Annotated in this window: 79 protein-coding genes, 1 other RNA gene and 1 pseudogene (1 of these 81 running past the window's edge); 45 read left to right on the top strand and 36 right to left on the bottom strand. The window is 59.5% G+C overall.

What is annotated here, in order from left to right; all coding sequences use genetic code 11:
* Window positions 1-64 precede the first annotated feature (64 nt).
* The 3 genes and pseudogenes from QMZ29_RS25850 to QMZ29_RS17405 form a co-directional block, all read right to left on the bottom strand.
* Window positions 65-163 (bottom strand): annotated as a pseudogene (locus QMZ29_RS25850) (BrnT family toxin); the annotation flags it as partial.
* A gap of 76 nt (window positions 164-239) precedes the next feature.
* A complete protein-coding gene (locus tag QMZ29_RS17410; RefSeq protein WP_025304143.1) occupies window positions 240-986 on the bottom strand; it encodes an SDR family oxidoreductase in 747 nt (248 codons plus the stop codon).
* Window positions 987-1,082: 96 nt separating this feature from the next.
* Window positions 1,083-1,316, bottom strand: a complete 234-nt coding sequence (locus tag QMZ29_RS17405) for a hypothetical protein (RefSeq protein ID WP_025304144.1) — start codon at window positions 1,314-1,316, stop codon at window positions 1,083-1,085.
* Window positions 1,317-1,505: 189 nt separating this feature from the next.
* Between QMZ29_RS17405 and QMZ29_RS17400 the strand changes: the two genes are divergently transcribed.
* From QMZ29_RS17400 to QMZ29_RS17390, 3 genes are read left to right on the top strand one after another with little or no spacing between them, the layout of a single operon-like run.
* On the top strand, window positions 1,506-2,165 hold the full coding sequence (locus tag QMZ29_RS17400; protein ID WP_025304145.1) for a response regulator: 660 nt from the start codon (window positions 1,506-1,508) through the stop codon (window positions 2,163-2,165).
* A 4-nt stretch (window positions 2,166-2,169) separates the two neighbouring features.
* Entirely contained in the window at window positions 2,170-3,588 is a 1,419-nt protein-coding gene (locus tag QMZ29_RS17395) for an ATP-binding protein (RefSeq protein ID WP_197791410.1), read from the top strand.
* Entirely contained in the window at window positions 3,588-4,115 is a 528-nt protein-coding gene (locus QMZ29_RS17390) for a GNAT family N-acetyltransferase (protein WP_244590490.1), read from the top strand. Before QMZ29_RS17395 ends, QMZ29_RS17390 begins: the two co-directional genes overlap by 1 nt.
* Before the next feature lie 9 nt (window positions 4,116-4,124).
* Here QMZ29_RS17390 and QMZ29_RS17385 read toward each other — a convergent pair whose 3' ends face one another.
* The 8 genes from QMZ29_RS17385 to QMZ29_RS17350 all read right to left on the bottom strand — a co-directional run bounded on the left by QMZ29_RS17385 (window position 4,125) and on the right by QMZ29_RS17350 (window position 14,619).
* Window positions 4,125-5,090 carry a quinone oxidoreductase family protein gene (locus tag QMZ29_RS17385; RefSeq protein WP_089181254.1) on the bottom strand — a complete coding sequence of 322 codons (966 nt, stop codon included), beginning with the start codon at window positions 5,088-5,090 and terminating at the stop codon, window positions 4,125-4,127.
* A gap of 108 nt (window positions 5,091-5,198) precedes the next feature.
* Window positions 5,199-8,078 carry an aminomethyl-transferring glycine dehydrogenase gene (gcvP, locus tag QMZ29_RS17380; protein WP_043142647.1) on the bottom strand — a complete coding sequence of 960 codons (2,880 nt, stop codon included), beginning with the start codon at window positions 8,076-8,078 and terminating at the stop codon, window positions 5,199-5,201.
* 92 nt (window positions 8,079-8,170) lie between these two features.
* Window positions 8,171-8,557 (bottom strand): glycine cleavage system protein GcvH, encoded by a 387-nt coding sequence (gene gcvH / locus QMZ29_RS17375; protein WP_282980741.1) that lies wholly within the window; start codon window positions 8,555-8,557, stop codon window positions 8,171-8,173.
* A 46-nt stretch (window positions 8,558-8,603) separates the two neighbouring features.
* A complete protein-coding gene (gcvT, locus tag QMZ29_RS17370) occupies window positions 8,604-9,701 on the bottom strand; it encodes a glycine cleavage system aminomethyltransferase GcvT (protein WP_004931631.1) in 1,098 nt (365 codons plus the stop codon).
* A gap of 506 nt (window positions 9,702-10,207) precedes the next feature.
* The gene (gene ubiI, locus QMZ29_RS17365) at window positions 10,208-11,410 is read right to left on the bottom strand and encodes an FAD-dependent 2-octaprenylphenol hydroxylase (protein WP_147823250.1); all 1,203 of its coding nucleotides are present in this window, start codon (window positions 11,408-11,410) and stop codon (window positions 10,208-10,210) included.
* Between the two features lie 78 nt (window positions 11,411-11,488).
* A complete protein-coding gene (gene ubiH, locus QMZ29_RS17360; RefSeq protein WP_147823249.1) occupies window positions 11,489-12,667 on the bottom strand; it encodes a 2-octaprenyl-6-methoxyphenyl hydroxylase in 1,179 nt (392 codons plus the stop codon).
* 1 nt (window position 12,668) lies between these two features.
* Window positions 12,669-13,985, bottom strand: coding sequence for a Xaa-Pro aminopeptidase (pepP, locus tag QMZ29_RS17355; RefSeq protein ID WP_025304153.1), 1,317 nt, complete (start codon window positions 13,983-13,985; stop codon window positions 12,669-12,671).
* Window positions 13,986-14,040: 55 nt separating this feature from the next.
* Window positions 14,041-14,619 (bottom strand): YecA/YgfB family protein, encoded by a 579-nt coding sequence (locus QMZ29_RS17350; RefSeq protein ID WP_025304154.1) that lies wholly within the window; start codon window positions 14,617-14,619, stop codon window positions 14,041-14,043.
* 319 nt (window positions 14,620-14,938) lie between these two features.
* Here QMZ29_RS17350 and zapA point away from each other — a divergent pair, with 319 nt between their 5' ends.
* The 3 genes from zapA (at window position 14,939) to QMZ29_RS17335 (ending at window position 16,152) form a co-directional block, all read left to right on the top strand.
* A complete protein-coding gene (gene zapA / locus QMZ29_RS17345) occupies window positions 14,939-15,268 on the top strand; it encodes a cell division protein ZapA (RefSeq protein ID WP_004931621.1) in 330 nt (109 codons plus the stop codon).
* A 40-nt stretch (window positions 15,269-15,308) separates the two neighbouring features.
* Window positions 15,309-15,491: non-coding RNA, 6S RNA (ssrS, locus tag QMZ29_RS17340), on the top strand.
* Window positions 15,492-15,543: 52 nt separating this feature from the next.
* A complete protein-coding gene (locus tag QMZ29_RS17335; protein ID WP_089196241.1) occupies window positions 15,544-16,152 on the top strand; it encodes a 5-formyltetrahydrofolate cyclo-ligase in 609 nt (202 codons plus the stop codon).
* A 47-nt stretch (window positions 16,153-16,199) separates the two neighbouring features.
* On the opposite strand, the gene serA is transcribed toward QMZ29_RS17335, so the two are convergent.
* Both serA and rpiA read right to left on the bottom strand, forming a co-directional pair.
* Complete coding sequence (gene serA, locus QMZ29_RS17330) at window positions 16,200-17,438, bottom strand: phosphoglycerate dehydrogenase (protein ID WP_046687762.1); 1,239 nt, start codon at window positions 17,436-17,438, stop codon at window positions 16,200-16,202.
* Between the two features lie 292 nt (window positions 17,439-17,730).
* Window positions 17,731-18,387: a ribose-5-phosphate isomerase RpiA gene (gene rpiA, locus QMZ29_RS17325; protein ID WP_025304157.1), complete on the bottom strand. Its 657-nt coding sequence runs from the start codon at window positions 18,385-18,387 to the stop codon at window positions 17,731-17,733.
* A 204-nt stretch (window positions 18,388-18,591) separates the two neighbouring features.
* On the opposite strand from rpiA, the gene QMZ29_RS17320 reads away from it, so the two are divergent.
* Complete coding sequence (locus QMZ29_RS17320; RefSeq protein WP_025304158.1) at window positions 18,592-19,485, top strand: LysR family transcriptional regulator ArgP; 894 nt, start codon at window positions 18,592-18,594, stop codon at window positions 19,483-19,485.
* Between the two features lie 48 nt (window positions 19,486-19,533).
* Here the strand turns inward: QMZ29_RS17320 and QMZ29_RS17315 are convergent, their stop codons facing one another.
* The 3 genes from QMZ29_RS17315 to QMZ29_RS17305 form a co-directional block, all read right to left on the bottom strand.
* Window positions 19,534-20,265 (bottom strand): oxidative stress defense protein, encoded by a 732-nt coding sequence (locus tag QMZ29_RS17315; RefSeq protein WP_025160209.1) that lies wholly within the window; start codon window positions 20,263-20,265, stop codon window positions 19,534-19,536.
* A gap of 121 nt (window positions 20,266-20,386) precedes the next feature.
* A complete protein-coding gene (gene argO / locus QMZ29_RS17310) occupies window positions 20,387-21,004 on the bottom strand; it encodes an arginine exporter ArgO (RefSeq protein WP_197769855.1) in 618 nt (205 codons plus the stop codon).
* A gap of 124 nt (window positions 21,005-21,128) precedes the next feature.
* Complete coding sequence (locus tag QMZ29_RS17305) at window positions 21,129-21,947, bottom strand: IclR family transcriptional regulator (protein WP_025304160.1); 819 nt, start codon at window positions 21,945-21,947, stop codon at window positions 21,129-21,131.
* Window positions 21,948-22,321: 374 nt separating this feature from the next.
* Between QMZ29_RS17305 and QMZ29_RS17300 the strand changes: the two genes are divergently transcribed.
* The 12 genes from QMZ29_RS17300 to QMZ29_RS17245 all read left to right on the top strand — a co-directional run bounded on the left by QMZ29_RS17300 (window position 22,322) and on the right by QMZ29_RS17245 (window position 34,632).
* Complete coding sequence (locus QMZ29_RS17300) at window positions 22,322-23,875, top strand: sugar ABC transporter ATP-binding protein (protein ID WP_147823247.1); 1,554 nt, start codon at window positions 22,322-22,324, stop codon at window positions 23,873-23,875.
* A complete protein-coding gene (locus tag QMZ29_RS17295; protein ID WP_016930014.1) occupies window positions 23,868-24,950 on the top strand; it encodes an ABC transporter permease in 1,083 nt (360 codons plus the stop codon). Before QMZ29_RS17300 ends, QMZ29_RS17295 begins: the two co-directional genes overlap by 8 nt.
* A 14-nt stretch (window positions 24,951-24,964) precedes the next feature.
* Window positions 24,965-26,065, top strand: a complete 1,101-nt coding sequence (locus tag QMZ29_RS17290) for an ABC transporter substrate-binding protein (protein WP_261426773.1) — start codon at window positions 24,965-24,967, stop codon at window positions 26,063-26,065.
* Window positions 26,062-26,937, top strand: coding sequence for an SMP-30/gluconolactonase/LRE family protein (locus tag QMZ29_RS17285; protein ID WP_170311444.1), 876 nt, complete (start codon window positions 26,062-26,064; stop codon window positions 26,935-26,937). The genes QMZ29_RS17290 and QMZ29_RS17285 overlap by 4 nt, the downstream gene beginning before the upstream one ends.
* A gap of 256 nt (window positions 26,938-27,193) precedes the next feature.
* Window positions 27,194-28,192 carry a 3-dehydro-L-gulonate 2-dehydrogenase gene (yiaK, locus tag QMZ29_RS17280; protein WP_043142670.1) on the top strand — a complete coding sequence of 333 codons (999 nt, stop codon included), beginning with the start codon at window positions 27,194-27,196 and terminating at the stop codon, window positions 28,190-28,192.
* Window positions 28,193-28,205: 13 nt separating this feature from the next.
* Window positions 28,206-28,679, top strand: a complete 474-nt coding sequence (locus QMZ29_RS17275) for a NanQ anomerase/TabA/YiaL family protein (RefSeq protein ID WP_025304166.1) — start codon at window positions 28,206-28,208, stop codon at window positions 28,677-28,679.
* 122 nt (window positions 28,680-28,801) lie between these two features.
* The gene (locus QMZ29_RS17270) at window positions 28,802-30,097 is read left to right on the top strand and encodes an MFS transporter (protein WP_025304167.1); all 1,296 of its coding nucleotides are present in this window, start codon (window positions 28,802-28,804) and stop codon (window positions 30,095-30,097) included.
* Complete coding sequence (locus QMZ29_RS17265) at window positions 30,097-31,587, top strand: FGGY-family carbohydrate kinase (RefSeq protein ID WP_282980745.1); 1,491 nt, start codon at window positions 30,097-30,099, stop codon at window positions 31,585-31,587. The genes QMZ29_RS17270 and QMZ29_RS17265 overlap by 1 nt, the downstream gene beginning before the upstream one ends.
* Window positions 31,584-32,240 (top strand): 3-keto-L-gulonate-6-phosphate decarboxylase UlaD, encoded by a 657-nt coding sequence (gene ulaD / locus QMZ29_RS17260; protein ID WP_197824422.1) that lies wholly within the window; start codon window positions 31,584-31,586, stop codon window positions 32,238-32,240. Before QMZ29_RS17265 ends, ulaD begins: the two co-directional genes overlap by 4 nt.
* A 1-nt stretch (window position 32,241) precedes the next feature.
* The gene (locus QMZ29_RS17255; protein ID WP_261426766.1) at window positions 32,242-33,102 is read left to right on the top strand and encodes an L-ribulose-5-phosphate 3-epimerase; all 861 of its coding nucleotides are present in this window, start codon (window positions 32,242-32,244) and stop codon (window positions 33,100-33,102) included.
* Entirely contained in the window at window positions 33,096-33,791 is a 696-nt protein-coding gene (araD, locus tag QMZ29_RS17250; RefSeq protein WP_049199294.1) for an L-ribulose-5-phosphate 4-epimerase, read from the top strand. Before QMZ29_RS17255 ends, araD begins: the two co-directional genes overlap by 7 nt.
* 142 nt (window positions 33,792-33,933) lie before the next feature.
* On the top strand, window positions 33,934-34,632 hold the full coding sequence (locus QMZ29_RS17245) for an RluA family pseudouridine synthase (protein ID WP_261426762.1): 699 nt from the start codon (window positions 33,934-33,936) through the stop codon (window positions 34,630-34,632).
* Between the two features lie 7 nt (window positions 34,633-34,639).
* On the opposite strand, the gene QMZ29_RS17240 is transcribed toward QMZ29_RS17245, so the two are convergent.
* A complete protein-coding gene (locus tag QMZ29_RS17240) occupies window positions 34,640-35,179 on the bottom strand; it encodes a DUF2058 domain-containing protein (RefSeq protein ID WP_025304173.1) in 540 nt (179 codons plus the stop codon).
* A 316-nt stretch (window positions 35,180-35,495) separates the two neighbouring features.
* Between QMZ29_RS17240 and QMZ29_RS17235 the strand changes: the two genes are divergently transcribed.
* From QMZ29_RS17235 to QMZ29_RS17225, 3 genes are all read left to right on the top strand, one after another.
* On the top strand, window positions 35,496-36,473 hold the full coding sequence (locus QMZ29_RS17235; protein ID WP_193402926.1) for a DUF1852 domain-containing protein: 978 nt from the start codon (window positions 35,496-35,498) through the stop codon (window positions 36,471-36,473).
* Between the two features lie 25 nt (window positions 36,474-36,498).
* Window positions 36,499-37,530, top strand: coding sequence for a methionine synthase (locus QMZ29_RS17230; RefSeq protein WP_049206152.1), 1,032 nt, complete (start codon window positions 36,499-36,501; stop codon window positions 37,528-37,530).
* 187 nt (window positions 37,531-37,717) lie between these two features.
* Complete coding sequence (locus QMZ29_RS17225; RefSeq protein WP_049206153.1) at window positions 37,718-39,067, top strand: MFS transporter; 1,350 nt, start codon at window positions 37,718-37,720, stop codon at window positions 39,065-39,067.
* 82 nt (window positions 39,068-39,149) lie between these two features.
* On the opposite strand, the gene mscS is transcribed toward QMZ29_RS17225, so the two are convergent.
* On the bottom strand, window positions 39,150-40,016 hold the full coding sequence (gene mscS, locus QMZ29_RS17220; RefSeq protein ID WP_025304177.1) for a small-conductance mechanosensitive channel MscS: 867 nt from the start codon (window positions 40,014-40,016) through the stop codon (window positions 39,150-39,152).
* 205 nt (window positions 40,017-40,221) lie between these two features.
* Here mscS and QMZ29_RS17215 point away from each other — a divergent pair, with 205 nt between their 5' ends.
* Window positions 40,222-40,890, top strand: a complete 669-nt coding sequence (locus QMZ29_RS17215) for a DUF1345 domain-containing protein (protein ID WP_025304178.1) — start codon at window positions 40,222-40,224, stop codon at window positions 40,888-40,890.
* A gap of 55 nt (window positions 40,891-40,945) precedes the next feature.
* Here QMZ29_RS17215 and fbaA read toward each other — a convergent pair whose 3' ends face one another.
* The 4 genes from fbaA to QMZ29_RS17195 all read right to left on the bottom strand — a co-directional run bounded on the left by fbaA (window position 40,946) and on the right by QMZ29_RS17195 (window position 45,663).
* Window positions 40,946-42,025, bottom strand: a complete 1,080-nt coding sequence (gene fbaA, locus QMZ29_RS17210; RefSeq protein ID WP_025304179.1) for a class II fructose-bisphosphate aldolase — start codon at window positions 42,023-42,025, stop codon at window positions 40,946-40,948.
* A gap of 116 nt (window positions 42,026-42,141) precedes the next feature.
* Complete coding sequence (gene pgk / locus QMZ29_RS17205; RefSeq protein WP_025160206.1) at window positions 42,142-43,305, bottom strand: phosphoglycerate kinase; 1,164 nt, start codon at window positions 43,303-43,305, stop codon at window positions 42,142-42,144.
* Between the two features lie 70 nt (window positions 43,306-43,375).
* The gene (epd, locus tag QMZ29_RS17200) at window positions 43,376-44,392 is read right to left on the bottom strand and encodes an erythrose-4-phosphate dehydrogenase (protein WP_004931582.1); all 1,017 of its coding nucleotides are present in this window, start codon (window positions 44,390-44,392) and stop codon (window positions 43,376-43,378) included.
* A 311-nt stretch (window positions 44,393-44,703) separates the two neighbouring features.
* Window positions 44,704-45,663 (bottom strand): LysR substrate-binding domain-containing protein, encoded by a 960-nt coding sequence (locus tag QMZ29_RS17195; protein ID WP_269149643.1) that lies wholly within the window; start codon window positions 45,661-45,663, stop codon window positions 44,704-44,706.
* Window positions 45,664-45,745: 82 nt separating this feature from the next.
* Here QMZ29_RS17195 and QMZ29_RS17190 point away from each other — a divergent pair, with 82 nt between their 5' ends.
* The 5 genes from QMZ29_RS17190 to QMZ29_RS17170 all read left to right on the top strand — a co-directional run bounded on the left by QMZ29_RS17190 (window position 45,746) and on the right by QMZ29_RS17170 (window position 52,459).
* Window positions 45,746-46,831, top strand: coding sequence for a tartrate dehydrogenase (locus QMZ29_RS17190; RefSeq protein WP_025304181.1), 1,086 nt, complete (start codon window positions 45,746-45,748; stop codon window positions 46,829-46,831).
* Between the two features lie 364 nt (window positions 46,832-47,195).
* Window positions 47,196-48,806 (top strand): BCCT family transporter, encoded by a 1,611-nt coding sequence (locus QMZ29_RS17185; protein ID WP_261426749.1) that lies wholly within the window; start codon window positions 47,196-47,198, stop codon window positions 48,804-48,806.
* Window positions 48,807-48,832: 26 nt separating this feature from the next.
* Window positions 48,833-49,957, top strand: coding sequence for an aromatic ring-hydroxylating oxygenase subunit alpha (locus QMZ29_RS17180; RefSeq protein WP_025304183.1), 1,125 nt, complete (start codon window positions 48,833-48,835; stop codon window positions 49,955-49,957).
* A gap of 46 nt (window positions 49,958-50,003) precedes the next feature.
* The gene (locus tag QMZ29_RS17175; protein ID WP_173888415.1) at window positions 50,004-51,452 is read left to right on the top strand and encodes an NAD-dependent succinate-semialdehyde dehydrogenase; all 1,449 of its coding nucleotides are present in this window, start codon (window positions 50,004-50,006) and stop codon (window positions 51,450-51,452) included.
* A gap of 41 nt (window positions 51,453-51,493) precedes the next feature.
* Window positions 51,494-52,459: a PDR/VanB family oxidoreductase gene (locus QMZ29_RS17170; protein WP_147823243.1), complete on the top strand. Its 966-nt coding sequence runs from the start codon at window positions 51,494-51,496 to the stop codon at window positions 52,457-52,459.
* Window positions 52,460-52,489: 30 nt separating this feature from the next.
* Here QMZ29_RS17170 and QMZ29_RS17165 read toward each other — a convergent pair whose 3' ends face one another.
* The 4 genes from QMZ29_RS17165 to QMZ29_RS17150 all read right to left on the bottom strand — a co-directional run bounded on the left by QMZ29_RS17165 (window position 52,490) and on the right by QMZ29_RS17150 (window position 57,571).
* Window positions 52,490-53,560, bottom strand: a complete 1,071-nt coding sequence (locus QMZ29_RS17165) for an ABC transporter ATP-binding protein (protein WP_043142690.1) — start codon at window positions 53,558-53,560, stop codon at window positions 52,490-52,492.
* Window positions 53,553-55,322 carry an ABC transporter permease gene (locus QMZ29_RS17160; protein ID WP_261426746.1) on the bottom strand — a complete coding sequence of 590 codons (1,770 nt, stop codon included), beginning with the start codon at window positions 55,320-55,322 and terminating at the stop codon, window positions 53,553-53,555. Before QMZ29_RS17160 ends, QMZ29_RS17165 begins: the two co-directional genes overlap by 8 nt.
* 78 nt (window positions 55,323-55,400) lie before the next feature.
* The gene (locus tag QMZ29_RS17155; protein WP_043142713.1) at window positions 55,401-56,489 is read right to left on the bottom strand and encodes an ABC transporter substrate-binding protein; all 1,089 of its coding nucleotides are present in this window, start codon (window positions 56,487-56,489) and stop codon (window positions 55,401-55,403) included.
* 164 nt (window positions 56,490-56,653) lie between these two features.
* Window positions 56,654-57,571, bottom strand: a complete 918-nt coding sequence (locus tag QMZ29_RS17150; RefSeq protein ID WP_060434959.1) for a DMT family transporter — start codon at window positions 57,569-57,571, stop codon at window positions 56,654-56,656.
* Window positions 57,572-57,861: 290 nt separating this feature from the next.
* Between QMZ29_RS17150 and QMZ29_RS17145 the strand changes: the two genes are divergently transcribed.
* The 3 genes from QMZ29_RS17145 (at window position 57,862) to brnQ (ending at window position 60,642) form a co-directional block, all read left to right on the top strand.
* On the top strand, window positions 57,862-58,194 hold the full coding sequence (locus QMZ29_RS17145; protein ID WP_025304190.1) for a tRNA-binding protein: 333 nt from the start codon (window positions 57,862-57,864) through the stop codon (window positions 58,192-58,194).
* Between the two features lie 30 nt (window positions 58,195-58,224).
* Window positions 58,225-59,106: a 2OG-Fe dioxygenase family protein gene (locus tag QMZ29_RS17140; protein ID WP_025304191.1), complete on the top strand. Its 882-nt coding sequence runs from the start codon at window positions 58,225-58,227 to the stop codon at window positions 59,104-59,106.
* Between the two features lie 213 nt (window positions 59,107-59,319).
* Window positions 59,320-60,642 (top strand): branched-chain amino acid transport system II carrier protein, encoded by a 1,323-nt coding sequence (brnQ, locus tag QMZ29_RS17135; protein WP_025304192.1) that lies wholly within the window; start codon window positions 59,320-59,322, stop codon window positions 60,640-60,642.
* Between the two features lie 295 nt (window positions 60,643-60,937).
* Here brnQ and QMZ29_RS17130 read toward each other — a convergent pair whose 3' ends face one another.
* Window positions 60,938-61,942: an IS110 family RNA-guided transposase gene (locus tag QMZ29_RS17130; protein WP_173888412.1), complete on the bottom strand. Its 1,005-nt coding sequence runs from the start codon at window positions 61,940-61,942 to the stop codon at window positions 60,938-60,940.
* A gap of 222 nt (window positions 61,943-62,164) precedes the next feature.
* Between QMZ29_RS17130 and QMZ29_RS17125 the strand changes: the two genes are divergently transcribed.
* Window positions 62,165-63,394 (top strand): IS256 family transposase, encoded by a 1,230-nt coding sequence (locus QMZ29_RS17125; protein WP_197770615.1) that lies wholly within the window; start codon window positions 62,165-62,167, stop codon window positions 63,392-63,394.
* 438 nt (window positions 63,395-63,832) lie between these two features.
* Window positions 63,833-65,611, top strand: a complete 1,779-nt coding sequence (locus tag QMZ29_RS17120) for a colicin-like pore-forming protein (protein WP_261426741.1) — start codon at window positions 63,833-63,835, stop codon at window positions 65,609-65,611.
* A gap of 12 nt (window positions 65,612-65,623) precedes the next feature.
* On the opposite strand, the gene QMZ29_RS25845 is transcribed toward QMZ29_RS17120, so the two are convergent.
* The 5 genes from QMZ29_RS25845 to rpiB all read right to left on the bottom strand — a co-directional run bounded on the left by QMZ29_RS25845 (window position 65,624) and on the right by rpiB (window position 70,556).
* Window positions 65,624-65,962: a colicin E1 family microcin immunity protein gene (locus QMZ29_RS25845; RefSeq protein ID WP_173888410.1), complete on the bottom strand. Its 339-nt coding sequence runs from the start codon at window positions 65,960-65,962 to the stop codon at window positions 65,624-65,626.
* A gap of 695 nt (window positions 65,963-66,657) precedes the next feature.
* Window positions 66,658-66,816, bottom strand: coding sequence for a transposase domain-containing protein (locus tag QMZ29_RS17110; protein WP_254599043.1), 159 nt, complete (start codon window positions 66,814-66,816; stop codon window positions 66,658-66,660).
* A gap of 124 nt (window positions 66,817-66,940) precedes the next feature.
* Entirely contained in the window at window positions 66,941-68,935 is a 1,995-nt protein-coding gene (tkt, locus tag QMZ29_RS17105; RefSeq protein WP_049296211.1) for a transketolase, read from the bottom strand.
* 18 nt (window positions 68,936-68,953) lie between these two features.
* Window positions 68,954-69,904, bottom strand: a complete 951-nt coding sequence (gene tal, locus QMZ29_RS17100; RefSeq protein ID WP_016926754.1) for a transaldolase — start codon at window positions 69,902-69,904, stop codon at window positions 68,954-68,956.
* 193 nt (window positions 69,905-70,097) lie between these two features.
* A complete protein-coding gene (gene rpiB, locus QMZ29_RS17095) occupies window positions 70,098-70,556 on the bottom strand; it encodes a ribose 5-phosphate isomerase B (protein WP_025303812.1) in 459 nt (152 codons plus the stop codon).
* Between the two features lie 318 nt (window positions 70,557-70,874).
* Here rpiB and QMZ29_RS17090 point away from each other — a divergent pair, with 318 nt between their 5' ends.
* From QMZ29_RS17090 to QMZ29_RS17065, 6 genes are all read left to right on the top strand, one after another.
* A complete protein-coding gene (locus QMZ29_RS17090; RefSeq protein ID WP_049209353.1) occupies window positions 70,875-71,987 on the top strand; it encodes an MDR/zinc-dependent alcohol dehydrogenase-like family protein in 1,113 nt (370 codons plus the stop codon).
* Between the two features lie 66 nt (window positions 71,988-72,053).
* A complete protein-coding gene (locus tag QMZ29_RS17085) occupies window positions 72,054-73,322 on the top strand; it encodes an MFS transporter (RefSeq protein WP_025303810.1) in 1,269 nt (422 codons plus the stop codon).
* A gap of 35 nt (window positions 73,323-73,357) precedes the next feature.
* Window positions 73,358-74,128, top strand: coding sequence for an SDR family oxidoreductase (locus tag QMZ29_RS17080; protein ID WP_025303809.1), 771 nt, complete (start codon window positions 73,358-73,360; stop codon window positions 74,126-74,128).
* A 29-nt stretch (window positions 74,129-74,157) separates the two neighbouring features.
* Window positions 74,158-75,159: a dihydroxyacetone kinase subunit DhaK gene (locus QMZ29_RS17075; RefSeq protein ID WP_261426041.1), complete on the top strand. Its 1,002-nt coding sequence runs from the start codon at window positions 74,158-74,160 to the stop codon at window positions 75,157-75,159.
* A 3-nt stretch (window positions 75,160-75,162) separates the two neighbouring features.
* Entirely contained in the window at window positions 75,163-75,819 is a 657-nt protein-coding gene (gene dhaL, locus QMZ29_RS17070; protein WP_261426042.1) for a dihydroxyacetone kinase subunit DhaL, read from the top strand.
* A gap of 95 nt (window positions 75,820-75,914) precedes the next feature.
* Window positions 75,915-76,877 (top strand): sugar-binding transcriptional regulator, encoded by a 963-nt coding sequence (locus QMZ29_RS17065; protein ID WP_025303807.1) that lies wholly within the window; start codon window positions 75,915-75,917, stop codon window positions 76,875-76,877.
* Between the two features lie 66 nt (window positions 76,878-76,943).
* Here the strand turns inward: QMZ29_RS17065 and cbp21 are convergent, their stop codons facing one another.
* Window positions 76,944-77,537 carry a chitin-binding protein/chitosanase CBP21 gene (cbp21, locus tag QMZ29_RS17060; RefSeq protein WP_004936574.1) on the bottom strand — a complete coding sequence of 198 codons (594 nt, stop codon included), beginning with the start codon at window positions 77,535-77,537 and terminating at the stop codon, window positions 76,944-76,946.
* 404 nt (window positions 77,538-77,941) lie between these two features.
* On the opposite strand from cbp21, the gene QMZ29_RS17055 reads away from it, so the two are divergent.
* The gene (locus QMZ29_RS17055; protein WP_025303805.1) at window positions 77,942-78,883 is read left to right on the top strand and encodes a LysR family transcriptional regulator; all 942 of its coding nucleotides are present in this window, start codon (window positions 77,942-77,944) and stop codon (window positions 78,881-78,883) included.
* Between the two features lie 85 nt (window positions 78,884-78,968).
* On the opposite strand, the gene chiB is transcribed toward QMZ29_RS17055, so the two are convergent.
* The gene (gene chiB, locus QMZ29_RS17050) at window positions 78,969-80,468 is read right to left on the bottom strand and encodes a chitinase ChiB (protein WP_197770148.1); all 1,500 of its coding nucleotides are present in this window, start codon (window positions 80,466-80,468) and stop codon (window positions 78,969-78,971) included.
* Between the two features lie 292 nt (window positions 80,469-80,760).
* Here chiB and QMZ29_RS17045 point away from each other — a divergent pair, with 292 nt between their 5' ends.
* From QMZ29_RS17045 to maeB, 5 genes are all read left to right on the top strand, one after another.
* Window positions 80,761-81,087: a phage holin, lambda family gene (locus tag QMZ29_RS17045; protein ID WP_033643982.1), complete on the top strand. Its 327-nt coding sequence runs from the start codon at window positions 80,761-80,763 to the stop codon at window positions 81,085-81,087.
* Window positions 81,088-81,097: 10 nt separating this feature from the next.
* A complete protein-coding gene (gene chiX, locus QMZ29_RS17040) occupies window positions 81,098-81,478 on the top strand; it encodes an L-Ala D-Glu endopeptidase ChiX (protein WP_462362594.1) in 381 nt (126 codons plus the stop codon).
* Window positions 81,475-81,855, top strand: a complete 381-nt coding sequence (locus QMZ29_RS17035; RefSeq protein WP_230490600.1) for a DUF2570 family protein — start codon at window positions 81,475-81,477, stop codon at window positions 81,853-81,855. The genes chiX and QMZ29_RS17035 overlap by 4 nt, the downstream gene beginning before the upstream one ends.
* A complete protein-coding gene (gene lysC, locus QMZ29_RS17030) occupies window positions 81,836-82,009 on the top strand; it encodes an Rz1-like lysis system protein LysC (RefSeq protein WP_180547555.1) in 174 nt (57 codons plus the stop codon). Before QMZ29_RS17035 ends, lysC begins: the two co-directional genes overlap by 20 nt.
* 212 nt (window positions 82,010-82,221) lie before the next feature.
* Window positions 82,222-84,501 carry an NADP-dependent oxaloacetate-decarboxylating malate dehydrogenase gene (gene maeB, locus QMZ29_RS17025; RefSeq protein ID WP_282980803.1) on the top strand — a complete coding sequence of 760 codons (2,280 nt, stop codon included), beginning with the start codon at window positions 82,222-82,224 and terminating at the stop codon, window positions 84,499-84,501.
* A 49-nt stretch (window positions 84,502-84,550) separates the two neighbouring features.
* Here the strand turns inward: maeB and mmuM are convergent, their stop codons facing one another.
* Window positions 84,551-85,489 carry a homocysteine S-methyltransferase gene (gene mmuM, locus QMZ29_RS17020; protein WP_261426059.1) on the bottom strand — a complete coding sequence of 313 codons (939 nt, stop codon included), beginning with the start codon at window positions 85,487-85,489 and terminating at the stop codon, window positions 84,551-84,553.
* Window positions 85,479-85,806 carry the 3' end of an S-methylmethionine permease gene (mmuP, locus tag QMZ29_RS17015; RefSeq protein WP_047730133.1) on the bottom strand. Its footprint extends 1,082 nt past the window's final position, so 328 of the gene's 1,410 nt are visible here — the last part of the coding sequence; its start codon lies off the right edge, out of view — the gene reads right to left on this strand; it ends in the stop codon at window positions 85,479-85,481. Before mmuP ends, mmuM begins: the two co-directional genes overlap by 11 nt.

Genomic DNA, 85,806 nt, shown 5'->3' with positions numbered 1-85,806 from the left:
TGAGCTACCTCTGGTTGAGAGTTTACTCACTTAGTCCCGTGTCCACTATTGGCGGGTAAGATCAGGGATCCAGAAAAACCCGTTGCGCTATCTCAAAACTGACACGGTGTTTACGCTGGTTGCTGTGATTTTTATCCTGATTCCATTCAAAATAAACATACATTTTTGTAACTACATTTTGATTGTTATTTAATCAAAATACACTCCGCACGACGGGATGTCAAAACCCCCTCATGCATTCAACGCCCGCCTGCTGCCTCGATAAAAGTACCGGTCACGTAAGACGCAGCGTCAGACAGCAGCCAAGCGATCGCCTCCGCCACTTCCTGCGGCTGCCCGCCGCGCTGCATCGGTAAACTGTCCTTCACGCGATCCACTCGGCCGGGCTCGCCGCCGCTGGCGTGCATCTCGGTATAGATGAATCCGGGCCGTACGCCGTTGACGCGGATGCCCTGCGCCGCCACCTCGCGCGATAACCCGATGGTCAGGGTATCGACGGCGCCTTTCGAGGCGGCGTAATCGACGTATTCCCCCGCGGCCCCCAACCGGGACGCGGCGGAAGACACATTGACGATAGCGCCGCCCTGCCCGCCATGACGCTGCGCCATGCGTTTCACCGCCTCGCGGCAACACAGGAAGTAACCGGTGACGTTGGTGCCGAGCACCTGATTGATGCGCTCGGCGGTCAACTGTTCAATGTTCGCCTGCTGGAACAGAATGCCGGCGTTGTTGACCAGCGCGCTGAGCGTGCCCAGCCCGGCATCCAGCGCCCTGAACATCGCCATCACCTGCGCTTCATCGGCCACATCGGCCTGCAGCGCCAGCGCCTTACCGCCCTGCGCCTCGATCTCCGCCACCACTTGGCGCGCCGCATTTTCGTCACGCAGGTAATTCACACCCACCGCATAGCCCTGCCGGGCCAGCAGCAAGGCGGTCGCGCGGCCAATCCCCCGGCTTGCGCCGGTCACCAATGCCACTTTCGTCATACTGTTTTTTCTCTGGTTAGCGATATCAACACAGCGGCCTGCGCGCAGGCGCCCCGTATGCCCGTCAGAGTATAGAACGGCTCCCTAAAAACCGCTTCAAAGCTGAGCCAGGCGGCGCAGCTGCTTTTTAATGCGCGACTTGGCGCAGCCGTAAGCATCCGTCGCCGCCGCCTGATGCACCCGCTGCAAAGCGGAAGCATGATGGCCGCCGTGGCTATGGCTCTGCGCATCGCCGCGAAAAGACAACAGCAACAGAACGAGCAGCGTCGCCACGCCTACATACATCAGCCGCCGCGAGGCGCCCGCGTTCGGGAAACCTTCAGTCTGCATGTTTTGCTCCCCCAGCCATAATTTCGAATGGCAGCAAAATAACTGAAATTCCCCCCCGCTCCCTTAACGCGAGATTAAAGCCAGATTAAGGTTTGCTTAAGAACGCGCAGGCAGAGCGGTTTTCCCCGTTGTCTTCCCGTCAGCGTTATAGTTAGATAAGCGCGACTCAAGGCTCTCAGCGGAAATAACGTGAACATACTGTTGGTGGAAGACGACCTGCAATTAGGCAAGGCGCTGTGCCGCGCATTGGAGCTGGCCGGCTTTAATTTGTGCTGGGTGCGCCTGCTCACCGACGCGGAAAATAAACTTTCACCCGGCGGGTTCGATTTGATGCTGTTGGATCTCACGCTGCCGGACGGCGACGGTTTGCAGAAGCTGATCGCCTGGCGCGCCGCCGGGCAAAATATTCCGATCATCATCCTGACCGCTCGCGACCGCATCGAAAGCTTGGTGAACAGCCTCGACTCCGGCGCGGACGACTTTCTGGCCAAACCCTTTGCGCTGCCCGAACTCATCTCGCGCGTCAAAGCGGTTAACCGGCGCATGGCGGGCTTCGCTTCTCAAACCTGGAGCCTCGGCGCGCTGTATCTCGATCCGGTCAACCATCAGGTCATGCTGGATAACGAACTGCTGATGCTGTCGAAAAAAGAGTATCACCTGCTGCACGAACTGATGCGCTGCGCCGGCACCGTGGTGCGCAAAGCGGTGTTGGAACAGCGGCTGTTCGGCCACGGCGACAGCGTGGAAAGTAACTCGCTGGAAGTGCACATGCATAATTTACGGCGCAAAATCGGTAAAGAAAGAGTGATTACCGTACGCGGCATCGGCTATTTGCTGAAGAAAGAGTAGCGGAATGATCGGTTTCAAATCCTTCTTTATGCGTACCATTATTTTTCAGGTGCTGGCCATTTTATTATTGTGGGGGATCCTCGTCGCCTGGGTGAAATATTGGTATTACCCCGACATGGAGAAATATTTCGATAACCAGCAACGCATCGTCGCTGCAGGCATCGCCAATATTCTCGACGAAACCGGCACTGACAATATCGATTACCGCGGCATCATCAAGACCATTGAAGGCATGTACATTGATTCCATCAATAACGGCATGCAGGATGAAATCGACTATCACCCGCTGTTTGTGGTTTACGATCGGGACAGCCGGGTGCTTTACAGTTCGCAAACGCAGGGAGAACCGCTGCGCCTGCCGCCTTCGGTGCTGTCCGGCTCCGTCAATTACGCCGGTGCCAACTGGCATCTCGCCGGCAGCTGGAGCGAAAAGCACCAGTACCGGGTGATCGTCGGCGAATCGTTCAACGATCGCACCACGCTGTTCGGCAACCCGGCGGAGAGCACCGCCGTACCGCTGCTGGGCATTCTGGCAGCCATCATCGTTACCTTGCTGTTTACCGCCTATTTCAGCCTGCGGCCGCTGCGCCAGATCGCCCGCACCATCTCCGATCGCCAGCCTGGCAACCTGTCGCCGATCAACGTCAGCGAGCAGTATCAGGAAATCCGGCCGGTGGTGGTGGAGGTCAACAAGCTGATGGCGCGCATCGACGCCGCCAATCAGCGCGAGAAGCGCTTTATGGCCGATGCGGCGCACGAGCTGCGCACGCCGATCGCCGCCGTGCTGGCACAGCTGCACCTGCTGACCCAGGTCGGCGAGCAGCAGGAGCGCCGGGAGATCATCGGCGACATGCAGCAAGGGCTAGATCGCGCGGCATCGCTGTCGCGCCAGCTGATCAACCTGGCCAAGCTGGAGGCGGAAGATTTTCCACTGAAAATTGAGGCGGTGGACATCTACGCAGAGATCGGCAAATGCATCGCGCAGCACGTCCCCTATGCGCTGGAAAAGGATGTGGAACTCTCGCTCGACGGCAGCGAGGACGTGGTGGTGAGTACCGATCGCCATGCGCTGATCGCCATCTTCACCAACCTGCTGGACAATGCGCTCAAGTACGCGCCCCCCGGCAGCCGTATCGAAGCCAATATCCGCTCGCTGGCGCCGCTCGGCTGCTATATTACGTTGCGCGACAACGGCCCGGGGGTGAGCGAAGAACACCGTTCCCGCCTGTTTGAGCGCTTTTACCGCGTGCCCGGTACGCAGCAAACCGGCAGCGGGCTCGGCTTGGCCATCGCCCGAAACCTGGCCGACAAAATCGGCGCGCAGCTGCGCGTCACCGAAGGCCTTGACGATCGCGGCATCGGCTTCATCATCGATTTGCCGGAAAGTTATCGGCCGCAGACTGAGAGGGAACAACGACCATGATCGCCCCTGTTCTGCTGCAACGGCAGCAACTCGACCGGCTATGGGATATCGACCGCAGCGAAATTATCGACACTCTGTATCGCCTGCACGACGGCAAGCTGCAAGCCTACCCGGACTACTACGACGTGCGCGGCTGGGATCCGCACGATCGGGAAACCTATACGCCGATCCACGAAGCCTGCTTCGATCGCGGCGGCGCGTTCTTCGCGCTGTTCGAAGGCGAGGAGATCGTGGCGGCGGCGGCGCTGGACACCGAACCGCGCGGCCCACAGCGGGATCTGCGCCAACTGCTGTTCTTTTACGTCAGCGCGCACAAACGCGGCCAGGGGTTAGGCAAGCAGCTGTTCCAGCTCTGCCTGCGTCAGGCGGCGCAAGACGGCGCCGCCGGGCTGTATGTCTCCTCCATTCCCAACAAAAGCACCGTAGACTTCTATCTGGCGCAGGGTTGCCGGCTCATCGAACAACCGGATACCGAATTGTTCGCCCGTGAGCCGGAAGACATTCATCTGGTCTGCCCGTGCCGCTAGCGGCCGGGGTTAACGGGCGATGCGCATCACCGAACGCACGTCGCTTTTCTTGTTCAGATCCCACACCTCGGCGATCTCCGCCAACGCGTGCTCCTGCGTCTCGATAGTGAGCGCTCCGGTCGCCGCCAGCGCCAAAATCTCGGCCGCGTAGCGCTGCATCTCCGGGATCGGCGGGAAGTTGCCGGTGCCGCTGCCGAGGATCTGCAGCTGGTTGCTGCGCAGCACCGCCGCCGGCAGCCGGATGTCCGGCGCGGCCATCGAACCGACGTTGACCAGGCGAATGCCGCGTCCGCCGGCGTAAGACGAGAGATCGTGATTATTGAGCGTTGCGAGCAGCGCTTCGGTCGCCGGCCCCCAGATGTAATCGACGATCACCTGATAACCGCCCGGCCCCGCCGCTGCCGCGAAGGCCTGCGTCAGCGCCTCGCCGTGCAGGCTCAGATCCACCGTGGCATCCACGCCCAATGCCTCCAGCACGCTCAGCCGACGGCCGGCGGCAACGATACGCCCAGCCCCTGCCTGACGCGCCGCGGCAACCGCCAGTTTGCCTGAGGTGCCGGTGGCACCGATGATCAGCACCGTTTCACCGGGCTGCAGATCCGCTCGCCAGCGCAACGGCAGCCAGGCGGCGAAGGCCGGATTGATCAGCGCTGCCGCCGTGGCGTCATCCACCGCCTCCGGTACCGGCACCGTCCATGACGCGACGCTGCGCTCAGCCATCGCACCGTAAGGACGGCGGAAGGAGGCAAAGTACACCCGTTTTCCGTCCGCCGTACGGCCCACGCCGTCGGTACCGGGCACAATTGGCAATTGCTTCGGGCTGGAATAGTGGGTGCCGGCGACGGTGGCGCGATCCAGCTGTTTGATGCCGGCCGCCAGAACGTCGATCGGCACTTCATTCGCCTGCGCCTGGGGCTCCTCAAAAGTGCCGAAAACCGGGGCTTGCCCCAGCGCTGTTACGATTGCCGCTTGCATGGTGACTCCTTAAATCGTGGGAACGTACAGGAAAGAATAGGCCGCTATAAAATAAAAAGGGACACCGCATGATGCGGTGTCCCCCAAACACAAACTTTGCCGAACGTGTTATTCGTAATCGCTCATCGGCACGCAAGAGCAGAACAGGTTACGGTCGCCGTACACGTCGTCCAGACGCTTAACGCTCGGCCAGTACTTGTTCTCGCGCACGCCGGCCACCGGGAACACCGCCAGCTCGCGGCTGTACGGGTGCTGCCAGTCGTTGACCAGCTCCGCCTGCACGTGCGGCGCATTCACCAGCGGGTTGTCTTCCAGCGGCCATTCGCCTTTGGCGACGCGGTCGATCTCGCTGCGGATTGCCAGCATCGCATCGATAAAGCGATCCAGTTCCACTTTGCTTTCCGACTCGGTCGGCTCGACCATCAGCGTGCCCGCTACCGGGAACGACATGGTCGGCGCGTGGAAGCCGAAGTCGATCAGGCGCTTGGCGATGTCCATTTCGCTGATGCCGGTCTCTTCCTTCAGCGGACGAATATCGAGGATACATTCGTGCGCCACGCGGTGATCGCGGCCGGTATACAGGATCGGATACGCGTCTTTCAGACGAGTTGCGATGTAGTTGGCATTCAGGATCGCCATCTGGCTGGCCTGCTTCAGGCCTTCCGCGCCCATCATGCGGATGTACATCCAGCTGATCGGCAGGATGGAGGCGCTGCCGAACGGCGCCGCGGAGACCGCGCCCTGCTGGGTGGTTACGCCGTCGATCTGCACGACACTGTGGCCCGGTACGAACGGCGCCAGGTGCGCTTTCACGCCGATAGGGCCCATGCCCGGGCCGCCGCCGCCGTGCGGGATGCAGAAGGTTTTATGCAGGTTGAGGTGCGAAACGTCCGCACCGATGTAGCCCGGCGTGGTGATGCCCACCTGGGCGTTCATGTTGGCGCCGTCCAGATATACCTGACCGCCGAACTGATGCACTATCTGGCACACTTCACGGATGGTTTCTTCATACACGCCGTGGGTCGACGGGTAGGTCACCATGATGCAAGAGAGTTCTTCACCTGCCTGCTCCGCCTTGACGCGCAGATCGTGCAGATCGATGTTGCCGTTCTTGTCGCAGGCGACCACCACCACGCTCATGCCCGCCATTTGGGCAGAGGCCGGGTTGGTGCCGTGCGCCGAGCTCGGGATCAGGCAGACGTGGCGGCCCGCTTCGTTGCGGCTTTCGTGGTAGCGACGGATCGCCAGCAGGCCGGCGTATTCGCCCTGCGCGCCGGAGTTCGGCTGCATGCACACCGCGTCATAGCCGGTCAGCTGCACCAGCCACTGAGACAGTTGGCCGATCATCTGTTGGTAACCGGCAGCCTGCTCCGGCGGGCAGAACGGGTGCAGTTCGGAGAATTCAGGCCAGGTGATCGGGATCATTTCCGCCGCAGCGTTCAATTTCATGGTGCAAGAGCCCAGCGGGATCATTGCCTGGTTCAGCGCCAAATCCTTACGCTCCAGACGATGCATGTAACGCATCATCTCGGTTTCGCTGTGATAGCGGTTGAATACCGGGTGGGTCAGGATCGGGTCCTGGCGCAACATGGCGGCCGGGATCGATGCGCTGTTCTTGCTCACCGCCGCGTCCAGCGCGTCGATGTCCTGGCCGTGGTTGTCGCCGGCCAACAGTGCAAACAGCGTTTGCACGTCTTCACGCGAGGTGGCTTCATCCAGCGTGATGCCCACGGCGCCGTGAATGTCGGTACGCAGGTTGATGCCGAAGCTCAGCGCACGTTCCAGCACGGCAGCCTTGTCTTTCACTTCAACGGTCAGGGTGTCGAACCAGGTGTTATGACGCAGCGTCAGGCCGGCCTTCTGCAGCCCGGCGGCCAGAATGTCGGTCAGGCGGTGGATACGCCCGGCGATGCGCTGCAGCCCTTGCGGGCCATGGTACACCGCGTACAGGCTGGCGATGTTGGCCAACAGCACCTGCGAGGTACAGATATTCGAGTTGGCCTTCTCGCGGCGGATATGCTGCTCGCGGGTCTGCATCGCCATACGCAGCGCGGTGTTGCCGGCGGCATCGCGGGAAACGCCGATGATGCGGCCCGGCATCGAACGCTTGAACTCGTCGCGGCAGGCGAAGAAGGCGGCGTGCGGGCCGCCGTAGCCCATCGGCACGCCGAAGCGCTGCGCGGAGCCGAACACCACGTCGGCGCCCTGCTTGCCCGGCGCGGTCAGCAGCACCAGGGCCATGATGTCGGCGGCCACGCTGGTGATGATTTTGCGCGATTTCAATTCGGCCAGCAGCGCGCTGTAGTCGTGCAGCTCGCCGGTGGTGCCCACCTGTTGCAACAGCACGCCGAACACGCCGTCCAGCTCCAGCACTTTTTCCGCTTTATCGACGATGACGTCGAAGCCGAAGGTTTCGGCGCGGGTGCGCACTACGTCCAGCGTCTGCGGATGCACGTCGTCAGCCACGAAGAAGCGGTTGGCATCTTTCAGTTTGCTGGCGCGTTTGGCCAACGCCATCGCTTCGGCGGCGGCGGTCGCTTCATCCAACAGCGACGCGGAAGCCAGATCCAGGCCGGTGAGATCGAGGGTCACGGTCTGGAAGTTCAGCAGCGCTTCCAGGCGGCCCTGCGACACTTCCGGCTGATAAGGGGTATAAGCGGTGTACCAGCCCGGGTTTTCTAGCATGTTGCGCAGGATCACCGGCGGCGTCAGCACGGCGCTGTAGCCCATGCCGATATAGGATTTGTAGCGCTGATTTTGCGAGGCGATCGCCTTCAGCTCAGCCAGCGCCTGGTGTTCGGTCGCCGCGTCGCCGACCGGCGGCGGCCCCGGCAGCTGAATATCCGCCGGCACGATCTGTTGGATCAGCGCGCTGAGCGAGCGAGCGCCCACCGCTGCCAGCAACTCCTGGCGTTGTTCCGCAGAAGAGCCGATGTGGCGTTCGATGAACGCTTCGCTGTGTTCGAGTTGGCTGAGTGTCTGAGTCATTGCTACAAATTCCTGAATGCTTGCGTGATACGGGATATAGCTTGAACGGTAACTAAAACGCCCCGGCCGAGAAGCCTGGGGCGTGGTCACGATTACTCGTCGATCGAGGCCTGATAAGCCGCGGCGTCCAGCAGGTTCGCCAGCTCGCCTTCGTCGGAGGCTTTGATCTGGAACAGGAAGCCGTCACCGTAAGGTTCGCTGTTGGCCAGCTCCGGGGAGCTTTCCAGCTCGCCGTTCACCGCCACGATTTCGCCGCTGATTGGCGCGTAAATGTCCGACGCCGCCTTGACGGATTCCGCCACGGCGCAATCTTCACCGGCGGCGACTGTGCGGCCCAATTCCGGCAGATCGACAAACACCATATCGCCCAGCAGTTCCTGCGCGTGTTCGGTGATGCCTACGGTGTAAACGCCGTTACCTTCTGCACGAACCCACTCGTGGGAGGATGCGTATTTCAATTCTGTTGGCACATTGCTCATCGCCGGTTACTCCTTCGAAGAAATAAAAGAATCAATCAATAAAAAATCAATTTGTCAGCGGCTTGCCGGCGCGAACGAAACCGGGCTTGGTCACTTTGACCGGCATTTCACGGTTGCGGATCTGCACGATAGCCTGCTCGCCGATGCCTGCCGGCACGCGCGCCAGCGCGATGCTGAAGCCCAGCGTCGGAGAGAACGAGCCGCTGGTGATCACGCCTTCGTGGGTTTGCCCCGCCGCGTCGGTGAAACGCACCGGCAGCTCATTACGTAATACGCCTTTTTCCGTCATGATCAAGCCGACCAGTTGCTCGGTGCCCTGCTCGCGCTGTTGCTCCAGCGCTTCGCGGCCGATGAAACGGCGATCTTCCGGCTGCCAGGCGATGGTCCAGCCCATGTTGGCGGCCAGCGGCGAAACGCCTTCATCCATCTCTTGCCCGTAGAGGTTCATGCCCGCTTCCAGACGCAGCGTGTCGCGCGCGCCCAGACCGGCCGGCTTGACGCCCGCGGCCAGCAATTTTTGCCAGAAATCCGCCGCCTGCTCTTTCGGCAGCGCGATCTCATAGCCGGCCTCGCCGGTGTAACCGGTGGTGGCGATGAACAGCTCGCCGGCCTGCACGCCGAAGAATGGCTTCATGCCTTCGACCGCGCTTTTTTGTTCCGGGGTGAACAGGGTGCCGGCACGCTCTTTGGCCTGCGGGCCCTGCACTGCGATCAGCGCCAGATCGTCGCGCACCGTCAGCGCGACGCCATACGGCGCGGCGTGCTCTTCGATCCAGGCCAGGTCTTTGTCGCGGGTGGCGGAGTTCACCACCAGGCGGAAATAGTCTTCAGTGAGGAAATAAACGATCAGGTCGTCGATCACGCCGCCGGAGGCATTCAGCATGCCGGTGTACAGCGCTTTGCCGGGTTGGGTCAGTTTGGCGACGTCGTTCGCCAGCAGGTAGCGCAGGAACTCGCGGGTGCGGGCGCCGTGCAGATCTACAATGGTCATGTGAGACACGTCGAACATGCCGGCATCCTGACGCACCGCGTGGTGCTCATCGAGCTGCGAGCCGTAGTGCAGCGGCATCATCCAGCCGTGAAAGTCTACCATGCGCGCACCGCACGCCACGTGCTGGTCGTACAGTGGGGTTTGCTTTGCCATCTTTTCCCTCTTTCCACTCGTCGCTAGAAGTTAGGGTGCTGCCACGCAATGCGGCGGAGCCTGGCTCGCGGCCCGATCGCCATGGCGCACTGACTGCTCAACACAAATGCTGCGCCGGGACGGGCGGAAACTGCGTGTAACCGCCGTGACGCAAACGATACCTTTCCCTCGAACTTATCATCGAACGACCACATTAACCATAAGTTAAAATAGGCTCATCGCCGTTCCCGGGCGGTAAAATGCCGGGGTAGTGTGCAGAGTTTTTCACTGGAAAAATGCGCCTTAAGGCACAAAATTAACAATTAAAGCGGTAAAACGCCGAAGTTATATAACAAACAGATGGCCGCGCATGGGATCCCGACTTTTGATAACCGAACATGGAATTAGAAAAAGTAATGATAAAAAGCGGCTGAAATTAGATTATTTCAAATGAAGGGTTATATAAGGAAAAGCGATGGAATAAGGCGAGAAGCGCGAGCCCGGTGCGGGCCCGCAGAAGGAAGGGATCAGGCAAGCCACTCGGGCAGATCGTTCAGGCCCATCGCCTGACGCACCAGCTTAGGCTTGACGCCCGGCAGGCTGTCCGCCAGCCGCAGGCCCACGTCGCGCAGCAGCTTTTTGGCCGGGTGGTTGCCGTCAAACAGTTCGCGGAAACCCTGCATGCTGGCCAGCATCACCGCCGCGCCATGTTTGCGGCGGCGCTCATAGCGGCGCAGATAGAGGTGCTGGCCGATATCCTTGCCCTGCCGCTGCAGGCGGCGCAGTTCGGAAATCAGCTCGGCGGCATCCATAAAGCCCAGGTTCACGCCCTGCCCGGCAAGCGGGTGCACGGTATGCGCCGCATCGCCCACCAGCGCCAGGCGGTGCGCGGCGAAGCTGCGCGCATAGCGGCCGGTCAACGGGAACGCCAGCCGTTCGCTTTCCAGGCTGCAAGCCCCCAGGCGCATGTCGAAGGTCATCGCCAGTTCGCGGTTGAATTGCTCCGGTTCCAGCCGTTTGAGCCGTTCGGCTTCTTCCGGCGTCACCGACCAGACGATAGAGCTCAAATGCGGATCGCTGAACGGCAGGAACGCCAGAATGCCGTCGCCGTGGAAAATTTGCCGCGCCGTCGCCTGATGCGGTTCTTCGGTGCGAACGGTGGCCACCAGCGCGTGGTGACGGTAATCCCAGAAGGTGAGCGGGATATCGGCATGCTGGCGCAGCCACGACTGGGCGCCGTCGGCGCCGATCACCAACCGGGCGGTCAGCATGCGCCCGTCCTCCAGCGTGACGAAGGCGTCATTTTCGCCCCATGCTACCTGCTTGAGCGCGGCCGGGGTAATCAGCGTGATGTCCGACAGGCTTTCGGCGCGTTTCCACAGCGCCTGCTGGATCACCGAATTTTCGATGATGTGGCCGAGATGGCTGAAGCCGCACTCGTCGCCGCGGAAAGCAATCTTGCCGAAGCTGTCGCGATCCCACACTTCCATCGCATTGTAGGAGCTGGCGCGCAGCTGGAGAATGTCGTCCCACACGCCGATGTGCTGCAGCAAACGCTCGCTGGCGGCATTGATGGCGGAGACGCGCAGGGCCGGCTGTTCCGACGGCGGCGCCATCTCCGGCTGGCGCTGCTCCAGCACCGCCACGCGCAGCCCGCTGCCCTGCAGGCCGCAGGCCAACGCCAGCCCCACCATACCGCCACCGGCGATAATCACGTCAAATGATTGCATGCTGCTCGATTTCCTTAAATAACGCGCGACGCCTTGCCGCGCCGCGCTTTGGGCGCGTTAAAGCGCCCGACCATGTCTCTAACGTTCCACCCAGCCCAGCGTACGCTTGGCGAAGGCATCGCGTATCGCCGGCAAACGCGCCATCGCCATCAGCCCCAGATTGCGCCCAATCACCAGCGGGCCATAACGGTTGGCGAACAGATGAATCAACCCGTCGGTCACGCCGATCGTCGCCTGTTGATCGTTTTGCCGCCGCTGCTGATAACGGCTCAGCAGTGCGTAACCGCCGGCGTCTTCGCCGCTGTCTGCCGCTTCCGCCAGCGTTTCCGCCAGCGACATCACGTCGCGCAGGCCAAGGTTGAACCCCTGCCCGGCGATAGGATGCAGCGTTTGCGCCGCGTTGCCCACCAGCGCCAGCCGGTGGCTGACATGGCGATCGGCGGTCAGCAGCCCGAGTGGATAACTGTGCCGTTTACCGGCCTTGAGGATACGCCCCAGCCGCCAGCCGAAAGCTTGTTGCAGCTCGGCGATAAAGCGCTCGTCGTCCCAGGCATCCACCTGGGCGCGATCTTCACGCGCATGGCACCACACCAGTGAACTGCGCCCCTGCGACATCGGCAACAGCGCCAGCGGCCCATAGCGGGTAAAGCGCTCAAAGGCGCGCCCCTGCGGATCTTCCGCCGTGGTGACGTTGGCGATGGTGGCGAACTGCGGATAGTCCTCCTGCCGCCACTGCACATTGCAGGCCTGCGCCAGCGCAGAGCGCGAACCGTCGGCCGCCACCAGCAACTGCCCGCGCAGACGCTGGCCGTTGTCCAGCAGCACTTCCGCCCGCTCTGCGGTGCGGATCACGTCCACCACCCGCGCCGGGCAGTGCAGCGTGACACCCGGCGCCTTGGCCAGCAGCGCGAACAGCCGCTGCCCGGCGTCGTGCAGTTCGATCACCTGGCCGAGCGCATCGACCTGATAATCCTGCGCCTGCAGATTGACGAAGCCGGCATGGCCGCGATCGCTGACGTGCACCTGAGTGATCGGTGTGGCGCAGTCGCGCAGCGCCGGCCAAACGCCGATGCGCGCCAGCTGTTGGCAGGTGCCCTGCGCCAATGCGATGGCGCGGGCGTCAAAGCCTGGGTGGTTGCGGTCATCCGGCCGAGTCGCCTCGACCAGATCTACCGCCATTCTTCCCTGAGTAAGCGACGAAATGGCCAGCGCCAGCGTCGCGCCCGCCATACCGCCACCAACGATAATTACGCTCATTTTATGACCTTGCCGCCGCCATCAAAGCCTCGATGGCATCGGCGTCTTTCACCACGGTGGCGGTCAGGTTTTCGTTGCCGTCGGCGGTGATCACGATGTCGTCCTCGATGCGGATGCCGATGCCGCGGTATTCCGCCGGCACGTCCGCATCCGGCGCAATGTACAGCCCCGGCTCCACGGTCAGCACCATGCCCGGCTCCAGCAGCCGATCGCGGCTCGGCGTGCCGTAGTGGCCAACGTCGTGCACATCGAGACCCAGCCAGTGGCTCAGCCCGTGCATGAAGAACTGACGGTGCGCCTGCTCGGCGATCAGCGAGTCGACTTCACCTTTCAATACGCCCAGCTCCACCAGCCCGACCACCATGATGCGCACCACTTCGTCATTGACTTCGCGAATGCTGGTGCCGGGTTTGAACAGTTCCAAAGCGCGCTGCAGCGACGCCAGCACAATGTCGTACACCGCGCGCTGCGGCCGGCTGAACTTGCCGTTGACCGGGAAGGTGCGGGTGATGTCGCCGGCGTACCCCTGGTACTCGCAGCCGGCGTCGATCAGCACCAGATCGCCGTCGCGCATCTGGCTCTCGTTCTCGGTGTAGTGCAGGATACAGCCGTTTTCGCCGCTGCCGACGATGGTGTTGTAAGACGGGTAACGGGCGCCGAGGCGGGTGAATTCATGATGAATTTCCGCTTCCAGCTGGTATTCGAACATGCCCGGGCGGCATTTTTCCATCGCGCGGGTATGCGCCAACGCGCTGATCTCACCGGCGCGGCGCATCACCGCCAGCTCTTCCGGCGACTTGAACAGCCGCATGTCATGCAGCCACGGCCGCCAGTCGGTAACGGTGGCCGGCGCCTGCAGGCTCTGGCGGAACCCCTTGCGCAGCTTGTCCAGCGCGCCGAACAGGATCTGATCGGCATAGGCGTATTCGCCCTGCGCGTGGTAGACCACGTCCAGGCCGTTGAGCAGCAGGTGCAGCTGGTCATTGATTTCATCGAACGGCAGCGCGCGATCCACGCCCAGCTTCGCCGGCGCGGCGTCTTGCCCCAGGCGGCGGCCAAACCAGATTTCCGCCGTCAGATCGCGCACCCGGTTGAACAACACGCTGTGGTTGTGCGTTTCGTCGCTTTTAATCAGCACCAGCACCGCTTCCGGCTCATTGAAGCCGGTCAGGTACCAAAAGTCGCTGTTCTGCCGATAGGGATAGTCTGAATCTGCACTGCGCGTCGTTTCCGGCGCAGAGAAAATAACCGCCGCGCTGGCCGGCGCCATTTTCGCCAACAGCGCCTGGCGGCGGTTGTTGAATTCCTGCTGAGTCATTACCTTCTCCTGAAATCATGCCATCCGCACCGCCGGCGGAGGGGCGATAGAACGTTTAGTGCAGCGTCGGTTTGATATTTTCCGGCGCCGTCGGTTTTTGACGGGTGAATTCGCCGTGGCACATGATGGCGGCAACCCGCACATACTCCGCTACTTCTTCCAACGACTGTTCCAATTCTTCCTGATCTTCGTCTTCGTCGTAGCCCAGCTGCGCGATGTTGCGCAGATCGTCGATCGCTTCACCGACCTCGTCTTTCACCTGAGCCAGCTTCGGCTGCATCATGCCCAGCCCGAGCAGGAAGTGGTTGACCCAACCGCCCAGCGCGTCGGCGCGATCGAACACGCTGACGATCTCCCCTTCAGGCAGCATCAGTTGGAACAGGAATTCGTCATCTTCCAGCGTGTCACGCGTCACTTCATACAGCTGCTGCAGCGGTTGGCTAAGCGCCTGCGGGAAGGCGACGCCTTCGTTGGTCAGATCGTGCACCAGCGCCTGCCAGCCGGCGTCACGGCTGCCGCCGCACAGCAGGCCGCTGATCAGGCCGTGCATTTCTGCCGCGGTCAGCGCCACCGACTGCTGGTTGAGGGCCACGGTCAAAGATTGGTAACTTGGAAATGTATTCTGTATAGACATGCGCATTCGTCATCGTTGGCAGGATAAGTTCGTGTTATGCTACCACCAAGGTCCGTCGCTATACCAGATAAGCGCGACACCTCAGTGGCTAGTTATAATCGCGATGTGGCAGGTTTCACACTGCGCCGGCGGGTGACGAAAGTGCGGTAAATACGCATTTTGAAACCCTTTTTTGACTGGCAATGTGCGCCACAGTAGATTACAACCAGGTACTGAAAAAGGGGTTGTATCTTGGTACCGAGGTATATATAGTGGCGCCCGCTTTGACGGCCCGGCCAGGGCGGACAAGGCTGGCGCGAAATTTAGGCAGGAAGGTGGCATGTCTGCACAACCGGTAGATATTCAAATTTTTGGCCGCTCGTTAAGAGTCAATTGCCCGCCAGAACAACAAGATGCGTTGAATATGGCGGCGGACGATCTTAACCAACGGTTGCAAGATCTTAAAGTTCGCACTAGAGTCTCCAATACTGAGCAACTGGTTTTCATCGCGGCATTGAACGTCTGTCACGAACTTGCTCAAGAACGGTTGAAAACCCGTGACTATGCGTCCAATATGGAACAACGCATACGGATGCTGCAGCAGACCATTGAACAAGCGCTGCTTGAACAAGGTCGCATCTCTGAACGTCAGGATGCACAATTCGAATAACTTAAGTTGTTGAAATCAAAGTTTCAGCAACGAGTACAAAATTTCTCTGAGATGTTCGCCAGCGGGCCAGTCCCCTGAGCCGATATTTAGTACAAACAGAATGTGTTGCTCCGCGATCGGTGAGCACGCTCGGTGCGCCGAGAAGCCTTAAGATTGCGACGGCACGTTCACCTTGAACCATGGGTTCAAGGGTTACAGCCTGCGACGGCATCTCGGAGATTCCCCTTCTCAGCGGTTTATGTGTGCTGAACGCCACACTGAGCAAGCCTGATACGATGTCTTTTCAACCCCAATTCGCGCAGCAGCGCCAAGCCATTCGTCAACTCATTCGCCAACGTCGGCGCGAGCTTACGCCGGGCCAGCAACGCTTTGCCGCAGACAAGATAACCGAACGCCTCGCCGCGCACACACGTATTCAGGCCGCGCACAACATCGCGGTATTTTTGTCGTTTGACGGCGAACTCGACACCGGGCCGCTGATCGAGCGTCTGTGGACGCTCGGCAAACAGGTTTACCTGCCGGTACTGCATCCGTTCAGTTCAGGACACCTGCTGTTTCTGCGCTATGCGCCGGAAACACCGCTGGTGCGCAACCGCTTCAATATTCTCGAGCCGCGGCTCGATGTGCGCCAGGTGTTACCGCTGGGCGAACTGGAGGTGGTGCTGACACCGCTGGTGGCATTCGATCATACCGGACAGCGTCTGGGCATGGGCGGCGGTTTTTACGATCGCACCCTGCAAAACTGGCGCAGCGGCGGCCCCTATCCCATCGGCCTGGCCCATGATTGCCAGCAGGTGGAGCACCTGCCGACCGAGCACTGGGATATCCCGCTGCCGGAAATCCTCACCCCGCTCTGCAGCTGGGCGTGGCACGAGCCCAAATAGAAAAGGCCGGATCGCTCCGGCCTTTTTCGTTGCGGCGAGCCGCCGAATCAGAACAGCAGACGGGCGCGAATGGTGCCGTCGATGGCCTTCATGCGCTGCAGCGCAGCGTCGGCGCGTGCGATTTCCGCTTCGATGTCGATCACCACGTAGCCGATTTCCGGCCCGGTTTGCAGATACTGGGCGGCGATGTTAACCCCCTCTTCGGCGAAGATCTGGTTAATCTGCGTCAGCACACCCGGACGGTTTTCGTGGATGTGCAGCAGGCGGCTGGCGTTCGGACCATGCGCCGGCAGCGACACTTCCGGGAAGTTGACGGCGGACAGAGTCGAACCGTTGTCGGAGTATTTCGCCAGCTTGCCGGCCACTTCGTCGCCGATGTTCTCCTGCGCTTCCTGCGTGGAACCGCCGATGTGCGGCGTCAGCAGCACGTTATCGAACTCGCACAGCGGCGAGTTGAACGGATCGCTGTTGGTCGCCGGCTCTTCCGGGAAGACGTCGATCGCCGCGCCCGCCAGGTGATTGCTGGCCAGCGCGTCGCACAGCGCGGGAATATCCACCACGGTGCCGCGCGAGGCGTTGATCAGAATCGCGCCCGGCTTCATCAGCGCCAGCTCTTCCGCCCCCATCATGTTCTTGGTGGCCAGCGTTTCCGGCACGTGCAGCGTCACCACGTCGCTCATATTGAGCAGATCGGACAGATGACGCACCTGCTGCGCGTTGCCTAACGGCAGTTTGTTCTCGATATCGTAGAAGAACACCTTCATGCCCAGCCCTTCGGCCAGAATGCCCAGCTGGGTGCCGATGTGGCCGTAGCCGATGATGCCCAGCTTTTTGCCGCGCGCCTCATAAGAGCCCACGGCCAATTTGTGCCACACGCCGCGGTGCGCCTTGGCGTTGGCGGCCGGAATGCCGCGCAGCATCAACAGCAGCTCGCCCAGCACCATTTCGGCCACGGATCGGGTATTGGAGAAGGGGGCGTTGAAGACCGGAATACCGCGTTTGGTCGCCGCTTTCAGATCAACCTGGTTGGTGCCGATGCAGAAGCAGCCCACCGCCACCAGTTTTTCTGCGGCGGCGAACACCTCTTCGGTCAGATGCGTACGCGATCGGATGCCGACGAAGTGTGCATCGCGGATGGATGCCTTCAGCGATTCGGTGTCTAACGCACCCTTGTGGTATTCGATGTTGGTATAACCGGCGGCACGTAAATTATCGACCGTGCTCTGATGAACCCCTTCCACCAACAGGAATTTAATCCTGTCTTTCTCCAATGATACTTTTGCCATTTACCCGACCCTATGTTCAGACTTCAGAAGCGGCTGTGACGACACAGCTCCCATCCAACATAACAAAAATAACGCGGGCGGCAATACAAACGATTGCCTGCCCGGCAGGACAAGGCGCAGCGTTGATGGCGGTTTACGGCAGAAAATGCCATAGGGAAAGTTTTCAGCAGAAGCTTTGGGGAGTCAGCTTTCACAATGTGACATAAGTCACCAAATTTGCCGTTTTTCAGAAAAGATATTTTAACCGAAGAATTATGCGGCCCGGCACTACCGGGCCACAGACGGCAGAGGCTTATTTGACTACTTTCACGCCTTCCGGGGTGCCGACCAGCGCCACGTCCGCGCCGCGGTTGGCGAACAGCCCCACGGTCACCACGCCGGCGATGCCGTTGATCTTGTTCTCCAGCGCGATGGCGTCGGTGATGCTCAGGTTATGCACATCGAGGATCACGTTGCCGTTGTCGGTCACCACGTTCTGGCGATACTCCGGCAGGCCGCCGAGTTTCACCAGCTCGCGCGCCACGTAAGAGCGAGCCATCGGGATCACTTCCACCGGCAGCGGGAACTTGCCCAGCACGTCCACCTGCTTGCTGGCGTCGACAATGCAGATAAATTTCTTGGCGATGGCGGCGATGATCTTCTCGCGCGTCAGCGCAGCGCCGCCGCCCTTGATCATCTGCATATGGCCGTTGATTTCGTCCGCGCCGTCCACGTAGATATCGAGCGAGTCCACTTCGTTGCTGTCGAACACGTGGATGCCGAGGCTTTTCAACTTGGCGGTGGAGGCGTCTGAGCTGGACACCGCGCCTTCGATCTGGTGCTTGATGGAGCCCAGCGCGTCAATAAAGTGGGCGGCGGTAGAACCGGTGCCGACCCCGACGATGGTGCCCGGCGTCACGTATTCCAGCGCCGCCCAGCCCACCGCTTTTTTCAGTTCATCCTGCGTCATAATATGTCCCTTGCCTCTGTACGAAAACGTGTGCGTATTATAGGGTAAAACGCTATTTTTCACGCCGGCAGGATCACACTTATTTACCGCAGCCCGCATTTTTACCCGCTTGGCGGCGAGCTGGGGGCGTGATTTTTCCACCTGCGCCGTGCGCAAAATGTGGCATAGTGCCGGTATCATTCTAATTTAAGGGATATCTTTCCGATGAAACGCCCAGACTATCGTACGCTGCAAGCGCTGGACGCGGTGATCCGTGAGCGCGGCTTCGAGCGCGCCGCGCAAAAACTCTGTATCACGCAATCGGCGGTATCCCAACGCATCAAACAGCTGGAAAACCTGTTCGGCCAACCGCTGCTGGTTCGTACCGTGCCGCCGCGCCCGACCGAACAAGGGCAAAAGCTGCTGGCGCTGCTGCATCAGGTGGAGCTGCTGGAGGAAGAGTGGCTCGGCAATGACACCGGCGTCGATACGCCGCTGCTGCTGTCGCTGGCGGTCAACGCCGACAGTCTGGCAACCTGGCTGCTGCCGGCGCTGAAGCCGGTGCTGGCGGACTCCCCCATTCGCCTGAATCTGCAGGTGGAAGATGAAACCCGCACCCAGGAGCGGCTGCGCCGCGGTGAGGTGGTGGGCGCGGTGAGTATTCAGCCGCAGCCGCTGCCGAGCTGCCTGGTGGATCGGCTGGGGGCGCTGGACTACCTGTTCGTGGCCTCCCGCGGCTTCGCCGAGCGCTATTTCCCGAACGGCGTCACCCGCTCCGCGCTGCTGAAAGCGCCGGCGGTGGCCTTCGATCATCTCGACGACATGCATCAGGCATTCCTGCAGCAGAACTTCGATCTGTCGCCGGGCAGCGTGCCCTGCCACATCGTGAACTCATCGGAAGCCTTCGTGCAGCTGGCGCGTCAGGGCACCACCTGCTGTATGATCCCGCATCTGCAGATCGAAAAGGAGCTGGCATCCGGTGAACTGATCGATCTGACGCCCGGGCTATACCAGCGCCGCATGCTGTACTGGCACCGTTTCGCGCCGGAAAGCCGCATGATGCGCAAAGTGACCGACGCGCTGCTGGAACACGGTCATCTGGTGCTGCGTCAGGATTAAAACGAAAAAAGGTTCGCCGCAGCGAACCTTTTCTTCAATACGATAACCTTACTGCGCGGCGTTACGCTGCAGCTCGAACACCACGTCCACCTGATCGTCGAAGTGAATGCTTTGCTGTTCATAGGTTTGCGCCGCGTCGCTTTCCGCCGCCGCACCGGCCGCCTTATACATCCGCGCCACCGGCATCGGCTGGTAGTTGGCGACCCGGTAGCGAATGCTGTACACCGGTCCCAGCTTGGCGTGGAAGCCTTTGGCCAGGGATTCGGCCTGCTGAGTCGCGTTCTCGATAGCTTTTTGCCGCGCCTGCTCGCGATACACGTCCGGCTTGGCGACGCCCAGCTCCACCGCGCGGATCTCGTTCAGGCCGGATTTCAGCGCACCGTCCAGCAGCTCGTTCAGCTTGTCCAGCTGACGCAGGGTCACCTGCACCTGGCGCACCGCCCGGTAGCCCTTCAACACCGACTCGCCGGTTTTCAGGTAATCGTATTCCGGCTGGGTGCGCAGGTTGGCGGCACTGATGTCTTTCTTCTCGATGTTGTTTTTCTGCAGGAAATCAAAGTACTGCGCCACGCGCTCGTCCACCTGCTTCTTCGCCTGGGCGGCGTCTTTGGAGGAAACGCTCACTTCGATCGCCAGGGTGGCGATATCCGGCGTGGCGTCCACGCTGGCGGTGCCGGAGGTGACGACGTGCGGCCCTTCAGGCACTTCAGCCGCCTGCAGCGCCATCGGTAACGTCCCTAATCCGACCATTGCGGCCATAGCCAATGCTTTTAGCTTCACAGTGTCTCCTTAATGACAGGCTGTCTCTGATCGCCGGCTTTTCCCTGTGAGAACCGCCGGATTCCTGGCATCAAACGTAGCATATCGCACGGCGTTTTGAATTCGGATTAGTGACAAATTCTTATAAATTTGCCCCCTGCCAGGCCAGCTGCAGCGCGATGCCCCACATCACCAGCCCGACCAGCGCGTTGATGATGCGCTGCGCCCGCTGCGTGTTCAGCCACGGCGCCAGCCAGGAGGCCAGCAGCGCCAACCCGAAGAACCACAACGCCGACGCGCTGACCGCGCCAAGCGCGAACCAGGAACGCACGTCCGCCGTCAGCTGCCCGCCCAGGCTGCCGAGCACCACAAAGGTATCCAGATAGACGTGCGGGTTCAGCCAGGTGACCGCCAGCATGGTGACCACGAGGCGCCAGCGGCTCTGCGCCAGCTCCTGCGCCGCGGCCTGCGCAGGTTGCGGGCTGAAGGCGGAACGGAACGCGCCCCAGCCGTACCACAGCAGAAACGCCACCCCGCCCCAGGTGACCAGCGCCAGCAGCAACGGCGAGCGGGTCAGCAATGCGCTGCCGCCGAAAATACCGGCGCAGATCAGCACGATATCGCTCAACGCGCACAACGAGGCAATCATCAAATGATACTGGCGGCGAATGCCCTGGTTCATCACGAATACGTTCTGCGGGCCCAGCGGCAGGATCATGGCGGCGCTCAGGGCAAAGCCCTGCAGGAAGACGGCTAACATGGGGATTCCTCGAATGATAAAAGGCGCCGGACGAGGGCGCGTGTCGGTCAACACGCGCATCATACGAGGAAGCGATCATTAGGTGAAATTGATGTTTCTAATCCAGTATCAGAGATGCTAATACTTAAATCGGCGTGACGAACCCCAGCTCCTGAGAGATGCGTTGCGCGGTGGCCAGCACCGGTTTAATCAAGCTTTTGACGCCGATCTGCTGCAGCTTGGCGGTCGGCAGAGAAACCGACACCGCATAAGGCACGCGCTGTTGAATATCGAACACCGGTGCTGCCACGCAGGAGACCCCCAGCTCGTTTTCCTCGCGATCCATCGCCATGCCGCGCTGGCGAATATCGGCCAGTTCCTCATACATCTTCGGCAGCTCGGTAATGGTATTGCGCGTCAGCGTCTGAATCTCTTGCTGGTGAGTCTGCCAGTAGTGAGCCGGGTAATCATCGTTGCCGTAAGCCATGAAGATTTTACCCATCGCCGAACAGTACAGCGGCATATGCTGGCCGATATAGGCGCGGGTGCGCATCATGCCGGTGGTCGGCTCCAGCTTGTAGATCAGGATGACGTGGTCGTCTTCGCGGCTGGAGAAGTTGACCGTCTCCCCCACTTCCAGATTCAGCTGTTCCAAATGCGGCGCGGCCACGTGAATGATGTTGAGTGACGACAGCGCCTTCTGGCCGATGGAAATGAACTTGGTGGTCAGGCGGTAGCTGCCCGGCGACGGCGCCTGGGTCACATAGCCGCTGGTGTGCAACCCCTGCAGCAGGCGGTGCACCGTGCTCTTGTTCATGCCGGCCAGTTCGGACAAATGCGCCAGCGGACATCCGTTGGGGAAATTACTCAGGATCTCAATCAACTGCAAACCGCGGAACAGGCTTTGGCTGCCCAGCGGTTTGTCTTTCTTGTCATCTTTCTCGTCGACGGCTTTCAGGCTCATAGCGAAAATCTCTCCAGTGTCGAACCGCCAACCGGCGCTGCGGCAAAGTCAGCAGGCTCTTTGCCGGGCATGTTACCCCAAGGCCCGCATCAGGTGAAGACGGAACGCCGTTTCATTGTCCGCAGCGGGATAAAAATCCGCAATATTTCCCCCGTGTTGAAGTGAGCCATCGGTCACACTTCCGTAAAGTAAAAAATAACTCATTGTTTAATAACAATAATTAAAACCTCGCCGCCTTTGATTTAGCGCAACGAACGTCATATTATTTTTGAAATTGAATTTCGCATATTGAAATTTAAAGACCAGATACTCACCAGTAGTTTGGCTAATTTGCCCGACATCTTCGCACGGGCACGACACCAGGGGCGCATCACATGACTATGGATAATGCGGCACAACCCATCCTTACCCTCAGCCACATCGTCAAACGATTTGGCGGCAACGTGGCGGTCAACGACGTCAGCCTGCAGGTGATGCCGGGCGAAGTTCTGGCGTTGCTGGGCGAAAATGGCGCCGGCAAATCGACGCTGATCAAAGTGCTGGCGGGCGTCTACCCGCGCGACGGCGGCGATATTCGCTTTCAGGGCGCAAGCATCGCCTCCGCCGCCGCGATAAAAAGCACCAGCCGCCAGCCGATCGCCTTTATTCATCAGGATCTCGGCCTGATCGAATGGATGACGGTGGCGGAGAACATGGCGCTGGTGATGGGGTTTCCCCGCCGCTTTGGGCTGATCGACTGGCGCGCCATTCGCCGCCGGGCGGCGCAGGCGCTGCAAGACGTCGGCATCGCGCTCGATCCCGATGCGCGCGTCTTCGAACTGTCGCGCACCGAAAAATCGCTGCTGGCGATCGCTCGCGCGGTGGCGGTCAACGCCGAGCTGCTGGTGCTGGATGAACCGACCGCCTCCCTGCCCGCCAACGACGTGCGTCATCTGTTCGCCGTGATCAACCGGCTGCGCACCAAAAAGGTCGGCATGATTTATGTCACCCACCGTCTGGACGAAGTGATCGAAATCGCCGATCGGATCTGCGTGATGCGCGACGGGCGCTATGTCGCCGGCGGTCGCACCGCCGACTACTCGCTGCGCGATCTGGTGCAAACCATCGTCGGCGAAGCGATGGCGGACGATCAGCGCGAACCGCTGCCGGAACATCGTCCGCCGGTGCTGCAGCTCGATAGCGTCACGGTGGGCGACATCGGCCCGGTGAGCTTCGACTTGCAGCCGGGCGAGATGCTGGCGCTGGCCGGCCTGCGCGGGGCCGGGCAAGAAGAGATTGGCCGGCTGCTGTTCGGGTTGCGCCAGGCCGACGGCGGCGCGATTCGGTTTCGCGATCGGCCCTATCTGGCGAGCACCCCGCAGCAGGCGATGGCCTGCGGCGTTTCGCTGGTGGCGGGCGATCGCACCGGCGAAAGCCTGGTGATGTCGATGACCGTGCGTGAAAACCTGTTTATCAACCCCTGCGCCAGCGGCCACCGGCTGCTCTCCCGCTACGGGCGGCGAGCGGAGATCGGCGCCAGTTGGTGGAAGGTGCAGCTGTTCGACGTACGCCCCAAGGACGTCAATATCGATATCAGCGCACTGTCCGGCGGCAACCAGCAAAAGGTGGTGATGGCGCGCTGGATGCATCTGGGGGCGCCGCTGCTGATCCTGGAAGATCCCACCGCCGGCGTGGACGTCGGCGCGCGCGCGGAAATCTACCATCTGCTGAATAAATCCCTGGCGGAAGGCGTGGCGGTGCTGGTTATCTCCAACGATTTCGAGGAGATCGCCCATATTTGCAACCGCGCACTGGTATTCAACCGCGGGAAAGTGGTCGGCGAGCTGAAAAATCAGCAGGTGTCATTCGCCAATTTATTGGAGCTGGCCTCTGCCAGCACCGGGGAAAGCGTCGCAATCACGTCAGAATCCGAGGTAGGCCATGTCTAAAACATCCGTTAAATCAACCGCGCTGGAGCAGCGCGTCAGTCTGGCGCAGGACGGTGCCGGCCCGTGGCTGATGCAGGTTCTCACCCGCTATGGCCTGCTGCTGCTGTGCATCGCGCTGGTCGTGCTGTTCTCACTGCTCACCCCCTCCTTCGCATCGATGCTGACGCTGCAGGCTATCTTGTCGAGCAAGGCCAAAATCGCCCTGTTGGCGCTGGCGGCGACCATCCCGATGATCGTGGGCAAGATCGATCTTAACGTCGGTTTCGGCATTGTGCTGTGGCACATTCTGGCGATCACGCTGCAGGTGGAATACGGCTTCTCCTGGCAGATGGCGGTGCTGACGGTGCTGGCGATCTCGGCGCTGTACGGGTTGCTGAACGGCATTCTGGTGGCGCTGGCCGATATCGACAGCTTCGTCGCCACCCTCGGCTCCGGCACCGTACTGTACGCCATTGCCCTGTGGCACTCCGGTGGGCGGCAGATCGTCGGCGACTTGCCGGATGCCTTCATCGCGCTGCACCACACCGAGATCGCCGGCATTCCGATCGTGGCATTTTACGTGCTGATCGTCGCGGTGGTGCTGTGGCTCATCACCGAACACACCCCGCTCGGCCGCTGCATGTATGCGGTGGGCGGCAACCCGGCGGCGGCGCGCCTGAACGGCATCTCGGTCAACCGCTTTACCATCGGCGCCTTCATCGCCTCCAGCGTGCTCACCGGTTTCAGCGGCGTGTTGATCGCCGCCGAACAGGGCGTCGGCCAGGCCAGCGTCGGCATGGACTATCTGCTGCCGGCGCTGGTCGGCGCCTTCCTCGGCAGCACCACCATTCGCCCAGGGCGCGTCAACGTCTGGGGCACCGTGGTCGGCATCGCCATTCTGGCTATCGGCATCGCCGGCATTCAGCAGTTCGGCGGCGAATTCTGGGTTGAGCCGCTGTTCAACGGCGCGACGCTGTTGCTGTCGATCACTCTGGCCGGCTATGCCCAACGCCGTCGGCTGCTCAATCAGAAAGCGGTACAACGCAGCCAGGCGACGCCGGCTGACAACAACAATCAGACAGCGACCCACCCTTAAACCAGGAGCACACCATGAAACGCATTTGGCTGTTACCGGGGTTCACCACATTCTTGCTCACCGCATCGCCGGCCTGGGCCGACGCCTATCTCGATCAGGCCACCGCCGCCGTCGCGAAGGCTACCGCCAGCGCCACCCAGTGGGACGGCCCCACCAGCGGCCCGCAGCTGCAGGCCAACAAGAAGATCATTTTTATCGCCTCCGACATGAAGAACGGCGGCGTGCAAGGGGTGCAACAGGGGCTGAGCGAAGCGGCAAAAGCCGCCGGCTGGAAGCTGGAAACGCTCGACGGCGGCGGCTCGGTGAAAGATCAGCTGGCATCGCTCAATCAGGCCATCGCCCAGAAACCGGACGGCATCGTGATCGGCGGCTGGAACCCTAACGTCGCCAAGATCCCGCTGAAAAAGGCCGTACAGCAGGGCATCGTGCTGACCGCCTGGCATGCGGTGCCGGAACCGGGCCCCATCGCCAAATACAACGTGTTCTATAACGTCACGTCGGATTCCAACGAAGTGGCGCGCATCGCCGCGCAATACGCGGTGGTGCAGTCCGGCGGCAAGGCGAGCGTGTTGATCTTCACCGACTCGCTGTACCAAATCGCCTTGGACAAGGCCAACGTCATGAAAGAAGAGATCGCCAAATGCAGCGGCTGTACGCTGCTGGAATTCATCGACACGCCGCTAGCCGATACCGCCAACCGCATGCCGGCGATGACCTTCAGCCTGCTGCAGAAGTACGGCGACAAATTCCAATATGCGCTGGCGATCAACGATCTGTACTTCGACTTTATGGCGCCGGCGCTGAAGACCGCCGGCAAAGGCGGCAAGAACGCGCCTTACAACGTGTCGGCCGGCGACGGTTCAATCTCCGCTTACCAGCGTATCCGCTCGGGCGACAGCCAGTCGGCGACGGTGCCGGAGCCCTTGAAGCTGCACGGTTGGCAACTGCTGGACGAATTCAACCGCGCCTTCGCCAAGCAGCCGCCTTCCGGCTACGTGACCCCGGCGCATCTGGTCACCCGCGACAATATCGCCGCCGACGGCGGCGCCAATAACCTGTATGACCCGCAAAACGATTACCAGGGCCACTACAAAGCGATCTGGGGCGTGAAGTGAACGGCGGCATTCGGCATTCATTGCGCACGCACGCTCAGCTCGAGCGCTTGTGCTCACCGGCGATTTGGGCCGAAGGGCCGGTCTGGCTGCCGCAAGAGGATGCGGTGGTGTTCAGCGACGTGAAAGGCAATCGCATGTTCCGCTGGTCGCGCCGGGGTGAGCTAAGCCTATACCGCTCGCCGTCGCACTACGCCAACGGCAATGCGCGCGACGGCGAGGGGCGTGTGGTCAGCTGTGAACACGGGCGGCGCGGCATCAGCCGCACCGAAAGCGATGGCGAAGTGCGCCTGTTGATCGACCGCGTCGACGGCAAGCGCTTTAACTCGCCGAACGACGTGGCGGTGTGTTCCGACGGCACCCTGTGGTTCACCGATCCGCCCTACGGCATCATCGGCGACGAAGAGGGTTACAAATCGGAAAGCCAGGTGATCGGCTGCTATCTCTACAGCTTCGATCCGCGCGACGGTTCGCTGACCATCGCCGCCTGCGACCTGCAGCGCCCGAACGGCCTGGCGTTTTCACCGGATGAAAAATGGCTGTACGTGGCGGACATGTCGATCGTGGATTTTCCGACGCTGGGCCGCCGCGAGCTGCGCGTCTATGCGGTCAACGGTCGCGAGCTGGAAGCCGGCCGCCGTTTTGCAACCGTGGAACCCGGTTTCCCGGACGGCTTCTGCGTCGATCGGGCCGGCAATCTGTTTTGCAGCTGCGCCGACGGCGTGCTGGTCTTCGATCCAGAGGGGCGACAGATCGACAAAATCAGCGTGCCGGAACGCGTCTCCAATTGTACCTTCGGCGGCCCGAACGGCGATGAACTCTATATCACCGCCACCACCTCGCTCTACCGCATGGTGCTGAACACCCGCGGTTAACCGGGGTCTCGCAAGACGCAGGGTGGGTTTTGATCCGCCCTGCTTTGTCACGTCTGAAGCACGCCATCTCCACCAAAACGTGGCGGCGATCACAAAATCACCACTCAATTTTAACGTCATGTTTTTCATGAATAATTTTACTCCCCCTTGCTTTGACTTCCCTGAATCACCGGGATAGCATTTATTTGAAATGCAATTTCGCATATTGAAATTTAGCGAACCAAAAACAGACGATTCGCACAGGCGGAGAACCGGCATGAGAGTGAGTTACAGCGAGTTAAAACAGCAATTCAAACGCGTGCTGCTGGCGCGCGGCGTGGCGGAACCTATCGCCGACGACTGCGCCGGCATGTTCGCCGACACCACCGCCAGCGGCGTTTACTCCCACGGCGTTAACCGCTTTCCGCGCTTTATTCAGCAGCTGGACGCCGGCGATATCGTGCCGGACGCCGAACCCAGCAAACTGTTGTCTCTGGGGGCGATCGAGCAATGGGATGCGCACCAGGGCATCGGCAACCTTACCGCCCGCCGCATGATGGATCGCGCCATGCAGTTAGCCGACGAGCATGGCATCGGCCTGGTGGCGCTGCGCAACGCCAACCATTGGATGCGCGGCGGCGGTTACGGCTGGCAGGCGGCGGAGAAAGGCTATATCGGCATTTGCTGGACCAACTCGATCGCCGTGATGCCACCGTGGGGCGCCAAAACGTGCCGTATCGGCACCAACCCGCTGATCGTCGCCGTGCCCGGCAACCCGATCACCATGGTGGACATGTCGATGTCGATGTTTTCCTACGGCGCGCTGGAGCTGAACCGGCTGGCGGGCAAAACCCTGCCGGTGGACGGCGGCTTCGACAACGACGGCCGCCTGACCCGCGATCCGGCCACCATCGAAGAGAACCGGCGCATTTTGCCAATGGGGTATTGGAAAGGATCGGCGCTGTCGATCGTGCTGGACATGATCGCCACCCTGCTGTCCGGCGGCGCCTCGGTGGCGGAAGTGACGGAAGATCACCGCGACGAATACGGCGTCTCGCAGGTGTTCATCGCAATTGAGATAGACCGGTTGATCGACGGCGACAGCCGCGATCAAAAACTGCAGCGCATCATGGATTACGTCACCAGCGCCGAACGGGACAACCCCGACGTCGCCATTCGCCTGCCGGGCCACAAGTTCCCGCGCATTCTGGAAGAAAACCTGCGCGACGGCATTCCGGTTGACGAACGAGTCTGGGCGCGCATTCAGGCGCTGTAACGGGAGGATCATCATGATATTCGGCCACATCGCCAACACCGCGCCCGAGCAGTACCCGACGCCGGTCGCCAACGCCGTCGCCTATTTGCAGCGCACCGATTTCAGCGTCTTGCCCGCAGGGCGCTATGAAGATCCCGCCACCGGCTACGTGGTGCAAGTGCTGGATCTGCATACCCAACCACCGGATGCGCTACGCCCGGAAGTCCACCGGCAAAACGTCGACGTGCAGTTTCTGGTCAGCGGTACCGAGCTTATCGGCGTAGCGGCGGACAACGGCGACAACGTCATTCATCAGGAACTGCTGGCGCAGCGCGACATCCTGTTTTATCAGGACGTGGCCGACGAATCCTGGCTCACGATGCGCCCCGGCAATTTCGCGGTATTTTTTCCGCAGGACGTGCATCGCCCGGCCTGCATTAACCAACGCCCCTGCGCGATACGCAAGGTGGTGGTGAAGATACCGCTGGCGTCGTTTAGCGCCCGATAGACGCAGCACCCGTAACGATAACAACACCGGTCCATGAGGCCTGTGCGGGCGCCCTTGCGCCCAAATTAAGCAAAACAATAACGCCCGACCCTACAAAAAAGTGAACATCGAAAGAGGTCCTTATGAATACAGCCTCCGTTTCCGTCAGCCAAAGCCAGGCTATTCCCAAGCTCCGCTGGCTGAGGATCGTGCCGCCGATCCTCATCACCTGCATCATTTCTTACATGGATCGGGTCAACATCGCCTTCGCCATGCCCGGCGGCATGGATGACGAACTCGGCATCACCGCCTCGATGGCCGGGCTGGCCGGCGGCATCTTCTTTATCGGTTACCTGTTTCTGCAGGTGCCCGGCGGCAAGCTGGCGGTATACGGCAACGGCAAGAAATTCATCGGCTGGTCACTGTTGGCCTGGGCGGTGATCTCGGTGCTGACCGGGCTGGTCACCAACCAGTACCAGCTGCTGTTCCTGCGCTTCGCCCTCGGCGTTTCCGAAGGCGGCATGCTGCCGGTGGTGCTGACCATGATCAGCAACTGGTTCCCGGATAAGGAGCGCGGCCGCGCCAACGCCATCGTCATCATGTTCGTGCCGATCGCCGGCATTCTCACCGCCCCGCTGTCGGGTTGGATCATCACCGCCTGGGACTGGCGCATGCTGTTTCTGGTGGAGGGGGCTCTGTCGCTGGTGGTGATGGCGCTGTGGTACTTCACCATCAGCAACCGGCCGCAGGAAGCCAAATGGATCTCGCAGGCGGAGAAAGAGTATCTGGTGAAGACCCTGCACGACGAACAGCTGCTGATCAAAGGAAAAACGGTGCGCAACGCCTCGCTGCGCCGGGTGCTGGGCGATCGGATCATGTGGCAGCTGATCCTGGTGAATTTCTTCTACCAGACCGGTATCTACGGTTACACCCTGTGGCTGCCGACCATTTTGAAAGGGCTGACCCACGGCGATATGGAGCAAGTGGGCCTGCTGGCTATCTTGCCCTATATCGGCGCCATCTTCGGCATGCTGATCATCTCCACCCTCTCCGATCGCACCGGTAAGCGCAAAGTCTTCGTCGCCCTGCCGCTGGCCTGCTTTGCCGCCTGCATGGCGCTGTCGGTGCTGCTGAAGGATCACATCTGGTGGTCTTACGCTGCGCTGGTCGGCTGCGGCGTATTCATTCAGGCGGCGGCCGGGGTGTTCTGGACCATCCCGCCCAAATTGTTCAACGCCGAAGTGGCCGGCGGCGCGCGCGGCGTGATCAATGCGCTGGGCAACCTCGGCGGCTTTTGCGGCCCGTATATGGTCGGCGTCCTGATCAGCCTGTTCAACAAGGATGTCGGCGTCTACAGCCTGGCGGCCTCGTTGGCGATCGCCTCCGTGCTGGCGTTGATGCTGCCCAATAAATGCGACCACAGCGCGAGGAGCGAATGATGGAATATTGGCTGGGGCTCGACTGCGGCGGCACCTTCATCAAGGCGGGATTATACGACCGCAGGGGCCATGAACACGGCGTTGCGCGGCGCAATCTGGCGATCGTCGCGCCGCAGCCCAGCTGGGCCGAGCGCGATATGGCATCGCTGTGGCGCACCGCCGCCGACGTGATCCGTGAAGTGCTGTCCGCCAGCGGCGTCGCTGCCGGCGCCATCCAGGCCATCGGCATCTCGGCGCAGGGTAAGGGGGCGTTTCTGCTGGATAAGCAGGGGCAGCCGCTGGGTAACGCCATGCTCTCTTCCGATCAGCGCGCGCTGGCGCTGGTGCAGGAATGGCAGCGACAGGGCGTGCCGCAGGCGCTGTATCCGCAAACGCGCCAAACGCTGTGGACCGGGCACCCGGTTTCGCTGCTGCGCTGGCTGAAGCGGCATCAGCCGGAACGTTACGCCCGCATCGGCAGCGTGCTGATGGCGCACGACTACCTGCGCTATTGCCTGACCGGCGAGCTGGCCTGCGAAGAAACCAATATCTCCGAATCCAACCTGTATCAGATGCGCAGCGGACGCTATGACCCGGCGCTGGCGCAGCTGCTGGGTATCGGCGACATCATGCCCGCCCTGCCGACGATTGTCGGTTCGGCCGAGATCGCCGGGCGCGTCGAGGCAAACGCCGCGGCCATCACCGGCCTGCAAACCGGCACTCCGGTGGTCGGCGGGTTGTTCGACGTGGTGTCCACCGCGTTGTGCGCCGGCCTGCAGGACGAAACCCGGCTCAACGCGGTGATGGGGACCTGGTCGGTCACCAGCGGCATCACCGACGCCATCATCGAGGGTTTCGATCATCCCTTTGTCTATGGCCGCCACGCCGAAAACGGCCAATACATCGTGCACGAAGCCAGCCCCACTTCCGCCGCCAACCTGGAGTGGTTCTGTCACCAATGGGGGCTGCAGGACTACGACCAGCTTAACCGCTGGGTCGCCGCCCTGCCGAAAGCCGCCGGCGATCTGCTGTTCGCCCCTTTCCTGTATGGCTCCAACGCCGGCCTGGGGCTGAGCGCCAGCTTCTACGGCCTGCAGGCCTTCCACCAGCGCGAGCACCTGGTGCAGGCGATCTACGAAGGCGTGGTGTTCTGCCACATGACGCACCTTAACCGTATGCGCCGGCGTTTCCCTGAGGCGCAGGCGCTGCGCGTGACCGGCGGCCCCGCCAAATCCCGCCCCTGGATGCAAATGTTCGCCGACGTCAGCGGCCTGCCGGTTGAGCTGCCGCAGGTGGAAGAAACCGGCTGTCTGGGCGCGGCGATGGCGGCCATGGTCGGCAGCGGCGTCTTCAACGATTTCACCGCCGCCCAGCACCGGCTGGCGCCGCGTATCGAGCGGCTGCTGCCTGATGCGGCCGCCGCCGAAGCTTACGACCACAAACACCAACGTTATCAGGCGCTGATTGCTGCATTGCAAAATCTGCAGCCCGCCAACAAGGAGGCCCCATGAGCACGAAACCGCGCCTGCAGCTGGCGCTCGATCAAACCCGTTTGGATACGGCGCTGCGCACCGCCGAGACCCTCAGCCCCCATGTGGACATCATCGAGGCCGGTACCATTTTGTGCATCAGCGCCGGTATTCAGGCGGTTAGCGCGCTGCGTGAACGCTGTCCGCAGCACACGCTGGTGGCCGATCTCAAGGTGGCCGACGCCGGTGCGACGCTGGCCGATCAGGCCTTCGGCCAGGGCGCGGACTGGATGACGGTGATCTGCGCCGCGCCGTTGGCCACCATGGCCAGCGCGCGGGAGGTCGCCGAGCGTCACGGCGGTGAAATCCAGATCGAACTGTTCGGCCGCTGGACATTGGAGGATGCGCGGCAATGGCGCGGCCTCGGCATTCGTCAGGCGATCTATCACCGCGGCCGCGACGCGCAGGCCAGCGGGCAAACCTGGGGCCGGCAGGATCTGGATCGGATGAAGGCGCTGTCCGATCTGGGCATCGAGCTGTCGGTGACCGGCGGCATCACGCCCGCCGACCTGCAGCTGTTTAAAGAAATCGCCGTCACCGCCTTTATCGCCGGCCGCGCGCTGGCCGAGGTCGGTGATCCGCCGGCGGCCGCCAGGCAGTTCCGCACCGCCATCGATGACATCTGGAGATCATGATATGCGTCAGCACCCGTTGGGAATTTACGAGAAAGCGCTGCCGAAACACCTGAGCTGGCCCGAACGCCTGGCGCTGGCCAAGGCCTGCGGCTTCGACTTCGTCGAAATGTCGGTGGACGAAAGCGATGAACGTCTGGCGCGCCTGAGCTGGAGCAAGGCGCAGCGCCTGGCGCTGGTGGACGCCATGCTGGAAACCGGCATTCGCATCCCGTCGATGTGCCTCTCCGGCCACCGGCGCTTTCCGTTTGGCAGCCACGATCCGGCGCTGCGACAGCGCGCCTTCGACGTGATGGAACAGGCCATTCAGCTGGCCCAAGACGTCGGTATCCGCACCATCCAGCTGGCCGGCTACGACGTGTATTACGAAGAGCAGGACGAGGGGACGCTGGCGCGCTTTAGCGAAGGCATGCAGTGGGCGGTAGACCGTGCCGCCGCCGCCCAGGTGATGCTGGCGGTGGAAATTATGGACACCGCCTTTATGAACTCAATCGGTAAATGGAAAGCCTGGGATGCCCTGCTGGCCTCGCCGTGGTTCACGGTGTATCCGGACGTCGGCAACCTCAGCGCCTGGGGCAACGACGTGCCGCGTGAATTGGAGCTGGGCATCGATCGCATCGCCGCCATTCACCTGAAAGACACCTACCCGGTCACCGCCGCTTCGCCGGGGCAATTCCGTGACGTGCCGTTTGGCGAAGGCTGCGTCGACTTCGTCGAGGTGTTTCGCACGCTGCAGCGCCTCAATTACCGCGGCGCATTCCTGATTGAGATGTGGACAGAAAAAGCCGAGGAGCCGGTGGCCGAGATCGTTCAGGCCCGCCGCTGGATCGAACAGAAAATGCAACAAGGGGGCATGGCATGCTAACTCAGTTAAAACAACAGGTGCTGGAGGCCAATCTCGATCTGCCGCGCCATAAGCTGGTGACCTTTACCTGGGGCAACGTCAGCGCGGTGGATCGCGAACGCGGTCTGGTGGTGATCAAGCCGTCAGGCGTTGAATACGAGCATATGACGGCGGAGGATATGGTGGTGGTCGATCTGGCCAGCGGCCGCACCGTCGAGGGGGCAAAAAAACCGTCGTCGGACACCGCCACCCATCTGGCGCTGTACCGCGAATTTGCCGATATCGGCGGCATCGTCCACACCCATTCGCGCCACGCTACCATCTGGGCGCAGGCCGGGCTGGACATCCCCGCCTGGGGAACCACCCACGCCGACTATTTTTATGGCGCTATCCCCTGCACTCGCCTGATGACCCAGGATGAAATTGAGCACGATTACGAACTGGAAACCGGCAAGGTGATTATCGAAACCTTCCGCCAGCGCGATATCAATCCCAACGCGATCCCGGCGGTACTGGTCAATGCCCACGGCCCCTTCGCCTGGGGCAAAGACGCCCACAACGCGGTGCATAATGCGGTGGTGCTGGAAGAAATTGCCTACATGGGCATTTTCTCGCGCCAGCTGACGCCGGGCATTCACAGCATGCAGCGCGAGCTGTTGGACAAACACTACCTGCGCAAACACGGCCAAAATGCCTACTACGGGCAGTAGAGCGCCGGGGACTTAACCGTGGCACCCGATGCTTTGCCGCATCGGGTGCCAACGGGCATGAGGCGCAGTGTAACGAAAACCGCATTCGCTCATCGACGCGAAATTCGCTATCATCCGCACCCCCCCTCCAGCCGGCCGCCCGATGTCTACGATCACCGATACCTTTATCGCCCCGCCATGCCATGACCAAATAGAGATCCTCTATCAGGACGATCATCTGGCGCTGATCAATAAACCGGCCGGGCTGCTCAGCCTCTCGGGCAAGAATCCGCAGAATCTCGATTCGGTACACCACCGGCTGGTACAGATCTTCCCCGGCTGCGCCCTGGTGCACCGCCTGGATTTCGGCACGTCCGGGTTGATGGTGGTGGCCCGCAACAAGGCCGCCAACGCCGCGCTCTGCCGGCAGTTCAGCGAGCGCACCGTCAGCAAAGTGTACAGCGCGCTGCTTTGCGGCCATCTGGCGGATAACGAAGGGGTCATAGACGCGGCGATCGCCAAAGATCCGGCGCTGTTCCCGCTGATGTCGATTTGCGCCCTTCACGGCAAGCCCGCCCGCTCCCGCTATCGGGTCGTCGAGCGTTTTTATCGTGAAACGGAAGGCGGGATCTCGCTGCCGCTGACGCGGGTGCAGCTCACCCCAGAGACCGGGCGCACCCACCAGCTGCGTATTCACAGCCGGCAGTTGGGCCACCCTATTTTAGGCTGTGATCTGTACGGCGGGCGCCTGCTGCCGGGGACCGAGCAGACGCCGCGGCTGATGCTGCACGCCAGCGAGCTGGACTTTATGCACCCCATCAGCGGAGAGCGGATCGCCGCTCGTCACGCCGCGCCGTTCTGAACGCGGCTTACCACATCAAATCGTCGGGCACTTTAAAGTCGGCGTACGGATCGTCTTCATCCTGCTCTTCCTGACTCAGCGCGCTGTGCAACACAATGCTGGCCGCATCGCGCTGCGCGATTTTATCGGCGACGCTCGCGGGGATAATCGCGTATTCACACTCTTCCCGGTTCTCGACCACCAAGCGGGCAATGGCGAGACGGCCATTGATCAGCTGAGTCTGCGTCGCCTTATCCACCAGGATTTTCTTGATCAGGTTGCCGTCGGTGAAGTTGAAACCGATATCACCTTTCGCCAGAACGATGCGGTTCATCTCGATCAGTTGCTTCACCTGCGCCTTGTATTCTTTGGACAGCGCGGCTTGCTTTTGCTGCTCGTTCAGCGCTTTATCGCGCTCAAGCTGCGCCTTTTTATTCTCTTCCACCGCCTCTCTGGCCTCACGGGCCTGAACGCGTGATTTTTTAGCCGTTCTTTGGACTTTGGCCATTTTCTTGCTGGTTACCAAGCCCGCTTTGAGCATCTGCTCTTGTAAGGTGAGTTTTGTCATGTTCGTGTCTGAAGCCGTGGGATCATGGGGGGATTATACCCGTAATTTTTCAGGCTGCACCAGGTTGCCGGCCCGGTACGTTGGCGGTTTGCGCTGCAGGGCAACGGCGATAAACCGACCCGAACGCCAGATCATGAATAGCGCTCATGTGGTAATGAAATTAAGTCTCTTTCACTCCCTGCGGGACTCTGGCAAAAATAGACCTCATTAAAGACAGACAATATGAAATCGGCTGAATGAAAAAAGAGAAAAACAACCCATTGAAAGAAATGGATAAATCCAGCCTTCATATCATATAACAGGATGCTATAAGACGATGAATAGAGACTTTACCTTTACGATTAAGAGCAGTTCTTTCAATGAAGATTATAACCCTTCTGAAAGTACGCGTATCACCACCAACTTCGCCAATTTGGCCAGAGGGGAAAACCGCCGGGAGAACCTGCGCAACACGCTGGTGATGATTAACAACCGCTTCAATTCGTTGGCGCATTGGGATAACCCCAAGGCCGACCGCTATTCGGTCGAACTTGAAATCATTTCGGTTGAGATGCGCGTTGAAGATCGGGGTGCCAGCTTCCCGGTGATCGAAATCCTGAAAACCAACATCATTGATAAAAAAACGCAAAAGCGTATCGAGGGCATCGTTGGGAACAATTTCTCCTCTTACGTGCGCGACTACGACTTTAGCGTCTTGCTGCCGGCGCACAATAAAAACACGGCGGAATTTACCATTCCGGATGATTTCGGCGATTTGCACGGCAATATCTTTAAGCACTTCGTCAATTCAAACGAATACCATGAAAATTTCAGCAAACCGCCGGTGATCTGCCTCAGCGTGTCCAGCAAAGACACCTACCATCGGACGGGCAATCAACACCCGGTGTTGGGCGACGAGTATCGGCAAGACGGCGCTTCGCTGACCGACCGGTATTTTAAAAAAATGGGCCTGCAGGTGCGCTACTTCATGCCGAAAAATAGCGTCGCGCCCCTGGCGTTTTATTTCCCCGGGGATTTGCTGAGCGATTACACCGATCTGGAACTGATCGGCACCATCAGCACGATGGAGACCTTCCAGAAAATTTATCGGCCTGAAATTTACAATGCCAACTCGGCGGCGGGGCAATGCTATCAGCCAAGCCTGAATAACCAGGATCATTCATTAACCAAGATTGTTTACGATCGCGAAGAGCGTAGCCAGTTAGCGATTGAGCAGGGGAAATTTACGGAAGAGCAATTTATCAAACCCTACAAACCTCTTCTTGAGCAATGGTCTGCTCACTACGCGCTTTGATTCACTCAAATACAGGTCATCTATTATGAAAATATTGCTCCCTACGTCGACCGCCGGCAGCTTGCCCAAACCTGTCTGGCTGGCCCAACCGGAAACCCTGTGGTCGCCTTGGAAATTGCAGAATGAAGAATTAATCGAAGGGAAACAGGACGCCTTGCGTTTGTCGCTGGCAGAGCAACAACAGGCCGGCATTGATATCGTCAGCGATGGCGAGCAAACGCGCCAGCACTTCGTCACGACGTTTATCGAACACCTCAGCGGCGTCGATTTCGAGAAACGCGAAGTGGTTAAAATCCGCAATCGCTACGAGGCGAGCGTGCCAACCGTTGTGGGGGCGGTCTCGCGCCAAAAACCCGTTTTCGTTGAAGACGCCAAATTTTTACGCCAGCTGACCAAGCAGCCGATTAAATGGGCCCTGCCGGGGCCGATGACCATGATCGACACGCTTTATGACAACCACTATAAAAGCCGCGAGAAATTGGCCTGGGAGTTCGCCAAGATCCTCAATCAGGAAGCTAAAGAGCTCGAGGCCGCCGGCGTCGACATTATTCAGTTTGATGAGCCCGCATTTAACGTGTTCTTTGACGAGGTGAATGACTGGGGCATTGCCGCCCTGGAAAGAGCCATTGAAGGGCTTAAGTGTGAAACCGCCGTACATATCTGCTATGGATATGGGATTAAAGCCAATACCGACTGGAAAAAGACGCTGGGCTCGGAATGGCGGCAATATGAAGAGGCGTTTCCGAAACTGCAAACGTCCAACATCGATATCATCTCCCTGGAGTGCCATAACTCGCACGTGCCGATGGACCTGCTTGAACTGATCCGCGGCAAAAAGGTGATGGTCGGCGCCATCGACGTAGCGAATCATGCCATTGAGACGCCAGAGGAAGTGGCCGCTACGCTGCGCAAAGCGCTGCAGTTTGTCGATGCCGACAAGCTCTATCCGTCGACCAACTGCGGCATGGCCCCCCTGCCCCGTCAGGTCGCCCGCGGCAAGCTGAATGCGTTAAGCGCAGGTGCCGAGATCGTGCGCCGAGAGCTGTTAGCCAAATAACCTTGCCAGCGCCCGCCACAGGCACCTCCTGTGGCGGGCGATTATCATCAATTCCCCCTCCCCGCAACGTCCCCGCTCTGGTGTATACTCGGATTTCTACGCGATGCCAGCCACAGCGGTTTTGGTTCAGGCCTGGCCTGAACAGCCCTCAGCCAGCCCACACCAGCCGAATAACAGTGGAATAACCATGAGCCCAAATACCGCTCGCATCAGCGAAATCATCGATCGCGCCAGGATCTCCCCCTACCAAATCCTGATCCTCACCCTGTGTTTCCTCATTGCCCTGCTGGACGGTTTCGATACCGCCATCATCGGCTATATCGCCCCGGCGCTGCGCGAAGAGTGGGATCTGCTGCCCGCTCAGCTCTCTCCCGCCTTCGGTGCGGGGCTGTTCGGCCTGCTGATCGGCAGCCTGCTGTTCGGGCCGATCGCCGACGCCTTCGGCCGCAAACGCGTGCTGCTCGTCGCGGTGCTGGTGTTTGGCGGCTGCACCCTGGCTTCGGCCTACACGCATTCGATCGAATCCCTGACCCTGCTGCGCTTCATCACCGGCATTGGCCTCGGGGGCGCAATACCAACTTGCATCACCCTCAGCTCGGAGTACTCACCGGCGCGCCGCCGCATGCTGATGGTCACCTTGAGCTGGAGCGGCTTTACCGCTGGGTTAGCCCTGGGCGGCCTGCTGGCCGGGCAGATTATCCCGGCGTTCGGCTGGCGCGGCCTGCTGCTGGTCGGTGGCATCGCGCCGTTGGCGCTGCTGCCGCTGTTGGCCTGGCAGATGCCCGAATCAGTACGCTTTATGGCCGCCAGCGCCAAACATGCCGATCGGCTGCGCCGGGTGGTCGAGCGTATCACCGGCCAGCGTTGGGCCGGTGTGACGATTGTCGATGACGAGCGTCCGGCGCAGATCAAATCACCGATCTCGCATCTGTTTATCGAAGGGCGCGCCGTGCGCACCCTGCTGCTGTGGGCGGCGTTCTTCTGTTCGCTGTTCGTGTTCTACCTGCTCACCAGCTGGTTGCCGACGATACTCAAAGACGCCGGTTTCGATATCGCCCACGCCTCGCGCATCGGCGCGATGGTGCCGCTCGGCGGCACCCTGGGCGCCATTCTGATGGCGCTGCTGATGGATCGGGTCGGGCCCTACCGCGTGCTGGCCGTCTCCTACCTGGGTGCCGCGCTGGTGATTGGCGCCACCGGGTATCTGATGGGCGACGTCTACACGCTGGCCGCCGTCGTGTTCCTTATCGGCTTCGGCGTGGCCGGCGCGCAGAACGGCCTGAACCTGGTTTCCGCCACCCTTTACCCGACCGCAGCCCGCGTGACCGGCGTCAGTTGGGCCATGGCCAATGGCCGCTTTGGTTCGATCGTCGGCTCGATGCTCGGCGCCTGGATGATGACCGCCGCCGGCTCGACGGAGGTGTTCTTCCTCTGGCTGGCGCTGCCGGCGCTGTTGGGCGCCGCCGCCATCTTCCTGCTTTATCGCCTCAGCCTGCGCCGCCGCGTGCCGCTCACGGAGCCGGCAGCGGACATCTGACCGCCCTAAAAGAAAAGGCCGAGACGCCATCGGTAGCGTCTCGGCCTGCAGTAAAAAAAGGGGGCCAAGGCCCCCTTCTGTGTTATTCCGCCTTGGCGGAAGCGTCTTCAGTGCGATACAGGTGCACGTCCATCTGCGGGAACGGAATGCCGATGTTGTGGGCATCCAGCGCGCGCTTGAAGTTTTCCATCAGATCGAAGTACACGTTCCAGTATTCCGCATTGGTGGTCCAGGAACGGGTCACAAAGTTCAGGGAAGATGGCGCCATCTCGTTCAGACGCACAGTCACGCCTTTAGCGTGCATGATGCGCTTGTCGGCGGCGATCACATCGCCCAGCACCTTCTTCACCACGTCGATATCGGCGTTGTAGGCCACGCCTACCACGATATCCACACGGCGGTTCGGCTCGCGGGAGTAGTTGATGATGTTGCCGGCGATGATTTTACCGTTTGGCACCACGATGGTTTTGTTGTCTGCGGTGCGCAGGGTGGTGGAGAAAATCTGCACCTGATCGACGGTACCGGCCACGCCGCCCAGATCGACATATTCACCCACGCGCAGCGGGCGGAAGATCACCAGCAGCACGCCGGCGGCGAAGTTAGACAGCGAGCCTTGCAGCGCCAGACCGACGGCCAAACCGGCGGCACCCAGCACGGCGATCACCGAGGTGGTCTGCACGCCGACGCGCCCCAGCACCGCGATGAAGGTGAACGCCAGCACGCCGTAACGTACGATCGCCGACAGGAAGTCTGCCACCGTGGCGTCGATGCCGCGCAGTTTCATCACGCGGTTCAGCGCATTGCCGACCACGCGGGCCACGATCGAACCGATGATCAGGATAACGATGGCGGCGACGATATTCACCGCGTACTGGATCAACAGATCCTGGTTCTTCACCAACCAGTTGCCGGCACCGTTGATGCCGTCTACTACATTCAAATCTTTCATTCGTGTCGTCCTAACTCAGTCCCTAACGGGAGAAACTCGCAAAAATACACTGGCCTCGGCAGCCAGTAGGAAACCACCGCCTAAGGGTAACCAACATTAAAGGCTCATGCCAACCGTCAGCGTTAAAAATAGCCGAAACCGCCCGCCGCGTCTTCTATGCTGAAAACAGCGCGTTGGCTATTTCACGACAAGGGATCCGTTCTTCATGCACATTCGCTCTTCGCTCAAACACTATTGGCAAGTGCGGCCCAGGCTGCTGTTTTCCGTCGGCGCCGGGCTGCTGTGCTTTCTGCTGCTGCCCGCCCAGCTCTCGTTGCTGCAGCGCCTAATGATCGGCTGGAATACGCTGGCCTGGCTCTATCTGCTGTTTCTCTGGCGGCTGATGCTGGTCAGCACACCGCAGCACATTCGCCAGATCGCTCGGCGACAGGATGAAAGCGCCAGCACGGTGTTGGCGCTGGTCAGTTTCGGTTGTCTGGTAAGCATTCTGGCGATCCTGTTCGAATTGAGCAGCGCCAAACAGGCCAGCGACTCGCTGAAAACGCTACATCTGGCGTTAACCGGCGCAACGCTGGCAGTCTCCTGGCTGCTGCTGCCGACCGCCTTCACCATGCACTATGCCCATCAGTTTTACCGTCAGGGCGCGCAGCAGGATCCTTTGCCGCTGCTGTTTCCCGGCAATCTCACCGAGCCGACCTATCTGGACTTCGCCTACTTCTCCTTCACCATCGCGGTCGCGTCGCAAACGGCCGACGTGGCGGTCGGCGCCGCGGAGGTGCGTAAAATCGCGCTCGTGCAGTCGGTTATTTCGTTCGTGTTCAACATGCTGATCCTGGGCCTGTCGATCAACGTCGGTGCCGGCCTGCTGGGCTGAAAACGAAAAAGGCTCCCCGCAGGGAGCCTTATGCACGTGCAACAGGTGCCGAAGATTACAGAACGTCTACCGCGTTCAGATCTTTGAAAGCCTGCTCCAGACGCGTCACCATGCTGGTCTGCGCTGCGCGCAGCCATACGCGTGGATCATAGTATTTCTTGTTCGGCTGATCGGCGCCTTTCGGGTTGCCCAGCTGGCCCTGCAGGTAAGCTTCGTTCGCTTTGTAGTACTGCAGGATGCCATCCCAGGTCGCCCATTGGGTGTCGGTGTCGATGTTCATTTTGATCACGCCGTAACCCACAGACTCTTTGATCTCTGCGTCGGTAGAACCGGAACCGCCGTGGAACACGAAGTTCAGGCTGTTGTGCGGCAGGTTGAATTTCTTGGACACGTAGTCCTGAGAATCACGCAGGATGGTCGGAGTCAGCTTAACGTTGCCTGGCTTGTACACGCCGTGCACGTTACCGAAGGAAGCAGCGATGGTGAAGCGCGGGCTGATGGCGTTCAGTTTTTCGTACGCGTAAGCCACGTCTTCCGGCTGGGTGTACAGAGCGGAAGCGTCCATATGGCTGTTGTCCACGCCATCTTCTTCACCGCCGGTGCAGCCCAGTTCGATTTCCAGCGTCATGCCGATTTTGGCCATGCGCTTCAGGTAGGCGCTGCAGATCTCGATGTTTTCTTCCAGAGATTCTTCAGACAGATCGATCATATGGGAAGAGAACAGCGGTTTGCCGGTAGCGGCGAAGTGCTTCTCGCCGGCGTCCAGCAGGCCGTCCAGCCATGGCAGCAGTTTCTTCGCGCAGTGGTCGGTGTGCAGGATCACCGGCACGCCGTAGTGTTCAGCCATCTGGTGAACGTGGTGTGCGCCAGAGATAGCGCCCAGAATCGCTGCGCCCTGAGGCACATCGGTCTTCACGCCTTTGCCGGCGATGAATGCGGCGCCGCCGTTGGAGAACTGAACGATAACCGGCGCGCGCACTTTAGCCGCGGCTTCCAGCACTGCGTTGATGGAGTCGGTACCCACGCAGTTTACCGCTGGCAGCGCAAAGTTGTTCTCTTTAGCAACTGCGAAGACTTTCTGAACGTCATCACCCGTGATGACACCCGGTTTTACGAAATCAAAAATTTTAGACATGTTACTTTGTCCTGTTTCGTCGGCCGTAGATGGATGTAAATCGATGTTTTCACGCCGCGCAGCGTGAGCCGCGCGGTATAAAACAAACGGGCGGCTTTCGCCTCCCGTTGTCTGAATTACTGCTTAGCGCGCTCTTCCAGCATCACGACTGCAGGCAGCGGTTTCCCTTCAACGAATTCCAGGAATGCGCCACCGCCGGTGGAGATGTAGGAAATTTTGTCAGCGATACCGAACAGATCGATGGCTGCCAGAGTGTCGCCGCCGCCAGCGATAGAGAAAGCGTCGCTATCGGCGATCGCGCGGGCGACAATTTCGGTGCCCTTACGGAAGTTAGGGAACTCGAATACGCCAACCGGGCCATTCCACAGAATGGTCTTGGCGTTCTTCAGGATAACGGCCAGACGCTCGGCAGAGACGTCGCCCATATCCAGAATTTGCTCGTTGTCCTGGATCTCGTTGGCCTGCTTCACGGTCGCGGTCGCGGTTTCAGAGAACTCGGTCGCCACGCGCACGTCGGTCGGAACCGGGATGTCGCAGGTTTCCAGCAGTTTCTGCGCGTTCGGGATCAGATCCGGTTCGTACAGGGACTGGCCCACGTTGTTGCCCTGCGCCGCCACGAAGGTGTTGGCGATGCCGCCGCCGACGATCAGCTGATCGGCGATTTTGGACAGGGAATCCAGCACGGTCAGTTTGGTGGAGACTTTAGAGCCGCCCACGATGGCGACCATCGGACGGGCCGGGTTGCCCAGGGCCTTGCCCAGCGCTTCCAGCTCGGCGGACAGCAGCGGGCCGGCACAGGCGACAGGCGCGAACTTGCCCACGCCGTGGGTGGAAGCCTGCGCGCGGTGCGCGGTGCCGAACGCGTCCATCACGTACACGTCGCACAGCGCCGCGTATTTCTTGGACAGGGTTTCGTCGTCTTTCTTCTCGCCCTTGTTGAAGCGAACGTTTTCCAGCACCACCAGTTCGCCTTCGGCGACGTCGACGCCATCCAGATAATCCTTCGCCAGACGCACTGGGGATTTCAGATGATCTTTCAGGTAGTTGACCACAGGCAGCAGGGAGAATTCTTCGTTGTACTCGCCTTCGGTAGGACGACCCAGGTGGGAGGTTACCATCACGCGGGCGCCTTGCTTCAGCGCAGCTTCGATAGTCGGCAGGGAAGCGCGGATACGCGCGTCGGAAGTCACTTTACCGTCTTTTACCGGCACGTTCAGATCGGAGCGGATCAGTACGCGTTTACCCGCCAGATCCAGATCGGTCATCTTAATTACAGACATGGTGAACCCTCTTTATTGAATCTCTATAAAATTGCCTGAGCAGCGCGCCCATCACGCCGGCGCCGCCGTACTAGAAACCGCTGGCGGCCATTGCCCGTGTTGTATCCAACATCCGATTGGCAAAGCCCCATTCATTGTCGCACCAGACCAAGGTCTTTATCAGGTGCTGCCCGCTGACCCGGGTCTGCGTACCGTCGACGATAGCGCTGTGCGGGTCATGGTTAAAATCGATCGAGACCAATGGTAATTCCGTGTAGTCAACTATACCACGAAATGATTCCCGTGCGGCCTTTTGCAACAGCTGGTTGACCTCCGCCACCTTCACCGCGGCGCTCACGCTGACGCTAAGATCGATAGCCGTCACGTTGATGGTCGGCACGCGCACCGAGATAGCCTCGAAGCGATCGCAAAACTGCGGGAAGATGCGGGTGATGCCCGCGGCCAGCTTGGTATCGACCGGAATGATCGACTGGCTCGCCGCGCGGGTGCGCCGCAAATCCGCGTGATACGCGTCGATCACCGGCTGATCGTTCATCGCCGAGTGAATGGTGGTCACGGTGCCGGACTCGATGCTGTAGGCGTCGTCCAGCAGCTTGATCACCGGAATAATGCAGTTGGTGGTGCACGAGGCGTTGGACACGATGCGGTGTTCCGCCAGCAGCGTCTGATGGTTGACGCCAAACACGATGGTGGCGTCCAGATCGTTGCCGCCCGGATGGGCGAACAGCACTTTCTTCGCCCCCGCCGCCAGATGGGCTTCGCCATCCGCCCGGCTGCCGTACACGCCGCTGCAGTCCAGCACCACGTCGACGCCCAGCTCGCCCCAGGGCAACTGCTCCACCGCCGGCTGGTGCAACAGGCGAATCGCGTCGTCTCCGACGCTCAGCGTGTCGCACTCTTGCCGCACATCCCACGCAAAGCGGCCGTGGCTGGAATCGTACTTCAGCAGATGGGCCATGCCTTCGGCGTTCGCCAGCTCGTTGATCGCCACCACGGAGATTTCCGCCCGTCGTCCCGATTCGTACAGTGCGCGCAATACGCTGCGGCCGATGCGGCCAAAGCCGTTTATCGCTATGCGGATGGTCATGCTGCTCCTGAAAAAGGGCCGTCCACGCCGGGTGACTCACCGGCGCCGCCCGGCGCTGACTGGTTGTCTCACTAACCCGCATAGAGTAGTGGATCGTACCGCCCGCTGTGAATCGCCGAGTTTGCATTATTCCCGCGCTTCAGCGGTTTTTCACCGCCGTCACATCGGCATTTCTGTTGAAGAGTGCTTCAACTGAAACGCTTCAGCTGAGCATAAACCAAAGTTTTGGCAAAAGGAACAGGTGCGACAGTTCCTCAGGTAACGGAGGGGAGTTTTACGAGCATAAGATGATCTGGCGCACATTTTTGGCCTCAAGACCGCGACGAATTTTCGCTCGCCGGCCCCGTTTCGCCGTAGTGCTCACGAAAATAGTCGCGCAAAAATTCGACCGTCACCCGCACTTTCGCCGACGTTGCCAGCCGGGAAACGTACACCGCCCAGATGTTGGCCGGCTGATAATACTCCGGCAGGATGTGCACCAATCTGCCGCTGTCGATGTTCTCTTTTACGTCCCAGGCGGAACGCAGCGCAACGCCCTGCCCGTCCAGACACCACTGGTGCACGATCTCGCCGTGGTTCGACGCCAGCGCCCCCGTCACCTTCACCGTCTCTTCGCCGCCCGGCCCCTGCAGCCGCCACAGCCCGAACGGGTGATCGCGTTCCTTGATCACCAAACAGGTGCGGCCCGCCAGCTCCGCCGGGTTTTTCGGCACGCCGTGGCGCTGCAGGTACGCCGGCGAAGCGCACAAGATGCGCTGATTGTCCGCCAGCTTGCGCGCAATCAGATTGGGAGCGATATCGTCGCCGATGCGGATATCCAGATCGAACCCTTCGCTGACCAGATCCACCAGCCTATCGGACACGTCGAGCCGCAGCTCCAGCTGCGGGTACTGCCGCGCCAGCGCCGACAGCGCCGGCGCCACGAAACGCCGGCCGAAGCCGAAGCTGCTGACCACGCGCAGCATGCCCTGCGGCGCCTGACGCACCTCGGACAGCTCGTCCATCATCTGATCGACGTCGTTGAGAATGCGCTGCGCCCATTCGTAGATGCGTTCGCCGTCTTCGGTGATCGCCACTCGCCGCGTGGTGCGGTGCAGCAACGACACGTCCAGCGCTTTTTCCAGCAACGCAATGCGTTTGCTGATAAAGGCCGGCGACACGCCCAGCTCTTCGGCGGCGGCGGCAAACCCGGCGCGGCGCGCCACCAGCACGAACACCCGCAGGTCACTCAGGATCGGCATATTGTTCATGATTCGTGTTTTATGTTTCACCGTTTTCAGGGTTGATTAACAGTTAGTCAATTATAGGATAAGAGTGTTGTCAATCTCCCCTACCTACAAATGAGACCTCTGTATGAGCAAAACCTATAAAATTGCCGCCATCCCCGGGGACGGTATCGGGCGGGAAGTGTTGCCGGAAGGCATACGAGTGTTGCAAGCGGCGGCGGCGCGCTGGGATCTGTCGCTGGAATTCGACACTTTCGAGTGGGCCAGCTGCGACTACTACCAGCACCACGGCCAGATGATGCCGGACGATTGGTTTGAGCAGCTCAAGGGCTTCGATGCCATCTACTTCGGCGCCGTCGGCTGGCCGGATACGGTGCCCGATCACATTTCGCTGTGGGGGTCGCTGTTGAAATTCCGCCGCGACTTCGAGCAGTACGTCAACCTGCGCCCAGTACGGCTGTTTCCCGGCGTGCCCTGCCCGCTCGCGAACAAACAGCCGGGCGATATCGATTTCTACGTGGTGCGCGAAAATACCGAAGGGGAATACTCCTCGCTCGGCGGACGGATGTTCGAAGGCACTGAACGCGAGATGGTGATCCAGGAATCGGTCTTCACCCGTCAGGGCGTGGACCGCATCCTCAAGTACGCCTTTGAGCTGGCGCAACAGCGCCCGCGCAAGCGCCTGACCGCAGCCACCAAGTCCAACGGCATGGCCATCAGCATGCCGTACTGGGATGAGCGCGTGGCGGAGATGGCGCGCCGGTATCCGGACATCGCCTGGGACAAGCAGCACATAGATATTCTATGCGCGCGCTTCGTGCTGAACCCCGAACGCTTCGACGTGGTGGTGGCCTCCAACCTGTTCGGCGATATTTTGTCTGATCTCGGCCCGGCCTGCACCGGCACTATCGGCATTGCGCCGTCGGCCAACCTGAACCCGGAGCGCAACTTCCCGTCGCTGTTCGAGCCGGTGCACGGCTCGGCGCCGGACATTTTCGGCAAAAACATCGCCAACCCGATCGCCATGATCTGGAGCGGCGCGATGATGCTGGACTTCCTCGGCGACGGCGATGCCCGTTACCGCCAGGCACACGACGGCATCCTGCAGGCGATCGAGCGCATCATCGCCGACGGGCCGCGCACGCCGGATATGCGCGGCGATGCCTCCACTCAGCAAGTCGGCCAGGCGATCGCCGCCCTGCTGCAACGCTAAACACCGCTGATTTTCCTGCGCAGGGCGCGTTTTCGCGCCCTGCTTTGCCATGTCCGCTTTTCCGCTTCGATCGCCGCCGCAAATCCGTTGAAAACCACCGCAGAAAGCACGCCAATACCCCGGCCAAGATCACAACAAATTGTTTACATACTGTGTTTTATCCTTTTACAGATGCCCCAATTGTGGCCCTCCCGTAATTTGTGCACACTCAAAAATGTTAATGAAGAGTAAACATTTCCGGTGGCGTTCTGCCGGGGCGGTTGCTCCTCGCGGTGTAACAAAACAAAGGGTTCAAACCAATAAGGCCCGGGCGCACCCTACGCTTCGCGCACCGGCCCACCACCGATAACAGGAGTTCACTCCCATGCAGAGCACCCCTAAAAAGGATGTCACGCTCATCGCCATCAGCCTGTGCAGTATTGCGCTGATCGCCATTTGCCTGATGCTCTTTCCAGCTCAATCCGCGCTTATCGCCAACACCATTTTCAACGGCGTCACCCGGCTGTTCGGCTCAACCATTCAAATCCTGGTGCTGATCGCCCTGCTGGTGGTGCTGTATCTGGCGTTGAGCAAATACGGCAACATCCGCCTCGGCGAAGGCAAACCGCAGTACTCCACGTTAGCCTGGCTGTTCATGTTCATCTGCGCTGGCCTGGGCTCGTCCACCCTGTACTGGGGGGTGATGGAATGGGCGTATTATTACCAGACGCCGGGGCTGAACATCGCGCCGCGCACCCCGAAGGCGCTGGAATACAGCATCAGCTACTCCTTCTTCCACTGGGGCCTGAGCGCCTGGGCGACCTATGCCCTCGCCTCGCTGATCATGGCCTACCACTTCCACGTGCGTAAGAACAAAGGGCTCAGCCTATCGGGGATCATTTCCGCCATCACCGGTGTGCGCGCCAACGGCCCGATCGGGCGGTTGGTGGATCTGATCTTCCTGGTCGCCACCGTCGGCGCCCTCACCATTTCACTGGTGCTGACGGCCTCTACCTTTACCCGTGGGCTGACGGCACTGACCGGCATCCCGGACAATTTCGTGGTGCAGGCGACGGTGATCCTGCTGGCCGCGGTGATCTTCTGTCTCAGCTCTTACATCGGCATCGACGGCGGCATGCAGCGCCTGAGCAAAATGGTCGGCTGGGGCGCCTTCGCCTTCGCCGGGCTGGTGCTGCTGGTCGGCCCGACCGAGTTCACCATCAACAACACCATCAACGCCATCGGCCTGACGGCGCAAAACTTCCTGCAGATGAGCCTGTTCACCGATCCGATGGGCGACGGCAGCTTCAGCCGCAGCTGGACGGTGTTCTACTGGCTGTGGTGGATCTCCTATACCCCGGGCGTGGCGATGTTCGTCACCCGCGTCTCGCGCGGCCGCAAGATTAAAGAGGTGATCTGGGCCTTGTTGCTCGGCAGCACCCTCGGTTGCTGGTTCTTCTTCGGCTCGCTGGAAAGCTACGCCATGCACCAGTTCATCAGCGGGCAGCTCAACGTGCCGGAGATCCTCAGCATCCAGGGTGGCGAAACCGCCGTGCAGATGCTGCTGACGGCGCTGCCGCTCGGCAAGCTGTTCCTGGCCGCCTATCTGTTCATCATGATCATTTTCCTGGCCTCGCACATGGACGCGGTGGCCTACACCATGGCCGCCACCAGCACCCGCAACCTGCAGGAGGGGCAAGATCCCAGTCCGATGCTGCGCCTGTTCTGGTGCGTGGTGATCACCCTGATCCCGCTGTCGATCCTGTTTACCGGCGCCTCGCTGGACACCATGAAAACCACGGTGATCCTGACCGCGCTGCCGTTCCTGCTGGTGCTGCTGGTGAAAACCTACGGCTTTGCCCGCTGGCTAAAGCAGGACTACGCGGCCATCCCGGCGCACCTGATCGAAAGCAGCCCGCCGGCGCTGCCCGAAGCACCGGCGGCCGCCGAACTCCCCGCTCCATCGTCGTATCAACCGCGCCCTATGGCGAAATGACAATAAGAAAAGAGGAAGGTTAACTTATGAGCACTCTGATCCCTGAATTTACCTTACCGAAAGATTTCTGCGCCGACGCCCGCGAGGCTTACACCATTCCAGCCCGGTTCTATACCCACCAGGCGGCGTTCGAGCACGAAAAAGAGCAGGTGTTCGCCACCAGCTGGATTTGTGTGGCGCACCGCAGCGAGCTTGCCCAACCGAACGACTACATCACCCGCGAGATCATCGGTGAAAACATTCTGGTGGTGCGCGGCCGCGACAACGTGCTGCGCGCCTTTTACAACGTCTGCCCGCACCGCGGCCACCAACTGCTGGCGGGCGACGGCCGGGCGAAGAACGTCATCACCTGCCCTTATCACGCTTGGGCGTTCAAGCTGGACGGCGAACTGGCGCACGCGCGCAACTGCGAAAACGTGCAGAACTTTGATAAGGAAAACTCGCACCTGATGCCGGTGCGGGTCGAAGAGTACGCCGGGTTTATTTACGTCAATCTGGACTCGCAGGCCGGCACGGTGGAAGACCAACTGCCGGGCCTCGGCGCCAAAGTGCGCGAGGCCTGCCCGCAGGTCGACGATCTCAAGCTGGCGGCACGCTTCGTCACCCGCACTCCGGCCAACTGGAAGAACATCGTCGACAACTACCTCGAGTGCTACCACTGCGGCCCGGCACACCCCGGCTTCGCCGACTCGGTGCAGGTCGATCGCTACTGGCACACCCTGCACGGCAACTGGACGCTGCAGTTCGGCTACGCCCGCCCTTCCGAGCAGTCGTTCAAGTTTGAAGAGGGAAAAGAATCCAGCTTCCACGGCATCTGGCTGTGGCCGTGCACCATGTTCAACATGCCGCCGCTGGAAGGCATGATGACGGTGATCTATGAGTTCCCGGTCGATGCGGAAACCACCCTGCAGCACTACGACATCTACTTCACCAACACCGATTTGAGCGACGAACAGCTCAAACTGATCGACTGGTACCGCGACGTGTTCCGCCCGGAAGATTTGCGGCTGGTGGAAAGCGTGCAAAAAGGCCTGAAGTCGCGCGGCTATCGCGGCCAGGGGCGCATCATGGCCGACGGCGCCGGCAGCGGCGTCAGCGAACACGGCATCGCCCACTTCCACAACCTGCTGGCGCAGGTTTATCAACCTTGATGCGACGGGGCCCGCGGGCCCCTTTCCCCTGACTTGTGAGGTTCTTGTGAAAATTTCCGATCGGGCGCTATTCCGCCAACAGGCATATATCAACGGCCAATGGCGCGACGCCGACAACCAGGAAACCCTGCCGGTGAGCGATCCCGCCACCGGCCGGCCAATCGGCAGCGTGCCCAACATGGCGACGGCCGAAACCGAACAGGCGATCGACGCCGCCCAGCAGGCGCTGGAAGGCTGGCGCGCGCTGCCGGCGCAACAGCGCGCGCAGCTGTTGCGCCGCTGGTTCGAACTGATGCTGGAGCACCAGCAGGATCTGGCCAACCTGATGACGCTGGAGCAAGGCAAACCGCTGGCGGAATCGCTGGGTGAGATCCGCTACGCAGCCTCCTTTATCGAATGGTTCGCCGAACAGGCCAAGCGCGCCAACGGCGACATCATTCCGTCGCCGAGCAGCGATAAACGCCTGATGGTGCTGAAACAGGGCATCGGCGTGTGCGCGGCGATCACGCCCTGGAACTTTCCGGCGGCGATGATCACCCGCAAGGCCGCGCCGGCGCTGGCGGCCGGCTGTACGCTGGTGGTCAAACCCGCCAACGAAACCCCTTATTCAGCGCTGGCGATGGCCGAACTGGCCGAGCGCGCCGGCATTCCCGCCGGGGTATTCAACGTGGTGACCGGCAACTCGCAGGCGATCGGCGCCGAGCTGACTCGCCACCCGCAGGTGCGCAAACTCAGCTTTACCGGCTCCACGCCGGTGGGCAGGCTGCTGATGCGCCAGAGCGCGGACACCATCAAGAAAGTGTCGCTGGAGCTGGGCGGCAACGCGCCGTTCATCGTGTTTGACGATGCGGACATCGATGCCGCGGTGGAAGGCGCACTGATCGCCAAATACCGTAACGCCGGGCAGACCTGCGTCTGCGTCAATCGGTTCTACGTGCAGCGCGGCGTTTACCCGCAGTTCGCCGAGAAGTTTGTCGCCCGCGTGGCGGCACTGCAGGTCGGCAATGGTTTCGAACCCGGCGTGCAGATCGGCCCGCTGATCAACCGCAAGGCGTGCGACAAGGTGCTGGAGCTGCTCGATGACGCGCTGAGCAAAGGTGCTCAGATGCTGACCGGCGCCACGCCGCACGCGCTGGGCGGCAATTTCTTCACGCCGACGGTGCTGGGGGACGTTCAGCCCGGCTCGCTGCTGCTGGAAGAGGAAATCTTCGGCCCGGTCGCGCCGCTGGTGGTGTTCGATGACGAAGCCGAGGCGATCCGTCAGGCCAACGACACCATCTACGGCTTGGCCGCCTACTTCTACACCCGCGATGCGGCGCGCATCTGGCGCGTTTCGGAACGGCTGGAGTACGGCATGGTCGGCATCAATACCGGGCTTATCTCCAACGAGGTGGCGCCGTTCGGCGGGGTGAAACAGTCGGGGCTGGGGCGTGAAGGCTCCGAATACGGCATCGAAGACTATCTGGAGCTCAAATACCTGTGCCAGGCGGTATAACTTTTTCATGCGCGGGGACGCCCGCGCTTTGGAGCCAATGAATGACCAGCTATCAGATGCTTGATGTCCGCATCGTCGACATCGAAACCGTCACCGCACGGGTCAAGCGCTTTACCCTTGCGGATCCGCAAGGCCGGCCGCTGCCCGCCTTCAGCGGCGGCAGCCACATCATCGTGCAAATGCAGGACGGCGAGCAGCGCTACAGCAACGCCTATTCGCTGCTCAGCTCACCGTTCGAACTCGAGCATTACCAGATCGCCATTCGGCGCGAGTCTCCTTCCAAAGGCGGTTCCGACTTCATGCATGACCGGCTGGCGGTCGGCGATACGCTGACCATCAGCACCCCGAATAACCTGTTCGCGCTGGCGCCGGAAGCGCAACATCACGTGCTGATCGCCGGCGGCATCGGCATCACGCCGTTTATGGCCCATCTGCATGAGCTGCAACGCAGCGGCCAACGCTACCATCTGCACTACTGCTTCCACAGTGAAGAGCACAACGCCTTCCAGCAACAGCTGATGCAAGCGCCGTTCGCCGACAACGTCAGTTGCCATGTCTCCAGCCTTGGCGGCCGGTTGGATCTGGCGCGCACGCTGGCCGATGTGGAACCCGGCGCCCATATCTACGTCTGCGGCCCGGCGGCGCTGAACGAAGCGGTCTACCGGATCGCCGCCGAACGGGGTATCGATGCCGGTCGCTTGCACAGCGAAGCCTTTGCCGCCGAAGACACGGCGGGGGGCGCCTTTACACTGGTGCTGGCTCGATCGGGTATTGAGCTTGAAGTCGCGCAAGACATGACCATCCTGCAGGCGCTGGAAAACAGCAAGGCGGCCAAGGTCGAGTGCCTGTGCCGCGAAGGCATTTGCGGCACCTGCGAAACCCGCATCATCGAAGGGGAAGCCGATCACCGCGATCAATATCTCAGCGAGGAAGAACGCACGGCGCAGCAGACCCTGTTGATCTGCTGCTCGCGCGCCAAAGGCAGCCGGCTGGTGCTGGATTTGTAAAAGGAACGCCCGCATCGGCGGGCGTCCTGATTAGGCTTTCGGGAATATCCACAAATGCTCGGCCGGCAGGGAGAGCCGGCACAGCGTTTGATCGCGCGCCTCGTGGCCATAGGCACGCACCACGAAATCTTCGGCCACGGTGCGGAACAGGTATTCCCAGCGATCGCCGAGATACATGCTGGTCAGCAACGGCAGCTCAAGCTGGTTGCCCTGCGGATCTTCACCCAACCGCACGCGCTCGACGCGGATCACCGCCGTGCCCTCCTGCCCGACCTGCACGCCTTCGCCCGCTTTGCCCCACAGCGCCCAATCCTTACCTTCGATGCGCGCCCGATCGCCTTCCAGCGCGACGACCTTGCCCGGCAACCGGTTGTTGCTGCCCATGAACTCGGCGGTGAACAGCGTGGTGGGCGAACCGTACATCTCCTGCGGCGTGCCCTGCTGTTCGATTTTGCCGTTATTGAGCAGCAGGATGCGATCGGAAATGGCCATCGCCTCGTTCTGATCGTGGGTCACCATCAGCGCCGACAGACCCAGCTTGATGATCAACTCGCGCAGGAATACTCGCGCCTCTTCGCGCAGCTTGGCGTCAAGGTTGGACAGCGGCTCATCCAGCAGGATCACCGGCGGGTTGTAGACCAGCGCGCGCCCGATCGCCACGCGCTGCTGTTGGCCGCCGGAGAGTTGGTGCGGATGGCGTTTGGCCAAATGCCCCAGCCCGAGCTGATCCAGCACCGCCTGCACCCGCTGGGCGATTTCCGCCGAGGCAGTCTTACGCAGTTTCAGCGGGTAAGCGACGTTCTCAAACACCGTTTTATGCGGCCACAGGGCGTAGGACTGAAACACCAGCCCCAGATTGCGCTCTTCGGCGGGAATTTCACTGCGTGCGCTGCCGTTGTACACCGCGCTGTTGCCGATGACGATCCGCCCCTGGCTCGGTTTCTCCAGCCCGGCTACCGCCCGCAGCAGCGTGGTTTTGCCGCTGCCCGACGGGCCCAGCAGCGAGACCACTTCGCCCCGTTTCAGATCCATCGACACCCCTTTCAACACCGGGTTGTCGCCATAGGTCAAATGCAGATTCTCTACCGAAAGTTCAATCATGTAATTTCGCTCCAAAGCGCAAGGCGATCCCCAGCCCCAACACCACCAGCAGGATATTGATGAACGACAGCGCGGCGACGATATCGATAGCGCCCGCGGCCCACAGGGAAACCAGCATCGAGCCGATGGTTTCTGTGCCCGGAGACAGCAGATACACCCCGGTGGAATATTCGCGTTCAAAGATCAGGAACATCAGCAACCAGGAGCCGATCAGGCCGTAGCGCGACAGCGGAATGGTGACGTGGCGGGTGATCTGACCGCGGCTGGCGCCGGCGCTGCGCGCCGCCTCCTCCAGCTCCGGTCCCACCTGCAGCAGCGTAGAAGAGATCAGCCGCAGGCCGTAAGCCATCCACACCACGGTGTAGGCCAGCCAGACGCTGAAGATGGTGCTGCGCAGCGAACGCAACCAGACGATCACGTTCTCGCGCAGCCACTCGGCCATCGGCAGCACTGACAGCCAGCCTTCCTTAAGCGATTTGTCCAACCACATCGGCAGGAACAGAAACACCCACAGGAACGCCAGGCCGGCCAACAGCCCCGGCACCGCGCGCGGCACCAGCACGCTGTAGTCGAGGAAGCGCGTGGCGCCATCCGGCTTGCGGTGCATGGCAATGCCGATAAACAGATAGCACGCCACCGCCAGCGCCCCGCCGATCACCCCGATCGCCATCGAGTTGACGATGGCGCGCAGCAGGTTGGGTTGCGCCCAGATGGTGCGGAAGGTGTTGATCGACAGTTCGTCCCAGACAGACACGCCCACGCCCCAGTTGGAGATAAAGGCGCGCAGCACTACGCCGATCAGCGGCACGCCGATGGTCACGGTCAGCCAGAACATCACCACCGCGCCGGCCACCCAGCGCCATTTGCCCAGCGGCAGCGCGCGCGCCTGCGAGGCTTTGCCCTTGACGGTGACGAAACGGTTGGCGGTACGCATCAGCCTGCGCTGCAGCATCACCAATGGAATGGTGATGCAGATCAGCACCACCGCTACCGCCGCCATCAGGTGGTAAGAAGGCGTGCCCAGCTTGTTGGTCAACTGATACAGGTAGGTCGCCAGCACCAGGTTGCCTTCCGGATCGCCCAGCACCAGCATCAGGCCGAAAACCTCCAGCCCGAGGAAGAACAGCAGCACCCCGGCGTACAAGATAGACGGCCGCACCATCGGCAGGCTGACGGCGGTCATCACCTGCAGCGGCGTAGCGCCGGCGGTGCGCGCCGCTTCTTCAACGTCGGAGCCCACGCTGCGCAGCGCCGAGGAGATGTACAGATACGCGTGGGGCACGTGCGTCAACCCGGCTATCACCACGATGCTGGCCATCGAATAGATGTTCCACGGCACGAAACCCAGCAACGCTTCCGCCCACAGCGAGAAGAAGCCGACCGGCCCTGCCGCCACAACGTAACCGAAACCCAGCACCATCGGCGACACGAAGATCGGTACCAGAATCAGCGGTTCGATGATCCGCCGCCCCGGCAGATCGGTGCGCACCATCAGAAAGGCCAAAATGCCGCCGAGCGGGATGGCGATAATCACCAGGCCGAATGCCAGAATAAAGCCGCTTTTCAGCGCCTTGTAGAAATCCGGATCGGTAAAGATGAACTCGAAGGCCTCCAGGCTGAAGACCTTGGAGGGAGAGAAAAACGGAGCCGAGAGGAAGCTTTGAATGATGATAAACGACAGGGGGACATAGATAACCAGCGCGGTTATCAACACCACCAGGCCGCGCGGCAGGCTCTGCCACTTTCTGCGCCATGCTTGCATAAATGCTCCCTATGGTTGTAAACGACGACCAAAGGGCGCGCGCCCGTGCGGCAGGCGCGCGTCCGAATGCAGTCCCTGTTATTTCGCCGCGGCGGCGCGCCATTGTTTGATGTAGTCGAGACGTTTGGCCGGCTGCAGATATTCCAGCAGGCTGTCATCGACCGGGATCGGCTTGAGCGCGTTACCCAACAGCTTGGTCATGCCATCGATGTCGTTCTTGCCTTCGATGTCGTTGCGGATCGAGGGGATATCCGCCTGATTGGCGAGAATATTTTGCCCTTTCTCCGACAGCACGTAGTCGAACCACAGCTTGGCGGCATTAGGGTTGCCGGCCTCTTTGCTGATGAAGCTCACGCGCGACAGCACCAGGGTATAGTCTTTCGGATAGACGATGCCGAGCGACGGATCGCTCTTGGCGCGGGCCTCGGCGTATGAACCGAGGATATTGAAGCCGATCAGGTTTTCACCGGAGGAGACGCGCTCCATCATGGTGCCGGTGGAAGATTGCACCGCCAGCCCGCCCTTGGCCACGTCGGCCAGCGTTTTGAAGTAGTTAGGATCGGCCTTGAAGTCCTGCACCGACAGCATGAAGCCGACGCCGGATTTTTCGATGTCGTAGGTGGTGACTTTCTTCTTGAATTTGTCCGTCTGGCCGGCGATCAGTTTAGCCAGCGCCGCGTGTGAATCCGGCACATCGCCCTGCGGGATCAGCCGTTTGTTATAGATAAACACCACCGGCTCATAGGTGGTGCCATACACTTTATCTTGCCATACCGCCCATTTTGGCAGCTGAGCCCGCTCCGGAGAGGCATACTCCTGCGCGTAATCGCCCGCCAGTTTCAAAATGGTGTCCATCGACGAGCTCCAGACCAGGTCGCCGCTGGTGCCGCCGGCCGCCTGCTCGCTGATAAAGCGGTTATACAGTTCGGTGCTGTTCATGTCGTTGTATTCGACCTTGATGCCCGGATACAACGCCTCGAACCCCTGGATCAGCGGCGCCGCCGCCTTGGTGTCGGTGGTTGAATAAATCACCACCTTGCCTTCTTTCTTCGCGCCGTCGACCAGTTTCTGATAGTCGGCGGGGTAGCCCGCCGGGAAGGCCGCATAGGCGGAAACGGAGCCCAGTAAGGTGATAGCAGCTACGGTCGCGCTGATTTTTTTCATCATCATCCATCCCCTGATCACATTTAATAAACCAAAAATTAACATACAGTTAATATTTATGACGAGGCAACGGCGTTGCTTGTTATCTTTCGGTTTTGTGAGGTTGGACGTTTTTCAGCCAATAAAAAGCCCGGCAGCGCGGGCTTTACAGCACTTCCTATCGCAGACTATTCGGCCAGGTGAGAGCGCCGCAGCAGGCGAATTCGCTGTACGATGGCAACCCCCAGCAGCGTCAGAACAAATCCCGCCAGCTGCACCAGCGACAACGCCTCACCAAACAGCGCGTAAGCCTGCAGCGCCGCCGCCGGCGGCACCAGCAGCATCAGCGCGGTAATGCGAGTCAAATCGCCGTGGCGCACCATCCAAATGAACAGCGCGGTGCCGCCCAGCGACAACACGCCGGCCGACCACAGCAGCGAGAACCACAGCGTTGGCGAATTGTCCCAGGCGCCTGAGCCCATTACGGCCGCCAGTACGCCGGTCACGATCGCCGCGCCGAGGTGCTGAATGGCGCCTGCCGCCCGCAGATCGGCCGCCGCCAGCGAAGACTTCTGCACCATGATGCCTATCGTCAGCGCAACGATGCTGCCAAACCCCATCAGGATCGGCAGCAGCGCCATATTGCCGACGTCGATGCCGGTCAGCCGCGGGGAGAGCACCAGCGCAACGCCGATAAAACCGACCGCCAGCCCGGCCCAGGAACGTAACCCGATCGGCTTACGCAGCACCAGCGCGAAAATCAGCGCGGTAAACAGCGGCTGCAATCCGCCGATCAGCGACATCACTCCGGCCGCCAGGCCGTTCGCCACCGCCCACCAGCTTGCGGCAAGGTAAACACCGTTCATCAACATGCCGGTCAGCAGGTGCATTACGAACTGTCGCCCCTTGGGCCAGGCGCAATGCAGCGCCAGCAGAGCGAATACTGCCGCGGCGATCAAAAAGCGAAAGGTCAGGAAAAGGTTGGGATCGGCATGATCCGCCACCGCCCGCGCGGCAATAAAACCGGTCGACCAAATTAATATCAGGAAAAACGGCGCAATAAATGCCTTTCGCCGATCGCGTTTTTCGCGCTGGGTTATTTCCATATCACTACCTAAAAAATGCCGTTGATGAATTAATGCAGAGCATACTAACCAATTTAACACGGGCTTAACAGTATCGACGCTGGCACCAAGCAGGCGTGGTGAACATAATTGCGGGAAATAATGAAGTTTCAATCTTATATAATTCACCAAGCTTATAATTAATTCCACCACGTTACGATAATGTAAATTAATTGCTACATCCGGTATAACTATTCCCCTCCTGGCGGCATTGTCGGAATAATTCCCCTTTGCTAGCCTTCCTGAAGCCACTTAATTAACTGGACTGACTCATGGCCGAAATCACTGATTTTATGAAACTGGATATGCGTATTGGCGAAATTATTTCCGTGGAATATAACGACAAGGCATTAAAACCCGCCTATAAGCTGCGCATTGATTTCGGCGAAGAAATTGGCATTAAAAACAGCTCGGCGCAATTATGCGAAAACTATCAGGAAGATGATCTGCTTGGAAAAAAAGTCATCTCCGTCGTTAATTTCCCCGCCAGGCGGGTTGCCGGATTTAAATCTGAAGTGCTGGTACTTGCCGCGGTCACCCGGGATCAAGGCACTGTCTTGCTGAAACCCGATGTCGACGTGGAGATCGGCAGCAAGATTTTATAATCGCCACATCATTCGTGAGGCCACCGAGAAATGCGACAGTTATCCCTGCTTGATGAAGTTAAGAAGGCGTACCAGGAACACCGTTCAGCCTTTATCCCCGGCGCCACCATGCAAGCGATCCTGCTGGCGCTGGGCGCGCGGCCGGAAGATTTTGCCAGGCTGCAGCAGGTCAGCGCCAATCTGGCGGACGATCCCACACTGCCTTTCCGCAAGTCCAGAAACGGCCGCTTCTGCTTCGACTTCGATCGCGCCCAGATTGAGCGGCTGGAGTTCCAGCCTTTCGTGCTCTCGGTCGAGGAAGACTTCATCCGCTACGATTCGGGAAAGGTGCGCCATTTCCGCGGCATCAACGACGATCTGCAGTTGAATACGGCATTTCAGGCACTGATGAAATTCAAAGCCTACGTGATCGATGGCGTGAGCGTGACGCCGCGCCCCCGGCTTAATCAGGAGATCAACAAATTCGTCTGCACGGTGTTCAACCTGCGCACCGTCACCACGCCGCAGATGTTGGGCGAACCGGCGCTGGAAGGCGTACACAGCGACGGCGTCGACCACACCATGACGACCTTCCTCGGCTGCGACAACATGACCGACGACAGCGCCAAGACCTTTATTCACGATATGCGCGAAACCAGCGGGATCAAATTCGATCGCGCCCGGCCGGAATGGATTTTGGGCGAAATACAGCATCGGCATTTCCTCGATACCCTGCTGATTGTCGACCATGAGCGCAAACACAGCCTCTCACCGGTGGAAGCGCAGGACAAACGCCGGCATTCGACCCGTGATATGCTGATCTTTTTCACCCGTAAACCGGTCGAAGACGGCCACGTCTCCTTCGCGTATGACTCTTTTAAACCGCATATCGAAATCCCGCTGTCGATAGACATGGTGGCGCGCGCGAGCTAACGCGCTGCCGGGCCGGCCGCCAGGATCCCTCTGTGCGGCCGGTTCACGCCGGGGTAAACAGCGCGGGATTAATCAGGTTTTTGTCGCCGAATTATTATATCCTGCCGGACGAAAATTTTTGCGGGCTTACGCTGCCCCACGCGCCTCCTCCTGCAGTGCTTCATTCCGCAGCCAGGCCGTTTATTTCATGAATACAGGCAGTGCCATACCGTTATGACCAAGAGTTTATCCCCGAAAGACATTATCGCCCTGGGCTTTATGACCTTCGCCCTATTTGTCGGCGCCGGCAACATCATTTTCCCCCCGCTGGTGGGGCTGCAGTCCGGTGAGCATCTGTGGCCGGCCGCCCTCGGTTTTATGGTGACCGCCGTCGCCCTGCCGGTGATTGCCGTGATCGCGCTGGCGCGCGTCGGCGGCAGCATCAGCCTGCTGACTGGCCCCATCGGCCGCACAGCCGGCCTGCTGTTGGCGACCGTCTGCTATCTGGCGCTCGGCCCACTGTTCGCCACCCCGCGAACCGCCAATGTTTCTTTCGCCCTCGGCATCGCGCCCTTCACCGGCGACGGCGCCCTGCCGCAGTTCATCTACAGCCTGCTGTTCTTTACCCTAGCGATGGTCGTGTCGTTGTATCCTGGCCGCTTGCTCGATAACGTCGGCCACATTCTGGCGCCGCTGAAAATTCTGGCGCTGGCAGCGCTCGGCATCGCCGCCCTGGTCTGGCCCGCCGGTGCGCCGGTCTCCGCCGTCGGCAGCTATCAGGCCGCGGCGTTTTCCACCGGCTTCGTTCAGGGTTATCAAACCATGGACACGCTGTCGGCGTTGATGTTCGGCTCGATTATCGTCACCGCCGCCCGCTCGCGCGGCGTCAGCGACAGCGGCCTGCTGCTGCGCTACACCCTCTGGGCCAGCCTGATCGCCGGCGTCGGCCTGACTCTGGTCTATATCTGCATGTTCAAGCTCGGCGCCGGCAGCGGCAGCCTGGTCGGGAACGATGCTCAGGATGGCGCGGCAATCCTGCACGCCTATGTGCAGCACACCTTCGGCGATCTGGGCAGCGTCTTTATGGCGGTGCTGATGTTCATCGCTTGCCTGGTGACGGCGGTCGGCATGACCTGTGCCTGCGCGGACTTCTTCTCCCGCTACCTGCCGCTCTCTTACCGCACGCTGGTGGTTATCCTCGCCCTCTTCGCCATGCTGGTTTCCAACATGGGGCTGGCCAATCTGATCCGCGTCTCGCTGCCGGTGCTGACGGCGATCTACCCGCCCTGCATCGCGCTGGTATTGCTCAGCTTCAGCCAGAACCGCTGGCGCAGCGCCAAGCGCGTCTTCGCGCCGGTGATCGCTACCAGCCTGGTGTTTGGCCTCGCCGACGGCCTGAAGGCCTCCAGCTTCAGCAGCCTGCTGCCCGTCTGGTTCGATAAGCTGCCGCTGGCCGAACAGGGTCTGGTCTGGCTGCAGCCTACGCTGCTGGTGCTGTTGCTGGCGGCGGCTTACGACCGGTTGCGCAGCGCCGAAAGCATCAAGACCGCGTCGTAAACGCGGTTTCCGCCCATAAAAATCTATGGTCATCCCCGTTTTTGCAACACCGATTTTGATTTATGATGGGCTTGCTTAAATCTATACGGCGTCTGATGGGGAACACTGCGTTACCCGCGCCACGATGAAGTCCGCACCTGTTGAACCTGAAAAGGGTCTCGGCTTCAAAGAGCCATTTTTTATGTCAGGTTCATCAGCAGGTCGCTGTGCCGTTCATGTCATCATAATCAGTCGTCGCAAAACCAGGTCGTAACTGGGTATCCAAAGCGCTGACAGCTCTAACTGCCAGCGCTTTTTATTGGCTAAAAACGGTGCGATGCGCCGTGATAGCCCAGGCTATCCTGGCCAGTTTATTGGCCAGTCCACAGGCCACCACGTTCGAGTGATGCCGCGTCAACTGAATCTTCACCCACTCAGCCAGACGCCCCGGGTTATGCTCCAGCCGCTGCATAAAGGCCCGGGCACATTGGACCAGCAGGCGACGCAAATTTTTATCTCCCCGCTTGCTGATGCCCATCAGCGTGTTTTTCCCGCCAGTGCTGTATTGCCGCGGCACCAGCCCCGTCGAGGCGGCGAAGTCCCGGCTGCCGGCATAATTTTTCCCATCGCCCAACTTCGTGGCCAACAGGCTGGCGGTTATCATGCCGACGCCGGGAATGCTCAGCAGGCGCTGCGTGGCCTCGTCATCCGCCATATGCGTTTTTAACTCTTGTTCGACGCCCTCAATCTGTTCGCTGAGATAGACGTAATGTTGACGGACCTGCAGCAGCAGCCGGGTTAAATACGGCGGTAACGGATGCTCTTCGAGCACGGCGGTCAGGCGTCGGATAACGGCTCTACCGCGTGGCATGCTGATACCAAACTCCAACAGAAAGCCGTGCATCTGGTTGGTGGTTTTTACCCGTTCTTTGACGAACGCATCTCGGACACGATGCAGCGCCGCCATTGCCTGTTGGTCTTCGGTTCTTGGCGTCACGAAGCGCATGGAAGGGCGTGAGGCGGCTTCGCAGATGGCTTCGGCGTCGATGAAGTCGTTTTTGTTGCTCTTGACGAATGGCCGGACAAACTGGGGCGAGATGAGCTTAACCTGATGGCCGAGCTGGCTGATATGGCGCGCCATAAAGTGAGCGCCGGCGCAGGACTCCATGACGACGGTGGCCGCGCTGCAGGTGGAGAGAAAAGCGGTGAGCTGGGTACGAGAAAACTTCTTGCGCAGCAAGGCATGGCCGTCTTTATCCTGCGCGTGGACATGGAAAGTATGTTTGCCGAGGTCGATACCGATGAGCGTAATGTTTTGCATGATGATCCCCTCCGGAAAGAAAAACACCCTGTCAGCGTACCGCTCACAGGGTGGGGGTGACCATCTCATTAGGTTCATCGCGCTTTAGCGTGAACCAATAGAAAACCGCAGTCAGAACGTTTAGATTTGTATTCGCCAAAACACACCCTAAACTTGAGCCTGTACATAATTTGTGTAATTGCCTGATTTTGATATGTTCAACTCAACATCAAAAGAAGGTTGATTTACGGACGAAAACAGTTGCAGGCTCTGGCTAACGAACTGGCCAGAAACCTTAAAATCCCTGAGGATCTCAACCAGTTCGATCGCCTGCTGAAGAAAATCAGCGTCGAGGCGGCGCTCAATGCCGGAATGACCCATCACCTCGGCTACGATAAAAATCAGCCTAAACCAGCGACCAACGCCCGCAACGGCTATACCCAAAAGACCGTTATCACTGGCGATGGTCCGCTGGAGCTACGTACGCCACGCGATCGTGATAGCGCCTTCGAACCTCAACTGGTTAAAAAGAACCAGACCCGGATCACGGGGATGGATAACCAGATTTTATCCTTATATGCCAAAGGGATGACCACCCGCGAGATCGCCGCCATGTTTAAAGAGCTGTATGATGCTGATGTCTCGCCGGCTCTGAGCTCAAAGGTGACGGATGCCGTCATTGAGCAGGTTGTCGAATGGCAAAATCGGCCACTGAATGCTGTCTATCCCATTGTTTATCTTGATTATATCGTTCTAAAAGTGCAGCAAGATAGTCGCGTCATCAACAAATCCGTGTTCCTGGCGTTGGGTATCAATATTGATGGCCATAAAGAGTTTCTGGGTATGTGGTTGGCTGAAAACGTGGGGGCAAAATTCTGGCTGAATGTGCTGACAGAGCTGACAGAGCTGACAGAGCTGAAAAACCGTGGTCTGAACGACATTCTCAGTGCCTGTGTTGACGGGCTGAAAGGCTTCCCGGACGCCATCAACGCGGTGTATCCGCAGACACGCATTCAGCTGTGCATCGTGCATATGGTACGCAACAGCTTGCGGTTCGTCTCCTGGAAGGACTATAAGGCCGTCACCCGCGACCTGAAAGCCATCTATCAGGCTGCGACAGAAGAAGCTGGCTTGCAGGCGTTGGAAGCGTTCTCCAGCGCCTGGGACAGCCGTTACCCACAAATAAGCCGCAGCTGGCAGGCAAACTGGGCCAACCTTGCCACGGTTTTCACATATCCAGCTGATATTATTAAGATTATCTACACAGCGAACGCCATCAAGTCGCTAAATAGCATAATCAGGCACGCGCTGAAAAAGCGCAAAGTGTTCCCGACGGATGACGCTGTCAAAAAGGTGGTGTGGCTGGCGATCCAGGCAGCCTCGCAAAAATGGATCATGCCGTTGAAGGACTGGCGTATGGCAATAAGCCGCTTTATTATCGAGTTCGGTGACCGCCTGGACGGTCACTTCTAAGCAAAGGCATTTACACAGTAATGGTGTACAGGATCCCTTTTTACCGAATTGCCGCTTAGAGATGACACCATCCAGAGGGAAATGAGAACCAATTAATATTTTGCCTCGTTTGTCAACCAATCAAGCTCTCTGCCTGTAAACATAGAAACGCTGATCAGGCAGCCAGTATCAGCGCTCCACCGAATTTCCTATTAAAGCACAGTATAAACAATACGTTGTGCTTATATTGGAAGGGTTGCCTTCATTTAGCTTGCCCTCGTTTCCTTCGTAAAGACAGCCGAAAATAACCATCAATAGCTTGTTGTGTGTGATGCCTCACACAAATGAGAGTGATAATCATTATCTTGACTGGCAAACAGGGACACCATAAAGTACGCCATAGCTGTATGCATATACAGCTATTTTGATTTCAACTATCATTTAAAGGGGAACTGTACTGTGGCTCGATATGAAGATACAACTCAATATGAACGCGATGTAATGACTTCAATGGGGTACTATTGGAATGGGCATGGATGGCAGCGAGGTTTTGATCTCTCAGATGGCAACATGGTTGTTGAAGGATGGGTTGGTGACGGTTTGCCTGATAGACAGAAGGAATTGAGTAATATTACCCATATTTGGGATCAAAAAATTTCCGATATTAATAAACCGATAAGTGCTTTTGATCCTGAAGATGATGATGTCACGCCATTCAGTAATGAAGCCAAAAATAGTTTTCGTGAAGATTCAGATAAAGCCATCGATTTTGCTGCTAAAAAAGAAAATGACCTTGATAACCAAATCAAGGAAATGCAAAAGGATATTGATGCATTAAGCAAGAAAGCCGAAAATAATCAACAGACTGAATTCGAAAAAGCAAACCTCAATGCTATTATTAGTAAGTTAAAGGTAAGTAAAGAACGTCTCACTGTTCTGAGAAATGAAGCTAATAAAAGAAAAATGCAGCAAGAATATTTAAAACTGAATAATGAAGATTGGTTCTTCTCCAGAGAAAAACCCACATCCTGGGTTAGGGAACAACAATCATTAAATAGAAATGAAATGGGTAAAAAACAGGAAGAAGTGAAGAAAATCCAATCAGAAATTGACACGGCCAAACAAAATGTTGAACGTTTGGAAAATGAGCAGCGTGAAAAGGAAAGTGAGGTAAATAGACTTAAATATTTAGACTTGTCTACCGAAGTCGGTTTAAATCATGCTGAGAGTGAAGCTCATCAAAACGAAAGTAACGCACAACAAGCGATTAATGATGCGCAAAATCGTATTAATCAGGCCAACAACGATAGGGTAACAGCGGAGAGTGTAGCACGAGATAACGAAAACAAAGCGGCACAAGCTGAAGCAAAGAGAAAAAAGCATCAAGATCTTCTTGATGAATTCGTAAAATGGAACACAGAAGTTGATTATGGTAAAGAAGCATGGTGGAAAGAATTTAATGGCGCAAGTGACCTGATCTCCAGTTTGGAAAATGAAAGAAATACAGCAACAAATGCGATGAATGCGGCAAGAGACTCAGCAAATCAGGCTGCCAGCCGCCTTGAACAGGCCGAGCGAGATAAGATCAATGCGGAGAATGCGCTTAACAATGCGCGGAAAACGCTTGCAGATGTTCAGGCTAAAAAAGAGGCTAATGCGAAGGCTAAAAAAGATGCCGAAGCTAAAGCCGAAGAGGATCGGGTTAAGGATGCATTAAAAGCCACCGCTGATTTCTATAAAGAGACAACGGAAAAATTTGGTGAACAATCTGCCAAGGTAGCCAAAGAACTGGCTGATGCCGCAAAGGGCAAAACCATCAAAAACGCGGATGAAGCATTAAAAGCATTTGAGAAGTACAAGGATGTGTTGAATAAAAAATTCAGTGTTAAAGATCGAGAAGCTATCTCTCATGCGCTAGAGTCGCTTAAACGTGATGAAATGGCGAGGAATTTCGCCAAGTTCAGCAAAGCATTTAAATATATTGGAAATACAATCGATGTATATGATACAGCCATGGAATTAAAAAAGGCTGTAGAAACAGATAACTGGCGGCCATTTTTTGTTAAATTGGAATCCTTAGCCGCTGGACGTGCCGCCACTGCCATTACTGCATTTGCATATAGTATTATTCTTGGCACACCATTAGGTATCTTCGGTTTTGCCATCATGATGACACTGGTCAGTGTCTTCGTTGATGAAAAATTTGTGGAGAAGATAAATAGTGCACTTAAAATCTGAATAAACAAACACCTAGCCAATTCGGGCTAGGTGTTTTGCTAATTTATATGCTGAAAATCCCAGAACCATTGGAATTGCGAACACGAAACAAAATATAAAGAGTATGGCCTGTAAACTTCCACCTGTGGCACTTGTAAAAAAATCTTTTTCCCAAAATTCCTTCCTGGCAAATAATAAACCAATTTTCGTCATTATTTTATTAGAAAATGGATACAATAATCCACTTGTGATGGAGAAAATTAACATGCATGTTAATTTTTGGTTTTCTTGGTTGATTTGCCAATCTAAATAAACGAGCAATATGGGGATTACACCCCAAACCATTTTTTTTAGGTAATATCCCCAAGTCATTGTTACCTTGCTCCAACTGTAATACAAGTGATTATCATTATCGTTTTATAGCGCAAAGAAGTAAAGTTTACCGCAACACTCCAGACTCTTCGGTAAAACGCCCATTCTACCGAAACGCGCGAAAACTGACCGCACGGGGCGTTAGCGGCCACGCCCCTGTGCCTGGTACGGCGCTTTTGCTACCCTGTCGCGGACCGGGGCGGGATCCCCCTCCCCCACGGGAAAAAAAGCCACCGGCATACCGGTGGCCATAGGTTAGTGCTTCAGCAAAAAACGGTGATAGCCGGCTGCTGCATTCGGTGACATGGGAATAGAATCCTGGTCGGCGTAGGTCAGGTGGATCACCTCACCTTCCTCAATCTCAGCCGCTATTCGTCCACCGTCGACATGCTCACCGCGGTCGTAGCGATCGTAGCCGCGGCGTTCTCCGGGGAGTCTGGAGCACGAAACAGCGTTCCGTCGACGCTCAACATATGTAATCCATGAAACGCCTCCTTACCCAGTGCTGCAGGCAACCATGCTTCATTACAGGCATGAAAAAGATACCGGAGGGAAGCTTCCCCTAGGCGCTGACGCGCCGCCGTAAGGACACTGGGGGCTGGGCCTGGTAGCCGTCATCGGGTAAGAACAATGTCGAGATGGTGGCAAACATCTTTAATGGACAAATCGCGCAGCACGCCCATCATCAGAATGAGTCAGACAGCCTGCTCAGCGGGAAGGCGACGTCGGCGGATACTGGCCTTGTTGCATGCGGTAAGGGCCTGATGTATCCAGGCAGGATCGAGCGAACGAGAAAAGGCATCAAGCTCAGAAGGGCAAACATCAACAACGAAATCCATATCGTGTTCAGACATAAAAAATCCGGAATCAGAGGGCTGAATCCGGATTGTCTCTTACTGAGTGGATCGTTCAAGTGTTCTTAAACGATCGGCATTAGGTCACGATGACCGGCTTTTTTATCGGCTTGCGCCCGGCCGCTTACTTCAGCAGCGCCTGCGCCTTGGCCACCACGTTGTCCACGGTGAAGCCGAACTCGGCGAACAGCTGCTCCGCCGGCGCCGACTCACCGAAGGTGGTCATGCCCACGATGGCGCCGTTCAGGCCCACGTACTTGTACCAGTAGTCCGCGATACCCGCTTCCACCGCCACGCGCGCCGTTACCGCCGCCGGCAGCACCGACTCGCGGTACGCCGCATCCTGCTTGTCGAACGCGTCGGTCGACGGCATCGACACCACGCGCACCTTGCGGCCCGCTGCGGTCAGCGTGTCCGCCGCTTCCACCGTGATACCCACTTCGGAGCCGGTGGCAATCAGGATGACGTCCGGCGTGCCCGCGCAGTCTTTCAGCACGTAGCCGCCGCGGTACACGTTCGCCAGCTGCTCTGCGGTGCGCGGCTGCTGGGTCAGGTTCTGGCGCGAGAACACCAGGGTGGTCGGGCCGTCGTTGCGCTCGATACCGTACTGCCACGCCACCGCCGATTCCACCTGGTCACACGGGCGCCAGGTGCTCATGTTCGGGGTCACGCGCAGGCTCGCCAGCTGCTCCACCGGCTGGTGGGTCGGGCCGTCTTCGCCCAGACCGATGGAGTCGTGGGTGTAGACGAACACGTTGCGCAGCTTCATCAGTGCCGCCATGCGCACCGCGTTGCGGGCGTATTCCACGAACATCAGGAAGGTCGCCGAGTACGGCAGGAAGCCGCCGTGCAGCGCGATGCCGTTGGTGATGGCGGTCATGCCGAACTCGCGCACGCCGTAATGAATGTAGTTGCCCGCCGGGTCAACGTTCAGCGCTTTCGAGCCGGACCACATGGTCAGGTTGCTCGGCGCCAGGTCGGCAGAGCCGCCCAGGAACTCCGGCAGCACCTTGCCGAACGCTTCCAGCGCGTTCTGCGACGCCTTGCGGCTGGCGATGTTGGCCGGGTTGGCCTGCAGTTTTTCCACGAACGCTTTGGCGTCGGCTTTCCAGTCGGCCGGCAGCTCGCCGTTCATGCGGCGCTTGAACTCGGCAGCCAGTTCCGGGAAGGCCTTGGCGTAGGCGGCGAACTTGTCGTTCCAGGCCGCTTCTTTGGCCTGACCGGCTTCTTTGGCGTCCCACTGGGCGTAGATGTCCTGCGGGATTTCAAAGGCGGCGTATTTCCAGCCCAGCGCTTCGCGGGTGGCGGCCACTTCGGCGGCGCCCAGCGCGGCACCGTGCACGTCATGGGTGCCGGCCTTGTTCGGCGAACCGAAGCCGATAACGGTCTTGCACATCAGCAGCGACGGCTTGTCGGTCACCTTGCGGGCTTCTTCAATCGCGGCCTTGATGGCGTCCGGGTTGTGGCCGTCAACGTTGCGCACCACGTGCCAGCCGTAGGCTTCGAAACGCAGGGCGGTGTCGTCGGTGAACCAGCCGTCGACGTGGCCGTCGATGGAGATGCCGTTGTCATCGTAGAAGGCGGTCAGCTTGCCGAGCTTGAGGGTGCCGGCCAGGGAGCAGACTTCGTGCGAGATACCTTCCATCATGCAGCCGTCGCCCATGAAGGCGTAGGTGTGGTGGTCGACGATGTCGTGGCCAGGGCGGTTGAACTGCGCCGCCAGGGTGCGTTCGGCGATGGCGAAGCCAACGGCGTTGGCGATACCCTGGCCCAGCGGACCGGTGGTGGTCTCAACGCCTGGGGTGTAGCCGTACTCCGGGTGCCCCGGGGTTTTGGAATGCAGCTGACGGAAGTTCTCCAGCTCGCGCATCGGCAGGTCGTAGCCGGTGAGGTGCAGGAGGCTGTAAATCAACATGGAGCCGTGGCCGTTGGAGAGCACGAAACGGTCGCGGTCAGCCCAGTGCGGGTTAGTCGGGTTGTGGTTGAGGTAGTCACGCCACAGGACTTCGGCGATGTCCGCCATGCCCATAGGGGCCCCCGGGTGGCCGGAATTTGCTTTTTGTACGGCGTCCATGCTGAGTGCGCGGATGGCGTTGGCAAGCTCTTTACGAGAAGACATAACGAAACTCCAGTGCGGTTACAGTTGAGCGGCCAACATGTCTTCCAGCTTCTGCTGGTCGACGGCGAACAGGCGGATGCCTTCGGCGAGTTTTTCTACCGCCATGGCGTCCTGATTGTGCAGCCAGCGGAATTCCGCTTCGGCCAGCGGAGCGGGTTGGTGGAAGCCCTCGGTCGACGGGGTCAGCTTGCGCTCGACCGGCTGTTCGCTGTTTTTCAGCTGCTCCAGCAGGTTCGGCGCGATGGTCAGGCGATCGCAGCCGGCCAGCGCCAGGATCTGCTCAACTTTGCGGAAGCTGGCGCCCATGATCACCGTCTGGTAACGATGACGCTTGTAGTATTCATAGATGGTGCGCACCGATTTCACGCCCGGATCCTGATCGGCGTCATAGTCGGCGGCAGGCTGTTTGGCCTGGTACCAGTCATAGATGCGGCCGACGAACGGCGAGATCAGATACACGCCGGCTTCGGCGCAGGCGCGGGCCTGTGCGAAGGAGAACAGCAGCGTCAGGTTGGTGTTGATGCCTTCTTTTTCCAGCTCTTCGGCGGCTTTGATGCCTTCCCAGGTGGAGGCCAGCTTGATCAGGATGCGCGATTTGTCGATGCCCTGTTCCTGATACATGCCGATCAGTTTGCGCGCTTTGGCGACGCACATGCCGCGGTCGAACGACAGGCGGGCGTCCACTTCGGTGGAGATGCGGCCCGGCACGCTTTTGAGGATCTCGACGCCGATGTTGACCGCCAGTTTATCGCTGGCGTTGATCAGCTGGGTTTCCTTGCTGCCGCCCTGGCGGCGGGCATACTCCAGCGCTTCGGTGATCAGCGCTTTGTACTGCGGCAGCGCGGCGGCTTTCAGGATCAGCGAAGGGTTGGTGGTGGCGTCCTGGGGTTCGAACTGGCGGATGGATTCGATATCGCCGCTGTCGGCGACCACCGTGGTCAGCTGCTTGAGTGCGTCTAATTGATTCATTGATAAGCTCCTTGACCAAGCTCAACGTAGGGAAATGAGAACCTTTTTCATCATAGGGGGAACACACTGCATCATCGGGTCGAGAATGAAAATGCGCTTTTTCTGATTGTTGCGATGGATAATAACAATGAATGCCGAGTAAACCCAGGCGGAGCGCGGCTTATGCACGACCGCCATCGAGACTGCAGGCGATTTAACGCCGTCCGACCGCGTTTTCGTAATAGCCGATCCGCTCGACTTTCGGCGCCGATCCTCCCCCTTCAAACTCCGATTCCAGCCAGGCATCGACGATGGTTTTCGCCAGTTCGGCGCCGATGACCCGCGCGCCCAGCGTGATGATCTGCGCATCATTGCTTTTGCGCGCCCGTTGGGCGGAGTAGGTATCGTGACATTGCGCCGCGCGAATGCCGGGCACTTTATTGGCCACGATGCTCATACCGATGCCGGTGCCGCACAGCAGGATGCCCCGCCGATGTTTTTCCTCCCGTATCGCCTGTGCGACGCGATAGGCGATATCGGGATAGATCCCCGTTTCTGCGGTGCGATCCGTCGTGTAGTCAATGACGGGAATGTCCCGTTGTTGCAGGTGGGCGACGATCAGATCCTTCAGTTCAATGGCGGCATCGTCGGCGCCGATGGCGATAGGCAGCATAGCGGTCTCCTGATTGGTAACGAAAAGGGCGGCGATCCTCGGTGGCGCCACGTTCATTACCGTATCTCTGTTTAATCAAATGTTCAATATGTGTTCTTTTGTTTTTTCGTCGTGTTTTCTGTTTGCGCCTGTAAAAGGTGACTTTCGTCACTAAAAAAGAGGTTTTAATCGTTATTCATCCTCATGTAGACGGGTTTTTGAGCGATATCACACTTTGATAAGTTCACTGTGGGCAAATTGAACGCGTGGCGTTAGTGTTCATTTGTTCTTTGTGTGTGTTAATGATCAAAATAAGTTCCCCTACCAGAGGAGAGTGCTATGTGTCAGACCTGCATGACAGAGGCGAAAATGGCGGCCGCTATCCCCGAGATCATGAAGGCGGTTGTGGCGTACGCCCCGAAAGATTACCGCCTGGAACAGGTGCCGGTACCGAAGATTGGCCCGAAAGAGATCCTGGTGAAGATCGAGGCCTGCGGCATCTGCGCCGGCGATGTTAAAGCGTTCGAAGGGGCGCCCAGCTTCTGGGGCGATGAAAAACAACCGGCATACATCAAGGCGCCGATGATCCCCGGCCATGAATTTATCGGCCACGTGGTGGGATACGGCGAAGGCGTCGAGGGCTTCAATCTCGGCGATCGCGTGATATCAGAACAAATCGTTCCCTGCTGGCAATGCCGCTTCTGCAACCGCGGTCAGTATTGGATGTGCGAAAAGCATGACCTGTACGGTTTCCAGAAAAACGTCAATGGCGGCATGGCCGAGTACATGAAGTTCACCAAAGAGGCGATTAACTATCACGTGCCGGCCGACTTGCCGATCGAAAAAGCCATTCTGATCGAACCCTATGCTTGCTCCTTCCATGCGGTGCAACGCGCCAATATCAAACTGGGCGATGTCGTGGTGCTGGCCGGCGCCGGCACCCTGGGGCTGGGCATGATCGGGGCGATCAAAAAGTCCGGGCCCTCGAAGCTGGTGGTGCTGGATCTGTCCGACGAGCGTCTGGCGCTGGCGAAGCGCTTCGGCGCGGATGTGACGCTGAACCCGACCCGTGACGACGTGCCCGCGGCGGTTAAAGCGATGACCGACGGCTACGGCTGCGACATCTACATAGAGGCGACCGGCGCCCAAAAGTCCGTGGAACAGGGCCTGACGTTGATCCGCAAACTCGGCACCTTCGTCGAATTTTCCGTGTTCAAGGATCCGGTGACCGTCGACTGGAGCATCATCAGCGACCGCAAGGAGCTGGACGTGCTCGGTTCGCACCTCGGCCCTTACTGCTACCCGCTGGTGATCGAAGGCATCGCCAATGGCGATCTGCCGACCGAAGGCGTGGTGACGCATACGCTGCCGCTGGAACAGTTCGCCGAGGGCTTCGAGCTGATGAAGCGCGGCATCGGTTCAATCAAAGTGGTGCTTAATCCAAACCTCTGAAACCTGCATCGTTCTTCGGGTGCGGGCGAGCCTGCGCCTCCATAATCACATGTGCTGGGGTGTTCTATGTTGCATGGACTGATTCATCGCATTGGTCTGTCACCGAAACTGCTGCTGGGCTATGCCGGCGTGTTGGTGTTCATGATGGGCGAAGGGCTGGAACAAGGATGGCTGTCGCCTTATTTGATTGGCAAAGGGCTGAGCATTCAGGAATCGGCGCTGCTGTTCAGCGTTTATGGCTTTGCGGCCGCGATCGCCGCCTGGTTTTCCGGCGTGCTGGCGGAAATCTTTACCGCCCGGCGGGTGATGTTGGCCGGCCTGCTGCTGTTCTTGTTCGGTTCGGTGTGCTTTTTGACGTTTGGCCTGCCGAGCAACAACCTGGCGATCATGGTGCCGACCTATGCGCTGCGCGGCTTGGGCTATCCGCTATTTGCCTACGGTTTTCTGGTGTGGGTGGCGTATGAGGCGCCGCCGGAAAGGCTGGGGTCGGCGGTGGGGATTTTCTGGTTCGTCTACAGCGGCGGGCTCAGCGTGCTGGGCGTGCTGTATTCCAGCATCATGCTGCCTTATCTCGGCGAGATCCACACGCTGTGGAGCGCGCTGATTTTCGTCGTGCTGGGCGCGGTGATTGCGCTGATGCTCAATCGCGACGACGGCGCGGCACAGAGCGGCAACCGGGAAAAAGCGTCGCTGGGTTACGTCTTGAAAGGCATCACCATCGCGTTTGAAAACCCGAAGATCGGCCTGGGCGGCATCGTGCGCACCATTAATACCTCTGCGGCTTACGGCTTCGTCGTATTCATGCCCATGTACATGATGGATATGGGGTTCACCCGCACGCATTGGCTGCAGATGTACGCCGCGCTGTGGACGGTCAACATCATTTTCAACCTGATTTTCGGCGTGATCAGCGACGGTCTCGGCTGGCGCAATGTGGTGATGTGGTTCGGCTGCGTCGGCTGCGCCTTGACCACGCTGATGTTCTACTACGTGCCGCAATTCTTTGGCGCCAACTACCTGCTGACCGTTTGTGCCGCCGGTTTGTTCGGCGCCTGCCTGGCGGCGTTCGTGCCGCTGTCGGCCATCATGCCGTCGCTGGCGCCGGACAATAAGGGCGCGGCGATGTCGATTCTCAATCTGGGCGCCGGCCTGAGCACCTTTGTCGGCCCGGCGGTGGTGGGGCTGTTTATCGGCAGTCTCGGCACCGTTGGCGTGATCTGGATCTTTACCGGCTTGTACCTGTTCAGCGGCGTGCTGATGAAATTTGTCACGCTGCCGAAGGAAAGCGCGACGGCGTCGGAAGAACGCGGCGCGAGTTTGGCGAAAATATCCTGACCGAGGGTGAAGTTCACAGTTTTAAGGGGAAATATATGATTAATCATCAAACTACGGCGCCGCGCGAGCTCTCGCTGCAGGGCAAGGTGGCGCTGATTACCGGCGGCGCTGCGGGGATCGGCCTCGCTATCGCCGAACGCTATCTGCAAAACGGCGCGTGCGTGGCGCTGCTCGATCGGGCGCCACAGGTTGCGGAAGTGGCGCGACAGCTGGACGCCGAGGCGGCGTTGGGCGTCGTGGCCGACGTCACCGATGCCGCGTCGGTGGAGCGGGCGGTGGCGCAGATTGAGGCGCATTTCGGGCGGCTGGACGTGCTGGTCAACAGCGCCGGCATCGTCGCGCTGCATCCTGCTGAGGAACTGCCGGAAACGGCGTGGGATGCAACCCTGGCGGTCAATCTGAAAGGCGTGTTTCTTACCTGCCAGGCGGTAGGGCGCCGTTTCATTAGTCAGCGCGGCGGCAGCATCATCAATCTCGCCTCGCAGGCGGGGGTGGTGGCATTGCCGAATCACCTGGCCTATTGCGCCAGCAAAGCGGGCGTGATCGGGTTGACTCAGGTGCTGGCGCTGGAGTGGGGGCCGCACAACGTGCGGGTCAACGCCATTTCACCCACCGTCGTTTTGACGGAGCTGGGCCGTAAGGCCTGGTCTGGCGAGGTGGCTGAGCAGATGAAGCAGAAAATCCCGCTGCGGCGCTTTGCTGAGCCGCAAGATATCGCCGCCAGCGCCCTGTTTTTGGCCGGCGACGCGGCGGCGATGATCACCGGCGCCAACCTGGTGGTCGACGGCGGTTACACCATTCAATAATTTCTTATTCAGGCGACAGAGAGGCCGCGATGAACAGAATCATTAACGATCCCGATCACGTAGTGGAAGACGCCATTCAGGGCTATAGGCTGGCCCACCCAGACTATTACGCCGCCACCGACAATGCGCGGGTGTTGAAATATCCGCCGGCGCCGATCGCCGGCAAAGTCGGCATCGTCACCGGCGGCGGTTCCGGCCATGAGCCGGCGTTCCTGGGCTATGTCGGCAAAAACATGCTGGATGCCGTCGCGATTGGCGAGATTTTTTCATCCCCTACGGCGGGGGCTTTTCTCGACGCTTTCAAGGCGGCGGACAGCGGTGCGGGCGTCGCTTGCCTGTACGGCAACTACGCCGGCGACAACATGAACGTCAAGATGGCGATCAAGAAGGCCACGGCGGCCGGCATACGGGTGAAAACCGTGGTGGCCAACGATGACGTCGCCTCGGCGCCAGCCAGTGAGATCGATAAACGGCGCGGCGTGGCCGGCGAAATTCTGATGTGGAAGGTCGGCGCGGCGGCGGCGGCCAAGGGATACGATCTGGACGGCGTGATCGGCGCGGCGCAAAAAGCCATCGACCGGTGTCGTTCGATCGGCGTCGGCCTCAGTTCCTGCACCATTCCCGCGGTCGGCAAACCCAATTTTCATATCGAAGACGGCAAGATGGAGATCGGCATTGGCCATCACGGCGAACCGGGCATTGAGGTGTCGCCGATCCAGTCGGCGTCGGCGATGGCCGGCACCATGCTCGATTTCGTGCTCAACGACATGTCGCTGGAACAGGGGCAGGAGGTGGCGTTGCTGATCTCCGGGCTTGGCGCCACGCCGGTGATGGAGCTGTATATCTATTATGCCGAAATAGAGCGCCGATTGACGGCGAAAGGCGTGCGGGTGCATCGGCGCTACGTCGGCAATTACTTCACGTCGCTGGAAATGATGGGCGTGACGCTGACGCTGATGACGCTGGATGACGAACTGAAAACGCTGCTGGACATGCCGGCGCAATCTTTAGGCTTAACCCAGGTGGAGTGAATCATGACGGAACAAATTTCAACCCGGTACGGCAGTGAGATCGTTACGGGGCTGATAGACACCATTGTCAGCAACCGCGAATACCTGAGCGAAATAGACGGCGCCATCGGCGACGGTGACCACGGCATTAACATGTCGAAGGGATTCGCGATGTGCGGCGATGCCATTCGCGGCCGCACGCTCACGCTGGCGCAGGCGTTCGATGCGGTTTCCGATGCGCTGATGGAGGGCATCGGCGGTTCGATGGGGCCGTTGTACGGCAGCCTGTTCATGGGCATGGCGGAGAGCGTGCGCGAGCGCAGCGTGCTGGATAAGCAGGCATTTTTGGCGATGTTGCACGGCGGATTGCGCGAACTGCAGGACATCAGCAGCGCGGGCGTGGGGGACAAGTGTCTGATGGATACGCTGATACCGGCGGTAGCGGCGTTTGAGCAGGCGGCGGGGCGCGGTGACGACTTCGCCGCTGCGCTGGAACAGATGAGGAGCGCCGCGGCGCGCGGGCGCGATTCCACGCGCGAGCTGGTGGCGAAAATCGGCCGCGCCAGCCGTCTGGGCGAGCGTTCGCGCGGCGTATTGGATGCCGGCGCGGTATCTTGCTGTCTGCTCTTGACCCGATTGGCGGACGAGGTGAAGCAACGACTGAATACCGTTGCCGCCTGATCGCGTTATACTAGCGGGCATTCAGCATTGTCGGAGGGGCGTGTATCGTCCCTCCGCCATGATTAACCGGCCTGCCGTGGGGAAACGTCTAACGGATGGAAAAACAAACTGTGTCCCAGGATAACGAACTGCTGACCGAAATCGCCGTTGCTTATTATCAGGATGAGATCACGCAGGAAGAGATCGCCAAAAAATTCGGCATTTCACGGATCAAAGTCGGTCGTTTGCTCAAGCGCGCCAAGGAAGAAGGCATCGTCGAGATCAACGTGCGTTATCACCCGGTATTCAGCACCCGGCTGGAACAGCAGATGATGGAACGTTTTCCCATCAGCCGCGCGCTGATCGCGCTCGACCATCAGGACGAAGAGGAACAGCGTCGGCAAGTGGCGGCGCTGGTGTCCAACTATCTGGCGATGTCGCTGAAAGACGATATGGTGTTGGCGGTTGGCCAGGGACGCAACGTGGCGGCGATTGCCGATCACGTCGGCAACGTGACGGAGCGCAACTGCAAGTTCATCTGCGGCATCGGCGGTACTCACCGTCCGGGCGATGCGATCAATGCCGACCATATCAGCCGGCGCTTGGCGAAGAAGTTCGGCGGCAGCAGCGAGACGCTTTACGCGCCGGCCTACGTCGAAAATCGCGCGCTGAAAGACGCCTTCATGCAGAACGGCACGATTAAGGAAACCCTGGATCGCGCGCGTAAGGCCGATGTGGCGTTAGTCGGCATTGGCGACATGAATGAAAACAGCTATATGGTGAAATTGGGATGGTTCACGCCGCACGAGATTATCGACGCCAGCCTTAATCAGGGCGTGATCGGCGACATCGCCGGCTATGACTTTTTCAATGCCCAGGGGCAGCATGTCGACACGGTAATGAATGACAGAGTGATCGGGCTAAGCATCGATGAGCTGCGCAAAATCCCTTGTGTGATCGCCATTGCTTCCGAGAATACCAAGGCGTTGGCGATTTTGGGCGCTTTGCGTACCGGTGCCATCGACATTATCGCCACCAGCGCGCTCAATGTGCGCACTATCCTCAACATGTCGCAATAGCGGCACCTGCAAAAATAAAGGGTTCAGCGCCAGGCTGAACCCTCAACGATCTCCTCATTTGACCGATTATTTGCTCAGGTTGACGTCGATCGCCTGATAGAAGGCGTTGGCGGTGTCGGCTATGTCCCACACGGCAAGGATCACGTGCGAACCGCTGCGATCTGCCGGTATGTTGCACTGGTGGGTGACCTGCGCGGCAGGGATGGCACCGCCGTCGTTGAACTGGCAGAACGGCGTCAGGTCAAAGGAAGCGCGGGTCAGCGGCTGCGAAGCGTCCCAGTTCGGCTTGGTGATGAAATAGCGCCAGCTGGTGGTGCTGTGACGCGCGGTCAGCTTCCAGGTAAAGGAGTTCGGGCCGGTTTTCAGGTTGAGCTTGTTCCAGCGCGTCGGCGTTTGCTGATCCAGTTCGAAGAAGGTGGACTTGTCGGCGCTGGCGATGTGGCCGTCAGCCGGACCGGCCTGCGGGAAGCCTTTCAGGCCTTCGACGCTCTGCGGTTCGTACTGCACGCTGCCGCACTGCGTGTTGAGCTGCAGTTTGCACTGGTAGGCGCGGCTGGCTGGCGACTCGACATAACCGTGAGCATTCGCCTGTTGCGAAACGCCGAACATGGCCGCGCTCAGCAGGCCCAGAGAGAGCAGGGTACGGGAAGTTTTGTTCATAAGTCACTCCTGACTGAAATAATGTTGTAAGTTGAGCGTATTTCACCGACAAAATGAGAGAGTAATAACGCAATTGGAAATAACCCTTCTTGTCGGCTTGTTTTATTTTTATCATTCTGGTCATGCGATAGAGCGGAATGTTTTAACGGCTATTAACGAAAATTATTATGATGACGATCTTTGATCGTTAGGCTGAATTTATTTAACTGTCGCTGTGTAAAAGTAGGGCGCTATGATGAATTTTATATCAGGTCGTGATGAATAGTATTTAAGATAGCGCTCTCATTTATGAAGTATATTGCTTGTTGCTATGAGTACCCTTGTTCGATTTGATCGATTTTTGTGCGCCACCACCTTGGGAATTTAGTGTCATTTTTCTTATTTTATTTTAAAGAGGAATTTGTATGACTAGATTATCCCTGGACGCGATTAAAATAATCAGCACCATCAAGAGCACCGGATCTTTCTCTATGGCGGCGGAGGCACTGCATAAAACGCCTTCGGCGATTTCTTATCGGGTTTCCAATATTGAAAGCAAACTCTGCGTGAAACTTTTTCATCGCAATGGCCCCATGATTACCCTGACGGATGAAGGGGAGTTTCTCCTGCAGGAGGGCAGCTGGATATTAAATGCGGTGCAGGATCTGGAAAGCCGGGTGCGCAACATCCCCAAGCTGGACAATAATATCCGCTTGGCGGTAGACACCTTCTTCCCGTTGGAAACCCTGACGCAGGATATCCGCGACTATATTCAGCATTGCCCGAACGCCAGTATCTCGGTGCAGCGGGAAGCGTTGAACGGTACCTGGGATGCGCTGAAGAACAACCGGGCGGATCTGATCATCGCCATCGGCCAAATTCCCGACAGCGTACAGGCCAAAACCCTGATGCTCGGCAAGCTCAACTTTGTGCTATGCGTGTCGCCTTCGCACCCGTTCGCGGCGCAGAGAAAACCGGTGTGCAAGAAACAGCGGTTGAACGACATCGTGGTGGTGATCGCCGACAGCAGCCACGAGCTGCCCAAGCGCAATCACGGCACGCTGCCCTTGCAGCGTCAGTTGGTGGTATGCGACGTGGAAAGCAACCTGGCGCTGCTCAAACGCGGCATCGGCCACGCTTTTCTGCCGCCTGCTTTGATCGAAAAGGAATTGGCCAGCGGCGAACTGGTGACGGTGCCGGTGGAAATGCAAAAGGGCGACGAAATGATTTGGCTGGCGTGGCACCCGGCCAGCAAGGGCGCCGGGTTTAACTGGTGGCATGAGCGGCTGACGCGCAAAAGCGATGTCTACAGCCTGATGGGCCGCGAAGTGGTACGGGATGGCGGCTATCCGTGGTGCCACAACTGATGGAATAGAGACGAAGGGACGCGAAAATCAAACGGTTAACTCAATGAAAACCCCGCAGCATTCGGCTACGGGGTTTTTTTACGGCTTACGCCACGCGGCCCACCTTCAGCCAGGCGCTGTCTGAGCCCGGCGCCGAGGTGATGTAACCCCACTTGGTCTGCCAGACGTAACCCTGATAGGACACCAGTGCACCCTGCGCGTAAGTGGTGCCCGGCACGTAGGCCGGCGCGGTCATGATCGGCAGGTTGCCGGGGCCGACGCCGGTGTAGCGCAGCCCGGTGCCCATATCCAGCTGGCTGTCGTCGTAGTCCGCGGCGTTGAAATAGCGATCCAGTGCGGCCAGCAGATCGCCATTGCGGTTGTCTTGCCCCAGATGCCAGAACATCACGCCGCCCAACTGCTGCTGCTTGATGTATTTCGCTTTGTATTTGAAGCTCTCGGCATCGTCATAGGTGACGAACAGCCCTTTCTGCGCATGATATAGGTAAGGGGTTTTGGTCTTGTCGTTCCACAGCCGCTGATAGCCGTAGTTGCCCAGCAGCATCTGCTCCAGCTGGCGATAGGAAGCGATACGCGGATCCTTGTCGCGTACGCACTCTTCGCAACCCACCAGCCAGTAATCGGTATTCGGATACGGATCTTCACCCGGCGTGCTGTGGCTGCTGTACTGGCCGCCGTTGCTGCCGCTGACGCCCTTGAAGGCGCGGCCGTAGAAGGGGACGCCCATCACGATTTTGGCGCTCGGCACGCCTTCCATCATCAGGTGTTGCTGCACCGCAGCGTCGACCGTCAGGCTGAACGGGCTGGGGAAGGCGCGGGTCAGCTCTTCCCAGCTCCAGCCCAGATTGGCTTCGCGCAGCGCGTTGTAGAAGGTCGGCCCGGCCGCGTCGCCGAACAGCGCCGCCTGGTGGTTGGTTACCTTCTCCCAAGGGCCGGCCAGATCGTAGGTCATCAGGTTAATGTAATCGAGCGGCGCGACGATCTGCGCCAGCTTGCTGTAATAGCGCGACAGGAAGAAAGCGCCGCCGGCGCCGGCGATGGTCAATTGATACGGCAGCACCTGGCGGCCGTCGGTGACGGTTTGCTGGTTCAGCAGGGTGCGGATCTCCTGCAGCGCGGCGATGAAACCGTCTACTTCCGCCGCCTGCGGATACTCCCAGTCGATGTCCACGCCGTCGAAGCCGTAATCCTTCATGATGCGCACGCAGGATTGGGCAAACTTGGTGCGCGACGCCGGGGTCTTCACCGCGTTGACGTAGTTGGCGTGCGACACACCCAAATCGTTGGAGTAGTACCAGCCGCCGATGGAGAACATGATGCGCAGGCTGGGGTTGTGCGCTTTGAGCGCGGTCAGACGATTGACCACATCGCGCGCCTTGGCGTCGTTGGTGGCCGGATCCCAGGCGCATTCCAGATTGCTGTTGATATCCAGGAACGAGAAGTTGATGTGCGTCAGCTGTTTGGCTTTGGCCGGCGTGATGTTGGAAACCGGGAACGGCACGACAGACGTATCGGTCTCGGTGTAATTATTGATTTGGTTGGTCGGAATAAAATAATACCCAATAACCGCTTTACGTGTGGACATGGCATTTCTCCAGAGTGGATGTTTTTCGATGGGGAAATATTTCCCGTTGCCATTAATGTTTATTTTTCGTGAAAACGAAAGTCGAAATAAATCACGATAACAGTGAATTTTTATTCACTGCCGCATAAATTGGCGCTGATGAGTTGTGTCAGCGCTCAACATGAATGAATTCGACCATAGGGCCTGTATTTATTCATTTGCTTTGTAATAGCATCCTTAACTAGATTCTGATTATCCGATGTCCCACCGGCCGTGATTGGCATTTAATTAAAAATAAAAAAGGAGATGAGCTATGTCCAGCATAGAGCCTGACGCTGTTGGCTTAATAGTCCAGCGAGTATGTGAATATCTTCAGCCGGTATTGAACGCCATTTTGGCCGGCGTGATGGCGCTATTGCACGGTGCCTATCGCAACGTGGGTATTCGGCGCCGTTTATTGAATGCGGCGATGTGTGCGTTATTGGCCTGGACGGTGCGCGATGCGCTGGCGTTGATGGGCCTGGAATTAAATTGGGCGAATTTGGCCAGCGTACTGATTGGTTTTATGGGGGCGGATTACATCAACGCCTTAATTAAAAAATTCATCGGCAAAAAGACGGGGTTTAAAAATGTTAAATGACATCGAAGAGATTCGCTTTACCGCCCGCAGCGAAGATAACCTGCGCGGCGTGCACCCGGATCTGGTGCGCGTGATTCGTCTGGCGCTGCGTTATTCGCTGGTGCCGTTTTCCGTCAGCGAGGGGCTGCGCAGCATGGCGCGCCAGCGGGAAATGGTGCGCGCCGGCAGCAGCCAAACGCTGCGCAGCCGCCACCTGACCGGCCACGCGGTGGACGTGGTGGCGATGCCGGCGGGCGTGGTCTCCTGGGAGTGGGATTACTACGCGCAGATCGCGGTGGCGGTGCGGCGCGCGGCGCGTGAATGCGGCATCAACGTCGAATGGGGCGGCGAATGGAAAACCCTCAAGGATGGCCCGCACTTCCAACTGCCGTTCCGGGACTACCCGGCATGAGCGGTTGGCTGCAAAAACTGATGCAGGGCGGCTTGCTGCTGTTGTTGCTGGCGGCAATCTGCCTGGGTGGCTATAGCTCGCTGCTGTCGCACCAGTTGGCGTCTGCGCGGCAACAGGCGGCAGAGCTGCAGAAAAGCCTGGCGCAGCAGGCGGGGCTGATCGCCACCCTGCAGACTCAGGATGCGCAAAACCGTGCGCTGATGGCGGCGCAGCAGCGGCAGGAACAGCAGCTGCGCCAACAACACGAGGCTTATCAGAGGAAATACCGTGAAGCGATTAAAAACGATCCCTGCGCTGCTCAGCCTCTGCCTGGCGCTGTGCTTGAGCTCCTGCGCCCGGCCGCCGCCGCCGCAGGCCGTGCCGCTGTTGCCCCCTGAGTCGGTGTTTGCGCCTTGTGAGCAACCGCAGCTGCAAGGGGAGACCTGGGGCGATGCGGTAAGCTATACCCTGGCGTTACAAACCTCGTTACACATTTGCGCCGGTCAGGTAGAGACGCTCAACGCCTGGCGCGCCACGTTGCCGCCATACTGATGGCGGCGCTTCTCCGACTCGTCTTGCGATCCTTTTTTTACTTTTAAAACGGTCTTTCGGCCAAGGTTATGGTCCGCTTCAAAGTTTGTGATGTTTCTCTCACTATACTTCAAGGCTGTGCCCTGTCATTGTACTTGGGCGCCATGGCCCACGGCAGGGCGCAGCCTCAAAGCCTTACCTCAACATAAAAGCAAAAAACAAAGGAATCCATAATGGACGAACAGCTCAAACAGAGTGCCCTTGATTTCCATCAGTTTCCTGTCCCAGGGAAGATCCAGGTTTCCCCTACCAAACCGTTGGCGACCCAGCGCGATCTGGCGTTGGCCTATTCGCCGGGCGTCGCCGCGCCTTGCCTCGAGATCGCCGAAGATCCGCTGGCGGCCTACAAATACACCGCGCGCGGCAACCTGGTGGCGGTGATTTCCAACGGCACGGCGGTACTGGGTCTGGGCAATATCGGCGCGTTGGCCGGTAAGCCGGTGATGGAAGGCAAGGGCGTTTTGTTCAAGAAGTTTTCCGGTATCGACGTGTTTGATATCGAAGTGGATGAGCATAACCCTGACAAATTAATCGACATTATCGCCGCGCTGGAACCGACCTTCGGCGGCATCAACCTGGAAGATATCAAGGCGCCGGAGTGTTTCTACATCGAACAGAAACTGCGTGAGCGCATGAAGATCCCGGTGTTCCACGACGACCAGCACGGCACGGCGATCATCACCACTGCGGCGGTGCTCAACGGCCTGCGCGTGGTGAAGAAGAACATCTCCGACGTACGGCTGGTGGTGTCCGGCGCCGGTGCGGCCTCTATCGCCTGTCTGAACCTGCTGGTGGCGCTGGGGCTGCGTCAACAGAACATCACCGTCTGCGATTCCAAAGGCGTCATCTATAAAGGCCGCGACCCCAACATGGAGCAGACCAAAGCCGCCTATGCCATCGAGGATAACGGTCAGCGCACGCTGGGCGACGCCATCCCGAACGCCGACATCTTCCTCGGCTGCTCCGGCCCGGGCGTCCTGACGCAGGATATGGTGAAAACCATGGCGCGCGATCCGCTGATCATGGCGCTGGCCAACCCGGAACCGGAAATTCTGCCGCCGCTGGCCAAAGCGGTGCGCCCGGACGCCATCATCTGTACCGGCCGTTCCGACTACCCGAACCAGGTGAACAACGTCCTGTGCTTCCCGTTCATTTTCCGCGGCGCGCTGGACGTGGGCGCCACCACCATCAACGAAGAGATGAAACTGGCCTGCGTGCATGCCATCGCCGATCTGGCGCTGGCGGAGCAGAGCGACGTGGTGGCTTCCGCCTATGATGACCAGGATCTCTCCTTCGGCCCGGAATACATCATTCCGAAACCGTTCGATCCGCGCCTGATCGTCAAGATCGCGCCGGCGGTGGCCAAGGCGGCGATGGATTCCGGCGTGGCGACGCGCCCGATCGAAGACTTCGACGCCTACGTCGAGAAGCTGGCGGAGTTCGTCTACAAAACCAACCTGTTCATGAAGCCGATCTTCTCGCAGGCGCGCAAAGAGGTGAAGCGGGTGGTGCTGGCGGAAGGCGAGGAAGAGCGCGTGCTGCACGCCACGCAAGAGCTGGTGTCGCAGGGGCTGGCTTTCCCGATCCTGGTCGGCCGCCCGAGCGTGATCGAGATGCGCCTGAAAAAGCTGGGTCTGCAGCTGACGCCGGGTAAAGATTTCGAAGTGGTGAACAACGAGTCGGACCCGCGCTTCAACGAATACTGGGGCGAGTACTACCAGATCATGAAACGCCGCGGCGTTTCGCAGGAACAGGCGCGCCGCGCGGTGATCGGCAACCCGACGCTGATCGCCGCCATCATGCTGCACCGCGGCGAAGCGGATGCGATGATCTGCGGCACCATCGGCAGCTACCACGAGCATTACGACGTGGTGAAGAACGTGTTCGGCTTCCGTGAAGGCGCGCACGTCGCCGGCGCGATGAACGCGCTGCTGCTGCCGAGCGGCAACACTTTCATCGCCGACACCTACGTCAACGACGATCCAACGCCGGAACAGCTGGCGGAGATCACCCTGATGGCGGCGGAAACCGTGCGCCGCTTCGGCATCGAACCTAAGGTGGCGCTGCTGTCTCACTCCAGCTTCGGTTCGTCTGATTGCCCGGCGGCGCGCAAGATGCGTAAAACGTTGGAGCTGGTGAATGAGCTGGCGCCGGAGCTGGAGATCGACGGCGAAATGCACGGCGACGCCGCGCTGGTGGAAAGCATCCGTCACGATTTGATGCCGGACAGCCCGCTGAAAGGCTCAGCCAACCTGCTGATCATGCCGAACATGGAAGCGGCGCGCATCAGCTACAACCTGCTGCGCGTCTCCTGCTCGGAAGGGGTGACCGTCGGGCCGGTGCTGATGGGGGTCGCCAAGCCGGTGCACATCCTGACGCCGATCGCCTCGGTGCGCCGCATCGTCAACATGGTGGCGCTGGCGGTAGTGGAAGCCCAGACCGAACCACTGTAAGCCCGGGTTGAGTAACTGGCCCCCTGCGCCGTTGGCGCCGGGGGCTTTTTTATACCTTACAGCGCGCGGCGATGGCGCGAATATCCTGCGGCGTAGTGCGACAACAGCCGCCGATCAATTGTGCGCCGAGCGTGCTCCACTCCGTCGCCTGATCCGCCAGGCTGCCGTGCTCGCCGCCGCAGGCGTGCCAGGTTTTGCTCACCGCATCGTAGTGCTCGCCGGAGTTGGGGTAGACCAGCAGCGGTTTGTCGGCCAGCGCGCTCAACTGACGCAGCGCCGGAGCGACCTTGTCCAGCGCGATGCAGTTGATGCCGATCGCCAACACCTGCGGGTTGCCGCGCAGCGCGGACAGGACCTCCGTCAGCGGCGTGCCGTCGCTGAGATGTTGGCTGTCGCGCAGGGTGAAGGCAAACCAGGCGCCGAGCGTCGGGAACTCCTGCAGCAGCGTCAGCAGCGCCTGCAGTTCGGTGAACGACGGCAGCGTTTCGCAGGCCAGCAGATCGACGCCGGCGGCGGCCAGGGCTGCGAGGCGCGGCCGGTGGAAGGCAATCATGTCATCCTGCGCCAGCCGGTAGTCGCCGCGGTATTCCGAGCCGTCGGCCAGATAGGCGCCGTAAGGGCCCACCGAACCGGCGATCAGCAGCGGCGCCGCCTGCGGGTGCGCGGCCAGATAATCGCGGCGCGCGCGTTGCGCCAGCTGCACGCTTTTGGCGATCAACGCCAGCGATTGCTCCTGATCCAGGCCGCGGCGCAAGAAGCCCTGCGGCGTGGCCTGATAGCTGGCGGTGATGGCGCAGTGGGCGCCGGCGTTGAAATAATCGAGATGCACCTGATAGATAAGCTCGGGATTTTCAATCAGCACCTTGGCCGACCACAGCGGATCGGTCAGATCGCAGCCGCGCGCTTCCAGTTCGGTAGCCAGCGCACCGTCCAGGATCAGCGTGGGGTGTTCGGCCAGCAGGCGGGCGACGGGATTATTAACCGACATGTTGTTCTCCCAAAGCGGTTTTTTGCCCGGCGCGCCGGGTCAGGAAATAGGTGAGGTAGCACAAGGCGACGAACGGCAGCCCGCAGTAGAGCGCAATGCGCTGTTCCGGATCGAACGCCAGCCCGATGCAGGCCAGCAGGCATAGTGCGAAGCCGAGGATCGGTGTCAATGGGTAGCCGGGCGCACGGTATTTCAGGCCGCTTATCGGCTGGCCGCTGCGCAGGTAGGCGCGGCGGAAAGCAAAGTGGGCCGCGCAGATGCTCAGCCACACCGCCACCACCGCAAAACCGGAGATCGCCGACAGGGCGACAAACACC

The organism is Serratia sp. PF-27, assembly GCF_030053255.1.
Classification (GTDB): domain Bacteria; phylum Pseudomonadota; class Gammaproteobacteria; order Enterobacterales; family Enterobacteriaceae; genus Serratia; species Serratia bockelmannii.
The sequence above is the reverse complement of the archived record's forward strand: the minus strand, read 5'-3'. Positions and strand labels throughout refer to the sequence as shown.

Bases quoted from the DNA above. Each gene is read 5' to 3' on its own strand.
- QMZ29_RS17145 (WP_025304190.1), top strand. From the start codon at position 57,862: ATGGCCGAAATCACTGATTTTATGAAACTGGATATGCGTATTGGCGAA.
- QMZ29_RS17295 (WP_016930014.1), top strand. From the start codon at position 23,868: ATGTCTAAAACATCCGTTAAATCAACCGCGCTGGAGCAGCGCGTCAGT.
- tal (WP_016926754.1), bottom strand. From the start codon at position 69,904: ATGAATCAATTAGACGCACTCAAGCAGCTGACCACGGTGGTCGCCGAC.
- mscS (WP_025304177.1), bottom strand. From the start codon at position 40,016: ATGAAAGATTTGAATGTAGTAGACGGCATCAACGGTGCCGGCAACTGG.
- QMZ29_RS17055 (WP_025303805.1), top strand. From the start codon at position 77,942: ATGACTAGATTATCCCTGGACGCGATTAAAATAATCAGCACCATCAAG.
- QMZ29_RS17290 (WP_261426773.1), top strand. From the start codon at position 24,965: ATGAAACGCATTTGGCTGTTACCGGGGTTCACCACATTCTTGCTCACC.
- QMZ29_RS17405 (WP_025304144.1), bottom strand. From the start codon at position 1,316: ATGCAGACTGAAGGTTTCCCGAACGCGGGCGCCTCGCGGCGGCTGATG.
- rpiB (WP_025303812.1), bottom strand. From the start codon at position 70,556: ATGCTGCCTATCGCCATCGGCGCCGACGATGCCGCCATTGAACTGAAG.
- QMZ29_RS17155 (WP_043142713.1), bottom strand. From the start codon at position 56,489: ATGATGAAAAAAATCAGCGCGACCGTAGCTGCTATCACCTTACTGGGC.
- QMZ29_RS17075 (WP_261426041.1), top strand. From the start codon at position 74,158: ATGAACAGAATCATTAACGATCCCGATCACGTAGTGGAAGACGCCATT.
- argO (WP_197769855.1), bottom strand. From the start codon at position 21,004: ATGTTAGCCGTCTTCCTGCAGGGCTTTGCCCTGAGCGCCGCCATGATC.
- QMZ29_RS17240 (WP_025304173.1), bottom strand. From the start codon at position 35,179: ATGACAAAACTCACCTTACAAGAGCAGATGCTCAAAGCGGGCTTGGTA.
- brnQ (WP_025304192.1), top strand. From the start codon at position 59,320: ATGACCAAGAGTTTATCCCCGAAAGACATTATCGCCCTGGGCTTTATG.
- zapA (WP_004931621.1), top strand. From the start codon at position 14,939: ATGTCTGCACAACCGGTAGATATTCAAATTTTTGGCCGCTCGTTAAGA.
- QMZ29_RS17245 (WP_261426762.1), top strand. From the start codon at position 33,934: ATGTCTACGATCACCGATACCTTTATCGCCCCGCCATGCCATGACCAA.
- dhaL (WP_261426042.1), top strand. From the start codon at position 75,163: ATGACGGAACAAATTTCAACCCGGTACGGCAGTGAGATCGTTACGGGG.
- QMZ29_RS17045 (WP_033643982.1), top strand. From the start codon at position 80,761: ATGTCCAGCATAGAGCCTGACGCTGTTGGCTTAATAGTCCAGCGAGTA.
- QMZ29_RS17265 (WP_282980745.1), top strand. From the start codon at position 30,097: ATGGAATATTGGCTGGGGCTCGACTGCGGCGGCACCTTCATCAAGGCG.
- pgk (WP_025160206.1), bottom strand. From the start codon at position 43,305: ATGTCTGTAATTAAGATGACCGATCTGGATCTGGCGGGTAAACGCGTA.
- ubiH (WP_147823249.1), bottom strand. From the start codon at position 12,667: ATGAGCGTAATTATCGTTGGTGGCGGTATGGCGGGCGCGACGCTGGCG.
- QMZ29_RS17320 (WP_025304158.1), top strand. From the start codon at position 18,592: ATGAAACGCCCAGACTATCGTACGCTGCAAGCGCTGGACGCGGTGATC.
- gcvH (WP_282980741.1), bottom strand. From the start codon at position 8,557: ATGAGCAATGTGCCAACAGAATTGAAATACGCATCCTCCCACGAGTGG.
- QMZ29_RS17110 (WP_254599043.1), bottom strand. From the start codon at position 66,816: ATGTCTGAACACGATATGGATTTCGTTGTTGATGTTTGCCCTTCTGAG.
- QMZ29_RS17165 (WP_043142690.1), bottom strand. From the start codon at position 53,560: ATGATTGAACTTTCGGTAGAGAATCTGCATTTGACCTATGGCGACAAC.
- QMZ29_RS17410 (WP_025304143.1), bottom strand. From the start codon at position 986: ATGACGAAAGTGGCATTGGTGACCGGCGCAAGCCGGGGGATTGGCCGC.
- QMZ29_RS17335 (WP_089196241.1), top strand. From the start codon at position 15,544: ATGTCTTTTCAACCCCAATTCGCGCAGCAGCGCCAAGCCATTCGTCAA.
- ubiI (WP_147823250.1), bottom strand. From the start codon at position 11,410: ATGCAATCATTTGACGTGATTATCGCCGGTGGCGGTATGGTGGGGCTG.
- QMZ29_RS17235 (WP_193402926.1), top strand. From the start codon at position 35,496: ATGAATAGAGACTTTACCTTTACGATTAAGAGCAGTTCTTTCAATGAA.
- QMZ29_RS17215 (WP_025304178.1), top strand. From the start codon at position 40,222: ATGCACATTCGCTCTTCGCTCAAACACTATTGGCAAGTGCGGCCCAGG.
- QMZ29_RS17255 (WP_261426766.1), top strand. From the start codon at position 32,242: ATGCGTCAGCACCCGTTGGGAATTTACGAGAAAGCGCTGCCGAAACAC.
- QMZ29_RS17085 (WP_025303810.1), top strand. From the start codon at position 72,054: ATGTTGCATGGACTGATTCATCGCATTGGTCTGTCACCGAAACTGCTG.
- fbaA (WP_025304179.1), bottom strand. From the start codon at position 42,025: ATGTCTAAAATTTTTGATTTCGTAAAACCGGGTGTCATCACGGGTGAT.
- QMZ29_RS17080 (WP_025303809.1), top strand. From the start codon at position 73,358: ATGATTAATCATCAAACTACGGCGCCGCGCGAGCTCTCGCTGCAGGGC.
- QMZ29_RS17300 (WP_147823247.1), top strand. From the start codon at position 22,322: ATGACTATGGATAATGCGGCACAACCCATCCTTACCCTCAGCCACATC.
- maeB (WP_282980803.1), top strand. From the start codon at position 82,222: ATGGACGAACAGCTCAAACAGAGTGCCCTTGATTTCCATCAGTTTCCT.
- QMZ29_RS17160 (WP_261426746.1), bottom strand. From the start codon at position 55,322: ATGCAAGCATGGCGCAGAAAGTGGCAGAGCCTGCCGCGCGGCCTGGTG.
- gcvT (WP_004931631.1), bottom strand. From the start codon at position 9,701: ATGGCAAAGCAAACCCCACTGTACGACCAGCACGTGGCGTGCGGTGCG.
- QMZ29_RS17275 (WP_025304166.1), top strand. From the start codon at position 28,206: ATGATATTCGGCCACATCGCCAACACCGCGCCCGAGCAGTACCCGACG.
- QMZ29_RS17065 (WP_025303807.1), top strand. From the start codon at position 75,915: ATGGAAAAACAAACTGTGTCCCAGGATAACGAACTGCTGACCGAAATC.
- serA (WP_046687762.1), bottom strand. From the start codon at position 17,438: ATGGCAAAAGTATCATTGGAGAAAGACAGGATTAAATTCCTGTTGGTG.
- ulaD (WP_197824422.1), top strand. From the start codon at position 31,584: ATGAGCACGAAACCGCGCCTGCAGCTGGCGCTCGATCAAACCCGTTTG.
- QMZ29_RS17140 (WP_025304191.1), top strand. From the start codon at position 58,225: ATGCGACAGTTATCCCTGCTTGATGAAGTTAAGAAGGCGTACCAGGAA.
- QMZ29_RS25845 (WP_173888410.1), bottom strand. From the start codon at position 65,962: ATGACTTGGGGATATTACCTAAAAAAAATGGTTTGGGGTGTAATCCCC.
- chiB (WP_197770148.1), bottom strand. From the start codon at position 80,468: ATGTCCACACGTAAAGCGGTTATTGGGTATTATTTTATTCCGACCAAC.
- QMZ29_RS17180 (WP_025304183.1), top strand. From the start codon at position 48,833: ATGAGCACTCTGATCCCTGAATTTACCTTACCGAAAGATTTCTGCGCC.
- QMZ29_RS17035 (WP_230490600.1), top strand. From the start codon at position 81,475: ATGAGCGGTTGGCTGCAAAAACTGATGCAGGGCGGCTTGCTGCTGTTG.
- tkt (WP_049296211.1), bottom strand. From the start codon at position 68,935: ATGTCTTCTCGTAAAGAGCTTGCCAACGCCATCCGCGCACTCAGCATG.
- QMZ29_RS17170 (WP_147823243.1), top strand. From the start codon at position 51,494: ATGACCAGCTATCAGATGCTTGATGTCCGCATCGTCGACATCGAAACC.
- QMZ29_RS17350 (WP_025304154.1), bottom strand. From the start codon at position 14,619: ATGTCTATACAGAATACATTTCCAAGTTACCAATCTTTGACCGTGGCC.
- QMZ29_RS17130 (WP_173888412.1), bottom strand. From the start codon at position 61,942: ATGCAAAACATTACGCTCATCGGTATCGACCTCGGCAAACATACTTTC.
- gcvP (WP_043142647.1), bottom strand. From the start codon at position 8,078: ATGACTCAGACACTCAGCCAACTCGAACACAGCGAAGCGTTCATCGAA.
- cbp21 (WP_004936574.1), bottom strand. From the start codon at position 77,537: ATGAACAAAACTTCCCGTACCCTGCTCTCTCTGGGCCTGCTGAGCGCG.
- QMZ29_RS17305 (WP_025304160.1), bottom strand. From the start codon at position 21,947: ATGAGCCTGAAAGCCGTCGACGAGAAAGATGACAAGAAAGACAAACCG.
- QMZ29_RS17230 (WP_049206152.1), top strand. From the start codon at position 36,499: ATGAAAATATTGCTCCCTACGTCGACCGCCGGCAGCTTGCCCAAACCT.
- QMZ29_RS17185 (WP_261426749.1), top strand. From the start codon at position 47,196: ATGCAGAGCACCCCTAAAAAGGATGTCACGCTCATCGCCATCAGCCTG.
- QMZ29_RS17385 (WP_089181254.1), bottom strand. From the start codon at position 5,090: ATGCAAGCGGCAATCGTAACAGCGCTGGGGCAAGCCCCGGTTTTCGGC.
- QMZ29_RS17395 (WP_197791410.1), top strand. From the start codon at position 2,170: ATGATCGGTTTCAAATCCTTCTTTATGCGTACCATTATTTTTCAGGTG.
- mmuM (WP_261426059.1), bottom strand. From the start codon at position 85,489: ATGTCGGTTAATAATCCCGTCGCCCGCCTGCTGGCCGAACACCCCACG.
- QMZ29_RS17090 (WP_049209353.1), top strand. From the start codon at position 70,875: ATGTGTCAGACCTGCATGACAGAGGCGAAAATGGCGGCCGCTATCCCC.
- epd (WP_004931582.1), bottom strand. From the start codon at position 44,392: ATGACCATCCGCATAGCGATAAACGGCTTTGGCCGCATCGGCCGCAGC.
- rpiA (WP_025304157.1), bottom strand. From the start codon at position 18,387: ATGACGCAGGATGAACTGAAAAAAGCGGTGGGCTGGGCGGCGCTGGAA.
- yiaK (WP_043142670.1), top strand. From the start codon at position 27,194: ATGAGAGTGAGTTACAGCGAGTTAAAACAGCAATTCAAACGCGTGCTG.
- QMZ29_RS17270 (WP_025304167.1), top strand. From the start codon at position 28,802: ATGAATACAGCCTCCGTTTCCGTCAGCCAAAGCCAGGCTATTCCCAAG.
- QMZ29_RS17225 (WP_049206153.1), top strand. From the start codon at position 37,718: ATGAGCCCAAATACCGCTCGCATCAGCGAAATCATCGATCGCGCCAGG.
- QMZ29_RS17190 (WP_025304181.1), top strand. From the start codon at position 45,746: ATGAGCAAAACCTATAAAATTGCCGCCATCCCCGGGGACGGTATCGGG.
- araD (WP_049199294.1), top strand. From the start codon at position 33,096: ATGCTAACTCAGTTAAAACAACAGGTGCTGGAGGCCAATCTCGATCTG.
- QMZ29_RS17150 (WP_060434959.1), bottom strand. From the start codon at position 57,571: ATGGAAATAACCCAGCGCGAAAAACGCGATCGGCGAAAGGCATTTATT.
- pepP (WP_025304153.1), bottom strand. From the start codon at position 13,985: ATGACTCAGCAGGAATTCAACAACCGCCGCCAGGCGCTGTTGGCGAAA.